This window comes from Paenibacillus sp. FSL R5-0636 (genome assembly GCF_037974255.1).
In the GTDB taxonomy this organism is placed as follows: Bacteria; Bacillota; Bacilli; order Paenibacillales; family Paenibacillaceae; genus Paenibacillus_AQ; species Paenibacillus_AQ odorifer.
This window is the reverse complement of the sequence record NZ_CP150232.1, coordinates 2,422,203-2,537,545: the sequence shown is the minus strand read 5'-3', so window position 1 is coordinate 2,537,545 and position 115,343 is coordinate 2,422,203. Positions and strand designations below refer to the sequence as shown.

Genomic DNA, 115,343 nt, shown 5'->3' with positions numbered 1-115,343 from the left:
AAGAATTGGCAAGCTTTCCTGCACGGACATGTCCAGCAGATCCGAGATGGAATATCCATCATATTTCACCTGGAGAACCTCATCCGTAAATCTTCTCCCCTTGCAAACGTGGCATTTAACCTCCAAATCGGGTAAGAAATTCATGTCTACAGTCAGCACCCCAAGACCCTGACAGGTTTCGCAGCGTCCACCCGGTGTGTTAAAGGAAAAATGCTTGGAGGTCAGTTTTCTTTTTTTCGCCTCCGGCAATGCAGCAAACAGCTGGCGCAGATGTGTGAAAACATCTGTATATGTCGCTACATTAGAACGCAACATCCTCCCCATGGGCGATTGGTCAAAAATCACTATATTTCCAACCTGATCTAAGCCTGCAATCTCCGCACAGCCTGTTTGCTCATGTTCTTTCGCACTACCTTGCGCAAGAATATCAAAGACTAGCGTCGACTTGCCTGAACCCGAAACCCCAGTTACAGAAACTAGACAACCTAGAGGAAATGTAACCTCCGGGATCTCAATGTTCCGGTATTGAGCCTGTCGGATGGTGATCTGTTTTCCGTCACCTTTCCGGCGAACATATGCAGCAGTCTTATGACGCTCTTCTCTAAGATAGACTCCCGTAACGGAAGTCTCGCTTGCCATCAAGTCCTCAATGCTGCCCTCGCCAACAACTTGCCCGCCGTCCAGACCAGCACCCGGACCCATATCAATAATATGATCGGCAGCGCGCATCATCTCAATATCATGCTCGATAACGAGCACCGTATTCCCCAAATCGCGTAACTCCTGAAGCACACGAATGAGGCCAACAGTATCCCGCGGATGAAGCCCGGTCGTCGGTTCATCTAGAATGTATAACACTCCAGTCAGACCTGACCCCAGCAATGAGGCAAGGCGCAGCCGCTGTGCCTCTCCACCAGATAAGGAGACCGTCTGACGGTTCATAGAAAGATAACCTAGACCAACATCGATAATCCTTTTTAGTCGGGTAGGCATATCGTGAAGGATGGGTTCAAGCAGATGAAGTCCCTCGGCGGGCAAAGCCGCCTCTAAGCCTTTCGTCCACTCGTAAACATCGCTTAATGACCAATCCGATACCTCCGTAATCGATACGCCAGCTACCCGTACGAGACGAACTTCGTTTTTTAAACGAGCGCCAAGACATTCCGGGCATTGCTGCTCATGAAAAAATCCGCCGTCTTTTTCCTGTGTACCAGCTTCTCCTTCCTTCTCCTTGTAACGCCGCCACAAACCAGGAATGACGCCTTCAAATTTGGTGCCTTGAATCGGCTTAACATTGGGAAAATGGCGCTTAAACGCCTCACTTTCCACTCCGTAATACAACAAGTCGCGCTGAATTTCACCGTAATCTTTTAAGGGCTGATCCGGGTCAAACTCAAAGCCAAAATGCTTGCCAGCGGCCAATAATATACGCATCTGTATATCACGATGAACACCATTCAGCGAGGCAACCCCACCCTCACGCATACTAAGCTCTGGATTAAACACCGCCGCTTCATTTATAGTTGCCACAGATCCAACACCACCGCAGGCTTCACAAGCTCCCTCCGGTTTATTAAAAGAGAAGTGGGACATGCCCAGCTTCTCAAGCTCTGCTCCGCAATGTGGACAACCCATCGTCTGACCATCCATTTCCTCGTCTTCCTCGATCAGCAATCCCCTCGCTTCAAAAGAAGGTGGGATGCTGCCACTACAGGAAGGGCAAACCCGCTCGCCTAATCTGGAAAAGATAAAACGGACAAACGTATAGATGTCAGTGACAGTCCCGACTGTCGAACGGGGATTACGATTGGTGACATGTTGTCCAACACTAATGGACGGAGATAGTCCAATAATAGACTCCACCTTTGGTTTACTGATCGTATCTGACGTCATGCCCATGGAATCCAAATACTGTCTTTGGCATTCCCGCTGTAGTGTATCCATAGCTAGCGTCGATTTGCCTGATCCCGAAGGTCCTGTCAGGACAACTAGCTTATACTTAGGAATCGTGAGCGAGACATTTTTCAGATTATTCTCTCTTGCACCTTTAATAACAATAGTCTCTTTCACATCTATTCCCCTCTCATTTCAACCCACTGGTTTGTAGTTATATCTTCTATCCATATGGTTGCCCAAAGTTGTTGTATTGCAATTATTTTGCAAAACATTTCTAATTTCGATAGAATGTATTTGATAAATCACAAAATTTTCAAATAACTTTATAATCTAATATCTTGACTATCAAGATATAATTATTTTAAAAGGAGCGTTATCTTTTGTCAAGCCACGAACAACCTACACCAGAGCAGGAACAATTCACCTTGCTTATGCGCAGTTTGGGAAACCGAACGGTATTGTACCAACAAAATGTAGCCGCCTCACTTGGGTTATACAATAATGATTTCTTATCTATAGATATTCTACGGGAGAAAGGTCCGATCACTGCCGGAGAACTGTCTAAATTAACCGGTCTGACCACCGGAAGTGTTACAGCATTAATAGACCGGCTCGAAAAAAATGGCTATGTCCGCAGACAAAATGACCCGAATGACCGCCGTAAAGTGATTATTGTGCCATTATATGAGAATAAAGATGATGTCATTAATACGTACCAACCGCTCCATACCGCCATGGTTAAGCTCGCAGCTTCTTATACGAATGAAGAGCTCGCCCTTGTTTCGCAGTTTTTAGGCAAAGCAAGTGCGGTTCTAGAAGAGCAGATTGATCATCTTGGATCCACTGCGCGCGGCAAATCTTCTTCCTAAGATACGTATTTATACAAAAAAGGACGATATCCAAAAGTCATACGACTCTCTGGATACCGTCCTTTTTCATTTATTTTCTAATACCAATAGTTACAATTTCGCATGGACCGATCTGTAAGTCAAAGCTTCCTTTCTCTTTCTCATCACTAGAGACTGGGTGGCTCTCCTCTTCTAGGATCGTCGTTTTATAGAAATACTGCTGTGGAATACTTGAACGGAAGGACAGGTTGGTGTTCTGCTGACTCATGTTATACCAACGCAGCAGCAAGTCTCCAGTCTGCTTGTTCATTTTTAGTGAAGAAAATGCAAGTTCCTTACTCTCCCAATCGAATGGAGTATACACCGGCGCAACCACGCCTGCATGTACATCTGTCTGACATACAATCCACGGAACCTGGAATTGGTAAGCTTCAGCATAAGCACCAGAAGTTATACCCTCGCCTGTGTGCGGGATTAGCTCCATACGAACAACGTGCTCTCCAAGACACTGCGCTTCTGGAGTAGGGAATAGCCCCCAGTCACCAAGTTCGCCAACAGAACGTAGCAGTGTAATCGCAATAGTGTTACGCCCATCTCGCAGCACTTCATATTCATTTAATCCAAAATTAGCGACGGTTAGACCCGCTTTCCCATCACTAATATCAACAAAGGCTTGCTGATGTTGCGTGTTACTCGGATTCTTCCATTCTGTGGCGGGTTCAATATTCCGCTCAGCAACCTCGAACATCGAATCTACACGATGCGTAGCAGCGTTCAAATCTGTCGGAAACAGTATACGAATCCGGTGATCTTTGGCCTGGTTTTCTATTGTCGTTTCGATATGCAATCCCTTTCCGCCCCGCTCCAAGGTGATTACAGTACGAAGTTTTAGAATGACTGTGTCACTACTGCGCTGAGCTTTGCGCTCCGGATAGTAAACCAGTGCACGCTGCTCCTCATCCAGCTTATCATCTGCCGAAGCTGGAATCTCCCAGTCATGCTTAATTTCTATAGCGGCGCGAAACGATGTATTTTCCAGCACACAAATATTAGCCTTTAGTCCTTTAGTCGTCAGAGCTTGTTCGGCCTCTGGCTGTTTGTACATATATTCATTGCCGATATCCCCGGTGTTTTCATATACGCCAAGATCTTGATAGGTCACTCCACTAGTTTTGTCACTTAGCATAAACGAACCATCATCATTAATAACTACCTTGATAACGTCATTTTCCAGCACCCGATCTCCTTGTAGCAAAGATTCAGCGGCTATTGGCAGTTCTGCATCTGCCCGGCGAACCCAAGCATATGAACGAAGACCCAGCGCAGGAACTTCTACGGCTTCAAAGGTAAGTCTTACCCGGCGGCACATATACGGCTGACGGAACTTGTCATCTGGCAAATCATAACCAAACTGAAGACCTAAGTCCTCCATCTGGCAGGCAATATCATTCCCTTGATCGTCTACTAACACACGATCGTGCAAGTCAATTCCGGTCATACGGCTAGCCGTTTCTTCCAGAGAGAACCCTTCTCGCAAATATAGACGCGCCACATCAAGTTCTACGCTCACAGTACCCGTGCGACTCCAACCCGTCATATTCATCGCAACTAGTGGAAGCACGTCTTCACCATATGCTGTAAACCCGGTCGTATCCACAGCTTCTGCAATCACTCGTTTACTACCCTCAACAATGGTCTCTGCCACATGACGGCTTTTGTCAAAACGGGTGACCATCTCACGGTGTACCTCATCCACGCTGCATCCACAAATACTATCATGCGGATGATTCTGCATTAATGTCTTCCATGCATAGTTGAACAGATGATGGGGGTACTCTTTGCCCAGTAAATGTGCGAACGAAGCAAGTGGCTCGGCCAACTTTTCAAGCAAGATTTGCCCTTCCTGATTCATCTGTTTCAAATAGACACGCGCAGACGCGGTATTCACTAACGTACCCCATCCATCGGTATGCTGGCTCCGCAGTTCTCCCTTTACAGTCGACAAGCTGCTGCGATCCATTACACCCTCTACGGCCTTAAGGTAATCAGGAAAGTTCGAATGAATGAACTCCATATCTGGATACAACCGCTTCGCAGTTTCGATAGCCTCTGGCAAATCCAGTTGAGCCGGCTGATGATCGCAACCATTCATGAACAGTAGCTCACTTGTAGAGGCAAACTTCCGCGCATCTGCCAGCTTTTTCTCCCAGAACACTTTGGCTTCTGCTTCATTTACAGGCACTTCGTTTCCGTTAGAATACCAATTAGCAAATAAGATGCCGAGCACTTTTGATCCATCAGGACCTTCCCAAATCAGCTCCGAGAATGAGGATTCGTAACCTCCATCTGACACCGTATTATTGAATCCAGTGGGCTTCACACCTCTTCCAAAAAAGGCATTATTGATGCCGGATTGCAGCATTAATTGTGGAGTCTGGCCGACTAGACCAAAGGTGTCGGGAAAATAACCGATTTTGGAGGGTTCCCCGTAACGCTTCGAATCCTGATGGCCAATCTGCATATTACGAACATTGGCCTCCCCACTAGTAAGGAACGCATCCTGCAAAATATACCAAGGTCCTATTAGAAGGCGACCTTCCGTAATATATTTCTGTAGCCGCTCTTGATTTTCGGGACGTACCTGAAGATAATCATCCAGAATAATCGTCTGTCCATCCAGATAGAAACTCTTAAATTCGTTATCCTCATCCAACCGGTTCAGTAATTCATCAACCAGTTTTACTAAGCGTACATGATGTTTCTCATAGGGAAGATACCATTCCCGATCCCAGTGTGTATGGGAAATGATATGGGCAGTCTGAGGTTTAATAGATTGATTTGAACTTTCCAAAGTGAAGACCTCCTTATATGCAATGCGTTCTCTCTACCAAGATGCTTAATGTAGAAGATGTGGTTAATTTACATGGATCTCGACTTCCTGCGGGCGATAAACACCAAGCAAGTCTCCTTTACTATCCGTAGCAAAGAGAACAGAACGTTCCTGTTCTAACACGAACGAATAGGTTCGGCCAGTGGCTGAATCCTTCACCTCGATCTTTGCATCTTGGGCATATTCCGACACGAAGGTAAAAAGCGCACCCGTAGCAAAGCTCAATTTCCGTCCGTAGATACCCGCTAAGTCCCCACCACTAATCCATTCCAAATCACATTCCACAAAAGCAGCATTAACCGCGTAGCGGTAAAGTGCAGCCGTAGTATCCCTACGCTCACTCAATTCAACTGGCAGTGGGCTCCATAGGAGTCGACCCTTGCCAAGCGGAAGGTTCACGACAGTCTCTATAGTTGAACTTCCACCAGTTTCTTGAATGATCGTTTCCTTTGTCACCTCAGCTATCCGGCGGTGGCCGAAAGAGACAGGCAGGACTTGACCTTGAAGCATAAGCACTTCTTCGCGGCGCACATTACGCAATTCACGTTTGCCAAGGATATCACTCAACCGATCCGAAGAACGCCAATAGGCATCAATGCCTAACGGTCCAGTGGCAAGCAATACCGCTCCTGTCTCTTCAACAATGTGTAACAACCGTTCCATTGCTGCATCAGCGAAGTTATGCGCGCTTGGCAGTATAATCAGTTTCGCAGGGTTCTTCTCCAAATCATCTAGATGGTATTCGGAAGCCCCCCGAAAAGACATCTTGAGCTCATAAGACAGAATGCGGGTAAGCTCTGTTGTAGCAGCAAAAGCCAACTTCCGATTAGAGAAATCATTCGAATAAGGGAACACCACCGCAATCTCTTCCAATTTCCGATCACCAAATATATCACGGATACCTTCTATAAACTTCCCGAAATCATAAGATACGCCTGCCTCAGGCTTCTCGGTTCCATCTGCTCTCAGTGCTCCGATATGGGACTCATTCGCTTTATCCATATAGAAATTCGTATTCCAGATCCAGTGAACAGCCCCCGCACCTGCCGTTCCAAAAGCGTAAGCATACTTGCGTTCCAGCAAATTCTGCAGCTCTTGTTCTGAACGTTTGGCTCGGCCATCTGGAGTTTCTACATACATGACGCCAGTCTCCTGAATTAGGTTTGGCTTATTAGGCGTCTTGGCAAAGATGCCATCCCACACCAGATAATCATTAAACCACCAGGAATGAACAGTGGTGTAATCCACCGCCTCCTCGTAGAAGAACGGCGAAGGTCGCTGCGCTCCTAGTCCCTCATCCTGACCAACCGTAACCATCTGAGCTGGACATTGCTCCTTAATGGCGTCGTATAATTGTTTCACCCAACGGTTATGCATCTCCATAGAGAACAAACAATAATCCAACCAGCGTGTTCCCCTCTTAGCACTGTGCATGTCTTGTACGTCGAAGTTAATCTCTTTTGCTTCTGGCAGCCCTGCAGATGCAAAGTTCGGAAGCTGTGCAGGTGTCATATTCCAGCGTTCCTGCAGCACGTCGATTACACCATGTCTTTCTTGTAGCCATTCCATAAAGGCTTGTCGCTCAAAACGATCATGGCATGAACTCGGGCCGTCCGAAAAAATACGTGCCGGATCAAACATCGACGGTTCATTAATAAGATCCCAATCTACATTCGAAGAATCTTTATGACGAGATACAATAGACCAAATGAACCGCTTCTGAGCTTCCACACTTTGTGGGTCCAGATAAGGATTTACCCCTCCCCACGTTTCCGGTGTGAAGGAGAAGAACGTGAAAGTCACTTGAAGATCATGCTTCTTCGCCGTCATGATGAAGGCGTCGATCGCCCGCAATACTTCTTCCGAGACATGTCCATCGTCTTGCATCACATTGCGATAAGCTGTCCAGATCCCTGTACGGATCCAGTTAATCCCGGCCTTCCGCATCTGGCCCATATCACGGTCCCAAACTCCCACGTTCGGTAGAAATAGAAATTTCCGCGCCACATCACTCGCCATATAAGTCATGCCGACCACTGGTAGCGGACGCCCATCTTTTATAAAATAATCTCTGCCGCTCGTTACCGGATTGCCTGCTGCCAGCAGCTCAGGAGCATGACCCCAGAACCCTTGGCGCAGAATGCGAACCTCACCATCACTGGCTTCTGCTTCACAGACAATCTGGTAGAGGCCCCTACTTATCTCCAAAGGAATAGGCAGACGCACCATGTTTAGTTCAGCATTCGCCTTCATTTCCAAACTCTGAGACCACTTCAAAGAGGTATCTGATTCATGCTCTACATGAATTGTGAAATTCCATGTATCTTCATTACGCATAGAAGGTCTCACTCGTTCAAGCTGCTGAATCTGAAGGGTTAGGGAAGCACGTTCTCCTAATTCATAAGACGCGTAATTGGGCTTAACCCACATTTCCGTTACACCCTTGCTGCAGAAACGAGCCCAATTGGATATCGCGAAAGGACCTTTTTGCTCCCAAAAAGAAGCTGTTGCAGGTGTATTTACGAACAGCCAGCGTGAGCCTGCAAATAAACCGCTCGTATTCTCCCAAAGAACTACTGGCGCAGAAATTTCCCGACCCTCGAGTGTAACTCCTTTTAATAGCGGGCAAATCCGTGTGCTCATTGGACCTGCAGAGCCCATTTGATGTGGTAAATCACTCGTCTTTGTCGTATGTGGCACGAGGTTCCATGTATTCGCACTCGTTAGAAAAAGAGATTCTTGACCCTTAAGCAGAGGAATGACATCCGAGGCAAGCAATGAATGGTTGCGTGAGCATTCAACATGAAGTGCCTCATGAATATACAGCTCCTGATGATAGGAAGTCTGCTCCGCTTCCACATGCCATTGGCCATTTTCCCAACGAACAGGTTGTTTGAAGGGTGCGCCTCCAATGCTAATCAGCCCGCCACCTCTTTGCAGGTATTCAAGAATGGCTATCCAGGCCGTTTTCGGGAAATAGGGTGCATGCAGATTGATGAAACAGCCGCCTTCCGTTTCGCGAAGCGTTTCTGCAAGCTGATTCTCATTTACAATAGATCCGAACTCACTCATGGATGTAATCGCATCGCTAGGAATGGGACTGGAAATTGGAAAATCAGAATCATAAAATATGATTACAGGTCTGCTCGGGCTGCTCATAGTAGTCCTTCCTTCATCGTTTTATAGACAAGTTGGGAGAACAGACTATTGGACCAGGCGAACCATTTTCTAGTGAACGTATTCGGATCATCAACATGAAATCCCTCATGCATAAAGCCAGTATCCGCATCTGTAGCTTCTAACATCGCAAGCATCTCCAGCTTTTCTTCCTTAGTGGAAGCCGTCAAACCTTGCATGGATAATGCCATATGCCAGATGTAGTCTTTGGGAGTATGCGGACTGCCGATTCCCTTCGCTGCGGTTCCTTCAAAATAAAAAGGATTCTCCTTGCTCAGAGCAAAGCGTCTCGTATTCTGATAAATTTCATCCTCTGCGGTAACATAGCCGAGATAAGGAATCGACATGAGTCCTGGTGTTCCCGCATCATCCATCAAGCAGTAGTTGCCATAACCATCGGTCTCGTAGGCGTAGATTGGACCGAATTTCGGATGACGATAAATACCATACAATTGAATTCCGTGATCAATCTCAGCTTCTAATGCTTTAAGCTGTTCCAGAAATTCAAGATCACGGAATACCCATTCAGCGAATTCCTGCATATGACGTAATGCAACAACAGCGAACATATTCCCCGGAATGTTGTAATGGAAGTCGCAAGCATCATCGCTCGAGCGGAACCCGGACCAGACCATGCCCGTGTAATTAACAGGCATACCCAGGCCGTTATTACGCAGTGTATCTTCAGGAATCCCATTGTTACGCGTAAAGCGGTATGGAGATAATTCACTATGGCGCTGTTCAGTTTTGAACAGGTTGAATATTTTGACCATTGCTGCCTTAAATCCGGCGTCGAATATATCAGCCTTTCCGGTTTCTTTCCAATAGGCATAAGCCAGACGCATGGAAAAACAAAGAGAATCGATCTCGAATTTACGTTCCCACACCCAGGGGGACATTTCCGTAATATCGCTAGTGCTCCAATGCCAATCATTCGCCGTCTCATTAAACGCATTGGCGTACGGATCGATATGAATATATTCGATATGACGTTTAATTAACCCGCCAATAATCCGCTGAAGATCGGGATCGTTTTTAGCAAAGGGCACGTAGTGCATAACCTGCTCCACAGAGTCTCGCAACCAAGAAGCCGGGATATCTCCTGTAATCACAAACGTTGTTCCATCATCCATAAGCTTAGTCGTTGTCTCAAGCGTATTAGGGAAACAATTCTTAAAGAGCTGCAATAGCTTCGGCCGATGAGCTAACTTCTCCTCTGCTTCGTTTAATACTTCTTGAACCGCTTGAGGAAGCTTCAGCTTCGGCATAGAGATGGTGGGAAGTCGGAATTGTTCCATATTCTCACTCCTTCATAATAAATGGGGATAGATAGAGAGACGGGCAGCATAGCTGCCCGTCTCCACTAATCCTATTTGTGTTACCTTTAGTGATTAATCTTAGGCGTGTTACGTTCATTAGCTTATTTCTTTGTCTGGTTCCACCCATCAAGTTGCTTTTGAACTTCTGCAATGACTTTATCAAGTCCAGCTTCTTTAAATTTCTTCGCTGCTTTTGGCAGATATGTTTTAGGATCAACAGAACCTGTGTATAGTGCTGGCATAAATTCTTTAGTTACGTTGTTGATAGCCGCTACTTCTGTTTTCACAGGTGTAGGATCAAATGCAAAACCGAAGGTAGGGGCTTCTTTTGAAGAATCATTAAACTTCTTAAAAGCATCCCATTTATCAGCAGGGTCATCAGCATGCAGATAAGTCAGTAACATGTTTCCAAGTGTGAAACCTGGCATTGCATAGCTATCTTGCATAGCTGGCAGATCTTCAATGACATTGTCGGAGATTTTCTTATAATGAGTGCCTTCAATACCATAGTTGAGCAAATTGCGTAAGTACTTATCTGTATTCAAAAGATTCAAGAACATCATAGCCCGTTCAGGATCACCTGAGGTTACGGAAATCGCGTGCATCGAACCTGCGGCGGACTGTGTATATACATAAGGCTCATGCATAGGCGAAGTTACAATTTCATAACCTGCTGAACGAGACCAACCTTTTTCTGCATATGGTTGTGTAATTTCGCGATCGGCAAACCATTTACCCGTCTTAATGTTATCAATACCTTCAAGTGTTGCAACGTCTGGGCGTAAGTAACCTGCTGTGTAAAGTCTACGCATCGTATCTAACGATGTTGCAAGTTCAGGTGTCTCCAGAATATTAACAACCTTGCCATCTGTGGAATCCATATAGACCCCGATAGGTAACTCATCACCTAGTACATAGTCAAATGGCATAAATGGTTTAAAGCCTTTAGGAACAGCTAGCGGTGTAATATCACCCGGCTCGTTCTCTTTAATCGTTTTAAGAAGTGGCTCTAGATCATCCAATGTACGGATATTGGAAATGTCCATGTTGTATTTATCAACATATTTCTTATTGAAGCGCCATACCCATTGCTGTCCAAGCTCCTTATTTACAGGAACACCATAGATCTCACCTTTAATCTTAGTTCCTTCTAAGAAACGAGGGTCCAAAACTTCTTTCGTTTCCTTACCATACTTATCTAGCAGATCATTCAGACCCAAGAACGTACCATTAGCAGCGTTACGACGGAAGTCATTTGTCCAAGAAGAGGTAAAGGCAATATCATAAGGCTCACCAGAAGCGGTGATGACTTGCATCTTCTTATCGTAATCGCCCCAATCGAACATCGTAATGTTCAACGTCGCGTTAATTTTTTCTTGGGTATATTTATTAACTTCTTTTAAGACAAGATCCAAATCCTTTTGAGGTCCACCAATTAAATACATCTTCAACTCATATGGCTTTAATTCTGATGTGTTCCCTGCTGAATTCCCTGCTGCCGCTGAATTGTTTGTTTCTTTAGCAGCATTTGTATTATTATTCGAACCACATCCAGCTAGAAGGCCAGAAAAAAGCATTGTCCCTGCAAGAGCGAGTGTTAAGCCTTTTTTCATTTTCATTTCTATTTTCCCCCTTTAGATTAATGAACGCTTTATTTATATCGATTCCTATCCTAGCGATTCGAATAAATACATCTTAGTAGTGTTACTCCTTTAAAGAGCCCACGGTTAAACCTTGTACAAAATACTTTTGGAAGAACGGATACGCTAGTGCTATAGGCAAGGTTGCCAGTACAACCATCGCCATACGAACGGTTTCTGTTGGCAAGGTTGCAGCAATCTCAAAGCTTGATCCCATCTGCATACTGTTCTGAATGACAAACTCCATATTATTCTGAATTCGCATCAGCATCGCTTGGAGTGGAACAAGACTAGCATCATCTATATACAGCAGGGCATTAAACCAATCATTCCAATATCCCAGCGTACAGAACAATCCAATCGTTGCAATCCCCGGTAAAGAGATTGGAAGTACAATTTGCAGGAAGGTCCGAAACTCACCAGACCCATCAATTTTGGCAGCCTCAATGAGTGCATCAGGTACGCTAGTCTGGAAGAAGGTCCGCATTACTAGAATAAAGAATGCATTCATCGCGATTGGCAATATCAAAGCCCATATCGTGTTGTACAAATGTAAAAACTGCGTAGCCACGATATAGTTGGGAACCATTCCGCCTGAGAATAACATCGTGAAGAAGGCGAAGAAGCTGAAATAATTACGATAGCGAAATGATCTTCGAGAGAGAACATACGCATAAGTTGTTATTAGAAATAAACTAATGAGCGTACCTAGTACAGTAACCATCAAAGTAACTCCAAAGGAACGAAGTAATTGATCACCTGTGTTAAAAACAAACTGATAAGCTGCTAAACTATATTTTTCGGGTAACAAGCTAAATCCATTTAGAGCAAGTACTTTCTCATCTGTAAAAGAAATGGCTATGACAAACAAGAACGGAAACACACAAGTAAAAGCGAAGATGCCAATTATAATATTGAGTACCACATTCCATAGAGGAGTAATGGCGTTGTTGTCGATTTCTTTTGGCTTACGTTTGAATACTGCCATAACATCACTAACTCCTTTCTAGAATATCGCATTCTCTTTGCTGATCTTTTTCACAATAGAATTCGTTACAAGCACCATGATAAATCCAACAATCGATTGATATAGACCCGCCGCTGTACTCATTCCTAGATTACCTGTCGTACTCATGCTTCGATAAATATAAGTATCGATAACATTCGTTACGGAGTATAGAACACCTGAATCCCGAGGGATTTGATAGAATAAACCGAAGTCTGATCTAAAAATACCACCAATCGCTAAAATCGTTAGCGTTACCATTAAAGGTTTAAGCAAAGGAAGTGTAATAAACTTAATCTGCTGCCATTTGCTGGCCCCATCAATCATAGCCGCTTCATAGTAGGACTTGTCGATACCCGCTATAGCCGCTAAGTAAACAACACTTGAATAACCAATTGATTTCCAAATCCCCATGAAAATTAGGATATATGGCCAAAAGCGAGTATCCCCATACCAGGAAATAGGATCGCCTCCGAAGTAAACAACCACTTGATTCAATATTCCTTTATCTACACTCAGAAAGCTGAAGGTAAAGAAACTAATAATGACCCAAGAAAGGAAGTAAGGCATAAACATCGCCGTTTGATAAACTTTAGCCGTCCGTTTGTTCACAAGTTCATTTAAGGTGATCGCAATGCCCACCGCAAGAACTAAACCGAGAGAGATCAACGCCAAGTTATAAAGAATCGTATTTCTTGTAATGATATAGGCGTCCTCCGTCGAGAACAAAAAGTTGAAATTTTCAAGGCCAACCCACTTACTATTTAAAACGCTTGCAAAGAATCCATCCCGATGAATCTTGAAATCCTTGAATGCAATTACTGTTCCAAACATCGGTAAGTAGCAAAAGATCAGGAACCATAATGTCCCTGGTAATACCATAAACCAGAGTACCTTATCCTTAATTAGACTTTTGAAAAATGCAGGCATTATTCCACATCCCCCTTCTCTCTATCCCCAAACAACCCCTATATATCCCTTCGATCTTTTTCCCTCGCCCCTTTAACTACCCTTAATTCTGCGCCATAAAAGCGGTTTCATAAAGTTGAAAAACTCCAGAATCAGATGTAAAAATTAAAGATCCACAGCAGAAAGGACATTTAAAAAGTCTATTTCCCCTTAAATTTGAGCAAAAAAAAGGAAACATTCTCGTTATCAGCGTCCATGAAACCCGTACTTGAACGTGGATAGCCAGGAACATTTCCTTTATTTTAGGATTTTGCTTTTTTGTACATATTCCGAAGCTCTGTTGGCGATACACCTACTGATTTTTTGAACTGGCGATAGAAATATGCTGGATCCGGATACCCTACTTCAGCTGCAATTTCGTTGGTTAGTAACGTAGTTTGTAGCAGCAATTGTCTTGCCTTTTCAATTCGAAATTGATTAACATAATCAGAGAAACTACGGCCCATTTCCTTCTGAAATAGCTGTCCCAAGTAATTAGGATGCATTTCCATACGCTGACTGAGCGTTTTCAGGGATAGCTCTTCTCTATAGTGTTTGCTTACTTGATCAACCATATATCTCATATTCGGACTGAGCTCATCACTTACTAACGATAATTGGTCCAGTGTTTCTTTCACACTTTCCTGCACATGGTGCACCAATTGCTCAATAGTATGTATGCGCAGCAATGGATTAAACACGGCACTAAAATTAGAGTTTTTCTCCATTTTCTTGGCAATCAACATTAACTCAATCGCTACGTTGTAATTATCAATACGGGTAATCATGCCACAGCCAAACAGCTTTTCGAACGTTTCTGCGATAAACTGGTTCGTAGCTTCACGGTCTCCAGATAATAATAATTTGGTGAATTCCTCATAATCAATTTCGAGCTTCTCCTCGTGCAGAACCATCTTTGACAGTTGTTCCGCATCTATAATCGGGTAGCCAGGTAGCATTAGATGATCAACATATAAACTCTTCGCCTTTTTATAACTTTTTGGGACTTCCTGAAAAGCATGCTCCTTACTTCCTATCGTTATCCAGACAGACTTCTCCAACTCATGCATAGTCTCATATTGTACTCGTTCCAGTACACAATAAAGCTCTTCTTTGTTCTCAGCTTCAGCCCGCTCAGCAATAATAAGAACAAGATCACCTTCCATATCTATAAATACAATAACGGTTCCAAGTTGCTCTAATGACTTCACAGCGATACGATAACATTCATCCATAAGCAGATTCCTGTGGAGTTTATCCTGCCCCTCATCGTCATCCTGTTCGGTGATAAGCCGAATCGCAGCCACCGTAAAAAATGAACAGTCCAGTGAGATATTTAAGACTTTTGAACGGTGCTGTAGCTCCTGCCTACCTATATTGCCAGTTACCCAGCGGTTTAGAATATTGTTGCGCAGAACTTGCCAATCCTCTTTAGCATGAAATTGTTCAACATCCTCTTGATTCAGCACTTCAACAATTTGTTCAATGGTTGATTCCAATTCATTTATATTAATGGGTTTGAGAATATAATTTTCAATGCCTAGACTCATTCCAGCTTTTAAATACTCAAATTGCTCATAGCCGCTCAAGATAATAAATCTCATTTTTGAATCAAAAACCTTTATTTGTTGAATCAGTTCAAGTCCCGTAAGTTTTGGCATCGTAATGTCAGTAATTAATATGTCGATCCCTTCATCATGATTGCGTAGAAATTCTAAAGCTTCTTCCCCATTAGACGCTTGTCCCGCGATTCTCAATCCATATTTTTCCCATTCAATCACTGAACGTAATCCTTCAAGAATAAGAGGTTCATCATCCACGATAAGTATATTGTGCATTATTAGTACTCTCCCTTACTACTGGTATATTCATGATGACTATTGTTCCTTTATTTACTTCACTAGCGATCGTCAATCCATATTCAGTCCCATAATAAAGTTTAATTCGTTCATTCACATTACATAGGCCTACCGAAGAAGGAGGTTCATCCATTCTCATACTGACTTGAAGCATTTGCTGTAGCTCTGTTAGCTTGCTGGGAGTAATTCCATTTCCGTTATCACTTATAGCAATTTGAATTTCCCCGCCAGATTCAGTAACTTCAATACGGATGAGATTGCCAAAACGGTCAGGTCTAAATCCGTGAACAATATAATTTTCAATAACCGGTTGAATAAGCAATTTAACGATAGAACAATTCATGGCAGCTGGACTTATTTGTGATTCGATTTGGAGCCTATCTTTATGTCTAATCTGGAACAACTCCAGATACAAATTACAATATTCAATCTCATCAGATATTGTAACGACCATACTTTTCTTAATCATCGTTCGAAATAATGTCGATAAAATGTAAATCATCTGACCTACATCCTTCGCTCCTTGCGTAATTGCCCGCATCCTAATCGCCTCAAGTGTGTTATATAAAAAATGTGGATTAATCTGTGATTGAAGTGCAACTAGCTCAGCATTTTTCTGGGTAAGCTCCGAAATATACACTTTGTTAATATAGAGTTCTAGTCTTTCACACATATAGTTAAAATTGTTGGCAATTAGCTGCAATTCATCTTCTCGATTAAGGTGAATACGTGTGCTCAAATCACCTTCCTGTAAGCGCTTCATAGATTTGACAATGATCTTCACTTTTTTAGAGAAACGTAAAATAATTCCGTATGTAAAAGACATTGCAGTAATAATAAGCGCTGTGGTAATCCCGATAATCCAAGTTCGAACCGTTTTCATTTCGTTGTTGACCTGTGACTTCTGAATGATTCCTGCCATAATAAGACCTGAGCTGTTCGTTGTATTTAAGTTAACCTTGGAGATCTCATCCAGTGTTGTCCAGCCATCGGCATGAAGCGCATCGATATGTGGATATCGCTGTCCCATATACCTTCCCAATGAATCATATATAACGTCACCGCTTGGGGTTAAGACCAACAATTGACCATTATTTTCTGCAACTTTTGTGCCAAGCCATTTTGAAATAAGTTCTGCGTCAAAATCTACTATGAGCATACCGATCGTTTTCAATGTAATCGGATCTTTAATTTCCCTAGTCATTGTATACAAATTGTTATTGTCTTCTCTTATTTCCTTAAGCACTAATTTGGTTTCATGCGAGACCCAGCCATTCTTCGGTAAGGATAATTTTTGCTTAGGACCGTCCATGTCGCTCAAATAGAATTGTCGGGTATTATTTTTATATAAATAATAAAATTCTTTCTCTGTGCTGTACAAAATAACGTCATAAATCCCATTTTTCTGATTCAAATAGGTTTTGAAATAAGTATCGAACGTATGAGGAACGGAGCTCCCTATGTCTGCATATTGATCTAAACGGTATTTAAGATAATCCCCATAATCATGTTGCAAAAAGTAGGACAAATCCTCACTGACAGAGGCATCGCTATAAATTTGCTGGATGGCTACTTGGATGCTTTCGTACTGCTGATTCATATACAAACTTACATAATCCAGCACCTCCCGATTGGCATCTACATGTTGGCGAGTGATCGTCTGTTCATAGTATTTATATACGGTAATGGATGAGGCTATTAACGTAATTATGATGATTGAAGAGTATATAGCTAATATTTTATTGAACAGTTTTTTCTGCAAATGGTTTTGATAAAATTTCTTTACATTCAACAAAGCCACCTTCTTTCTGAATATCACCTTTAGGATTAGAAGCTTAACATCACACTTCTTTTTCTGCAATGGAAGCGCATGCATTTTTTATTTATAAATTCTAGCGCTCCAACTTTTCTCTCCACCGAGAGTTTACAACTCACAAAAAATCGTCTATAGTTGATTTCTACCCCCCAAACAAACCTATAATAACCCAAATAGATCTTAATTTCCTCGTCCCCCATCAACATATTGGAGGGGCTATTACTCATGTTTCTAACCAAACGCAAACTCAACTCCCAACTAAACGAAATTTCCGAATATCGTTACCGGGATCGTATACACATTCCTTTTTTCAACTCAATGATTGACGAACAAGGTGAAATTGCAGCCGAACCGCCCGTGGATGGAGAATGGTCTGAGCTACGAGTTGGCGATACCTGGAAAGGCCGCGATTTGTATTTATGGCTAACGACAAATATAGACGTACCCGCTACTTGGGCAGGCCGTAGAGTACTGGGTCGATTTGATTTTGGCGAGACGGGTGCTGGAAACAACTCCGGATTTGAATCCTTATTCTTTTTCAACGGCAAACCCTATCAAGGTGTAGATTCCAATCATACCGAAGTGTTCTTGCCAAATGAAACGGTAGGCACTCAGCTTCCACTGACCTTCCGGTTATGGTCGGGACTCGAAGGAGGCGGCCCTAAAAAGGATCAGACACATGGCATTCGCATGGCTGAAATTTGTTGGCTGGATGAAGCAACGGATGATTTCTATTTTACCGCGCTTGCTGTAGTCGAGACGCTGAACGTACTCGATGCCAAAACTCCAGAATATACACAACTTATGAGTACAGTAGACCGCTCCTTTCTTCTGATCGACTGGTCTCGTCCAGGTTCAGACAACTTCTATGCTTCGATCGGGGAAGCCCGCAATTATTTGCGTGATGAAATTAATAAAATGGAGAAGTCCTCACCCGTCACAGTTACCTGTATTGGCCATACCCATATTGATGTGGCTTGGTTGTGGCAATTGAAACACACCCGTGAGAAATGTGCGCGTTCGTTCTCAACCGTACTGCGTCTGATGGAAATGTTCCCGGACTATACCTTTTTACAGACTCAGCCGCAACTCTATGAATATATCAAAAATGACTATCCAGAAATCTACGAAAATATTCGTGAACGTGTGGCTGAAGGACGCTGGGAAGCTGGCGGCGGCATGTGGCTTGAAGCAGATTGCAACTTGACCTCAGGAGAGTCTCTAGTCCGTCAATTACTGTATGGAACTCGCTTCTTACGTAATGAATTTGGGGTTGAATGTGACTATTTATGGCTGCCGGACGTATTTGGCTACAGCTGGTCCTTGCCACAAATCCTAAAAAAATCAGGAATTAATACCTTCATGACCACAAAAATTAGCTGGAATCAATATAACCGGATGCCACATGATACCTTTCAATGGCGTGGGATTGATGGCACAGAGGTGTTAACACATTTTATTACAACGCCAGAGCCTTGGTCCGAAGAAGATTCTTGGTTCTACACTTATAATGGCCGGATTATTCCTAAGACTGTAAAAGGAATTTGGGATACCTACCGGGATAAAGAAGTGAATCGCAATCTGTTACTTTCTTACGGATATGGCGATGGTGGCGGGGGTGTGAACCGTGAAATGCTAGAGATGCGCCGTCGGCTAAACGATCTTCCCGGTCTGCCGAAGATTGAAACAGGAACAGCGGGAGACTACTTCCGTAACTTGCAAGAAACTGTTGCAAATACGGATCGTTATGTCCATGTATGGGATGGCGAGCTTTACTTAGAATATCACCGCGGCACCTACACAAGCCAAGCCTACAATAAGCGGATGAACCGTAAGCTTGAACTGCTATACCGTGAGGCGGAATGGCTAAATACACTGCAAAGTGTGATGACAGGTGACTGGTCGAACTATCGTCAGACCGATTTAGACGAGGGCTGGAGAATTATTTTGCGCAACCAATTCCATGATATTATTCCGGGCTCTTCGATTCGTGAAGTATATGAAGACAGTACGATTGAATATGCACAAGCAGAAGCAATAGGTCAGTCTGTCTGGGAGCAATCCAGTAAGGCACTTGTGAGCGGAAATGAAGCCGGTAAATATACGATCTGGAACAATGCTGCTTGGGAGCTGACAGAACTCGTAGAAATTACTGTTGAAGCCGGGATGGAAACAGGACATTGGATAAGCTCAGAAGGAAAACAACTACAAGCTCAACGTGAAGGTGACCGCTGGATCGTTGAAGTATCTAACATTCCTTCTCTCGGATACACAACCATTTCCTTCGTAGAAGATGTGAATTCTGAGTCTCTAAGTGCTCCATTCAAGCTAAATGAATCAGGAATTTCAACGCCTCACTTCGATATTGAATGGAACGAACAAGGTCAATTAGTATCCATCTATGATATAAATGAACAAAGACAAGTATTAGCAAACGGAAGTCACGGTAACGTGTTCCAAGTGTTTGAAGATAAACCCCTAGCCCATGAAGCTTGGGACATTGACATCTACTATCAGCAAAAGAAACGTGAAGTCACCGACTGCCGCAGCATTGAAGTCATAGAAAAGGGTTCACTGCGATGTGTTGTACAATTCACATGGAGCTATATGGATTCCACGATTAAGCAGCAAATGATCTTACATGCACACCATCGTCGTATCGATTTCGTGACGAAGGTAGACTGGCATGAGCGACAACAGCTAATGAAAGTAGCTTTCCCTGTTGCGATACGAGCTACCGAAGCCACTTATGATATCCAGTTCGGTAATGTTACGCGTCCAACACATTGGAACACTAGCTGGGATTACGCTAGATTCGAGACTGTGGGGCATCAGTGGGCAGATTTATCAGATCGTGGTTATGGCGTTAGCTTGCTGAACGACTGCAAATACGGTTATGACATCAAGGATAATGTGATGCGTCTATCCTTAATCAAATCGGCAACGCACCCTGACCCTGAAGCGGATCAAGGCGAACATACTTTCACCTACTCTATCCTGCCTCATACTGGGGATTGGCTACAGGGTGACACCGTCCGTCAAGCTTGGTCCGTCAACAACCCTCTACGGAGCACCATGGGGCAAGCAGAAGTAGCAACCAAGTCGCTTATTCGCCTTTCTACTCAAACGGTTATGGTTTCTGCGATTAAGAAGTCTGAGGATGGTCAAAAATTAATCGTACGTGTGCACGACTATTCCGGAAGCCGCCAGCAAATTGATATGACTAGCGACTTGAATATTATTTCGTGGCAAGAGTGTAATCTAATGGAGCGTCCTGAAGGGGAAGTCCACACTGAACCTGTCATTACTTTTATACTTGAACCTTACGAACTAAAAACATTTGAAATCGAAGCAGCAAAACTAATAAAGTAACGTACAAAAATCGGGGTGTCCCTGTAGCCATAGATCAAAGGTTACGTAGGACACCTCTTTATATATTTTCTCACGATTGTTTCTTATGCTTTTAAGTATACACCTTGTGCAATGAGTAATCTTGACGTATACTCCGAGTAAGGGAGAGATGGATATGAGAAAAATGAGGAAAATCACAATATTCACAGGTATTGGGTTATTCAGCCTTGTTTTGATTGCCATGTTTGTAATCAGCGCTTTTGTAATCAAAAGACCGGCGACTACCACCCCCGTAATCGCGGAAGTGAAGCCTTACAAGTGGAATAAAGTCACGCTAGACGGAAATGTCATATCAAGTGATGGATCAGAGTATTTTTTGTGGAATAAAAAGGGTGAAAATAATAACTGGATCATCTTCTTTTCCGGTGGCGGGGCCAGCTGGGATGCCCAAAGTGCCGCACACCCCATCAAGCTTATGAACTTTATTAAAGGTGGAGATACAGGCAACTATTTCCCCAACATCCCCTTCTATATGCTTACATTGCTGAGAGGCATGATGGATACGGATAACCCTGCCAATCCATTTCATGGCTGGAATGTGGTCTACCTTCCCTATTCGACCGGTGACTTCCATATCGGCAACCGCACAGTTGAATATAAAAAAGAGGACGGCAGCCCCTTTACTATGCGTTATAACGGCAGCAATAATGTGCGAAGCAGCCTCGATTGGATATATGCCAACGTGGATAAACCCGGCAAACTACTGATTGCTGGCGAAAGTGCTGGTGGCTTTGGGTCCGCTTTTTGGGCTCCCGAGATCGCCTCTCACTACAAGGACTCCGAGATCTTCCAATATTCGGACAGTTCCTTCTTGAAATCAGACAAGTGGCCAAATGTTGTGAAGCAGGAATGGCAGGCAGACTTCGTGAAGAACTTCGGATATGCCCCTGAAGCGGATATCATCGGGGCAGCTTTTAAAGCGAACGGCCATCTACTTCCTGCGAATGCGATAATATTGCAATCCTACTCGGTATTTGACGAGATTCTGATCCACTTTCAGAACAACATCAACGATTACAAGGGGCCAAGAGATCAAAGCATCATTAATGAGTGGTCACAGGAAATGCGGCAATCTGTTTCTTCTTTGGCAGCCACTTTACCTAATTATTATTACTATCTCACCGACTATGGACTGAACGCAAAGACGGGTACAACTCCGCACACTTTTGCCACCAGAGAGACCTTCTTTCAGGCTGAACAGGATGGTGTGAAGCTTCTGAATTGGTTAGGTGATGCGATCAACCGGCAGAACCCCTATTCAGTGGGCAGCAAATTCCTCATGAATTCGAAGCCAGCTCAGAAATAGTGCTAGAAGCAGCGGAAGAGTTGCAACAAGACAGGAGAGAAAATCAATGAATTTGCGGGAAAAGCAAATGCAAATGACAAGGGAGATCATTAAGGATACAGCGCTTAGCTTATTCTGTGCCCAAGGTATTGAGCGCACGGATATGGCACAGATTGCGGAACAAGCCGGCATCTCCCGGCGTACTTTGTATCATCATTATAAGGACAAGGAAGAGTTAGCCGCTCAAATCTATGCCCTTAATCTGGAGCGGATGTTTGGACAGCTGCTGTTTGATTTTGATTTTGAACACCCTGTACAGTCATTGGAGAACATTCTCGATAAATATCTGGCGTTAAGAGATCATCAGGAAGCCCTGATCTACTATGATGCCATTTTTGGAGTTTACTACAGCACGCTTTCCAAAAATCCCGCGGAACTTCCTGACTTTAAGCAGGCTATGGAAGGCTGGTATTCACGGTTAATTCTCCTTGAGACAATTTCAGTCGCTCCGGAGGAAAAAAATAAGTGGCTGGACATTCTGCACAAGTCCACCCACCTTTATTTCATGTATTTACAAAAAGCCGTCATTATTACTCATCAGCGGGGGGGTGTGGTTACGGAGGAAGATCGGGTTATGGACCGGCAATTCAAGGATTTCATTATGTTTGGCGTACGGCAATCCAAGAATGAGACAAACCCTTAATTTCACTTATGGGGCAACCTGACGATAATCGTCGTTCCCGCTCCAACCGCACCGTCCACTTCTATGTTTCCCTGATGCAGGGAGACAATTTTTTTAACGATTGCAAGTCCCAAGCCATTGCCATTGTTGTTTCCATTCCGTGACTTGTCTATTTTATAAAATCTTTGGAATACGGTGTTGAACTCTTCCGGGGAAATCCCGATCCCGTTATCACTGACGGTGACCGATACATCTGCTGCACTGTCATCTATACTGATGCGGATGTTCCCGCCTTCCGGTGTGAACTTGATGCTGTTACTAAGCAAATTCATCCATACTTGCTTCAGCTGATCTTCATCACCCTTAATTTTGACAGCTTCCGGCAGCTCAAGATCGATAACGATGCCTTTGGCTGACCATTGTGGCTCACAGGTCACAACGATGGTTCTAATCTGCTCGTCAAGATTGAAGGAATCTACGTTAAAAGGATGATGTTCAGAATCCAGGGAAGCGAGCTTCAGCAAATTATCACTTAACCTCGACAGACGCTCACTCTCAGCAATGATGATATCAAGATATTCAGAACGTTCCTCTTCCATGATTAGATCATTGTTCTGCAATGCCTTAGCAAAGCCGGAAATAGACGTAAGCGGTGTCTGAATTTCATGAGACACGTTGGATACGAAATCCTGCCTCATCTGTTCTAACTGCTTCAACTCCCCGGCCATCTCCACATAGCTTTGTGTCAGTTCCCCTATTTCGTCTACTCGGTTTACTTTAAGCGCTACCTCGAAATCACCCTTGGCTAGCCTTCTTGTCGCATTCGTCAAAGCTTTGATCGACTCCACCAAATATCTGGCGGCAATAAGAATGCATAGACTACCCAGTAAAAGCACGAGTAAAAGCACAAAGAGCAGCATCCGATTGACGATATTTTCGTTCTCGGCAGAATACTGCAAGAACATTGCTTGCCACTCCCCGTTAAACATAAAGGGCATCCCGATAAAGGTATCCTTATCTTTCGCAGAGGAACGATAGAGTTTTCCTTGCAGCACTTGTTTCACAGCATCGGGGGTGATAGTGACGGCCGGACTATCCTTAAGCCCATAGAAGGTATATTCCCCGGAATGATTATACAGGTGGATAGGGTATGCAGATACCTTAACCATACTATTCAAGAACTCGTCTGTATCCTCAGGCTTGGCGTCATCATAACGGTGAATGATCTCCTTCCCCACTGTGATCATTTCATTCTGTCCCTCGTAACTTATTTGTTTCTGAAAGACATACAAACCAATGAAAAAGGAACAGATCAGACTAAAGATGATGATGCCTAGAAACGTGAGAACGACGCGTACATACAATGTCTTGATCATAGCGCAGGGATCAGCCGGTATCCTAGGCCGCGGGCCGTTTCGATTTGAAATTGCTCGTCGTTACCGCAGAATTTCTCCCTCAACCGGCTTATATGCACATCTACAGTCCGGCCGTCTCCTTCATAGTTCAATCCCCAGATTTGAGAAATCAACTGTTCTCTTGTGAAGATTTGCCTAGGGTGACTAGCCAGCAGAAACAGAAGCTCAAATTCCTTCAAAGGAATCGTTACCGGTTCTTCATCACGCGTAACCTGGAAAGTGCGGCGGTTAAGCACCACATTGCCCAACTGCACAGACTGGGAAGAAACGACCAGCGAGCGTTTAAGCAAAGCTTTTACTCGCATCACCAGTTCAAGCGGATCAAACGGTTTGGTCAGATAGTCATCTGTGCCGAGTTGAAAACCTTTCACTTTATGTGCAGATTCTCCTTTAGCCGTCACCATGAGGAGGGGAATGTTGGCATCAGAGCGCCTGATTTCTCTGCACAGATCCCAACCATCCAATCCTGGCATCATAATATCTAGGATGACGAGATCGACTCGCGAGTTCTCTATAATGGACAGCGCTTTGGTGCCATCCCTGGCTTCTTTGAGGTCAAAACCTTCTTTTCGCAAAAACAAAGACATTAGCTTTCGGATGTTATCATCATCATCAGCAATAAGTATAGTAGCCACGATTTTCCTCCTCTCTTAAGCTTACATTATATATGATATATTCTTGACAAGAAACGAAGTTATCCGAACTGCCAACCCAACAGGTTCCAATAGTAGAAAAACAGAGTCATCACTACAGCCGAAAGTGCCACTAGTGTATAATGCACACGCTTGAAAGCTGTCCAGTATTTATTTTTCCAAACCAGTATAGCCGAGATTAGCAAAGCTAAAGTCAGTCCAACCAAAAGGATTGGCATAACTAAACTGAGAGAAAGCAAAAGACTGATACCGCTGAACTTCTGCATCGTGTCCATGGACATAACCACCATAAATATCGTGAAGAAAGATAGCAGCGCCCACCCAGCAGTTCCCGCAGATAAGCGGATGGCCCCCTTTTCCGGAGGCGTCATCGCCTTGATCTTGCGTCTGGAGAAGATTAGTCCAAGCAATGCAGTGATGAAAATCAACCCCGAGCCGCCAAGTACGATAAGCCAAAACTTATTCTGATTCAAGAGTGGCGTACGCTCCAGCGGCATTTCCGGCGCCATACCTAAGAGCATATGTGTAACCTTACCGGACTCATCTGTGCGGAAGCCGATTTGTTCGGTACCTCCCTCGAGCTGGAACAGATTAGGACCGATTTCTCTGTACAGCTGTTGTTCACTACCCCTTCCCAAAGATAGCTTATTCTCCTCTACCTTAACATTTAGCTGGGCAAAAAAATTGAAAAATTTATCAATATCACTGTGGTTACGGCGTGTGAATTGATAGGTTCCCGCATATTTCTGAACAGATTCCGCAGAAGTGGAGAATTCAGGCTGCTTCGCTTCAGGATCGGGATAATAGCGCTCAAAAAAGGCATGGACTAGGCATGCCGCGGAATCACCGCCCTGACCGCCGTTATAGGAAACAAAGATACCTATATGCTTGGCAGGCACAAGATAAAACTCGGTATTAAACACGGGGTCGGAACCACCATGAGTAATTAGTCTAAGACCATTGATGCGTTTCTCAGAGAACCCCAGATCTACTCCCGGCAGACGTTTATCGAATTGGTACGCCGTTGAATGCATTAGTTCTGCGGTCTCTGTTCTAAGAATCTGCTGGTCACCATATTTCCCGTTCTGCAGATGGGCAATCATAAAGTGCGCCATATCTACTGCTGATACTGTACCCGAGCCGGCAGGACGAAAGCCGCCCTCGAAGGTAGGTGTGCCAGGAATAAAGCTGCCGTTCTCACTCGTGTACCCTACAACTTGATTGGGTATGAATGACTCCGGCAAAGGCTCTACCACAGTCGAATATTTCATGTCGAGCGGATCGAAAATATACTTTTGTATATAGTCATTGTAAGGAACACCGCTGACTTCCTCCACAATCAGACCCGCGAGTGTAGCCCCGAAGTTCGAATAAGAACTCATCTCTCCGGGGGGTCTTACCCGTGCCGGCATATGCTTATTGAGTGTTTCCGAGATTGATCCCGGCAATTTGGCAGGGTCGGTAGTGATTTGATAACCCACTCCACCCTCTTCAAACCCCGCTGTATGTGTCATCAAATGGCGCATCGTGATCGGCTCAGGATAAGTAGCAGGAATCTTCACTGATTTCAGGTAGGTGTTAATATCAGTGTCCAGATCTATCTTGCCTTGTTCGACCAGCTGCATCACCGCTGTCCAGGTGAACAGCTTTGTCGTTGAAGCGATTCGAAACATGCTGGTTGTCGGATCAACCGGTGCCGCTTCTTCCAGATTAGAACTGCCATAACCTTTGGCTAAAATAATCTTGCCGTCTTTTACAATGGAGATAACCGCTCCCGGAATTTGCAGCCGGTTCATATCTTTTTCCATAATTCCATCAACGAAGCTAGTCAGTCCTGCGGTATCATCGAGATTGGCAGATGCTTCAATTTGAGCTGCCGGCAGCGCGGTTTGACCCTTTTGGGTCTCAGCCGAGGCCTGTTTCCCGGGAAATACCAAGCTTGCGCCTAAGCCGGCACTAATCACAGCCAATAGGGCCAGACCAGCGATCAGCCTTTTTTTCATAGGTGTTAACATTATTATCCTCCGAGTCATCATTTATTGGGGTGGATGATCATCCGCCTAACACTTATAGAGATTATCAGAGTATTATGAATGGAACGTTAACAAGACAATAAAAAAACTAGACAGCAATCCACCCTTAAAAGGGACGGATCATAGTCTAGTTACATCAGAAAAACCTATAAAAAAATCCCATAGCGAACGTATGCCTACCACCTTACTGTAGCTCAGTCCCGATCCCTTTTTCTCTCGCCTTCTTCACGAAGTATACCGCTGTTGCGATATCAAAAACCGCCATGCCCATCGGACAAAAGAAAATCGGCTCATCTGCTCTGAGTTCATTCAGGCAATGGCGCGAGACGACATCGGTAATCATTCGGGTATCGGCACGAGTTAACCCATGTTTCAGATGGAGCTGCTGTATGTCAGTATTCTCGCGGCACACCTCATCCCAGTCGTCGACGATTATGGCCTTCACCGAAGCTAATGCCTCAGGCTTATAATCACGCAGTGAAATATTCAGTAGAAGACTACCTTCCACCGGAAGTATATCAATATATCTATGATTGGATACGGTACAGGTGATAAAGATATTGGACTTTCGATAAACGCCCGCCCACGTCTCCTCCACTTCTATCCTATCCTTATATATAGATGAGATGTCTGACAAATCTACTTCCCTTATATCAAAGATGCGGATACGTTCAACTCGATCTCCGTACAATGCCATAACCATTTGAAAATGATATCGCCCGATTGGTCCCCAGCCGATAATGCCAAGATGAATCCGTTCAAGTGAACGAGCCTGCAAAAAGTGACCAATCATCAGTCCACTGATGGAAGCTGTCCTTACGATGCTGGGGAGCGGAGAGCTTAGGACGGATATAGGCTCGCCCGTAATGGGATCATTCAAGACAATGATGCTATGCGCGCGGGGAAGACCAACCTGGATATTATCCGGGAAGCTGGAAATCCATTTGATCCCTGCTGCGTTCACGTTCCCCCCTACGTATGCGGGCATTGCAATAATACGATTTTGAGGATTTTTATACCTTAGGTAAGGTTTTACGGGCTGCGCGTAATCTCCAGAATCAAGTATGCGCACCGTAGTTTCTATCGATTCCACGAGAGAAGGCCAATCAAGCCCCACCTCCCGGATGTCCCGATCGTTTAAATACAGCATTCCACAACCTCCTTTTGCCGTTCGTTAAGCAAGAACATCTCCACCGTCAGGCGAGAATTCCTGCCCAAATTCATTCTGAATCCATGGGTCAGAGTATACTGTATCGAGGTAACGCTCCCCTTTGTCATGCAGAATCACCGCACAGACAGATCCTGGAGCCATTTCTTGCTCCATACGCCTAACAGCGGCAAGGTTAGCCCCCGAGGATGCACCGGCCAGAATCGATTCATTCTGGGCGAGTGCTCGGCATCCTTTTACGATATCCAAGTCTGAGACATGCACAATACGGTCGATTAAATCCGTTCTGCAGAAAGGGGGTACGATGCCAGCACCCAGTCCCGGGAACCGCCGTTTCTCTTTGTTGCCACCAAAAATACTACTTCCCTCCGCATCGACGGCAACAATCTTAGTCTTCAGACCATGATCCCTTACATATTCCGCGAGGCCACGAATCGTGCCGCATGTACTTACGCTGCAAAACAAATAATCCACTTCGCCAAGCTTAGTCACGATTTCTTTCATGGTCGTATGGTAGTGGGACAAATAGTTATTTGCGTTTGCATATTGATTCGGCCAGTAGCTGCCCGGTATTTCCTCCAAGAGTCGCTGCACTTGATTCAGTCTAGCAGGCAGATATTCACCGGTCTCGGGATCGGGTTCGCTAACAAAGTCAATTTTTGCAGTTAATGCTTTCAGAATCTGCAGATTTGTTGTGGTAGTTCTTGGATCAACCACACTAATAAATCGCAGCCCTAAATATTGGCAAATCATCGCCAAGCTAATCGCCATATTTCCCGAACTCGACTCAATAATAGTAGTTCCCGGCCCGATTTTCCCTTCCTTCCATGCCTCATGGATCATCCGCAGAGCTGGACGGTCTTTCGCACTTCCTCCCGGATTTAGCAGTTCCATTTTTGCGTAGACTTCGAACTCACTGTTCTGGAACAGATTATCCAGCTTGATTAATGGTGTTTTTCCGATAGTCGATAAGATACCGTCTTGGATATTTATGTCCACCTTAGCTTTGTCCTTCTGATAATATAACTTCTTGTTCTTGACCTGCCCGCTGGCCAGCGGCTCCCCTTTAGCTACTATAATGATCTCAATATCATCAAGCAGATGGTTGCGAATCATCATCCCGATTTCCGGAATACACTCCCTGATTTCCTCTTTGATTACCGGAATAATAGAGTGCTTCACAGATTTACTCTTGATATAAATAGAGAGCGCATTGTTTTTTACTTTGACCCGAATGATCGCATCTTCAATATGACGGTATACGACCTGCTCGATATCGTACAGGCTGATTTTCTCACCGTGCTTCAGTTCCTGACCCACTCTTTTTACAATGGACTCAAAGCTTTGTTGTTCAACCCCGTCTATCATCACAGGCCTAAAATCCCTTACGACGTCATAAGTAACAAAACGAAGGGCTGGCAGCATCCTGCGGACAGTTGAGGTAAGCACCAGAATACTTTCATTGTTCCGAAGTGGCCTTACTTCTTCGTCTATCTCATGAACCCCGATTCCTTCCGCAAAAATTCCGTCGGCAAAAATGTACCTGCCATGATCATGGGAGTAATAAGCGATCGTACCGATTTCAATGGAGCCGTAAGTATCGATGATGTCTCTAGGCTCAATACCGAACATGCCAGCCATGTTCCGCTGCCACTCAGGCGGAGCAATTTCCCCTACCAAAATAATCTTGCGAATTCCGAATTCACGCGGGTTTCCGGCAGCATATACGATATGGTCAAGGATGGACGGCATCGTATAGAGCAAGTCAGGTTTAAAAGCTTTAAGCTGTTCAATATGCTGTTCGATTGGCAGTTCAAAGGGGATTGAACTTTTTTCCAATCCTAACCTTTCAAAAATGGTCAGCGCAGTATTTGCTGCATGTCCAGTGCCCATATCCGCCAACGCTCTGTTACATCCGCTTCCCGCAATAAGCTCGCCGAATAGCTTCGTTTTAATATCCACATAGTGTTTGTCATCTTCCTCAGAGTAGAGGATTGCTTTTCTACGGCCTGAGCTTGTACCAGACGTCCTATAAACAGTCCAAGAAGGATCGATGGGTTGGTTATAATAGAAGGTTTCAAGTGTTTTCGAAGACATAAGAGGTAAGTTCTGCAGGTTATAATTCGTTTTCTCCCCATCGATCAGCCCCTTGTACCAAGGGTATTCGTCCATTACTTCTTGCACCTTATTCTGCAATTTCCCGAGCAGCATCATAGCCGCCTCCCGTTGACCGCATGCTGCAGCCCAAGTTTAATAAATGCCTCCAATATTCATATGTAGAATTCTTTGCATGTGTTCTATTCTTCTGTGGTTGCCCAAGCAAAAACTGCGTATTCCCGTAATATAGCCTATAGATATATAGAACGGAGGAACAAAATGAAGGAGCCAATACGGCGGATATCCAATAAGCTGACGAAAACAAGGATACTGCTTAGAAAACAAGAGCTAAGGAAGTATATCCCGGTAACGAAAAAAATGAATAAAAACGTACTCTATGAGATGTTGCAAAAACATAAAATGGTGTACATTAAGCCCTGCTGTGGATCTTTGGGACAGGGTGTAATTCGGATTGAAAGATCACAAGATCATTCCGCCAAAAAACGACCAGCCTACAGCTATCAGTCCGGTACGCATAAACATACATTTTCTGATTACGAGATGGCTTATCGGGCAATCTTTAGCGAGACCCAAGGATAGTCTTATTTGGTGCAAAAGGGGATTTGGCTTTTGGTTTATGAAGGAAGGCCATTTGATATCCGGGTAATGGTGCAAAGAAATCTTAAGGGCGGGTGGGAAGCTACAGGCATTGCGGGTCGCGTTGCTCATCCTCGCAAAGTGGTTACGAATGGGAGCCAAGGGGGAACGATTTATCCGGTAGAGGCATTATTAGAATCCTACACAAACGTAGAGAATAGTAGCGCGTTGATCCGGTCCATGCAACAAATTGGAGTGAACTCCGCCAGACAGCTAAGCACAGCCTATCCCGGCCTGCAGGAAATCGGTGTGGATATTGCCTTGGATCGACGCCTTAAACCATGGATCTTGGAAGTAAATACAGCCCCCGATCCGTGCCCATTTACCAAACTGAATGACACCAGCATGATTGAGCGAATCGTCAAATATGCGAAAGCCTATGGCCGCACATACAATCTTAAATGCATGAAGTCCAAACAGGGTATGGTCTGAACGGATTTGATTGGTGATAATACAAACAGCCCTGATATATAAAAATCTCTACCAGGGCTGTTTGTGATGTTTTAGAATTCGGAGTCGCTCACCTTAACAAGCATCTTCCCGAGGTTCGCACCTTGAAACAATTGCAGGAATGCTTCAACCACATTGTCGAATCCTTCAACAACTGTTTCTTCATATTTTAATTTACCTTCTGTTAGCCATTTTCCAAGCTCTTGAAGGCCTTCTGACTGGCGGGCTGCGTAATCACTAAGAACGAATCCTTTGATAAGGGAGCGGGTTTTGATCAATCTGCTCTGAATACGGGGACCCATATCTCCATCTGTACTGTTATAGGAAGAAATAGCGCCACATAGTGGAATACGTGCATAATCATTAAGCAAACTCATCACAGCATCTGAAATCGCTCCACCCACGTTGTCAAAATAAACATCAACACCATTTGGACATGCTTCTTCCAAAGCCTGGCCTAAATTTTCCGTTGTTTTATAATTAATGGTTGCATCAAAGCCAAGTTCATTTTTCAAATAGTCGCATTTATCATCGCTACCTGCGATCCCAACGACACGAGCGCCTTTGATTTTGGCAATCTGTCCAACAAACATCCCCACTGAACCCGCTGCCCCAGACACTACGACAGTCTCTCCTTCTTTCGGCTGACCGATATCAAGTAAACCGAAATATGCAGTGAGCCCTGTTAAACCTAGAACACTTAAGTAAGCCGATACAGGTGCAATCGAATCATCGATTTTGGTTACTGCTTTAGCATCTACAGTATTATATAACTGCCAGCCCAGCATACCGATGACTTTATCTCCAGCTTTGAATAGCTCCGATTTGGAGTCTACGATTTCTCCCACAAGTCCTCCAGCGATGACTTCATTAAGCTGATACGGAGGAACATACGATTTAGCATCATTCATTCTTCCGCGCATATAAGGATCCACTGACAAATACAACGTACGTACAACAACTTGTCCTTCTTTTGCTTCAACTACAGGAATATCTTTGAACTCGAAATTTTGCTGGGTTGGCATGCCTACAGGACGTGAAATTAACAGGACCTGTTTATTTTTCAACTGATTCATAGATCACTACTCCATTAATATTTATTTTTGCTGCTACCTATAACTATTAACCAAACCCTGTACATGATTATCAAATAGTTATAAAACTATCAAACTATCAAGAAAAAATTATAGGTTTCCGGACATATTATAAACTGTCCAAGAAACCCGGTAATAATTCGCTAAACGTATCCTCTCGAAGCTGGCTAATCTTATTCTGCCCCATACGTGTGACACTTACTAAATCAGCTTCATACAAAATCTTCAGATGGTACGACACATTAGATTTGTCCATTCCCATAGATTCACCAATGGACCCACATGTATTGTTCTCCTTATGGAGATGAAGATAACGAATCATTTCAATTCGTTTCACTTCTGCTAATGCTTTAAAAATCTTCACTCGCTTTTCATCATCTTTTAAGGAATATTGTTCGATAGTCATAAAACTATTGTATTCTTCTAATTGCGCAAAGTCAATTTACAATCCCATTTCTTAATCGGTTTCATTTTTGTATAATATACCAATCGGCATTAGCGCGGCTCTATTTATTAGGAAGGAGGAGTGGTAGAAATGGACATTACCAAATATGAAAATCTTGTACCCCGTGTTTTTTTGTTCGTTGATCGCCGATCCTTCCCGGATTGGGAGATTACGAGGAGTAAAATTGATTTCCATGATCTTACCTTCATCGTAGAAGGGAAGTCTGACTATTTTATTAATGGAGAGAAATTCACGGTTGAAGCCGGAGATATGCTTTATGCCCCTTCTGGCAGCATTCGGGAAGCTCAGACCTTTAAGGAGGCACCAATGCGTTCCTTTGCCTTCAATTTCTTCTGGGAGGGTGAGGACAATCATGTGCAGCTCCCTTTTGAGACTGTAACTAGGAATTGGAGAACTAAAGAGATTCTAGAGGATATTAAAGAATTCTCACATGTCTGGATGGGCAAACAACCTTTCTACAAAATGAAGGCCCGGGCCATCTTTCAACTGATTGTGTACCGCTTATTAAGTATCGCCCACCATCAAGAAACACCTCTGATAGATCTAAGAATCCAAAAAGTGATGACCTATATCATGGATCATTATTCGGAGGAAGTCACGATCAAGGAGCTGGCAGATTTGGTTGCCCTAAATCCCGTATATCTAGGTAAGCTATTTAAGCAGAACACTGGCTCCACCTATAAAGAATTTATAAACAAGGTGCGGGTGAACAATGCTGAGATGATTCTATCGGCAGGTGGCTTTAATGTGTCCGAAGTGGCAGCTCACTGTGGTTATCAAGATGTCGCCTACTTCAGCAACGTTTTCAAAAATATAAAGGGTTATCCTCCGTCATCTGCCCTGAAATAACGGAGGATTCGAAGCAACAACCCAGTTGTTCGCCCTTTTAATTCAACCTAACTAAGAATGGACGCCGTCCCGCTAGTATAAAAGCTCTCCTCCGGCCCTAAATAGGAATAAGGAAGCTGGGCAGCGGACAATACAAGCTTTTGCAGAACCAGACCCGCATCCAATCCGTAAAAGCGGAGGGTATGAAGACCCTTTGTTAAAGCATGGCTGGTGGTCACAGCATGAATATTGTCCATAACCGCGCGGCACCACGGTTCATTATCATGATTACCGCCTTCAAAGTTCGTTGGTAAAGCATCCTTAATCACGGGTGCCTGATCATCGAAACCTATCGCATATTTCAACCCACTAGTTTGTGACAGATTGTTTGTCGGCGCAATATACGCGGTTAAGCTATAATCAGTGTCCTGCTGCACTATAATCCGATATTCCAGATAAGGTGCATCCTCCGGTTGTTCAAAAGATACAGCATCCGGATACATTTTAACCGAGGATAAAGAACGTCCATAGCTGTCAATGGTCTTCCATACCACCCCTGATTTCGAAACACGAGTTATGGTATGCTCCGCTTCAATGGACACAATATTATGGGTCTCGATGAAAGTCATCGGTGGCACATCCGGAATGTCTATCCAATCCACGGCTGCCTTCACCTTAACTATATTCCCGGCACCGGAGATCGTAATTTCGCCCGTCGATGTTTCTTTGACCTTCTCCCAATCTACGGAAACCTGAAGCGTCTCCTCTGCCTCAATCCAGCCGCGTATTTTCTCAAGCTTGATCCAATCCACGCTGCTCCGCACCTGATATTCAAAACCCGCTTCTCCACCGTTACTGATTGTTATGCGATAATTTTCTTTTTGAAGATTTGTAATTACCGGAAGTTCAGCTGTGCCGGAAACATACGCTTGTTCCGTTCCTTCCACATCGACAATCATTAAAGAACCTCTGGCGGGAGTTTGGGTGTTTACATCCGGATAGTTCCACCCTTCTGCATTCCAATGTATATACCCAACATGAGGGGAACTCATCATTCCCTGCCATTTTCCATCCGAAATCCCGCTATTATAAACCAACTCCAGATACTTATCCCGTTCGATGGTTTCGCGGGTCAGAGCAGCGTAAGTATTTGCCAACATACTATTTCGTTTAGCGTATAGATGGTTCAGTCCAGCATAAATTTGCATTTTGACCACATTGGCCGAGGCAACAGCAGGGAAATATACGAGCTGGAAGTAAGCATCCTTTAGTTGTTCCGGGATTAGCTCATCGTATTTGCCGGCAGCCTTCTCGGTCATCACCGCTTGCTCCAGAACTCTGTGCGCCTCATTGTAATGGATAGGACTGAAGGTGGACGGATAAATAATTTCAGGCTTGCACCGACCGTTCATCCGGGTATAATCACCTAACAATTGTGCGATTCCCAGACATGTCTCTTGTTCCAGCGCATATCCGAATTGCTGCTCTACCCAACGGTTGGTGTATTCCACAATCCGATTGATTGCACCTGTCCCCCAAGCCTCAAAATCGTAGGCCAAATCCAGAAAGTAGGAAATGGGCAATTCCATAGGCTTCAAATCTCCGACGTTCACAATCCATACATCACGGATGCCATAGTCGAATGCCATACACATTTGCTCCCAGACTTTTTCAAGCGGGGTCGTATTTAACCATTCATAGGAATGCGGACCACCATGATAGTCAAAATGATAATACATCCCCCATCCTGCGCTGCGGTTACGTTCGTTTTTCGTCGGGATTTTGCGGAGATTGCCAAAGTTATCGTCAGCAAGCAGGATCGTAACGTCATTCAGAACATCCCAGTCCTTCAACCCTTCCACCCCGTCAGTGCCATACCAGTACTTCTCAACTTCCTTATAAACGGCCAAAATTTGCGGTGCATGTTCAAGATTGTATTTCTTCAATAGTTCTTTTTGCGTAAGTATAATATCCTTCAGCAGATCAATATTCTCCTGGTCGGAGCCCTCCAGCGCAGAGTCACTTTCCCCCCGCATGCCTAGGGTAATCAAGTTATCAAAGGCCTGATTGCGCTTGATTCCGTCTTCCCAGAAATCTGTAATCGCCTGTTTATTACGGGCGAAATCCCATAGGTTACTTGTTCCGTATTGGCTGTATACCTTCTGCCATTCACTGCCTGCCCGGAATAAGGGTTCATGATGGGAGGTCCCCATAATAATTCCGTATTCTTGTGCATGCTTGGCGTTGGCAATCGGGCTGCTTTTACCATTCAGGCTGAATTCGGCGCTCCACATCGCCGGCCATAAATAATTCCCCTTCAAGCGAAGAATGAGTTCAAATACCTTGTCATAGAAATCTTCATTAAAGTCACCAAATCTTTGAGTTACCCAAGAACCTAAAGACGGCCAGTCGTCATTCAAAAAAATACCTCTATATTTAACCGAAGGCTCCTTGGAGATCACATGAAGCTGGTTATCAGGAATGGACAATGCCGGCTTCTTCTCCGGCACAATATCCGCCCAGTACACCCAAGGACTAACTCCAATCTTTTCGGAGATCGAATACAACCCGTAAATCGTCCCCCGTTTATCACTTCCTACAATGACGAGCGCCTTGTCCACTCCCGCTGTGGGTTGTTCAACCACCTGAATTTTATAACATTCTCTTTTACCTTGGATGGCCGATACATCAACGGTTCCCTCCGCGATTAAATCATCGATATAATCATTACTCCCTATCGATCCAGCGATTATGACTGTTCCATCCAACTCGTTCAATTGTGTATATATCTCAGGCTCTACCTCTGTTACCTGTTTAACATCTGCTGCAAAAGACTGTGCCACCCGGCGTAATCCCTCATAATCTTTCCCCTTGGGGTCTACGTAAATCATGGCAGCACTGCCCTGCTTCACAAGGTGCAATTCCTTCGTAGGCATGATAATTCTCCCCTTAAGCATCCTATTTTCGTATGACTAGGCACATTATATAAGTAAGCGATTTCAACTTCCATGTGTAAACTAGCAACTTTTTGTAATTATTAAATGAAACTTTGTTTATCGGTTGAACAATCTGGATATTTGGTGTTACTGTTAACAGGTATTCCTTCTAACAAAAATATGTTTTTTTGCAAGCGCATCCATAACAAGAAAAGCATATACAAAAAGCGAGGATGATCAATATGAAAAACAATAACGGGGTCATTACAGGTGGCAAGATTGAAGGTCCAAAGGCGCCCAAGGACCCTGCTGAACGCAGGAACGGTTTTTTTGTGCTCTACGAAACCGCGATTGAGGCGACAGCCCGGGCCGAAGGTCCACCTTCACAGGAAGTTTATCTGGAAGGTAACTATCTAATTGACAAGTCCAGATATATTGGCGGCGTCACTGATGAGACAATACTGGAGCTGCTAGGAAACTGCGTTGGATTTCGCAAATTGGTTCATAGTATTGGAGTGTCTGTGAGAAGGGATCCTGAGCAGAACGAGCCCATCTCTTTTCTATTGCAGAACTGGGGCAAAACCAGCAAATACGAAACAGGCAGCAGCATACGTGTGCCCTGTCCCCCCGACGGTTCAGAAGTCCTCTTGAAGTTAGAGGATTTGGAATGGTCTGAAGAGGATGCGGTGCTCGGCAAATTCGCTTTTGAATTTAAACATGAAGGCGAACTGGCCATTGCGAGTATAATTTTTTATTTGCATGACGGTTATTCTGTACCAGAGCTAATCATTGAACCGCCTGTAGCGTTTGAATCTAACGAATACCGGGAGATCATTACCCAATCCTTGCTTCATCCGGGTAATAATAAAAGATTAAAAACGGCCATCCATAAGGCTATAAAAGGTGAGGATGTCACGATCGCTTATATTGGGGGTTCCATTACTCAGGGAGCAGGCGCTAAACCGATCCATACAGAATGTTATGCCTACCAATCGTATCTGAGATTTAAGGAATTATTCGGTACGAATGGTGGCGAGAACATCCATTTTGTGAAGGCTGGGGTAGGTGGAACACCATCCGAGCTTGGGGTCATCCGTTATGAAAGGGATATTCTCCGGGAAGGTTCTGTAACACCTGATATCGTGGTGGTGGAATTTGCGGTAAACGACGAAGGGGATGAAACGAAAGGCAACTGTTTTGAAAGCTTATGCCTAAAAATACTTTCCGCCGATAATAGACCGGCAGTAGTTCTCCTGTTCAGCGTGTTTATGAATGACTGGAACCTGCAGGAACGGCTCTCCCCCATTGGCCGGGCTTATAATCTTCCTATGGTTAGTGTAAAGGATGCGGTATCCGGGCAGTTCCGCCTAAGCAAAAATGAGGGGAACATCCTCTCGAAACGGCAATTTTTCTATGATATCTATCATCCTACTAATGAGGGTCACCGGGTGATGGCTGATTGTCTGGCTTATTTATTCTCCGAAACCCACAAAACGCTAATGGACGAAGATGATCTCCTATTGGATCAGCATCCGGTCATCGGGAATGATTTTGTGAGAACCCTCCTGCTGGACCGCAAAAGCCATATTGACGCAGGCAGGATCGAGGTGGGCGGATTTTCGGGGATCGATACCGATTTGCAGCGGGTAGAAATGGATGCCGATCCTTTCGGAACTCCGGAATTCCCTCATAATTGGATGCATTCAGCGTCTTCTGGGGAACACAGCTTCAAGCTGACGATAACAAGCAAAAATCTCATCCTCGTATACAAGGATTCTGGCAGCAGCGAATTCGGCAAGGCGAACATTTACGTCGATGGTTGTCTTGTAGTCACCGCTGATCCACATGAGAACAACTGGACACATTGCAATCCGGTAATTCTTTATCAAAATGAGGTTAGCGGGGAGCATCAGGTAGAAATCAGAATGGTGCCGGAAGATCAGTACAAGTCTTTTACTATACTTGGCTTCGGCTATAATGCTTAATTAGTTGACCCTAGTGGCATATAACCTAAAAAGAAACCCATGGTCTTTAAATGACCTGGGTTTCTCAATAATTTGAGGAATCTTTTTCTATTTAGTAGGCAGCTTTTTATCTAGAATGGCCTTCACATCTTTAACAAGCTGTACGGATGCTTCAATCTCCAACTTACTTGTTGAAACACTTTCAATACTGCAACCAATAGGAATTCCCTTCTCCAGCCCGAAATCTAGCAATTCTTCAAAGATTTTTTGTGATAGCTGGATTGATTTATCCAAAATATCGTTCGAGTATTTCAACTCGTTTTCTAACCATCCTGGGATACTGATCCCTAACCACTTCATAAATTGTAATGTTTTCGCAGTGCCGCATGGTGCAAGATTAAATAAAATAGGAACCATCTCAAAACCGTTATTTGTATAGTAATAATATAAATCAGACAATAAATTCTTAGATGCCTCTACATTATAAGTTGCCTGAGTGATAAAAAAGTTGCACCCATTGTTGGTCTTTTCGACAACCCGTATATGCTCATCATTCTTTTTTATATGTCTTTCCGGAATGACAACTCCACCAAAAGTTAAATTACTATTTAACTGTTTGCTTAGCTCATAAGCATCTGGTAAATTCAATTTCACCTCTTGTTTACTTGACGAAGCGCCCACATACACTGAAAATCTATCTTCATTTTCGTCAGTTTTAACCCACTCCTCGAACTGGGCTCTTGTATCATTACCGACGCACCGGTAAATTATCTTTGGGACCTCCACCTGTCTTAGATATTTATCACCATAGACAGCCGGATCAATCGTTGGTAAATAGGGATAAGGTCTTTCATGATCCACTCTATCTACTTCTTCCTGAACGTCGTACAGAATTAACGCATCTAAATCAAGATTTTTAAGTCTTTCAACCTGTTTCTGGGCGATTTCCGAGACCTTTTCTGGTGCGTGGCTTGCCTTCGGTGGTGTCATCCCATATGTTATAATACCCGGTTTTTTGCTCAATATTTTTTGTTTAAATGTATTCTCTGCCGCTCCCACATTACAAAACCCCTCTACTCGTCGCTTTTAAGATAAGGTTACCATGGCGGGCTTAATATGTGTAACTTCTATTTACTATATCTAGTTATATTTTAAAGCTATGATTCCTTAATGATACTTATGGAGTAGTACATGTTGACAACCATTTGATGTGACTATAATATTAGAAGTCCTGCCAACCTTAAAGTTGGCGATAAGGGGACCGAAAGGTTCATTCTTATTTAAAAAGGGTGAGTATTATGAATAAAGAAGAATTAATGGAAAGCGCACGTAACACAAAGAAAGCTGCTTATGCCCCTTATTCTAAATTTCCAGTTGGAGCAGCCTTATTGCTTAAAGATGGAAATGTTATTAATGGAGTAAACGTAGAAAATGTATCTTTTGGCGCTACTAATTGTGCAGAGAGAACAGCAATCTTCACGGCTATTACAAAGGGCTATACTAAAGGTGATTTTCAGGCTATAGCTGTAGCAGGTGACACAATGGATTTTCTGCCGCCATGTAGTATCTGCAGACAAGTATTATCGGAATTCTGTTTGCCTGACATGCCTGTCTATTTAACCAATGAGAAAAAAGAAATCTTAGAGCTGAGTTTAAGAGATTTATTGCCTTACGCATTCAAAAATTTAGATATGTAGAAATAATTCCTCTCGTAGTGGAATAACAAAAACACGCGTACCTTTGTTAGACAAGTACGCGTGTTTTTTGTGTTAAAAAGCTTAGCTAGACACGAGTTCACAGACCAGACACACCGCGTAAATACGTTGTTACTTACCAAATCGCAATTCCAACCTTATCTTTTTCTACAATTATACTTCCCTTTTGAATTACACTAATTATCAAACTCATATAGTTAAAACCTCTTAATGAACATCATCAATAATAAAAAAACAAGCGATTCATTGAGATAAAAGATTAACACTTCCTCTCGATGATCGCTTGCTTTTAGTAGCTATGCATAGTCACATTTCTAGTTTTCCCATAAAACACTTATTGGCTCTAACGTTTACCCACAACGACTATACCCGCAATTGCCACAAGTCTTACAGCCCTCAATATTAATCAGCGAGGCGCTGCCGCAGGATGGGCAAAGGTCACGGGAAGCCGTAGAGTGATTATGTCCATGATGACCACCATGTCCATCTTCCGTAGCTGACGGAACGCTCGATTTTATCTCCGCATTTAACGCTTCATTGAAATCCTCCAGCTCCAAAGTTGCTGCAATCGGAGCAGGTACATGATCATCATGAGCATTGTTCAGCACATGTGATTCCAGTGCCTTAGCTACAGCGTCAGCAATGGATTCAACACGATTCGCGCCGAAGCCGATAGCTCCTGATCCGCCAATGCCTTTCAGATGTTTAATCAACAGCTCAACTTTCTCACCATGATCTCCGTAACGGAGGAACAAGGAGCAGACACGGCCTAATGCTTCTGCCATAGCAAAGACGTCAGAACCTGCTTTACCTACATTCAGGAAGATTTCAGCCGGTATTCCATCAAGGTCATTAATCGTAATATATGCCATCCCAAATGGTGTATTGATTTTATAGGTAGCGCCGCGCAGAACCTGCGGACGTTTTTTGTATTGTTTATCCGCCTCTTTTGTAGTCACTTGAGGCGCTGGACTTGCTGCTACAACACTTGTACTTGCTTCTACAGTAGTTGCAGCTTCCTCTGCCGCAACCGGAGCGGCTTCTTTAGCTGCGGTATCTTTTTTGTCTTCCTTCTTCGTGGTTTCCAGGACTTGAACATCACGGCTTCCATCGCGGTAGATCGTAACACCCTTACATCCTAGATCAAAGGCCATTTCATATAGCTCAGCCGTCTCTTCAACCGTAAAGTCAGACGGGCAGTTCGCTGTTTTGGAAATGGAGCTATCTACCCAGCGTTGGATCGCTGCTTGCGCACGGATATGATCTTTAGCTGACAGATCCATCGAAGTTACAAAGTAGTCCGGCAGCTCTTCACCTGGATGAGCTTCAAGCCACTCTTGAGCGATTGGAACAAACTGTTCATCATAGCCAAGACGACTTTGACGGAAATATTTGAAGGCAAAATAAGGCTCAATTCCCGTAGAAGTCCCCACCATTGTACCTGTACTACCTGTAGGTGCTTGTGTAATCACTGTAACGTTACGCATACCGTGTTCACGAATTGCTTCGGCAACCTCTGGATACGCTTCGACTATATTTTTCATAAATCCGCTCATTAAATATTTTTCGGTATCAAAAGCTAGGAAGGACCCCTTCTCTCCAGCAATTTCTGCCGATGCAAGGTAGGCTTCACGAGCCATAAAGCCGTATAGCTTGTCCAGAAACTCCAACGATTCCGGGCTGCCGTAACGGATGTTCAATTTAATCATCAGCTCCGCCAATCCCATGGTTCCGAGACCCACGCGGCGTTCCTTTTTCTGATTCGCTTCATTTTCCGGGAAATGATAAGGTGTTTTATCAATTACATTGTCCAGAAAACGGACCGAATAACGTGTTGTAGTCGCAAGATCTTCCCAATCTACATCATGATTTTTCTCATCGTAGAACTTGGACAGGTTCACCGCAGACAGATTGCAGACTCCCCAGCCTGGCAGGCCTTGCTCTCCACACGGATTCGTACAAATAATCGGGTTGAAATACCAGCTGTTAGACATCTGGTTATAGTATTCCATGAATACGACGCCCGGCTCAGCGGATTTCCATGCTGATTCAATGATCGTATGCCACACGTCACGCGCTTTTACGGTGCGATAATGGATAACGTTTTTGCCGGCAGCTTTCCACTTGTCGAGATCGCCATCCCACATTTCGTTATATTCAGGATCGGTTGTATCCGGGAATACGAGATCCCAGTCCAGATCTTCTTTTACAGCCTTCATAAAACCATTGCTCACACATACCGAAAGGTTAGCATTAGTGACTTGGCCCATCGTTTGCTTCACGGTAATGAAGTCCTCAACATCGGGATGCCAGTCATTAATCATTAGCATGAGCGCACCACGACGACTGCCGCCTTGCTCAATAAGCCCCGTAGTATAACTAAACAAACCGCCCCAAGATACGGAACCACTGGATGAACCATTAACCCCTCTAACAATCGCACGACGAGGACGCAATGAAGACAGGTTAATGCCCACACCGCCACCACGGGCCATAATCTCCGTCATTTCAGACAATGTCTGCATGATGCCGCCACGGCTGTCTTTTGGAGAGGGAATCACATAACAGTTGAACAATGTTAATTCTTCACTAGCACCTGCACCAGCCGCAATACGTCCACCCGGTACAAGCTTCCAATCATCCAGGATTGAACGGAATTTGCCTGCCCATTCCGCTTGAAGCTCAGGTGTCTTCTCTACAGAAGCCATCGCTGTGGATAGACGGTCCCACATTTCCTCAGGAGTTTTTTCTATATTAAGGGTCAACTTTTCAACATCCGATTTCACAAGCTCGCCACTACGTGTCTTTACAGTTACGATTCGACCACTACGCTCCACAATTTCTCCGACTTCCTTAGTTGGAAACTTCGGATCATCTTTGGTCAGCACCAATACAACATCGCCTACTTTAGCATTGTTGCTGTCTGCATCCTTCCAAGCATAACGATCCAAAAATATTTTTTCACTTAGCCCTTCAAGGCGTTGCTTACGTTCCACTTTACTCAATAAAAAAACCTCCCGCATGTGTAGTAGATATTAGTTTCCGGTCCAAGGTATGGGCCCACAACAAAAACTCCCTTACCATCCTCCACTGCTTAACAGGTGTATGTAGGAAGCTCATCTTGTCAATAACAAATACCAGCTAAGCACTCTATAAAAAATACATTTTCAAGCTTTTGTCACAATATATTGTGTGCGTCAGCTTTTAAACTATACCACATATTGTATCGAAGGTCTTATTCGAAAATAGAGTCAAGTTGCCGAATTATCGCAAACGTTGCTGCTTTTTCTCGCTCTTGCTCTCTTTTTTAAAGGCTATCGTGAAAAATAAGAGGTTATGAATTCTCTCGTTTACGAGCATACTACTCTTACGAATGGTGATATAAATCCGAGCTTGAGGAGGCTGCATTATGACGCAATTATTCCGTAATTCTCTACCCCAGCAAGGGGGAACACCCGCGCCGATACTGCCTGTTCCTCTTTCTTTTGACCGGAATTGGTTGCAAGATCTGGAGCTCAAACTGGAAAAGGGCGGCCCATGGGGAGACTACCGTTTATCTAAGCTTGCCGTACAAGGAGAGGAAACAGGTCTAGTAACGAGCTTCGATGAGCTGCAATGTATGAAGCATTTATCCGGCTTGTCCCCTCTTCCCCATCAGCTGGATACAGCGCATAAGGTTCTGTTCGAAATGTCAGGCCGCGCGATTCTTGCAGATGAGGTTGGACTGGGCAAGACCATTGAAGCAGGACTGGTGCTCAAAGAATATCTCGTACGCGGTCTTGTCTCCAAAGTGCTTATTCTCGTACCTGCTTCTCTAGTATTGCAATGGGTTCGTGAGCTGAATGCGAAATTCGGCATCACTGCTGTCGCTCAGAAAAAAGCCTATTCTTGGGGTAACGCCATAGTCGTCGCATCGATGGATACCGCCAAACGCGATCCGCATAAGGAAATCCTGCTGGAAAATGAATACGATATGTTGATCATTGATGAAGCTCACAAGCTGAAGAATAAAAAATCGACCAATTATCTATTTGTACAGCAATTACGCAAAAAATATTGCCTGCTGCTCACCGCGACTCCCGTTCAGAATGATCTGGGCGAACTCTTTAATCTGATCACTATACTGAAGCCGGGGCAACTTGGAAATCAGGGCGATTTTTCCTCGAATTTCGTGGTTGATAAACGCCAGCCCAAGAATGAAGGTCAACTGCGGGACGAGCTTTCGAAGGTCATGATCCGCAATCGCCGTGGTGAAGGTCCAGTTAATTTCACGAAACGAAAAGTCCGTAATATTCCCTTAGTTCTCTCCCAAGAAGAGAAAGATTTGTATAACAGTGTTACTTCCTTTGTCAAAGACCAGTATCAGGAATCCGGCGGCAATCTTAGCAGCATGCTTTCTCTGGTAACCCTTCAACGTGAGGTGTGCAGCAGCCGGGATGCCGTCTTTATCACTTTAGTTAATTTGATCAAAAAGCTGCCTACGGATTCACCAAAAAGAGACCGGATGATGGAGCTACTACAAACCCTCCGTACTGTTAAAACAAACACTAAAGCTGAAACAACCTTAGCACTCATTCAAGAAATGAATGAAAAGGTCATCGTCTTCACGGAATATCGCGCAACTCAAGAATATTTACTGCAGTATTTCCGTGAACATGGGCTGATGTGTGTCTCTTATTCCGGCGGGATGAACCGTGGTAAAAAAGATTGGATGATGGATCTTTTCCGCGGCCGGGCTCAAGTTATGATTGCTACGGAAGCCGGTGGTGAAGGGATAAACCTGCAATTTTGCCACCATATGATCAACTTTGATCTGCCTTGGAATCCCATGCGCGTGGAGCAGCGTATCGGCCGTGTCCACCGGTTAGGGCAAGAAAATGACGTAGTGATCTACAACTTGTCTACGCAAGGCACGATTGAAGAACATATCCTGCATCTGCTGCATGAGAAAATCAATATGTTTGAAATGGTGATTGGCGGGCTGGATGTAATCCTGGAACGTTTTGAAAAGAAGGAATCGCTGGAGAAAAGTTTATACAAAATCATGCTCGAATCCCGCTCCGACGAAGAATTGCGGCATGAGCTGGACCATATTGGTGAATCCCTCAGTGAATTGACACAGGGTATTAAAAAAGAAAGTGAGACTGCGACATGACCCTCACCGCACAGGAAGTACGCAAGCATGTGATGGACTATCTTGAAGCCACTGAATGCTCCATCATTGAGGCTTCGCCCCTTCACGTAACTGTGAAATTATCACCTAGAGCTGACAAAATGCTCACCGACCGGCCGTATTATTGGGGATTCGTGGAGCGCACAGGTGTAGATCCTGAGACCCTTTCTTTCACCTTTGTTTTTGATCCGGAAAAATACGACAGTCAAGCTGCTGTAGAGGTTCCCCCCATTGCAAATCGTAGTGCTGGCATTTTGAATCAAGTTGTCACCGGAAGCCTAACTACAGGTGTAACAAACGATGCAGAGGCCAGCGCTGACTTACTCGAACCCGCCTCCCCGGGCTCAGAAGCAGTGAATGCTCCATCTACTGACCCGGAGGAAAGTATCCTAGCCCGCTACTTCGGCATTGTGCCGGCACTCCCACGAATTGGACCCGGGATGATCCGCAGAGAGGATATTATTTACGGAAGCAAGCGATTGCAACAAATTTGGAACGCCGCTAGGGACGAAGGGAAATGCCTTTATTTATTTGAGGACCCGGGCAGCAGGCAGCGAAACACGCTTTTCTCTGCCGCTTACGAACCATGGCTTAGTGTCTGCTATAAAGTGGAGATGAGCTGCGATTTGAAACGTGAAGAACTCCATTATCTTGGCATCTCCCTAACAAAGGGAACCATCATTGATGACTTTAATGCAAAAGTTTCCACAAAAGAGATGATGCCACGCTTGCCGGAAAATGTGCATATCCAGCCTTATGAAATGACAGTAGCAGCCGCTACCGAACTATTGGAAACTCATCTAACCGCTCAGCTAGCCGAACTGGACTATACTTGGGCAGAACAGGCGCGTGAGCGGCTAAGGGTTGAGCTGGACATCATTGATGTCTATTATGGAGAGCTGTTGAAGGAGCCTGATGAAGAAAAACGCCTAGCGACACAAGAACAGTATAACCGTCGTCGCCAAGAGACCATTTGGCAATATGAGCCGCAAATCGCAGTTTCTGCGGTAACCTATGGACTGTTTCATCTGCGGAGCCTATAGAATGCGACCCTACTCGCTAAAAGCAGGCAAAAAAACAAGAGAACTTCCGCCTTCCGGCGCGACAGCAAGCAACAGCCTTTTTATAGCTTGTCCTCTACAATAAAAAGGAAGCTTATACTTTCTGATATTTCATAACAAAGAAAGGTGAACGACGCCATGAAAATAAGTGTACGGCGGAGGCTGCTTCTTGCAGGTCAAAGCTGCTTCCTCCTGCTTCTATGCATCGGACTCATCGCAACGAGCTCCGGTTCCTCTTCTGCGCTTGCCGCTTCCAGAGTAAGTGTAGTTGATTCAGTCACACAGGATTTGATACCTGTACTGCAGATGGACATCTTACCTTCACCCGGTACGGTCCAAGAATTTGCCAAGAGTACACTGAACAAGCTCGCAGCAGAAGCTCCATTTACAGCCTGGAAGGACGCAGGAATAGAATATTATCCTCTGGGTCCAGGTACTCATAGCTGGCTTGTCAACGTTATGAAAGGTGAACAGCGGATCGGTTACATGATCATTTCCGCTACGGATCAAGGTGGTTATATGCTTAGCGAATATGGAGCTGGCACTTACGGTCTCCCCTATAGTTTATTAGAACTGCGCCAATTTTTGGTGCAGGAAGGACTTATACCTTCATCTTTTACAGGCAAAATAAAACTTACAGCCTTATATGCACCACTTCTACCCGTATGGAAAATCGCCATTGACGATAAGACGATTTTTATCAATGCTTCCGTACCCCAAGTTTTACCATGGACGCTCAGTAAAGCGGAAGAAGTGCTTAAAGGGCAGCAGACAGAAACGGATGTAATCACTAACTTAACTACTGACCTGTCGCCGCTTTCTGCCTATCAAAGCGGGGGAACAGATGATCCTTATAAAGATATCATGTGGTTGACCTCCCCAAAACTGCTTGCTGTAGGCGGTGACAATATCGCCGCACTGATTCGTCCCAAGGAAAGTATCGCTTATCAAGCCGCTGGTCGAAATGATATCGTAGGGGCCCCTTTTATGATTACAGGTTATCAAAACTGGTTGCCTGCTTCGAATAAAACACAAGCAATAAACAACATGCCTACCGTTTACGCAGCATCAGGGCCAGAAGGAAGACGGTATTTGCCACTCACTGCCTTGCAGGCTATCGGAACACTGCACAAGCTGCCCGACAAAAATATCTATAAATAAACATAACAAATAACCTTCCGCTGCCACCTTCGATTAGGCACTGGAAGGTTATTTGTTATTTGTTATTTGTGATATTCAATCCTTATCACTGTGGCTCCATTTGCTTCGCCAGATCGACCAACCAAGCGGAAGCATACCGAACCATTTCTGTGACCACGGCTGCTTAGTAGCCGCTCTTCGAGCATGAATGGCACGCGGATCCTCGATATAAACAACTACCTTCTCAGTGATATACTTTACAAGCTCATCGCCGCCGGAAGCCATTTGTAACACCTCCTACATTATAAGTGAATTAAGATAACCAGCGTCGTTCCATGCTCTTAGTGTGCACCAGCGAGCATATATCTAAACTCTTGTCCCGGATTGTTCGAATAGGTTTACCTATTAAAGCACAATCTAACAAAGAATCTAGGGCACGAGGTTATTCACATGCAAGGAGGAGTTCATTTGAACAATGGGAGAAATAAAGCTTATTCCAAGACAGCAGCTGCAATATGCGGCTTACGTATTACTTTAACTACAGTTGGACTTCTAATGCTGTTTGTGGGGAGTGCATATGCTTCTGCAACTCCATCCAAACCCGTAGTGAATGATGAACGTCAGCATCTCTTAAGCCACGGCCACCGTATGATCTTAATTGATGCAGGACATGGGGGGATCGACGGAGGTACTTCCTACGGCAACATTCTTGAGAAGGATATTACATTAGATATCTCACGCCGATTATTTCTGCTGCTGCGCAGCGATGGATTTGATGTTGCCTTAAATCGTAATGGAGATTATGCCCCAAGTGATGAGAACCGCTGGCTGCGCAGTAAATCCCGACATCTGCGCGATCTTGCCCAGCGTAAAGAACTGGCTGAGACATTACCAGCTACCGTAGTGGTCAGCATCCATGTTAACTGGGCACCTTCTCCTTCCAAACATGGTCCGCTTGTATTATATCGCCAAGAAGGCCGCAGCTTTATCCTTGCCCAGACCATTCAGCAACAATTAAACAGTCTCTATAATATCCGTGCTGAGACAAGACCGGGTAAGCCCTTTTATTTACTCAACAAAATAACCGCCACAACTGTAATTGTTGAGGCGGGTTTTGTAAGCAGTCCGACAGATCGCGAAAAGCTATGCACCCCTAAAGGGCAACAAGAAATTGCAGAAGCGATTGCTGGCGGCATAGTAGCTTATCTTATGGAAGTGTAGGATTGGAGTTCCAGTTCATTTCGTTTTTGACTAGATCAGAAATGCCTATAAATTCAACATCATCTTTTATTTGCTCAACACCGCTGCGGATGCCTGCGGCGGTTTCTTTTCCATATACACCAACATGACCAATGGTTACGCAGAATCGTTGATCCTTCGCCAGGTTATTTACGAGGCCCATTTGTTTCAGGACATGATTGGCTGTGTGTGTATCATCCAAAAAGATATGATTCTCTACACGCGGCAGCCCCATTCGATAAGCCATATTGCCAGCAACAGAACGGTAGTTGGTTTTACTGTCCACAAAAAACAATCCCCGCTCTTTGCACACGGATAAGATCACACCCATAATCCGTTCGTCCCCGGTAATCTTAGAGCCCATGTGGTTATTTATGCCGATAGCATAAGGCACATTATCGAGTGCTGCCTCTACTTTTTGACGGACTTCCTCATCAGACATCTTGGCCAGTACAGCTCCTGGTCCAAGCCATTTAGGATTACCTTGGCGCGGCTCCATCGGTAAGTGGAGAAGAACATCATCTCCGCGTTCATGCGCGCGTGTGGCATCCTTCACAGATGTAGGCAAAAAGGGCATGACCGCCACCGTAAGCTTAATCGGCAGTGAAAACATTTCATCCGTCCCCTTCATGTCATTGCCGAAATCGTCAATAATAATTACGACCTTATTACGTCGAGATGCCTTCTCTTCACTTGGTGTGTTTGTAGGGTTGTCTCTGGACTCGGCAGCTGAAACAGACGGTACCACGGAACCGATTAAAGTAACCATTAGAGCAGCAACAGCAATCCAAATCAGTAAATAACGTTTGAAACTTCGACTGTCCTTCATCAAGAGGAACGCCTCCTTCGTCTTAAACAATTGTTCTCATTGTTTGGTTCACGAAGGTTAAATATGTACGAGGAAGGTTCGCAATAATTTACAGTCGAGTTTTTTCTATTGTCCCCGTGCGTCTGCGGCAAGAATAGCTTCCAGCACATCCAGTGCTTGAATTTCAATTGGCATATTCCAGATGGGGCTATCCTTAGAACAGCTAGCTTCAGCTACAGTCATCAACTGATCGATATCCTTATTGGTAATCCCAAGATCTTTGAGAGTAACGGGAAGGCCGATTTTTTTGCAGAAATCAATCACCTGATCAATCTCTTCATATGGTGCTTTCTCCAGTACAAGCTGAACGATCGTAGCAAAAGCAACCTTTTCACCATGAAGAGTATTCCTGCATTCCTCATGCAGCGTCAATCCATTATGAATCGCATGCGCCGCAGCAAGTCCGCCGCTTTCAAACCCAATGCCACTTAAGTAAATATTGGCTTCAATAATGTGTTCCACCGCAGGAGAGGTAATGCCTTGCTTAACATCTTTTAATGCCGTTTCACCCTCTGCTAGAAGGGTATCCAGACAGGCACGAGCTAATGAAAGGGCTGCAATTGTGCTAGTCCCACCTGCATGGGTAATAGCCCCAGATTCTCGGCAAGCTCTTGCTTCATAAAAAGTAGACAACGCGTCACCCATTCCAGCAACAAGCAATCTTGCAGGAGCTTTGGCAATGATATCGACGTCTACGATAACCAGATCGGGATTTCTTTTTAATGGAAGATAACAGTCAAAGTCTCCTTCAACCGTATACAACACTGATAAAGCGCTGCAAGGTGCATCCGTTGAAGCTACTGTGGGTACAATAACTACCGGGAGGTTACTCATGTGGCTTACTGCCTTTGCCGTATCTAAGGTCTTGCCACCGCCAATCCCTATAATGACCTCGGCATCCTTCAAGCCAAGTGCGGTTACTATCTCATTAACTTGATTACGGCTGCACTCGCCCTTAAATTCACACATTACTAGCGGCATTTCGTTCATTTCAAAACTGTATGTGATCTCTTTTTTGTACACAGAGAAAATATAAGGATCAATAATGGCATAAGCTCTTGTCGCTCCAAGCTGCGAACAATAATCTCCCAACTTACGAATTTCACCATGTCCTTGTATATATTTAGTTGGTGAGCAGATGATCTGCGTCATGGTTCACTCCTCCTTTTATTTACATTCATATTAGAAGGATTGACCACATTCAGCTATTAAAAAGATCCCTTTAGCCACCAGCTTAAATAAATCCACCATTCACACGGATCGTTTGCCCTGTAACCCACTGTGATTCCTTGCTGGCTAAGAACAACACAATGTTTGAGATATCCTCAGGCTCGCCTAAACGTCCAAAGGAATTCATATTTCCCACGGTCGCAATCTCTTCCGCTGATTTCCCTACGGTAAATAACTCCGTATTCACAGGTCCCGGTGAAACAGCATTGATAGTGATTCCTTTTCGTCCAAATTCTTTGGCCAGCTGACGAGTGATTTGTTCTACTGCTCCCTTAGTTCCTGCATAGACGCTGTAGGTCGGGAACATTTGACCCGTAACGGAAGTTGAAAAATTGATAATCCGTCCGTTATCATTCATATATTTAGCTGCTTGCTGGCAAGCAAAAAAGGTGCCTTTCACATTAATCGCAAACTGCTTGTCGAAATCCTCTTCTGTCATATTTAGAATCGGCTTCGTGATCATAATACCAGCGTTATTGACGAGAATGTCGAGTTGTCCATAGGCTTCTAGTGTGGTTTGGAATAACTGTTCAAGTTCTGCCACCTGGCTGATGTCTGCCCGAATAGCAACGGCCTCTCCACCCTTTTGCTTAATACCGGTTACGACTTCCTCGGCTTTGCCGGGGTTACTCGAATAGTTAACGACCACCTTCGCACCTTGTTGTGCCAAGTTCTCCGCAATCTCCCGGCCCATGCCTCTCGATGCACCTGTTACTAATGCTACTTTTCCAGCTAAATTGTGGTTCATATTTATTCCTCCTATTACTTTGTCCTTCTTGTTGGTCTGATTATAAATCGATCGATTACAAATTACAAGTGACATTTTTTAATATTTGTCATTCTAATTCGCTTTTCACATATTTTGCAACAGTCGCTCGATTCAGCCTAATCTACGGGATTTATACCGTTCATTCGCTGCTAGTCGCTCGATTCAGCCTAATCTACGGGATTTATACCGCTCATTCGCTGCAAGTCGCTCAATTCAGCCTAATCTACGGGATTTATACCGTTCATTCGCTGCAAGTCGCTCGATTCAGACTAATCTACGGGATTTATACCGTTCATCTGCTGCAACTCGCACAATTCAGCCTAATCTACGGGATTTATACCGCTCATTCGCTGCAAGTCGCTCGATTCAGCCTAATCTACGGGATTTATACCGTTCATCTGCTGTTAGTCGCTCGATTCAGCCTAATCTACGGGATTTATACCGCTCATTCGCTGCTAGTCGCTCGATTCAGCCTAATCTACGGGATTTATACCGTTCATCTGCTGCTAGTCGCTCGATTCAGACTAATCTACGGGATTTATACCGCTCATTCGCTGCAAGTCGCTCGATTCAGACTAATCTACGGGATTTATACCCCTATAAGACACAAAAAAACCTCCTGAACATCAGAAGGTTTTAATTAGATGCTACAAAGAAATCCCGGAAAGGAGCAAATCCCAAACAGAGGCGAAATCCTGATCAATCGTAGCCGACTGCCACTCTATAGCATGTGCTGGATGATGGTACCGCGAAGTAGCATTAAAAATTGCTCTAGCCGTTACCACTGGTTCCACCACTCTATACTCATTGGATTGTATGCCTTTTTCAATAATGCCTGCAATTTGCCCAATTAATTGATCTACGTGTAGGGTAATCATATCCACCGCTTCTAAAGTTACAGCTGCGTACATAGCAAACATTTCGGCATCATCCACAGCATAGGTGCGTTTACTACGAATCAGCGTGTCCATCCATAATCGGAGCTGCTCTTTGGCATTCCCATCAAAATGCTCTGAAATATTCTTTAAAGGCTCTGAAATATTATACTGCAACCATCTTTCGGTTACTGCTTCTCGCAAAGCAGATTTACTGGAAAAATGTCTATACAACGTACCATGACTTACTTTAAGCACCTTCGCTACATCAACAACAGAAGTCTTGTCCGGGCCAAAACGCCGGAGCACTTGTTCAGCCGCGTCCAAAATGTTTTCTTTTGATAATGGAAGATCATTCGACATATGTATTCCCCTCGCTCTATCTCTGGTGGTAATTATCATAGCATATCATGTTCAAAAACGAACTGACAATATTGCCACTTTGTCATTCGTTAAATCATTATCAGTATATACTCACACCCATTTAATAAACTTAGATACACGTCTGGTGTCTAATTCTCCGTAGCCCCCTTCCTACATGAATTCGGACTGAGGAGCCCTTATTTCCGAAAATCACCGTAATTCACCATGCTATCGGACTCAAATGCAGCTATCCACCCAAATCCCCACCTCTTCGGCGTTCTTATGTGCCAATAAGAGCTATGCAGTCCGAAAAGTTAGCCAAACACGCTAAATTGAGCAAATAGCTGCAATACGGTCCGTTACGATGAAGAAGCCCAGCATCTAGCAATCCACCTTCTGCGAACCTAACGATTTCGCCAAAAAAACCTCCTTGATCTCTCAAGAAGGCGGGCAACATCAGCTGCTTTTTTGCTCAATCCGATCTAGCCTCGTTCTAACAAACTTACCGACATTCGCGATCGCTTCCTGCGCCTCTGGCAGCATATAAGCTAAAAAGTGAAAGACGCTCCACATGTTCTCCCATATTTCCAGTTCTACATGAACATCCGCGGCTTGTGCTCGTTCAGCCAACCTCGTTGCATCGCTTAACAATACCTCGTGGTCGCCTACTTGAACAAGTAAATCAGGTAATCCCTGCAAATCCAACCTTAAAGGAGATAATATAGGAGCTAGTTCTGTCCGAGCACCTAGATAAACATCAATTATTCGTTTATTTCCTTCTATGCTGCCTGTTGGATCAAACTCCGCTCGACTCAGATACGATTCACCATCCAAATGGACGAGATCTGTATGCGGCGAGATTAAAAAAGCACCCGCCGGCAATTCCACACCCGCATCCCGTAAAGTAATCAACGTCATCAGCGCAAGGCTGGCTCCAACAGAATCCCCTCCAAGCACGACATTCCCGGCAGAATATCCATTCGCGAGCAGCCACAGATAAGCGTCTATACAATCTTCGTTAGCAGCCGGATAAGTAAATTCTGGTGCCAAGCGATACTCAATGATTAGGATTTTCTTACCACTAGCTTTTGCAATTCGTGTAACCAAATCTCGATAAAATTCACAAGTCCCAGAAATAAAACCCCCACCATGGAAATAAAGGATCACTTCATCAGCGGGTGGAGCAGATTTCACAGGAATAATCCACTCTCCACTTACGGGCCCAATCATGACCCGTTCGACGATAACATCCGTAGGAATGGGCATGTTCGCAGCCGTCGCGGCCATCTCCTGCCGTATTTGCCCGATAGACTTGCTATCCAATCGCTTGCTTTGTCGCAGATAATCTTTGATCGCTGCAAGCTGCTCTGTACTTGACTTTTCCATATCGTTAATCCCTCCTACAATTCTTTTCAACTCAGATTGTAAAGTCTGTAGGAGACTACAAGGTCAAGTTAAGAATCCATTTTTAGGATTTCGAGCGTGGACTGTACGCCTGGATGTTTATCTGTGGCTAACAAATTTTTTCTCAAATCTGCGAGGGCTGTTAGTTTTATTTCCTGTTTATCAATTTCGCCACGAACTCGATCCATTTTCTTATCCACAACAGTTACAAAATCATCTATGCTAATGCCGCTGCTTTCAGATTTAGTGAGTGCCTTCTTGATTTCCTTTAAAGTGAAACCACACAGTTTAGCATTATGTATAAAAACAAGTCGGCTAAGCACCTCATCCGAATAAAGACGATAACCAGCTTCTGAACGTAAGGGAGTGCTAATTAATCCGAGCTCTTCATAATACCTTAACGTCTCCATATTCACATTCGCCATTTTAGCAATTTGGCCTCGCAAGTATTCTGTCATAATCAGCGCCCCCTTATAATCCCCTACATTATACCAAATCCAGAGGCAGCAGAGGACATCAAAAGGACATCAAGGGACATCAAGGGACATCAAAAAAACGTCAACAAGTAACCAAGCTCCCTTTTAAAAACTCCTTATTTACGCACAAAAAAAACGACATTTCTGCCGTTTTCTCATCAATCATTTCCCAATTTACTCACTTCACTTCGGACTGCATTTTTCTGTATAAGAGAAATCTGTCCGGCATGAATGCCTGTATGATACATAAGCCTGCCTATCGCTTCAAGCGGTGTAGATGTGCCAAAAGCCGACTCCACACTCACATGCCACGCTTCTTCCGGAAATTCCTGCATCGCAGCAGTTAGATTCTCATTGGAAACAGTCAGCAGATCAACGAGTTCATTCAATGTAGAATATGCTGCCTTGTCGCCTAGAGGATTAGGTCTTGCAAAAAACCACTCTGCGAACATAAACTCAACTTCCGCATTATGCTGAATTAATCCCCCAATCGTAGAGTTCCCTAGCTTAAGGTTAAGATCCTCTTCCGGCAATGCCTTCACCATTTTATGAAATCGCGTTTGTACCGCTTGCCAGATTGGCAACACTAAAGTGAAAGTCATAGATTATTTGCTCCCTTGTACAGTGGCTTCTTCGTCTTTTTTCTTGTCGATCACCACATGATTGAACAGGTTCGCATCTACGTCGATGTCAAAGGCCAAGCCAAAACCAACAACATAACGCCCTTGGACAGGTGTCAATTCAAAAAGTGAAAAATCCAATCCACGCAGCAAATTCACCATTGCCGCCCCATGATCAGCATTAAACAATTCAAAGATCTCCTCATGCCCGTCATTCCCGATATTGCTTGCTGTGCAATTCCACCGCACACGTTCCGTTGCAAATTTATTATTCGTCGCAGACTCATCTGCAATTAGAAGCGCATCTACAAACTCATTATTTTCCATATATCTGTAATGTTCGGCGATCTTACTAATGTAAATATAAAGTTTGCCTTCATGCTTAACAAAAGGAGCATAGCTGATAAAAGGTTTTCCTTCGTCATCTATTAAGCTCAAAATCAGATTTTTACGATTCGCAATAAATTGCAAATAGTTTTCTTTATTTTTCTCTACATCTACAGGCTTCTTCATTATAATATCCCTCCATTAATAGGTTATGTAATCTAGCCACGAATCTAGCGAACGGTACTTAGCAAATGAATACGAGGTTTCGTCTCTGCAGGAACATATTGAACTTCGGCATCCATTCGGTATATATTCCGGATCATTTCGGTTGTCATAACTTCATTTGGTGCCCCATACATCGCTTTTTCACCCGCCTGCACCACAACAATACTGTCACTATAGGTAGAGGCTTGATTGAGGTCATGCAACACCATCACGACGGTCATCCCCATGTCTTGATTTAGCTCACGTACTAGCTCAAGAACTTCATGCTGATGCGAAATATCCAAGTAAGTGGTCGGTTCGTCAAGCAACATAACCAAAGGGCGCTGCGCCAAGGCCATAGCAATCCAAGCACGCTGTGATTCACCACCGGATAACGAGGAAACTGCTCGATCCTTATAATCCTTTAAATGTGTCTTTTCCAGTGCCCAGTGGACAATCTCCATATCCTCATGATTTAATTTTTCGAACCATTTTTTATGAGGATACCTTCCATAGGAGACGAGATCGATCACGGTCATATCATTAGGCGCTTGGTTCTTCTGGCTCAGCATGCACATTTTTCGAGCCACTTGTTTGGCAGTCATGGACTTTAGATCCGTACCATCGAGTGTGACCGCACCCGTATGATATGGAATTAATCGTGATACCGCCTTAAGTAATGTAGATTTACCTGAACCGTTTGGTCCTATAATCGAGACGATTTCACCCTTTTTTACGGAAAAAGAGAAGTTGTTAATAATGTTTTTCTGCTCATACCGAATCGAAATAGAGTCGACAGTAAACATGTTAGAACGCCTTCTTTCTCATCAGGTATAGAAAATATGGTCCACCGATCACCGCCATAAGGATACCCGCAGGAATATCTAAAGGTGCAAATAAGGTACGTCCACCTGTATCTGCTATCAACAATACCAATGCTCCAAGTCCCATACTCATCGGCAAAAGAAATTTATAGTCTGAACCCACCAACAATCGAGCCATATGTGGCACAACAAGTCCAACAAAGCCAATCATCCCTATAGCCGCTACAGAGATAGCCGCTAGAAATACTGCCAGCAAGGAAAGTAGAATACGAATTCGATCCACATTTTCACCTAAATTCGAAGCCACCTGATCGCCTAAACGTATAATATTCGCCTTGCGGATCGCGAAAAAGGATAAGATCCAGCCTGCAATGGCATACGGGAAAACCATCATCAAGGCATTGTTCCCTTTTGCAGCCAAACTGCCGTTCAACCATTGGACTGCTGCCGGAAGTCTGTCGCTGTACATGATGGTCAGGAGTCCTATTAATCCCCCGCAAAGAGCATTCACAGCAACTCCTGATAAAATAATAGTGATCGGCGAAATGCCGGTTCTTCTCCACGCTAATGCATATACAATCCCTGCAGCGATTAGTCCACCAACAAAAGCCGCAATTGGAATAAACTCCGTATATTGTGGTGCTGCAAGCATAATGACAAGCACACATGCAGCCGCCCCACTCGTTACACCGGTCAATCCTGGATCAGCAAGTGGGTTGCCCATCACAGCTTGCAGCAGAGCGCCTGAAACCGCGATATTTGCCCCAATGATCATCGCCAGTAATACACGCGGCAAACGAATATCCCATATGATGGTGGCATTCACCGCTTTTGCCGCTGACCCAAAGATTGTGCTTAGGATGTCTGGTATGGGGATGTATACTGAGCCTAGTCCAATCGCAATTATGGCGGCAACGAGCGCAAGTGCTAACGTTACAATAACAATAATTCTGCTACGAGATATATTTATCACTTGCTGTCTCCTTTAATTATTCATAGAAGTATTTTGCAATTTCGGTTAAGGCTGTCTCGGCGTTAAGGATCGAAGTAACACCGAATACGCTGTAATCTAGAATGTTGATTTTGTTATTTGCATAAGCTGAGAGCTTTGTCCAAGTTTCATTTTTCTCTATTTCTTTTTTGAACTTATCCTCTGTCGCTCCGTGGTCGCCTGAAGCGAGTACAAGAATGATGTCTGGATCAGCGGCTACAATGTTCTCCATATTAATAGGTGAGTAAGTGTCAGTAACTTGCAATACAGTAGTTGCGATGTTATCAGCACCAAGCTTTTTCACCAAGCTACCTAAATAAGATTTCTCACTCATGACCATAAAAGAATCCGCGGTTCCGATTACGAGCAGCACGCTTGGCAGCTCTTTGCCTTCGGCTAATTGACTCAGCTCATTTTCTTTGTCCAAAATCTTAGTTAAAGCAGCATTCATTTCATCTTTTTTATTAAAATAAGTGCCTAAAACTTTGAGGCTAAGCTTTAAATCCTCGAATGATTCTGTTCTCAAATATGCTTTTTGTAGGTCGATTCCTTCTAGCGATTTGTCTAATGTGCTGCGAAGTGATTCCGCTCCCAGCAGCAAGTCTGGTTCAAGTTTTGTCACTACTTCCAGATCCGGTGCCATAGGAGATCCAATACGATCAATTGTTTCGAAATCAGCAGGGATTGGATTCGTTGAAGTAGGTACACCTACCGGTGTTATGCCGAGCAAATAAAGCATTTCTGTTAACGGTACAGAAGTTGTTACAATACGCTCCGGTACTGTAGAAGGGAATTGGCTTAAGGCTTCTTTGAACAACGTTTCATCCACACCATCATTCTCCAGACTGTACACCTTGCCGGCAGCTTCCGCTGTATTCGCTACTTCTGTTGTATTTGCTGCATTCGCTTCTTTCGATTCATTAGCAGTTGTATTCGTTACTGCTTCATTTTTTCGATTGTCCGTTGTATTAGTAGACGAACAAGCAGTCATTGCAGTAACCGCTGCAACAACCAGGAGTACTAATAATTTTTTCAAAATCTATCCCTCCGAATATGTATATTTATACGTTTCATGTAGTGATAATGATTTTCATTTTCACTAATCGCTTCCTATGATAATCGTTATCAATGAGAAGTGTCAAGAATTTTATTTTAATTTTAAACAAGAAGGAATTTCAGTATTGTCCGTTGAAGCGGACTAGCATTTCTAATAAAAAAAGCCACGCCCAATGGGCGTGACTTCAAATAGTGGTGTATGAAATCCAAGCGTTAGTCAGTAGCTCCCGTATTTAAAATCCCATAATGAATAAGGTCTACAAACTCATTTTCTTTATAAATATGCTGTAACAAAACGCCTTCTTTCAGCATGCCAGATTTTTGCATAACCCGTCCCGAACCAGGATTTGTAGCAAAGAATCTGGCATACACTTTGTGATAATGTTTTTCTGTAAAAGCAAAATTAATGACCGCTTTTGTTGCTTCTGTAGCATATCCATTACCCCAGTGTTCCTCACCTATCCAATATCCAAGCTCGCCGTTTCTGTGTGTCCGGTTATTTCTCAGTCCTATAGCACCATACAGCTCGTTTGTATTTTTATCAGTAATAGCGAATTCATATGAATTATCATTATTGAACTCATCTTCATGTGTTTCAATCCATGATAACGCACATTCAATGGGGTATGGATAAGGTAGAGTTAATGTACTTTTGTAAACATTATAATTATTGCAGAGCTCACTGACACGCTGTGCATCAGACAATGCAAAAGGTCTTAAAATCAATCTTTCAGTAGTAATTGTTCTCTTCTCTGGATTGTACAATGGTATCCCCCCGTTAAACTAAATATTATAAAACGAATACAAGCCAGATAAACAGAAAACTTGGCCACCACTGCTTACCCGCTTTCACAAACAGCCAGCCAAACACCAAAGAAAAAGCAGTAATATACAAGCCGCTTTGCAGACCATGTGTCAAATGACCTAATCCCCAAGTCAGCATTAAACCTATTCCGCCATAAGGAAGAGAAGGATTCTTAAACCATACTTCTCCTGCAGACTGCATTAGCGCAACCAATAGTACAACTAGTACAGCTTCCACAATGTAATATATGTTTTGAACCAAGGCAACCCATATGCCCATAAAACCATGTTCTAACTTGAAGTTTTCATATTCTCTATAAATCTGTGGAATGCTCTCCCCATTAATCCAAAATTCCAACACAGCGAACAAAAAGCTTGACATAAAAGCTACAATTAACAAAGAAATGACCTTAGAACTCCAACGCAAAGATATTACCTTTTCAATCAACTTCCTCTTCCTGAACCAAAGTAGAAATATCATAGCTCCAACTGTCCACAATATGGTGACTATGCTCCAATGAACAACTAGTACGTACCAAGGGCTGACAAAAAAGTCGTCTATATTAAACAAATCCCCCCATAACCATTGATCTAATCCCATGATGAACATATCCATTCCTAACATTAAAAATACAAGCAGTCCTAATAAAAAATATTGAATACCTGATATATTCCCTTTTTCTTTCACGAAACCTCTCACCCGCCCCATATCCATTTTTGTACTATATTCCCAAAAATACGATGCTGAAAGTATGGCATCCCCCCATTCTGTTTGTCTGTAACAAATCACTCACTTGAATCAAAGTTAGAAAAATACATAAAAAACAGCACGCATCGATATAAAATCGACACATGCTGTTTACTTGACCTGGCTTGTCCAAACTAGAATCTAGCCACAAAAAATTCGCGGTCTGCGGGAACGTTAAAACTTCTTATAGTAGCTCCACTCTCATCTCTTAAAGTGAGAAGATAAGGTACTGATGTTAAGGTACTAATTGTTGGGAATCTAACTACACCAAATTCGTCAAAATCAGCAGTTACCGTTGTAGTTCCAGCTCTCAATGAAGCTGACCACCCCGTAGTATCTTTAGGTGTACCCGTTGCATTTGTACCAATAGCAACAACAATAAATCTATCCAGAGTCTGTCTAATTCTACGTTTCTTTCTCGTAGGAGCTGCTTTCGCTTTTTTAGCCGCGAGAACTTTGCTAGCCATAACTGCTTTCTTGTTAACTGGTTTTTTAATAATTGCCATTTACTTCACCACTTTCTTTTTAGGATACGTTAGTAAATGCAAGAATCGTAATGTTTGACCTCTCTTTCACCTACAAATCTGAAAATGTGTTAAATCCTAGTTTCATAGTTTCGTGTCCACTAGCTCTGCAGTGCATATAATACCTTCAAGAGGTGATTCATTACTAATGAACGGTCAAAAATGGCTAGAGCAATATCATTCGAAAATGCACCATTCTTTGAGAAAAAGAGTTCAACGTTCCTATCTTCCAGCACATAAAGCAAATTCCATTCCAGTTATCATTAAATTCAAACAAAAAATAACTACAGCCCAGCTACAGTCTTTACAAAACCATTTAAAATCCCACGACCTTCCGATCAGACATCATCTTCACCTGCTCAATTCGATATCATCCAAAGTTTCAAAGAACTGCCTGAACCGGATGTGCCACTGGGATGGTATCGAAAAAATTTATTTGGATCAAGTCAAAAAAACATCCCTTAATATAGCGACACCATCCATTGGTTCCACAGCTGCCCAAAAGAAAAAGCGGCTTACCGGAAAAGGGATTAATATTGCTATTCTTGATACAGGGGTGTATCGGCACCCTGACCTGTTTCGCCCTGTTAACCGCATAGTTGCTTTTAAAGATTTTATCAATCATAGAAAACAGCCCTATGACGATAACGGCCATGGAACTCATATCGCAGGGGATGCAGCAGGCAACGGTTGGATGAGTAAAGGAAAATACAAAAGCCCTGCTCCAGAGGCAGGGATAGTAGGTGTCAAAGTACTCGATAAAAATGGCGATGGATATGATTCCACAATCATTAAAGGAATTGAATGGTGTATTGCGAATCGGAGAAGACTTAATCTTCGTATTCTTTCGATGTCATTCGGAGGTAAGGTGAATCTTCCTTGTTCAGATGATCCACTCTGCCAAGCTGTAGAAAAAGCAATTAAAGCCGGACTGAACGTTGTAATAGCAGCTGGAAACAGCGGACCGGGACGCAGTACGATCGAATCTCCAGGGATTAGTCCTTCAGCAATTACTGTCGGTGCAGTGGATGACCGTCGCACGCTCACGCAAGCGGACGACCGAATCACTTGGTTCTCCAGTCGTGGACCCGCACCGGGAGGAAGGAAGAAACCGGATCTCGTTGCTCCAGGCGAAACGATCATCTCCCTTCGTGCCCCACGATCCAAGCTGGATCGCGAGCTTCCTTATTTGCGGATAGCTAAAGATTACTTTGTGCTGTCCGGTACCAGTGTCTCAACACCTATCGTCTCGGGTGTGATCGCGCAACTACTCCAGAGGAACCCTTCTCTTACGCCTAAGCAAGTAAAATCCATACTAAAAAAGAACACATTTCGCCTTAAACTAAGTCCTAACACAGCAGGATGCGGTGAGATCAATGCGCGATTCTTATCGTAAATCCGCTTCTTTTTTAAAGGCAGTAATGATTGAAACCGACAATTCCTCTGTAAATATACCTGTAGGCTCTATTTCTAATAAAGCTGATTTCATATCATCTTCAAAACGTTCTAAGTTATCTCTAAATAATCGCTTAGAGGCATAAGACGTAGAATACAAATTTCCTAGAATAGAATCAACAGTCCAAGTGATGGAATAACTCGATAACACCTGTCTTTCAACATCTGTAAAACTGGATCGCTTTACAACATCCTCATGTCTTTCTTGTGGATGTCTATATGTACTGTTCCCGGCTATTCTTTCGTCACCCAACCAGCGTTTCACTACTTCATCTACCTTTTGTTGCCAAGGTAACGGTTCTTGTTGTTCATTAAAAGTATCAATTACAGCAATACCGCCGTTATCATCTAAACTGTGATAGAGAATTTCAAGAATGGATTCTCGGTCCATCCAGTGAAACGCCTTAGCCATCATGATGAGACGAAAGGAACCCCAGTCATTGGATAGTTCTTCCGCTCTCCCCTGTTGCCAGCTAACATTCTCAACCCTGTTGTACTTTGATAACAGCTTTGCTTCTTCTAGCATCTCTAGTTCAGTATCTACGCCAACAATTTTTTCGAACCAATCCGTAAACCTTTGCGCTAACTGCCCAGTACCACAACCTAAGTCCAGCAACCGGCCCTCTCCGTTAAGTGAGAATTTGTTCACTAGATATCGAATCAGTGAGGACGGATATAGCGGGCGATATCTGGTGTAATAGCTTGCAGTATCTTTGAACAGATCCGGACCATAATCATTCATAGCTGAACTCCCCCTTCTTTTTTACCAAGGACAAAATCATAGCATTTATGTAATGCAAATAAAAGGCTATCCAGAGCATTCTGGGCAGCCTTTATTTATGTGGATACAGCCCAAAACAATTAAAAAATATTGACAATTAACTTCGTTGCATATATGGTTAATTACATAACTAACTAACCAATGGAGTTGGCGGTGAATACATGGGAAACTTAATGGATGATACACGACCGATATTTATGCAGATCGCCGAACGAATAGAAAATGACATCATCGAAGAAACACTGCTGGAGGAGTCACAAGTTCCTTCGACAAATCAGTTTGCTGTTTTCTACCAGATCAATCCGGCTACGGCTGCGAAAGGTGTGAATTTGCTTGTGGATCAAGGGATATTGTACAAAAAACGAGGAATCGGTATGTTTGTAGCTTCTGGAGCGCGTGCAGTATTGATGGAGAAGAGAAAAGAACAATTCTATGAACAGTATGTAGTAACCATGATCCGTGAAGCTGAAAAATTAGGAATTACGTTGGATCAATTAACAATTATGATTCAGAGGGGAGACAACAAGTCATGAATGAAGTCGTTGAAATCAAAGGATTGACTAAGTCATACGGAAATGTCACTGCCATCCATGAACTCAGTTTTTCTTTGGAGAAAAATAAGATATACGGGCTACTCGGCAGAAACGGTGCAGGAAAAACCACAATAATGCATATGATCACAGCTCAGCTTTTCCCTACAAGTGGTGTCCTGAACGTATTTGGTGAACATCCGTACGAGAATAACCGGGTTCTCAGGCAGATTTGCTTCATTAAGGAAAGCCAAAGGTATCCGGACACGTACCGAATCATCGATGTACTGGAGGTATCCGAATTATTTTTCCCAAACTTTGATCGGGAATATGCTCACTCTTTAATCAAGGATTTCAATCTGCCATTAAAAAGAAGAATAAAAAAGCTGTCCCGAGGTATGCTCTCGGCTGTAGGAATTGTAGTAGGTCTAGCCAGCCGTGCTCCGCTTACCATTTTTGACGAACCCTATTTAGGTCTTGATGCAGTAGCTAGAAGCCTGTTTTACGATCGCCTAATTGAAGATTATGCTGAAAATCCACGTACGGTTGTTTTGTCCACCCATTTGATCGATGAAGTAAGTCAGCTTTTAGAGCATGTTATCGTCATCGACAACGGCAAGCTAATAATTAACGAAGATGCTGAAACCCTTCGCGGGCAAGCTGTTACGGTAATCGGCGCGACAGCGAAGATCGAAGATTTTATCGACGGCAAACAAGTCATCTCCCGCGAGTCTTTTGGCGGTTTGCTTACGGCCACCATTTTCGGTTTCAACGCGAATGATCAAGCACATGCTGAAAAGTTAGGCTTAGAAATCTCACCTGTATCTTTACAGCAATTAATTGTTCATCTCACAAATAAAAAATCTCTAGGAAAGGAAGTGACCGTGTAATGAATCCTACGGCAGGTATGTTAAAAATGCATTTCAGAGATAAGTGGTTATGGTTGTATACGCCTTGGGTAATCTTGTTATCCAGCTTCTTGGTAAATGTCATCGTCGCTTCTTTCATCCAAGAACCAATCTATACCGGCGGTCTCGTCTCTATCTTCATTTATATGTTAATTACCGGTATACTCATTTTGGTGCAGACCTTCCCTTTTGCTCTGGGCTTAAGCCAACGAAGAACGGATTATTTCATAGGCACTTCCTTAATGGCTATTATAACTAGCGCCACCTACTCAATTCTCCTCTACCTGCTCGCAATCATTGAAAGCAAGCTTACGGGTGGCTGGGGTTTGGAACTACATTATTTTCATTTGCCCTTTTTAAATGATGGTAATGCCATGGAACAGCTGTGGATGTATTTTGTGCTCTTTCTTAATATGTTTTTTCTGGGGCTAATGATATCCAGCATCTTCCGGAGATTTGGCCGAAGCGGTTTGTTCATTTTCTCAGGGGTTACGTTTATCCTGTGCAGTCTCGGCGTATTGTTAATGACCTATAATCAGTGGTGGGTAGACCTCTTTAACTGGTTTGCTGGATATACCGCATTTGAACTTGCCTTGTGGTCCATGCCTCTGACAGTCGTGTACGCTCTTTTATCGTTTTTGATGCTGCGTAGAGCAACCGTGTAATTCATTATCCCATAAAAAACAGGTGTGTCCCAATAGCCATGCAATGGTTGCTGGGTGCACCTGTTTTTTTTCGGGTCTTAGACTTTGATCTAGACAACAAACTTCATTGGATTCGAGCATAGTTGCGCGCGCGAAGTTGCTATGGGACTCAGCGGGTTAAGTAGCGTAGAAGCAAAATTCAGTGTCGCTATTGCGGATAGCGAAGGACCAAAACACAGATTAGTATTTCGCCAATCTGCGCGTACGAAGGCGCTATCGGACTCAGCGGGGCGAGTAGCTTAAAGTAGAACGTAGTGCCTCTATTGCAGATAGCGAAGGACCAAAACACAGATTAGTATTTCCCAATCTGCGCGTACGAAGATGCTATCGGACTCAGCTGACCTTATTCGCAGCTTTAGAGCACATTTAGATTCCTATCGGACCCCACAGTCGCTATCGGCATAAAAAACGCCAAATTCGATCCTTTTCCTATGCGATAGCTGCACTGGGGTCCGATACTTTGCTCAAAAGGTGATAAATGAGCAAATAACGTCAGCTGGGTCCGTAAGCCTTAGGTGATGATGATTCCGCGGGGTGAGTAGCTTAGAAGTAAAACACAAATTAGTATTTCTCCAATCTGCGCGTACGAAGATGCTATCGGACTCAGCTGACCTTATTCGCAGCTTTAGAGCACATTTAGATTCCTATCGGACCCCACAGTCGCTATTGGCATAAAAAACGCCAAATTCGATCCTTTTTCCATGCAATAGCTGCACTGGGGTCCGATACTATGCTCAAAAAGCGATAAATGAGCAAATAGCTTCATCTGGGTCCGTAAGCCTCAGGAGATGTTTCTTAAAGATTTCTTTCGCTTAAGCACTACCGTCTGCTGAAAAACACAAAAAAAAGGATTATAAAACTGCTACTGGAGCAGTTCTATAATCCTTCTTAGCTATGCGGTCAAGAGGACTCGAACCTCCACGATATTGCTACCACTGGCACCTGAAGCCAGCGCGTCTGCCAATTCCGCCATGACCGCGTATTATAATGACTCGCTTATTGCGGTCACAAGATAGATCATACCACGCTGAGAATCCAACGTCAATATATTTCCGTCATTTTCTTATCATTCATTAATTTATGGATAATTATTGCTTTTGTTGCCGAATATAAGGTATAATGAGAACAAAAGTTCGCATAATATAAATGAGGTGATTTATAATGGCGACTACGAAGCTAAACACATCCATTATTGATGAAGAAGTAACTAAAGAAGAACTGTCCCTGGTCAGAAGCTATTTGCTGCTAACGTTTATTCATAAAGTTTTCGAACGCGACTGCCGTGTAATCAGTAGAAGCGGCCTGTTTAAGACCCCTCAGCTATATATGGAGCTCGTATCTGGTGCCACTAAGAAGACGTCACTAATGCTTCAAGAGGTTACGCGCGAGCTGAGCTCCCATGATTTGAAGATTACTACCGTTCGCCAAGATCAGCGAGGAGTCGAAGCATTATATTCCTGCAGAGGATTTCAAGGAGAGATGAATATATTATGGCCAGGCTTCCGTAGAGAAATGATGCTGCGCATGCGCGCGTATCTTGGACTGTCCACAGAACTCTCCATACTCTCCAGAGAAGAGAATGCGTCTGAACTTGCTCTAACTATATAGTCCCAAATGACATTACAGAAATAGCTCCCGCCCAGTAGGGCGAGGAGCTGTTTTGTATTATGAAGATTATTACTGCGGATATTATTACTGTAAAAATTATATATTATCCGGATCTTGTCTTGGTTCACTAAATGGCTGGAATAAATAATTGCGATCCAGCTTCACTACTCGTCTATTCTGACGACGTATCATCACCTGAGAATCATCCCATGCAAGAACTATCCCTTTTACGTCGTTACTTTCCAAGCCATCGCGCACTACACGAATTTTCTCACCGGAAATCCGGTAAGCATCCAATTGCTCATCGCTAATCATCATTAATCCCTCCTGTCATAGCTTGTCCTATTTAGTCTCAGAAAAAAGACCCAAATGATAAATCATCTGGGTCTCATGTAGGCAATTAACGACTTGCATGTCTACTAAAGCATTCTTATATCAGCGCTTCATTCTTCTCAAACCAGAAGTCAAGAACTTTAGCGGACATCACACGTTGCTCCAGATACTCCACTTGGTTAGTAGTGAATTTTTCCCTCCAAGGAAAGGATAACTCTTCACACAAACCTTTGATTGTCAGAAGCTCTGACCAGGCTACATAGCGTTTGTACCAAAAAAACTGAGGATGTTCAATCATATAGGGATACAGATCGTCGAATTCCGTGTGTTTGCAGTCCAGCGCACGCTCGAAATGATCCTTGGCCTCGGTTAATTTATCAATAAAAAATTGTTCAGTCACCGGTTCTTTCCCCATTGTGACGCCTCCTCCCTATGTCTAATTTTTATTATAAAGGAAAATCCATAGGGTGAAAAGCAGTTGTTTAAAAAATAGGCCTGTTCTTATTGCCAATTAGGTTATTCCCCAAATTCGATGGTGCCTCCATTTAGAGAGGTAATTCTTATGAGTGACTCCAGACGAATGCCTTGCTCTCTGATCGTCCGAGCCCCTGCCTGAAAGCTTTTTTCAACTACAACACCAAGACCAACTAGCTCAGCGCCAGAACGTTGAATGATCTTAATCAACCCACGCGCTGCATCACCATTGGCAATAATATCATCGATAAAGAGGATTTTATCCTCTGGAGAGATAAATTGGCGAGACAACATAATATCAGTAACGATACCTTTTGTAAAAGACGGAACTCTTTCGCAAAGCGCATCTGGATCAGCTAACAGAGTTTTTTTGCGGCGTGCAAAAACTAGCGGCACCTTTAATTCATACGCGGTGGCAAATGCCACGGCAATGCCCGAGGATTCAACGGTCACAATACGTGTAATTCCTGAGTCCGCAAACCTCCCGGCAAACTCCCGTCCCATTTCCATCGTAAGCTGTGGATCAACCTGATGATTTAGCAGTGCATCCAGCTTCAGCACTTCATCCGAAACGACGACACCTTCTTCCAAAATCCGCTGTTTCAACACTTCCATGACTTTGAACCTCCAATACCCTTTATAATCGCAGACATTCCGTACAAATTAATCACTGATCATAAAGCAATTACGACGGAAGTCATGTCCTACTGATCCTCATCATAACCTGTACTATACAGAGTACACAAGGTTATCCTGCATAGCACTCGTTATGATTTTTCTTTAGCTTCGTAAAACTATTAGGAGGGGAGCCATGAAATCACATGTCCGAACATTACAGATCGCTTTCACTTATATTGGCACCATTGTAGGAGCCGGATTCGCCACCGGACAGGAAATATTAAAATTTTTCACACGTTACGGGCACTGGGCAGTCCTGACCATCCTGCTCTCAACTATATTGTTCATATGGCTGGGTACAAAAATGATGGTCATTGCTCGGCGAATAGAAGCGGAATCCTATGAAGACTTTAACCGCCACCTCTTCGGGGAACAGGTCGGAAGCACCATCAGTTTGTTCACGATGGTCGTCCTGATCGGAGTAAACAGTATTATGCTTGCAGGGGCCGGCGCTATTTTTCAGGAGCATCTCGGACTTCATTATCAGACTGGACTAATTATCACGTTGCTTGGTTCATACTTTCTGCTAAAACGAGGGATTTCCGGTATTCTGCAAATGAACAGTATTGTTGTACCTTTAATGCTTACTCTGTCACTTATCATTATTTTTAATACTTTTCAAATTCCGGGAGCTGGACGGTTCCTGTTCCTTGATAACGATCGCTCTCTCTTTGGAGCATGGATGTCACCGCTGCTCTACACCGCCTTTAATTTAGGGATGGCACAAGCTGTTTTAGTCCCTATGGCTCGTCACACAGAGGAAGAAAAATCCCTTGTATGGGGCGGTATTATTGGGGGTACCGGGATTGGTTTTATGTTGATCGCCGCACATTTCGCAATGAGCTCACAGATGCCAGGGATTCTCAAATTTGAAATTCCGATGGGCAGCATCGCCGTCCGGTTGGGTACTGTAGTGCAAACTATATATCTCCTACTGATCTTTTTGGAGATCTTCAGCACTTTTGTGGCCGATATTTATGGAGTAGCTGTACAGCTTAAGCAACGGCTTCCCCTATCAACTGCACTAATCACACCACTTCTGATGTTGGTCTGCTATTTACTGAGCCAGTTTGGCTTTAGTTCACTGCTCTCCGTGTTCTACCCAATCTTCGGAGGTTTATCATTGGTCTGGGCTGTCAAGCTGCTGCGCACGCCATGGTCCTCTCCACCAGGTAGTAATACTTCATCGAACTCAAAGGAGAAGGGGAACAGTCTCGTATCCGTAAAACCAATCACCCGAACTACACGGAAATAACCGCTGCTGTAGGAATCATACGTGCTGCCGCTTCCGCCACATACTTGTGACAGGTCATCATCACAATCTGGCGGGAGATCGACAGTTCTCCAAGAAGTCCAAGCGCAGCATGAAGACGAGACTCATCAAAGTTAACGAAGAGATCATCGAATAACAGCGGCAGCGATACTTGCCGTGACATGGTCTCTGCCAATGCCAGCCGGATGGCAAGATACAGCTGTTCTGCCGTCCCTCGGCTGAGCAGTCCGCTGTCTAGTAATCCCCCATTCTTATGTTCAGCTTTCAGCTCTTTGTGCCCTAGTGTCATAACAACCCTTTTATATTCCCCTTCCGTCAGCTTGGAGAAATAAATTGAGGCAAGCAGTAATACCTGTGGCTGCTTCTCCTGCTCATACACACGACGAGTTCGCCCGATTAGTTCGGCAGTTATCGCTGCCACTGCATATTTATCAGCCACGATCCGCAAGGCTGCTCTCTGCTCTTCCAGTTGCTGAATAACGGAATCCTCCACGCAGCGCTCCTTCAGATACTCCCTTTCCTGAAGCAGCTTGCCTCGCTGCTCCAGCAGGGTGTTCCAACCCTCTTCCTGCCGTTCCATCAACTCTTCAGCCAATGACCGCTTCAGCTGCAATGCTTCCGCATCATGATGATTTAATAATTCCAGCAGAGCAGTAACCCGCTCCTCCTCCCAACCACCGAACATAACAAGCTCCCACTGGCGAATCGATTTATTCAGATCACTGCGCCGCTGCACAGCTGCTGACCTGCGTAAGAAGTCTTCTCCACCAGTCGCCCCGCCTTCTTGTATCAGAAGCTCACGCTGTTCTCTCAGCTCACCTAATATCCTGTGGCTCTCCTTGAGTTCTTCATCCACATCTTGCAATCTTGACTGCATAGTTTCCCGGCGAATCAAGTCCTTTTTCAGATCATCCCACGCTCTTTTTCGCAGTTCCAGCCAGCTTAGTAAGGATAACGCAGATATTCGTTTCCCCTCTTGCGGATCTATTTCAAAGCCAGCTGCCGCTACACCAGACTCGTCGCCAAGATCAGCACCCGACTCATAGATAAGTGTGAGCAGCTCCTCCTCAAACATGTTACATTCTGCTTCCAGCTCCTTCAATCGTAAGGAGAGTTTATTCTCTTGGCGCAGCAGCTCATTCCCTTGTTCAACCATAGCAAAAATATCCGGCAGCCCTTCAGGGGATAACCCTTCAGGCAGCCTGCGTTGGCGAAGCCATTCTTCATATTGCTCAGCAGTTTCCGTAAATGCCGCCTCCGCCCGGTGCATTTCTTCAGCGAGCAGCTTCTCTTGGCCTGCCAGTGTCTCCAGCTCCGTGCGGCAGGCATCACGCTCCGCGGCATAGCGTTCGATGCGCTGCCGCCAAGCTGACCAAGCCTCCATGAGCCTGCGAAGCTCCCTCATGGAGGCCTCCAGCCCGCCTGCGTCAGGGCTGGACCCCGGGGCGGCCGTCCGCCGCCCCGGCACAACGCTCTCCGGCTCCGCCCCGGAGAGCAGCTGCCCCGCAGCCGCAGCATCTCGGCTGCGGCTGCGCTGACGTCCCCGCCATGCTCTGGCGGGGACGCTTCCGGCCGGCGCGCTCCGCGCAAGCCGGCCCAAAGGGCCAGATCGGCCGCACACAGCAGGCCGATCGCAAGCACGGCGCTGGCTGGCGGAGCACCGGTCAGCCACAGCGCTGCGGGGAGCAGCACGGTTAGTGCTGCCCCAGCCCACAGCAGGCGCCGGTAGAGCGCGGCCATGCGCTTCGCGCCAAGGCCGTCACTTCCGGCGCCGCGCGCTGGCCCTTCGCTGAGCTGCGCTTCGCGCCAGCGTTCGGCCGCCTGCTGCAGCTCGTCCCACAGCTGCAGCACTTCACGGGCGCTGCGCGGAGCCAGCTGCGCAAAAGATTCCGCGCCGGTAGCATGCTCACGCGCCAGCGCCCGTTCTGCCGCTTGGAGCGACGCTGAGGCAGCGGCCAAACGGGATCGCAACGACTGCCGCGTTGCACCCTCCGCCTCCATGCGGCGGTCATAACTAGCGAACGCCGCCGCAAACTTCCGTGCAGCTTCACGATCTGCCGCTGCACCGGAGAATGAAGTCAGCTCTGCAGGGCCCCAGCTCACATCAATGCCGCGCAGAATTCGCCGCAAATGCTCATTCAGCGCCGTTAATTCTCCCTCAAGCCGCTGTCTTTCCGTTCTACGGTTCTCATAACTGCTCCGATGCCGGTCCAGCCGCTCCAAAGCAGGCCCCTGCGCTGCTAATACTTCGTCTGGAGGGTTCTTTGCCAGTTCAATAGTAAGCTCGCTTAGAAGACGTTCATAACGTACTACTGATCCCTGTGCATTACGAATTTCTCCTTCAAATGCCTGAAAGCGAGTTGCCCCTTCTTCAGGAAAGGCTAAAATCAATGGCAATCCTTGCAGCTCTAGCTGAGCCTCGCTCCACTTTAACCACAGCTCACGGACTTCCTGTGCTTTTCGAAACATCACTAGCTGCTCTCCAGTGAGCTTACGCTGTTGCTCCAATTCATCTAGCTCCGACTCCGTTGCCCTCAATGCCACTATATTATCGTTATATCGCGGGAGATAAGAACGGCTCTCAACCATTTGGCGCTCAAGCTTTTCAATGGCTTGCACAACTTTTGCTGCTTCTTGCAGCTTGCCACGAGGTTTGTACAGCTTCTCAGCTTCCTGCACCAAACGGCGTTCCGCACGCATGATTGCACCTCCACCGCCCATACCTGCATGAAAAAGAAAGCTGCTCATCTCCTCAGATTGAAGGGCAGCAAGCTCCTGCAGCTCGTCCAGTGAAACTGCGAACAATTGCTGGAACATACTCCTAGAGATCCCCCCAAGTAAATGTCGTTCCATTTCAGCTTGTCCTAGCTCTTGAGTCGTTTCATTTGGATGATTTACTGTAATGTTCAGCTTTTCATTTCTTCCTGATCCCTCAGCACCTGAAGCAAAACGGCGAATGGTCCACAAACCATCATTACAGTCACGTATCTTCAGGGTCCCCCCATGCAATCCACCTTGCATAGGTTCATACCTTTCCAAGGGATTTCCACGGCTTGGAATTCCAAACAGCATAGAGCGTATGAATTGCAGTGTCGTACTTTTTCCTGCTTCATTACGCCCATAAAGTACGGTCACTCCCTGCGTTAAATGAATCTCTCGATTGTGAAGAAGCCCGAAGCCATTGATATGCAAATGTTCAATTTTCATCGTTTTGCCCTCCGGCTTGTTGATACGAAAGACTTTCCGCCGCTTCAACAGTATCATCCATCCCACCAAGCATCGTGATTCCCTGCTCTGCTGCACCACGTAGCCAGCTCAACTTCTCTTCTTGACTAGTCATAGACAACAGCTTACGCAGCTCCTGATTCTCCAATAGCGGTTTAAGCGCACTATTTAATAGTTCTTCGAGCGCTTCCGGAGAATGTTCCGTATGCTCTGCAATGCGCAGCATTTCTCCAAGAAAACTATCTTCTTCCAATAAGCGTTGGCGATCAATAGCTAAGCCGGACTCGATGGCGAACCCTTCGGTCCAGACAAGCCCTTTGTAATCTTTACGCTCAGCCCTAATCGCCTCACGGCGCTGGAGTTCTGACAGCAGATCCTCTGCCGCCCCTTTTTCAGCCAATACTTTATGTACGTCCCCTCGTCCAAATAGACGAAATCTGACCACCGACATGAGCTCCGGGAGCTCCGCGCGGATGTCTTCAATAACTTGCTCCACTTTCTGTATCCATTCTGCTTCATTGCTTAACCCTTCTATAGATAGGTCTCTAACCTGCCAGCGAACGAAATCCAGTTCATGAAATTGCAGAGCGGATCTTCCAGCCTCATCTACATTCACAATATAACAGCCTTTAGCACCGGTTTCCTTAATGCTGCGCCCTTGTATATTGCCTGGATACACAATCACAGGCTTCTCATGCAGTACACTCCGTTTATGAATATGTCCAAGCGCCCAATAATCAAAACCCCGTTCGATAAGGTCCCTGCGACTGCAAGGAGAATAGGTCTCATGCAGCAAATCACCGTCTACATTGCCATGCAGCATCGCAATATGAAACAGGCGGCTGCCAGGTTTACGAGAAAAGGTTACAGCTGTGTTGTTCGTCACTTTCGCCGTTGGATAAGAGATTCCACTAACGATGGCAACTTCTTGGCCATCTATACGGCGGTAAGCTGTAGCGTGTTCTGGCTTCTCTCCGCCAAATACGGTAACATGCTTTGGCATTTCCGTTGTCAGACGCAGTCCGTCAAGCGGATCGTGGTTGCCATGAATCAGGAACACGTTAATCCCGTGCTCACCGAGTTCTTTGAGCGCTTCCTGAAATCGCAGCTGTCCCTGTAATGAAGCATCTGAAACATCGTACACATCTCCACTAATAACAATAAAATCAACATTCTCTTGGATCGCAACGCGGACAAGCCGCCCGAGGGCGGCAAAGGTAGACTCACGTAAATAAGCACGAATGGCTGGCGAAATATGCGCCAGCCCGACAAAACGGCTATCCAGATGTAAATCAGCAGTATGCAGAAAGCGAAATGGAATCATAGCTGCTCACCCTTTCGTTCCTGAGGGATACTGTAAATAGGTTTTTTTAAGTTCATTAGCAACTCGTGTCAACGAATATAGGCTTTTGGCTTTATCCCATGCGGAACGTGAAAGCTCATAACGATAAGCCGGATCAGATATCACCTTCTCTAATGCGTCAGCAAGAGCAATCTCATCGTCAGGACTGACCAATAAACCATTCACACCATCTTCAATCTGCTCCGGTATTCCGCCCACATTTGTCCCCACTAAAGCCAGGCAGCTAAGTGCCGCTTCCGCAAACACTGAACCGAACGCCTCCGCCCGAGAGGGCAATACGAAAATATCAAAAAATGGCATGAATTCTTCAGGGTGCAGCGTATATCCGTAAAAAATCGTTTCATTATAGATCCCTAAATGTTGGGCCATCTTTTCCAGATCCGCACGTGAAGGACCATCGCCAATAATATGCAGTACATACTCATGGCCGCGATTTTTAAGCTCCGCGCAAGCTTTGAGTAATATATCTATTCCTTTAGCCGGAACCAGACGTGTCACGGTCACTAGCTGCGGAATAGCATTATCATGCGGAACAGGCTTAAATCTTTTTTCATCAAAACCATTCGGAATAACACCTATATTAGAAGGATCAATAATATAAGGGGCCACATAATCTGCAAAAGATCGCGACACCGTCATTAATCGATCACTAACATGCTCAAGCTCACGATAAAGTGAGACTAGAAAACGATGCTCCAAGCCATCCTCGGAAATCGCTCCATTTAGAATCAATTCCCGCTCGTAACTGGAATGCAGGGTATGAATTAACGGAGTATCAGGGAACACTTTTTTCATTGCTAAGCCCGCAATCGGATGATGAGAATGAATAAGATCATAGGGCTTACTCATCCGCAGTTTAGTCCACCATAAATAATCACGATAGGTCTGAATATATTTCTGAACGATCGGACTTTCTCCATACTGCGTCCAATCAAACGTCTCGAATATTACTTCCTCATGCCCCTTATTGCGAATCCGCTTAGGCAGCCAAAACAAATCCATCTCCCAACGGCTTGAACGGAATCTTTCCTGAAGATAAGGGATCATAGATGATACACCACCGGGTTGCTCCGGCGGGAAGAAGAGCGCTTGCAGCAAATTCATATGGTACATCCCCTTTACAATTGCCCTGTGTACTGTAAGACTTGGCAATTATGATATAGTTGAATATATGTAGAATTTCAGGTACGATTACGTTCCCCATACCTTGATTTTATCGGTATAAACATGAAACAGCAACTAAGAAAAAGGAGAATGAGCTATGAAGGAAGAACAGCTGCCTGCCTCTTACACCGCATCTATTAAAGAAATGCTGGGGCAAGAGGCAGATGCTTTTCTAGAAAGTTATTCAGCACCACGAACTCAAGGACTGCGCTTTAATCCGCTAAAAAGCACCTCAGCCATAGGCCAAGTTGCGGTGGACCGTACAGTCTCACAATTTAATTTGAAACCTATCCCATGGTGCCAGGGCGGGTTTTATTATGATGAGCCCACTCGACCAGGCAGACATCCTTACCATGCCGCTGGACTATATTATATTCAGGAGCCTTCCGCAATGTCCGCAGCTGAACTGCTGGCACCTGAACCCGGTGAAACCGTCCTCGATCTTGCAGCAGCCCCTGGAGGTAAAACTACGCATATCGCTGGTTTAATGCAGGGACAAGGCCTCTTAATCTCTAATGAGATTCATCCGGAACGTGCAAAAATTCTAGCAGAGAACGTTGAACGTCTGGGCATTAAGAATACCCTCGTAACCTGTGCAACACCAGAACAGCTATCTGCGCGTTTCCCGCAAGCTTTTGACCGAATTATGCTGGATGCTCCTTGTTCTGGAGAAGGCATGTTCCGAAAAGATCCAAAAGCCATTCAAGAGTGGTCTCCTGCTCATGTAGTTATGTGCGCAGCGAGACAATGGGATATCCTGCAAGACGCCTACATTATGCTTAAACCAGGGGGTATTTTAGCCTACTCTACCTGCACCTTTAACCGTCAAGAGAATGAAGAAACCATTGCTCGATTGACGGCTAGTTACCCCGATATGGAACTACTCACCTGCAAACGCCTTTGGCCGCATTTAGAAAAGGGCGAAGGTCACTTTGTAGCACTCCTGCGTAAGCAAATTGACACTGCATCCGTGAATGATGATGCCAACCGCAACGCCAAAAAACGCCGAAGTAAAAACAACCCAAAAACTAATTCTTCTGTACGCGATGCCTACCAGCTTTTTCAAGACTGGGCTGCGGTAGAACTGCCTGGTCTTTCATGCCAAGGTGTGCCACTGCTCTTCGGCGAATCCCTTTATTTGCTGCCAGAATCCTTTAATGGCAATCTCCATACCGGGCTACTGGACGGACTGCGTATTCCACGAGCTGGACTACATATCGCCCATTTGAAGAAAAATCGGATTGAACCTGCTCATGCATTAGCTATGGCACTACAGCCCATACAAGCTTCACGAAGCTTTGATCTCAGCAGTGATGGCCCGGAAATACATGCTTGGCTACTTGGTGAAAGCCTGCCTGTCCCCAGCGAATTACATGGATGGACACTTGTAACTTTAGATGGTTTGCCGATTAGTTGGGGCAAAGCGAGTTTAGGGCAGCTTAAAAATCATCTTCCTAAAGGATTACGTATCCTAAAAGCCCATATTGACGAGCAATAGGCCATAGACCAGTACAACAGGCCCTCTTCGGCATATGATGTCATTATCTCAGAAAGCTGCGACATCAGTCACAGCAATTGAGAAGAAGACATAAGTTGAGGAGGAATAAATCATGGGTGAATTTCATGGAGGAGCCTTCACTTCGACCGGAGCGATTTTGGTACTTTTCATCTTGCTGGTCATCATTTCCCGTTCGTTGTTTGTTTAATACCTTCCCGGCTTAAATAGCTGGTGAAACGAAGCGGCTGTGTCGTCCTTTTTGGGGCGGTGCGGCCGCTTTATTTCTTTCCAACATAACATCTCCATTTGTTATTCTCGTGAATATTTACCGTCTGAAAGCCCGATTTCCGAAATAACTGCTCCATCTCTTCGTTCTTAGTGAATTGCTTCATATGATAATTGATTTTATAGATCTCAGAAATAATAACAAATGTACCGCCTGCCATCAGCACCCTCAATGCTTCACTTATATCGTGTTCGAGGTCCGGCCAGAAATAATGTGTCTGAATCGCTGTGATCGTCCCAAAAAATCTATCGTTGAACGGTAACGCTGACACATCTCCCTGACTAATTTTCACCTTACCAGCGATTACAGCCTTATTGTTTTTTTGAATAGATGTCTCTACAGCTTGTTGTGAGTAATCTATGCCGTAAATTTCATGTTGTCTATTTTGTTTTGCTAACGTATGTATAGTTTGACCGCCACCACAGCCTATGTCCAGGATAGGATCGCCGCTCTTAATTTCTATTTTTCTAAGTCCCCATGTTGTGATGCTGGTATGTGCCTGATTCATGATTTTGATCATGATATTTCCTACGAACCCTCTAGGATTCTTGGCTTGCTCAATCAGCGCATTCAATAAACCCATATTTGTACCTCCCAATCAATTGGCCATACCAGCAGCCTGATCACTTGATATATGTTCCGTAAGATTTTCTGCTGTAACTGCCCACTTGTCTACTTGATACTCTATTTTATGAATACTAGTATATGAAGTCGGGAAATGAGCATTCTTATTCGTCCACGTTAGCCCTTTTAAAATATGGTATATAACATTAATTACGCCACCATGAGTGACCACAATTACATTTTCATTTGGATCAGTACTCTCCAGTTCATTACATAGTTTTGAGAAACTTGAACTTATTCGCGTAAAAAATTCCTGAGGACTTTCTCCTCCTGGAAATCTCTCATCCATTCTTAAAGCCGAGAAATAAAGACCCGGGTATCGTTCATTTACGATTTCATGGGGCATTCCAGCGATTACACCATTGTTCGTTTCTCTCCAATACTGGCTGCTTTCAAGAGGCAAATTAAGCTCTCTGGCGATCTCATTTGCTGTATCTAACGCACGTTGCAAATCACTACAAAGAATACGGGTTATGTTAAAGCTAGATTGATTTTCCTTAAGATAATCTCCAAGAACTTCGGCTTGTCTATATCCCTCTACCACAAGTCCACGTTGACTCCAACCCCCACGAAAGCCTTCATCATCTATTCCATGCCTTATAAAATATATAGCCATCGATTGTATACCTCCTGAACAAGATTGTTATACATTTGCATTAAACTTCGAAAACGCTTGTTTTTTAAGTTGATCCCAATTGGGCGTTGCAATGTTTGCTTGTTGCTTCAAAATATCAAATGAATTAAACAAAGCCGCTATTTCGCTGAAAGAACCGTCCACTAATTTCATAAACGGTAATTTATGAATTATTGTCAGACCATAATATACAGCCTGCTTGTGCTTTCGAACAAAGTTAACTTGACCTGCTGGAGTAACAGTATAGCTTAATTGCTCCATGATTTGAAACCCCTCGTCCATTACTAAAATGGCTTGTTTTAATAGCTTCTTATCTTTAGATACCTTTTTCAAATCCCCGTCATGCAGATAACTAAGGGAGTTCAAAGCCACTATTGGCACGATATGACTTTTGAGCCAAGCATCCATATCCTCATGATAAGTTAGCTTATACTTAGCGTTCTCAAACGCTTTTTCCAGTAAGTGTTTTATTGGAATCTCACCGTCTAAACTGCCAAGTACCATTTGCCCTCCTGCGTGTATTTTAATAACACGACCGCTCGTTTCCCGAATTCCTGCACTAAGTTGAAATCCGAAGAGTATATTTTTCCTCACATTGCTCATTTCCTGGAGATCCTTTTGCATGCCAAGAGCATCGCCATTGTTCCCCACAAGAATTATATTCAGACTCTGATTCTCAGCTAGAATAGGTAACACAGATGGAAAATCATTATATTTCATAACAACAAAAATAAGATCATAGAGATCATCGGATCTAAGCGTAGAGATGACCTTTACTGTATCCACAGTGTTTTTAATTTGAAAATAATGGCGAAGCACAAGTCCGTCTTTCGTCAATTGCTCTGCTCGCTTTCCTCTGGCAAGCATGGTGACATCATTTCCCCCACGCACTAGAACATGCGCAAGATAGCTGCCTAATACTCCCGCTCCAAAAACTAAAACTCTCATATTTAGCTCCTCTATCCCTTTTTAGACATTTGTTGAATTTTGATCAACTGTTCGATAAAATCAGATTATCACATCTCCGGTAGGGTTCAATCGTTAGTTTGACCGGTTTTGTTGATTTTTCAACAAAATACAATACATTGTTTAATAAAAAGGGAGTCTTATCATGGATAGAAGAATTAAAAAAAACCAAACAGCCATCATGAATGCATTAATTCAACTGATGGCTGAAAAAGATTTTGAAAAAATAACGATCAACGAAATCGCAGAGCGTGCTGATGTAAACCGCGGAACGATTTATTCCCATTATGCGGACAAATATGATCTGATGGATAAATGCCTGGCGGCTCAGCTCCAGCAACTAATCGAAAGCTGCTCCGCAGTGGAGGATGAAGCCGATCCCAATCCCTCAAAGGCGTCATTACTCCGCACGCTGGAACAATTAGAGGAGAATGCTCTCTTTTATAAGACTTTATTAAGAAACAAAGCTCTGCTCTCCTTTAGAAACCAATTACAAGAAATGATAAATGAGCAGATTAAGGTACAATTTTTAGAAAACAATTTTAAAATCGATGAGCTGAGTAAAGATATATCTGTGCAATTTTTAAGTTCGGCGACTGTCGGAGTGATTGAATGGTGGTTTACCCATAGTAATCCTTGCTCTGCAAAAGAGATCACTGAAAAGTTATGGTCCATGCTCGATCTAAATCTGCAGATGATCCGTTCTCAAGCTTGAATATGTTCTCCCATATCCATCTCATAAATGGAGCTGATAATTTTTTCAATGGGAATCTCCTTAATGGATATATCAAGGATCTCTACCTTTTCGCTAAGAATATGCAGAAACTCGCCCATTTTACATTGCTCGGTATCGATCAGCAGCTCCACTTCGTAATCCGATATTCTTTCCGATATCTGAGTGCCAGGCAGATCAATATTTCCAATAGTTGTGGCGGCTGAAAGCCTAACTACTTTTTGGGCACCCAGATGCAGTCGAAGTTCAGAGAACTTGTCGTCATATACTTTTTTCCCTTGATGAATTATAAGTACTCTTTGAACCAAACGCTCTACATCTTCCAAGTCATGTGTTGTCAGAATGAATGTGGTGCCTTCCTGATTCATTTGCTTAATGAATTCTCTGATTCTTTGTTTAGCTATTACATCCAGCCCGATCGTTGGCTCATCTAAAAAAACCACAGGTGGTGAATGAAGCATCGCCATAATAAACTCGCATTTCATTCGTTCTCCCAGGGAAAGGGTGCGCGTGGGCTTAGTAATAATATCGCCAATCTCAAACATGTTTACAAATCGGTCTAGTCTTGTACGAAAGTCGTTCGTAGGAATATCATAGATTTCCTTGTTCATATAAAAGCTATCCAAAGGGGGAATGTCCCATATTAACTGTGATTTCTGTCCGAACAATACCCCGATTTGTTTTACATATTGATTTTTCTGCTTATGAGGGTTGTACCCTAGAACATTTATTTCGCCCGAGGTAGGATAGAGAACGCCTGTCAGCATTTTAATAGTCGTAGATTTCCCTGCACCGTTTGGACCCAGAATGCCAATGATTTCTCCTTTTCCAACACTAAACGAAAGATCTTCTACAGAGGTAATTATCGATTTTTCACGGTGAAACAGACTTTTAAATACACTTTTTGCATCTTGTCCACGGTGATAGGTTTCATATTGCTTGGTTAAGTTCTTGACGGTAATAATGTCCAAGTGAAATTCTCCTTCTTAGATCTTAACTAATCTTTTATCCTCCGGCGCTTTTGTAACTGCGAAGCATATATGTATAGAGCCAAATTCCGAAGGCAGCAAATAATACACAAGGAATAATCGCTATAAAAAAATAGGGTTCCCATCGGCCAATCAGTGTAGATGCTGGAAAGTAGGCAATCATGGAGACCGGAAACAGAAAAGAACTCACAGCTACGACTGCCTTAGGAAAAATCGTCCCTGGATAACGTCCAAAAGACTTAATGCTCTCAAACATCTCCGGCAAGCGGGAATTCGCCACCCATTTGAAGGAAATCGCTGCCACAATAAGCGCCACACCGAACATAACAAGCAGCCCTGCACCAAACAACAACAGGAACAATAACCAAGAGCCTATGGTCATCCCATCGATTCCGCTAAGTGCGTATACGAACATGATTACTCCTCCACCTAAAAGCCCGATACTTTCGAACTCAAAAGATCTGGCCAACAGCAGAAAAAGGCTCGAGGTCGGTTTAATTAATACCACTTCCAAAGTCCCTTCTACAACATGAGACATCGTATTCCACATAATTCCGTTAAAAAAAATCCCGGCACAAGCCGTAGACAGAATAAAAACGGATTGAATTAACAGCGCCTCTTTAAAGGTCCATCCTGCAAATGAAGCATTCGAATTATAAATAAATACCGTTACTAGAGGAAACAGCACATTCCCTATGAGCATGATAAGACTATTAAAAATAAAGTTAACACGATAAGTGATAGCAGAAGAAATATTCGCCTTCATGCAGGTTTTATATATTTGATACATACGTTTCATGCGCCCACCCCCGTAAAATGCTTAAGCGACACCGCATACAGCACCCGGCAGACAACTCCGGCAATAATTACGGCTATGAGCTGCAGCAATAACACTTGAGGAATAGGTAAGCTTATATCAGCTAAAGTATAGCTACCTGTATAGACCATTGCTGGAAGAAAGGCCGTATATTGAAACGGTAAGAAAAAGGACGCCATTTGTAAGGATTTTGGGAAAAATACTAATGGAATCAGCGATCCTGAAAATATCCCTTCGCAGAGATTAAAAAAATTACGAATACTAGAGGATTGCACCATCCAAAAGGCGACCATTCCAATACTATAATGAATGAAAAAATTCATCATAAACGCCATAGCTATTGAAAGAATCGCGTATAGTAAATTTGCGGGTAAGACATCAATATGAAAAATAAAGAAAAAGATCATAAAGCAGGGTAAAAATTCAAACAAAAGCCCAAGTACCCTATGCCCTGCCTTCTGAGATAAAGCAAAGAACATATGATTTAGCGGTCTTAACGAAAACGTAATGAATTTACCGGTACGAATAAGCATTTGTAAATTCCAATCGGCAAAATCCATAGTCAGATAGTTGATCAACATCGTAGCACAAAAATAGGAAAGCATTTGGGAGAGTGACATCCCGTTGATGTAAGATTCCCCGCTATAAACAGCGCTCCATATATAATACTGCACTAAAAAGTACACTGGGCCTACAAAAATAGAAACCATCGAATGCGTCCTGTACGCACTCCATTCCTTATAAGTAACAAAAGCAACCGCCCTCATAATGCGAAAGCGGTGCTTTATCATCTCAAACATAAGTCACATCCTGCCTATCTATAGATATCACATAAAAAAAGTCTTTTTCTTATTCGAGTCCGGACCAGATCACATTGTTTGTACCGAAAATCCCTCTACCGTCCCATATATTTTTATGAAAAGGGATATACCAAACGGCAATCAGCTTTTCTACCGGATCAACGACCAAAGAACAAGACCCCCATCCTTCGTGAAAAAAAGTGCCTTCAGAATAAGATGTACTTTCATTATATCGAAGGTCTGGCCCAAGACCGTATGGTCTATCCGCTCCTCCATCTCCCCATGCGTAGTTTGGAATTTTTTCAGAATTGAACCGCTTGGTCATTCTCTGAACAGCCATCCGACTTAAGACATGACCCCCTTCGTATTCCCCATGGTTAAGCAGCATGATTCCGAACTTTTGTAGATCATTAACGGTTGAATACAGTCCCCCACCAGTTCCGGGAGTCTTGATTTCTTCCTCAGACCTTTGTTCTTCATCCGTAATTTCCCCGTTTTGCAGCTTCTGAAGATATTCCTTGGCTTCTTCCGAACGAATAGCGATCCTACCAGCTTTCTCAGGCGGTATATCAAAGAAAGTATCTGTCATGCCTAACGGTTTTACAATGTGGTCCATTATGTAATCTTCTGCAAAAACACCTGTTATTTTCTCAATAATTGCACCAAGAACCACGTATCCAAACGAGGAATACATCCATTGAGTCCCTACCGGAAAACGAATGCCATAGGAAAGTCCAGCTTTAATCCAGTTTTCTTTTCCAAGCTCTGATTCATAAATATACCACCATGCACTTTTATAGTAAGTATCACTTATAGTTCCATGATCAGGTGCGATGCCGGAGGTATGAGTCAGTAAATGAGCAATTGTAATCGGCTTAAAAGGGTCGGCATCAAACTCTGGAAGAATAGAACTAACTGGTTGTCCCATAAAAATTTTTCCATCATCTGCAAGCTGCCAGATCGCTGTTGCCGTAAACAGCTTGGTAATAGAAGCGATTCGAAAAATTGTATCCGTTTTCAATTCTTGGTCGCTATCTTCTTCGTAACTGAAGCGTCCCCCCGCTCCATTAGCAAATATTTTTCCATAACGACTAAGAGAATAAATATAGCCATCGGCTACTTTCTTATTACAGAGATCCTCATAAAAATGATTAAGTGCCTCTAATCGGTCCTCCCTGTAATTCACTTCGTTCAGCTTGCTAAGCTCTGTGGATGATAACATTATTCGCACTCCCCCTTATTATTCAATAAAATACATGATGCATAAATATCTTGCAATAAAACCCAAATAATTGAAAGGGTGATTTTGCATATAACTATTTTATACTGCTCCAATAATTCTGTAACAGCAATGCTGTAATCTCGTTAACGGTTTGTCGTTAGAGATTTAACTAGTGCCATTCCACTAACCAGACCAAATACTACCCCATCATGTATGCTTGCAAATTTGTAAATCTCTATGTTCGAAATGTTAAAATACATTACTAAAATCGGATACATAAGCAGAAGAAAACTTGGAAGAAACACAATAAACAACAGCGGCCAATTAACAATAAAAGCTTTAGGTAATCCTTCTAACAACGCCAGATAGATCCCATAGACAAACGGGACAATAGCCGTGATCCACACAGTATTTTCTAATTGATAGTTCTTTTGTGCCTCTTCAGTGTAATGGCTAATTAGCGAGTTGCCATAATGTAATAAGAGCGCCCCCACTATGATCCAGACAAGATAATATAAAAATTTTGAATTCCGCATCTTTATGAAATCACTCCATTTCTTTTATATGATTCATTAGAATGTCTCTATTTAACTTACCATATAATCCATACTTTGGATATTGCATTAAAGTAAACTGGCCCTAACTAAAAAGGCTACCTCTCGGCAGCCCTTAATAAATCCTTTGCTTTTTATGCTGAAAAGATAGTGAATTCTCTACAACTTTAATTGAATTCCAGCTTCTCTGGAGGGTAAGTTTATCTGCGAGGCATGGTGACGCCAACTTTGTTATTATATTTTTCCGTAGCTTCCTTGATGACATCGTTGCCGCCCTTGGAAAGCCACTCCTCCACAACCTTCGGCCAGTCGCTGATAGGTTCCTTGCCATATACCATCTTTACCATGTGCGTCAGCAGTACCGGAGGAGCCGTGTCCGAGTTAGGTGCAATGTCTGGATTCTTCACCAAGGCATCTAGCCGCGGGTCGAACTGAATTCCGTCACGGCCTTCGTTAGCCAGAATAGTATCATATACATTGATCAAGCTTCTGCCTTCTTCTGTCATGTTAAGGACACCCTTATTATAAGTAGTATCCTGCACCATCCAGAGGAAAGACTGGCGGTAGCGCTCCTCATCTATAGCGGCGGAATCCGCAGGAGAAGTGTACACGATTTTGCCGTTCTCTTCCTTGTAGGTTTCGTCCTTAATCCCAAAGGTAAAGAAGGTTTCTGCCTCTTCGCTCAGCATCCAGTCAAAAAATTTCACGATATCCGCAGCATTTTTCGTACCTTCCTTAATAAAGTAGGTGCGCGTAGCGGAGCCGTACAAGTAGGAACCTCCTTTTCCATCGGGTCCCACTGGCGAAGGAATGATCTCCAGCTTGGCGGACGGCGTCGTAGCCTTCAATTGCTGCTCCCACTGCAGAAGCTCGTTGGCATTCATCGTCCACATGCCCGCTTTTCCTGAGAGAATCGCATTTTTGTAGTTGGTCGGGTTAATGGTGGCAAATTCCTTGTTGATCAAACCCTCTGTATACATGGTGTTGTAGGTTTGTAAAGCCTTCATCATATTTTCGCTATCCATAAACTTCGGCTGAACCTGGCCGTTTACTTCCTCGAACATAGTCAGATACGGAAAAACATCATAAGCGCCAAAGAAAGCATCCGCATATTTGAAGTCTTGACGGCCCATGTACGGGTTCTCTATCCCCAGCTTTTTGAAGGCACGCAACACAGTCAAGTACTCATCGACCGTTTTTGGAACCTGCAAGCCGGTCTGATCCAGCAGGTCCTTGCGAATCCAAGTCGCCCGGCGGGAGGGATTGGACAGAAACTCCGGTATTGCGTAAATTTTCCCTTGATAGGTGACGTTCTCCCAAGCTTCCTTCGGAATTACTTTCAAAAGGTTCTGGCCGTTTTGCTGCAGCAGATCATCCAAGGGCATGAACACACCAGCTTCAACCGAACCAGCCATTTCCTTGCCATTTACACCACCCGAGCCTTGAACGACATCCGGAATATCATTAGTGGCGAACATCTGCACCATTTTCTGTTCGAACTCTTTATGAGGAACCAACACTATATCCAAGTCTGTGTTTGTCATCTCCTCCAGCTTTTTCACCCATTTATCCTTGTTCAAGTCGGGTGATTTCTCAACGTAGTTAAAAGCCAGCGTCCGCATCGAGATCGAGAATTCAGTTTTCTTCGGCGTATTTGACGCGCCTCCGGCAGTCTCTTCTTTGTCCTTGTTCGAGCAACCTGCAATAACGGTAGCACCCATTACAGTAACCAGACAGATGCCAATCCATTTTTTCATAATATAACCCTCTCCTTGTACAATGGGGTGTATACGTAAAATGAAGATATCTTAAGACTAATAAGCTTTTGGGATCTCAACCCGGTGGGTAATTCCCTGATTCGTAAAGTAGACATGAACCCCATGGTCCTGATCGTCCATAAAGTACGATACGTAATCCCGGCTTCCTGCTTTTTGGGGAATCAGAAGAGTGACGATCCGATGGCTTACAGCCTCTTGGGTAGAGGCAGTCAAATGCCAATGCTCGGGCAGCCCTTCCCATTCTTTCGGATCTACATCTGTAAATTGATTGCTTTGGCTAAGAGTCATTTCTCCCGAGGAACTATAGACAAATCTGCCCTCCATCTGAGCTTTTTTACCATTTACTTTAAAAGATTGATCCTTCAACTTCATGGAATACAGCGTATGAAACAGCCAATCCAATTTTCCCGGACGTTGCAGCTCGACACTGTCTGTGATAACAAAGTAAGCGCTATCAAAGAAAAATATTTCCCGCACATACCGCTTGATATAGGGTACATTCTCGCGGTAGGCTTCGGTGGCATCCATTTGCGTGTAGTCGATTCCGGGCGTACTATACGCTTTCAACACCTTGCCGTAGGCTGCCATGTTCTTCGACTTGTCCGTGCCAGCATATTGGCCTTTGCCGTCAATAAGAATTGCGTTCTTGGAGCGGGTCTGCCTGCGCCACTGCATATGCATCGTACTGTTGAATGCAACGTAATAGCCGCTTTCAATAGCCAAAGGCTCGCCGAAGGCATGCAGCAGGAAGGCGTTTTGATCCCCATGGCTATGGCTCACAGAGCCGTAACGGCTGCTCTTGGTCAACAGCATGATATGTTCCTGCGGATCCTCCATCCGATGATGCATGGCGACCCATCCCACATCCTGAAACCACTTCAGAGGTTCTGCAGCCATCGGTGGCTCTGAAGAAATCTGCGGATAATCTGTGCGATAAACCATTTCATCGAACCGGAAATCCCACCAGCCGTAGTTATAGAAGATCATCTGGGTGTCAGGGTTCAGTTCCTTAGTTTGCTCAAAATACCATTGGTACTGGCCATTCCCGGTTAAACCGGCAAATTGGCGGATATTGAAGCCCGTTTTGAGATTGACCGGATCTCCCAGTGACGATTGATCGCCGAAGCTGGCCCTCACGGTATCCGGACTGAAGCAATAGAGCGGAAAGTCACCGGTTTTGCGAAAGAAAGGACGGTCATAGAAATTGATTGCCATGTATTTGCGAATTAGATTGAGCGCCTCCGTAACGAATGCCATCTGAGTGGTCCAATACATCGGACCTTCGGCCCACCCGCCATCTTTGCCACCCCATGGAGTATACATGGCGGAGAAGTATTCCAGCGTATAATCAAGCCATTCCTGCGCCTTCTCCTCCTCACCCAACATGGAAATACAACACGGTACGAGTACAGAGGATAAAGAGCGGATCGCATGGCTGTCATAAGGAACTTGATGGATGCGGGAACGTTCGATGACATGGAATGCGATCTGCCCGGTTCTTCGCAGTAGCGCCTGCCTTACCTTAAGGCGTTCTTCTTCCACCAGAGAGCCGTGAAGCCAATCATAGCCCCATGCCAACGCTCCGGCTATGCGAAAGGAGCATTCATCATTGTAATCCCGGCTGGTGGTACCATCCGTGTTCCAGCTTGCCGCATGAAGCAGCCACTCTTTAGCTTTGGCGATAAGCGCCTCGTCCTCCAACACAACTCCAGCTATAGCAAGATGCCGGACAGCATAGAAAACTTCCTGGCAGTCCATATACATCTGCCGCCATAGTGTGGCGACACGCTTATTATCTGGATACGGTGCAGGCTCGGGAATAAGCTCGCGCTTTGTCCAGGGTAAAACGGAATGCTTCAGGAAGTCATCCCAGCCAGTGGAAATGGGGTCTTGGCGGACAACTTCCCGGTAAGACGGAAGTTGCTCCGCTTGAAGCCATAGCCGCGGATGGTGGGCGGAAGCAGTTGAATATCGTTCTGTACGGGAAGGCAGTGGTGTTAGCGGCAGTTCATCCTCCACCACAAAAGCTCTTACTTTACTCCACTCGGAACGGATATCATTCTCCCCGATAAGACTGTATCGCCAATAATACGAGCCGGGCGCCAACGGCTTATCCGGGGTAAACAAATTATAGGGAATTCTACTGTAGGTCAACGTACCTTCCGGCTCAAATCCAGTGTTTGAGGAGATCTGCAGCTCATACATACTCTCTTCTAGACATGCAGGCATCCAAGTAAACCGCGGAGGATTCTCTCCAACATCTGTATGTTCATCTGGCCCATATGACAGGTCGAGTACGCCGCTGGTAGGTTGAAATAAAGGTTCTAACATCTCTACTCCTCCGTATTCCGGGACTTTTCCTGAATCAGTCCCGCTTTAGGGTCAAGGCAATAGACCACTACTTGCCCAGTTGTTGCTATTTGGATTCGGGGCGGTTCGCCCACCTGACTCACTAGCTTCAGTACAGCAGGTTCGTGACCGTCCCGATAAACCGTAATAAAATTAACCGACGGTCCTTTGTGCCGAAGCATAATACCTCGTAGCAATCTACTCGGGTCTTCGGCATTACCCGGTGTGCGGATTTCATACATAGTGGAGCCGGGCGCCAGTAGAGTACTCGTGGATACTTCATACTCCCGGCCGGTGCTCACTCCATCATAACGGATATTCCACTCCGTATTTAACGGACAATCCGTCTCATTTTTCATTGCGGACAGTACTTCTACTGAGCCATAACCTGCTTCCAGACCAAGGACTGCCGGAGAGTCCGTCTGGACACGGTGAAGGTCGAACGGTAACAGCAAATGTCCCGTCGGATGAAACCATAAGTCCACTTCCTGATCCCGCTCCGTCACCTGCTCAACATGAAACCAATCCAGCAGCCAACCGCCGGCCAATACAAGATGCCGGTCTAGAACAGCTCCTTCATAGGCGCCGTCTGAGCGAATCCATAAGTACGTAGCATTGCCTTCCTGACGGAATTGACAGCACCTTCCGGTATGTGGAGCTTGGGAGCGCCCTCCGATGGTAACCGTGTTATGGCTCGCGGTTTCGGAATACCATTCCTTCCGCAAAACAGATCCATAAGGAACCATGCCCAGCTCGGGAGCAACCTCCCCCCATCGGTGCATAATCGTGATATGAAGCTTATCAAAATGCCCATGTGATCCGCCATGCTCTCCGAAATCCGCCAGAACGGACAACGGATTGCCCGGGTGGCGGAGCACGGCGAATCCGGAATCCGGCAGTAGAACAGAGTCTCTCACCCTGTAACTGGTCTGAAGCTCCTTACTCTCACCTGCTCCATACAGCACTGCCTCCAGACCGGTCCTTAATTCCTGTCCATATAGATACCTATAAGCATTCGCCAGTATTGGCTGGAGACTCGGGTTTTTGTAAACCGCAATACCTATTTCAAATACTTCAGCAATTTCTCGGGCGAAAGGAACGCGCGCATAAGGACCATCATGCACGGCTGGAAGCTCCCCGTTATCGCCGCTAAGCTCTACCAGCAACTGAAACATGCCACGGATGGATTGTCCCTGATCTCCTTTGGCAGCATAGAGGTCAACCCCAAAGCGCCCGGACATCTCGGCTGCTATGAGATAAGCCCGCAATACAAAAATGTGGTAGTACGTGCTGCCTTCAAATTCAAAGCCATCTGGCTTCACGCCAATGGACAGATGATGATAGAATCCGCCTTCTCCCTCCAGCAAAGAAGCAAGCTTTTCTCTGGTGCCTTTGGCGGCATATACACAAGCCAGGCTAGCGTTCAGCCATGCGGTATAATTGTTCTCTGCATTCTTCTTCTCGTAAATGAGGATGTGGCGGTATTGCTCCATGCTCTCCTCCAGCATCGTGAAGAATGTTTGAAGCCTCAACTCTTCTTCCTCAGTGAACGTTACTCCATAGTCCACAAGAAGCAGATAGGCCCGAATAAGCGTGGTGGACCAGATAGCCTCTGTCAGCGCCTGATGAAAGGCACGGCCACTAAGCATCCAGGGTTGGGCATCGGGATGAACCGGATACAAGGGGAACTGCTCTGCATAACCGACAAGAATCTTCCGGGCTAAGCTGCTATAGAATTCTTCTCCGTCTGCGGCGAATACCGCGGCAGCTTGCAGGGCGTATCGCGCCATCGCCTGATGCCGGTATACCAGCCATGCTCCCCGGTAGGGTTCACCTTCCAGCTTGCAGCCCTTCGGGCAAGAAAAAACAAACGCATCTTGCTCCATAACATCGAAGATTAGCTCAGTATGATGCTGGGGACATACATATTGGTGCCACCAGCCACCAGGCTCTGACGGGAGCAGAATCTCTTCTCTCCGGAAGGGATCCAGCTCCATTTTCAATTTATCCACCTCAAGACCAACCCAGGAAAAAGTATCTGCTTTCTCCTTAAGGTTCATCATCGCATGAACAAGCCTCCGTTAATTTCAATAATTTCGCCTGTCAGATAATCCGACAGCTCTGAAGCGAGGAAGAGTGCCACATTGCTCACATCCTGTGGAGCACCTTCCCGGCCCAGCGGAATCTTTGCAATCGTTGCCTGTCTTGCCGCATCCGCAGTAAAGGTAGCATGGAAAGCGGTCTGACCGATAAATCCGGGAGAGATAGCGTTTACATTAATTCCATGAGGACTCAGCTCTTTGGCAAGTCCCTTGGTATAAGACCATACCGCAGCTTTGCCCGCTGCATAAATGGAAGCCCCCGGTCCGCCGCCGTCATGGGCCGCAAGGGAAGATACATTGATGATTTTACCGCTTTTCTTGGCAATCATTCCTGCTGCTACGGCTTTGCAGGCAAACACGCATGATTTAAAATTGACGTCCATCACCTTGTTGTAATGCTCTTCGTTCATTTCAGTATTTGGAACCCTATTGATCATACCGCCTGCATTGTTGACGAGAATATCGATGGTTCCGCCGAAATGCTCCTCTATTTCCTTTACCATATTGTCCAATTGGGCAGGACTTGTTGCGTCTGCCTGAAAAGCATGAGCTTCTCCTCCGGCCTGACGGATCGCGTCAACCGTCTCCTCCGCAGAACCAAACAAATAGTTTACCGCCACTTTGGCGCCGGAAGCAGCCAAAGTCTCCAAGATTTGTCGGCCTATCCCTGCATTGGACCCTGTAACAAGCGCAATTTTACCAGTCAAATCAATTTTCATTGCATATTTCCTCCTAGTAGTAGTTTTTTCTGAAAACATCTATCTTCTCACTCCGCAGGCATAGATAAGATCAGCCGGGTTCCCTCATTCTCCACGCTTTCGACACTTAACCCGTATTGTTCACCGAACACCATTTGAATTCTCCGGTGCACGTTCATGAGCCCGATTCCACCTCTATGATAGAGGGAATCTCCTTCCGTATCCGCCAGCTGATTCAGATTCAGCTTCTCACGAAGCTTATCAAGCCGTTCGCGGGACATCCCTGCGCCGTTATCCTCTACAAGAACTAGAAAACGGTCTCCCTCTATTCTGGCGTCGATTCGAATATAGTGCTTGTCTTCAATTCCCTCGGGAAACGCATGCTGAAAAATATTTTCGATCAAGGGCTGAAGTGTCAGCCTGACCATCTTAGCCAGTAGCAGCGTCGGCGGAATCACTACGTCAATTTCGAACTCTCTGCCGATCCGGTGCTTGAGAATCGTCATGTAGCTCAGTACATGATTAAGCTCATTGGCAATCGTAATTTCCTCCAGATTAGTTTGGATGGAGTAGCGAAGCATGAATGCCATGGCCTCCACTATTTCTGTGATTTCATCCGAATCCTGAACGACCGCGTAACATTTGATAGTCTCTAATGTGTTATATAGATAGTGCGGATTAATCTGCAGCTGGAGTGCCTGGAATTCAGCTTGATGACGCTCCAGAGCCTCCTTCTGGGTGGTAAGCTCCGCTTCATATACCCGCTCAATCATTTCGGACAGCCGGGTCACCATGAGGTTGTAGCTGCGCATCAGTCCCCCCAGCTCATCCTGACGGCCGTTCATCTCAAGCCTGCGCCACTTGCCTTTTTCCGTCTCCCTCATGCCCTCCTTAAGAATCAGGATGGGCTTCGTGATGGATCGTCCGAACCAGGTTGCAAGGAGCAGTGTGCCTACAAGCGTGAGAACTCCCACCACCAGCGTGGTCGTACGAATGGTAGAAATAGGCTTGCGCAGCTCACCAACGGGTATGGATACTACAAGCTGCCATTTGGAATATTCGGATTTTCTCGACACGAACAAATACTCTTTCCCGTCTACTTTTTCCACCACAGAGTCATTTGGGTGTTGAAATACGTTCTGAATGTGCTCAGCAGATAACCCAGGGTGGTTATTATTCCCTTCCGCCCGATAGAGGAGTTTGCCGAATTCGTCCATGATAAAGTAGGACCCGCCCTGTCCCAGATCAAGAGGTTCCCATATGCGGGCCAGATCCTCTGCCTTAAATTCAATGGCCACTATACCTTTAGGACGATAGGAAGAGACACCTCTGATTCGTCGGACCATCGTAATAATGTTCTTATCCCCTTCATTCATCACATTCGTGTTGAGAATGGTGATGCGGCCGCTCTCCGGGGTATGTTCGCTTAAGAAACGGTAGCGTTCCTGAGGATGAAACTGCAGGCTATGCGCCTGATAGGAGTTATCATCGCTAATGGCCTTGCCGTGTTCACCGATGATGTACATCAGATTAATCTGAGGATACAGAATAAACAAAGAACGAAACAAATACTTCTGAATGTCATTCGTATATTGATAGTAGGAGAAGCTATCCTCCGGGTCCATATCCAGGAACTCCTTGACTTGATTGTAGGACAGGATGGAATCGCTAGCCTTTTCATAATTTTGCAAATACAGATCCGTTTGATAAGACGCACTTCTGATAACTTGGGCAATGGACTTCTCTGAAGACTTATCCAGCTCAGCCGAAGCCTGAAAATAGGAGATAAATCCAACCATGGACAAGGATAGAAGAATGACGGTGAGAAAGGAGGCGAACAGCTTGTTCGACAGACTCTTTCTCATCAATCGATCCCCAGCTGGTTGCGATACTCGGAAGGAGCCAGCCCGGTGAACTTTTTGAACGTTTTCGTAAAATGAGGATGGTCTGCATACCCGACCTCATAGGAAATATCGGTGATCCGATAGCTTGCATCGGCAAGCAATCTTTTGGCCTTCTCCATCCTGCGTTTTATGCGGTAATGTACAAAGGTCTCTCCCGTTGAGTGCTTAAACATCTGGCTGAAATAAGAGGCATTTAGCCCAAGCACTTCCGCCACTTCTTCCAGCGATACTTCCTGAGCGAGATGCTTTTCTATAAATGCTTTAGCTTCCTCTATCGGATCCTTCGCTTTACCCTTGCGCTTTCTACGAAGCTCTTCCAATATTGCTGCTGACGCTTCTGCGAAACAGCGGAATAACTGCTCAGGTCCAGCTGCTGCGGACAAGTCTAACACGCTTTTACCGGGTGTAACTGAATTGACAAGCAGCTTCTTCACGAGCAAAGCGTAGCCCTCTCCCAGAAGCTCTTTTTGCTGACTTCGGCTCATCTTACGCTGGAGGAAGTCAGTTTCCCATTCCTTCAGTACAAGGTACAGCCTTTCTTTATCCAAGGTCCAGATGGCATCATCCATACGCACGACCCATTCATCGAGCTTAGCGACAGAGACAAAACTCTCTAACTTCTCTCTATGCGCTTCCAGTTTGGCGATCACATTTTGAAGGTTCCCTTTGCTCACGGGTTTCAGGAGATATTCTTTCACTCCATAGGACACGCATTGGCGGGCGTATTCAAAATCCCCATAACCCGAGATGACAACAGTCTGAATATCCGTCTCCATCTCCGACAGCCGCCGGCACAGCTCCAGTCCGTCTACCTTGGGCATACGGATATCTGTAAAAAGAAAATCCGGCTGCTCCTCCATAATGAGCTGGATGGCCTCTTCGCCATTCTGGGCCAGCTTAATGTTATACGGATGCTCGCCGCATTGCTGGATCATGATAGAAAGTCCCTTTCGAATCATGGGCTCGTCGTCTACGATTAATACACATCTCATCCATGGATACCACCTTCCGATTCGTCTCGCTTAACGCGTTCCTATTCTACCACACTATGATAGATCAGGATTTGACGGATCCGACCATCATTCCTTTAACGAAATGGCGTTGAAGAAACGGGTAAATCATGATAATCGGAATAGTAGCGACAATGATAACAGCCATTTTAATGCCCTCAGGTGAGGTGTGGGCCAAAGAGCTATACACTGAGGAAGCCGGATCAATGCTGATATCGTCCGTCTCGAAGAGCTTCTTCAACATCACCTGCAGAGGCCATAAAGACGGCTTGTTGATATAATACAGAGCGCTCATGTACGTATTCCAGTGCCCGACGGCGTAGAAAATCCCCAATGAGGCCATTACCGGTTTGGACAACGGCAGTACCATGTTGACAATGATCCGCAGCTCGCCACACCCATCGATTCTAGAGGAATCTATCAGCTCCTGAGGCAGCTGCATGAAGAAGCTTCTCATCACGAAAAAGTTAAAAGCGCTGATGGCGCCCGGAATCATAAGTGCCCATAAGGAGTTCATAAGCCCCAAATTTTTTATCAGGATAAAATTTGGAATAAGAGGGGCGCTGAATACCATAGTGAACAATACCATCATGACGATGTATTTACGTCCTAGGAATTCCGGCCGCGACACCGGATAAGCGAGAGACGCTGTCGCAATCAGATTAATTGCGGTGCCCAGTACCGTAATATAGACGGAGACACCGAACGCCCGCCAAATGGAATGATCGCTGAAAACGTACTGATAATTGATCGCGGTAAATTCCTTTGGCAGCAAACCTACCCTGCCATTAATAATTGCTTCAGAGCTGCTAAAGGACTGGGCAATCACATTCAGAAACGGCAGAAACATAGCCAAAGCGAGAGCGGTCAGAAACAAAAGATTGAACACATTAAATAGATTCTGGCCGCGAGTATAGCGTACTCTCATCATCCCTACCTCCATAAAGAGCGATTAATACAGCGATTCACCGGTTGTTTTTTTGCTCAAAATGTTGCCGATGAGCACCAGAATGAGTCCAACTACCGACTTGAATAGCCCCACTGCTGTTGTATAGCTGTATTGCTGAGACAGCAGCCCCGCCTTATAGATATAAGTGTCCAGAATCTCCCCGTTCCCGGTATTAAGCGCGTTCAGGAATACCCATACCCGCTCGAAGCCAAGATCAAGAAATCTCCCGATATGGAGAAGGAACAAAATCATAATCGTCGGTATCAGAGACGGCAGTGTAATGGCTAAGGTTTGTTTCCAGCGCCCGGCTCCGTCTACTTCAGCAGCCTCATAAAGATCTGGGTTTATTCCTGCCAACGCGGCCAGATAAATGATCGTACCGTACCCGGAATCCCTCCAGATACCGGAACTGATCAAAATCGTGCGAATGTATGAATTTTCACCAAGAAAATAAATTGGTTCAAAGCCGAAGGCTTGTAAAACCTGATTCACAATCCCTGTTCCTGGGGAGAGGATACCCAAGGCGATACCGCTGACAATTACCCAAGACAGGAAATGGGGCATATAAACCACCGTTTGCAAAAACCGTTTGTAAAACACAAGCCGAATTTCATTCAGCAGAAGTGCAAGCAATATTGGAGCCGGAAAGGCGAATATAAGATCATACAAGCCTAGAAGAATTGTATTGCTCAAGATTCTTCCGAAATCCTGGTATTGAAACATCGTCCTAAAGTGCTCAAGTCTCACCCATTCACTGCCTGTAAAGCCTTTAAAAATGTTGTAGTTTTGAAATGCAATAACTGAACCAGCCAACGGCAAGTACTTGAAAATGATGAAATACAAGATCCCGGGAATCGCAATCACATAGAGTGCTCTGAATTTCCACATGTTTAAAAGCAAGGATCTTTTCGTGTCGGCTTTGTAGTTAATAAGGTCAACCCCAGTTAACTTAGCTTTCATAACCGTTTCCTACAGATCCTGTTTTCAGCAGGTTCGCCGGAGCATTCTCATCCAGGGGAATTTCTTGAAATTCGACGGTAATAAATCGTTCATCCCGTTCAATAATTCGGGATAACTCCCGCGTGAATACGGTGACTATCTCCTCCTTCTGCTCACTTGTTCGGCCTTCGTACATCCTAATCTCAATATGTGGCATCGGCCTTCCTCCATTTCCTTGAATAGTGAATGAATCTAACCTCATTCTACCTACAATAAAGCGCTTGCAATATGGAGTTTCTATGAGTGAGCTTGTGTTTTCTTTAGGGTATATTCGGTAACGGCCAACCCTCTACTACCACATGATCATTTTTGAAATAATTGCGACTTATACTGTCAATAAGATTCCCCTGCAGGATGATCCCTTTTCCAGCAAGAAGTCGAATGCCGTTCGTATTGCCAATCAGCGAATTTCCGATCAATTGAACGTCCTGCGGGTCGCCCGCTCCGATATCATTTGCTTTGCTGTCGCCGGGATCATGCTCAAGGGATACAGCCCAATAATTCGACGCAGTATTGTTGCGAATGATATTCTCCTTAATGATTGTACCTGGCCCGTTCAAAATCTGAATGCCTTTGGCGTCCTCTATATGAGTTGTATTTTCAATCACATTTCGCTCGATGACTGTATCCGGAGTGCCCATAGTTACATTGATTCCTTCTCTTGTATTACGAATCGTATTGTCATGGATATAGTTGCGCGGTCCTGACTTACTGTGATTGCTGGGTGCTGTACCCCCGGTGTTTCCCAGCCCGATCGCCGCGCCGTAGGGAATGTCACTAATCACATTGCCGTATATCTCGTTCAAATATTCGAGTTCTCCATGCAGATCGATGGCATCCAGCTTTGTATTCATAAACTGATTGTTTCGCAGAACATTGTTATGGGCAACAAATTGGATCAGCGCCCCATGCCGCAAATAAGGGCCTTCGAAATGGGAGTCCTCCACAACATTCCAAACCGTGTCGTTCTCATACCCGTTGCGGTCCTGTTTGGCCATGCCCTGAATCGACACACCATAGCCAGCACCACCCGGCCCTACATCTGTCGCATTTCGGAACGTGCTGCGGCGTACGACAATATCACGGCTGTTGTCGATACGCACACCCATACGTGAATACTTCTCTACAGTAACCCCATCAACCGTGATGTTGTATGACGGAACCTCACCAAAATTTGCAATGGTAATCATGCTGTCGGGACCACCTGCGTCCGGGTTGTTCACTTTATGATCCGTCGTGTAGACACCGTTCCAGGTAGAAGTCAATGTGAGGTTGGATATGGACAGATCATGCTGTCCGGATACTTTCATCAAGGTGCTGTTTTTTACCTTATTGAGAGATGTCTTGAGGATGGTTGTTGATTGATCCTCACCGCGAAGGTTTACACCTGACTTGAGCTTCAAATTGACAAGGGTATCCAATGTTGAGTTCAAATTATAAACCCCAGACGGCAAATAGACCTCATCGCCGGGTTCAGCACTGTTTATGGCAGCTTGAATAGCAATACCGTCATCTGTGTCGTTATCGGCGAGATCAGCATTATAGTCCAGCACATTCAAGAGGCGCCCAGTGGTAGTAGGTGAGGAATGAACCGGATGCACCGTACCATCAGGTTCAGTTAATCCGGGAGCTGTGAATGGGATCGGTTCCCGGGGTGGATTAGGCGTGTAATTCGGAATGCTGGCTACAGGTGTATCTCCATTTGCGAACGGCGCATAGATGTTTACCTCCGATAAACTTGTAAACGCGCTGCCATCAGAATTTCCAAGACCTACGATGCGCACATATCTTGCTTCTGTGTCAGGAAGATCGAAAGGTTGCATCTCTATCGTCCTGAACATACTTGCACCAGTCCATATCGTAGTCCAAGCCAAACCGTCATTTGAAGTTTCGATACTCAATTGAGCCGTGCGCGTATCACCTTTATAAACGGCAATACCTAAATAACTGATCTGCTTCTCTTCGCCTAAATCGTATTGGATCCACGGGCTTTTACCTGCAGCGGACCAACGGGTGAACAAGTTATTATCGATGGTATTCGTTGCGATATTGCCATCGCTGTCGCTAGCTGTCACGTTTGCAATCGCATAAGGAATGATGGGTTCTGTAAGCGTTGACCGGGTAAAAGCAAGCGGTACGGATGTATTGCCCGACTGATCCACCGCTTCAACCTTAAAGCTGTACGCCGTGCTAGGGCTAAGCCCAACGACTGTATACGTTGCATCGTTAACATTGGATAACAGGGTGTTATCCCGGTATACGCGATAGGAGGCGATACCTTGATTATCGCTGGCGGCCGGCCATGAAAGTTGAATGAACTCTGTACCTATATTGACAGCCTTCAGAGAACTTCCATCCGGCCAGGAAGGTTTCTCAAGGTCACTTGAAGGTTCAACCGCTTCTTGAACAACAAGCTGTGGACGGGGGTTGCTGTTGCCATTAGCTTCTTTCGAATAGACATTGAGGGAAATTCCAGTGCTTGCCGTATCACCAAGCAGAAAAGCGATATTACCGCCCGATGCGGACAATCTGTCTCTGACAAACTCGGACACATCGATGCTGTAAACCTGTGGAGCTCCTGATTTGTCTGCCGTTACGGTAAATTTCCCACTTAACGAAGCAATGGTCAGATCCGTGACAGGCGCATTGCTCCAAGTCAGCTCCGATTCAGTCCAATTTGTATCCTTTAGGCCGAATAACGAAAGTTCGAGGTCCGCATTGGATGAACCCTTTTTGGCAGCAACATTAAAAATATACCTGTTTGCAGGATTGCTATATGAAGAGACATCAAATTTAAAATACACATATTTCTTGTTCTCGGCGCCAGAAGAAATACTGAACAATCCATTGCTGCTGCCCGTCGCGCTATTGAAGTTTACAGTGGGCTTGCTGCTGTCGATGACTGCATCGTCGCTCGGTGTCAGACTGGCTAGATCGCGGTATACAACCTCATCATCAGATGTTGTTGCCGTTCGATTCTTTACATATTGATCCATAAAAGCCCAAGCCTCGGCGCTTGCTTGCTCAGCCGCTTCGCCTATAAAACCGTGACCTTGTTTCGGTACAATTTTGACATCGACCACTTTCACGCCTGCATCCTTCAATTGATTGGAGAACGTAATGCTGTCCGTGTATGGGATCGTTGCATCCACATCCCCATGGCGGATGAAAAAAGGCGGATCGTCCGGTGACGCATAAGTGCCAGGCATGGCCAACCTTGCCTGGTCTGGCACAGAGAACGCGTCGTTCCCACCTAAAAGCGCTTTCACGGATTTATAGCTATTAGCGAAGTTTGTTGTAAAATCCGCTGGACCGTACAGATCGACAACGGCTTGCACTTGATCAGAATATTGCTGCCAACCCCCATTCCCCTCCAAATCCGGAACGTTTACGGTATGTCCAGTATCCAATGTGATTGTCTCGCCTGACTTGATGTCCCCAGTCGTACCGAGCAGTGAGGCCAGATGCCCCCCTGACGACGAACCCCATACACCGATCCGACTCGGGTCCAAATGGTATTCTGCCGAATGCGCGCGCAAGTAACGGAGAGCAAGCTTCACATCCTGAATTTGCGCCGGGAATGGCGCTTCCGGGGTTAGGCGGTAATCCAGCGATACTCCGATATATCCTCGCTTGGTTACATAGTTGCAGATACTGGCAAGGGCTTGCTTCCGGTCCCCATGGTTCCAACCTCCGCCATGAATGTATACCATCACTGGCATCGGTGCATGAGGCGGGATCTTAGGTACGGCAATCGAAGTATAAATCGGCCGCGTTCCAGCGTTCCCAATCAGCACATCTTCAGACAGCTTAACGCCTTCAGGAACCACAAACGGCTTAGGTTCAACCGGTGTAGGGATTGGCACCGGTGTCTCTGCGGGTGGTATTCCAGGAATCGCTTGAGCTTTGAGGGCGACACTATCGATGTACATATTCGCGCTCATCAATTCCCCCACACGGACCCGGATCTTGACATTCGGGTTGTTGTCAGCTCCGCTGCCCAAGTTTTGGACTTTGAGTTGATTCGGCTCACTGTTCTTTTGTTCCAGCGTCCCTGGGGGCAGCTTAAATTCCTCCAACGTTGTCCAATTTATCCCTCCGTCACTTGACCATTCTACGATGACGCTTCCTCCGATGTAGGAGGATGCCCGTGTATAATAACTCAATTGAAGATTGCGGTACCCCGTCGAATTCACTGGCAGCGCCAATGCATCCTTGCCATCGATTTTCACCAGATTCGGTACGGACGGGGCCGTGGACGAAACCGAAGTTTTCGCCATGCTATTTCCTTCACCTTCCTGCAGCCAAGGCCCCGGAATGGTAACGCCACCGGTCGATCCAAAATTGTCAGGGTCATCGAAGTTTTCCTCGTAGAGCGTAACATAGTCATCGTTTATTCCGTCTGCATAAACTTTGGTAAGCGCTTGCATTTCCAAAGGCGAATATAACAAAGCCAACGCCAACAGTACTCTAATGCCCACTCGAAAAGCTTTCCTATATAGTCCGTTTCTCAAATGAATTCCTCCCTGACATGGTATAGGTAATCACAAGCATTATGGAGTTCAAACCTCTTTTGAGATGCAGCTTATTAATGTCGGGACAAAATTACACCGTCGTTATTGTTATAACGTTCTGTTGCTTCCTTGACGACGTCACTTCCCCCTTTCTGCAGCCATTCCTCCACCACCTTCGGATAGTCTGAGATCGGCTTTTTGCCGTATACCATATTGATCACATGCGTCAATATAACAGGCGGCAATTTATCTCCACCTGGAGTGATGTCCGGGTTTTTCTGATAGCCTTTTACTTGCGGTTCAAATTGAATCCCGTCGCGTCCCTCATTCGCAAGTACTGTGTCGTAGAGCTTCATCAAATCTTTTCCTTCGGGTGTGAGACTAAGCGCGCCTTTATTGTAGGTAGTATCCTGTACGAACCACAGCAGGATTTGACGGAACGTTTCCTCATCAGCTTCATCGGCTGTTTTCGGTCTGTTATAGTTAATATTTCCGTTCTCTACAGTGTAGTTTTCCCCTTCAATTCCGAAGGTAAAAAACTTTTCCGCTTCGTCACTAACCATCCAGTTGAAAAACTTGACGATCCCGGCAGGATCTTTCGCATCCTTGTTAATTAAATACGCTCGCGGCACCGTACCGACAAGACGAAGTCCCCCCTTACCGTCAGGTCCTGTGGGCGAGGCGATCAGCTTCATTTTACCAGTAGGCACCTGTTCTCTTAGCTGCTGATCCCATTGGATCAACAGGTTGGCATTCATGTTCCAGATACCCGCCTTGCCTGCAAGAATATCGTTCTTGAATTTCGTGGGATTAATTGTGACGAACTCTTTGTTTATCAGTCCTTCGTCGAACATTGTCTTGTACGTTTGGATCGTCTTTTGCATATTTTCGATATTCATAAATTTCGGGACAATTTGATCCCCTTGTTTCATAAAGAAATTGGCAAAGGTATCGTAAGATCCGAAGAACATATCCGAATATACAAAGTCCTCCCGGCCCATATAAGGATTCTCCACACCCATCTTCTTAAAAGCACGCATGACATTCAGGAAGTCATCGACTGTTTTAGGCTCTGGCAGCCCTGTTTGTTCCAAAAGATCCGCACGAATCCAAGTTGCCCGGCGTGACGGATTGGACAGCCATTCCGGAATCGCGTAGATATTACCTTTCGCATCGGTCTCCTTGTCCCATGCCTCCTTCGGAACTTTCTTGAGAAGATCTTGCCCATACTGCTCAAGCAATTCATTAAGTGGCATGAATACTCCAGCCTCCACGGAACCTGCCAACTGAGGGTTCGTCAGCCCAGAGCTTGCTTGCACGACATCCGGAATGTCGTTGATCGCGAACATTTGAATCATTTGGGAATCAAAATTTTTCTGCTGCATCAAACGGATGTTAATATCTGTATTTGTAAGTTCCTCCAGCTTTTTGACCCATTTGTCATCATTGATATTCGGATGATTGTCTGCATACGAAATGTTTCCGCTCCGGAACGATATGGAGAAAGCAGTGGTTTTTTCTGGACTCTCCCCAGCTTGCTCTTCTCCCCCCTTATTAGAAGAGGAACATCCATTCATAGAGGCGGCTAATAATGAAACTCCCACCATGGTAAGCATCCAACGCTTCATTTCCATCAACTCCCTATTACAAAATTTGGGACACGGCACTAGAATGACTAGAAGTTCGGAGGGGCTCGATCATGGGCCGCAACAGTTTTGCTAAATGCTCGCTCATTAGCGTGTGTCCATAATCGGAAGGATGAATCAGATCGGAGGTCAGCGAGGTAAGATCGCGCATGACTGATGCGCCATCCAGCAGATGTAGTTGTGGATGTTTATTGCTCTCACAGTAACGAAGCAGCACTTCGTTAAAAATCCCCTCTTGGACATGAAGAAGATGGCCTGCATCAAGAAAATACGTTGCACGATTCGGATAAATCGTAGTAACAAACACAGGTTTGTCAGGATGATTTTCGATAACCCGGTCCAGCATGTAAGACACTCTACGCTTGAATTCCTCGGGAGACACTACAGCACGCATATTGACACCAAGTTCCAGAAACAGAAAATCCCAATCCTCACGTTCAGCCAGATGATCGGCAACTACGTCCTCGCAATAACAAGATCCGCTAAGCGCAAGATTTAGCACATCCACACCAAGTCTGCGCGCTGTCTGCTGTAAGTAACCATTGAAATGATGCGTGGATCCCGCGCTCTGGCTGATGGAAGATCCATAGGCGAGCATCGTAAGCTTCGGTACCTCATCCGGTCTAGGCGCACGTGCTTCACAACCAAAAGCATCCACATCGTAGAAAACAGCTCCGAAACGATCAAAATGCAAACGCCATACGTTAGAGGAAAATCCAGACTGATTCAGCCGCTTACTTGATACCTCTGTAAAACGTTCCGGCTCCTCCAAGTGCAGAGTGGTTACCGTACCCGCCTGCAAAAAATGCTGAGAATGAAAAAAATCCCCTCTGCATACCACAACTCGGCCGTTACTATCATTCGATCCGACAGTGACCCTAACATGCTTGGATTCGGTGACAAACCGCAATTCGCAGCCGTTCGATTGTATAGCTTTGGTTCTTCCTTTCTCTGACAAGCCATTGCGCACATGCTGTGGAAAACGCTGGAGATGCAATCCAGATTGATAGGGTTTATGAACCAGCTCCGAAACATTGTGAAAATAAACGCCTTCCTTTTCCATCGTTGCAGCTACACCACCTTAATAATAATGAGTTCGCGTTAACTCATATCTGACTTCTATTGCATCATATAATAATAATAAAAGTATAGTCAACATGTTTTTATGAGTCATATATGAGTCAATTATTGTGCGACAAACAAATACTTCAGCATAACAAAAAGCACAGGTTCAGAATTGAACCTGTGCCGGAATTTTCGAAAAAACTTTCAGCCCTCAAGAGTGCTGAGTCTCCTGATTTACCGTATTCAATATCTCCTCAAGCCTGCGGCATAACTCGTCGTTGTCCAGTAGGCCTGATACAAACATCATGATATCGCGTTGAATCTCTTTCAACTGGAGGTTGCTTAAACCCAGCTCTGTAACCAGACGATAGGTAGGGAAGATCTCACGGTAAAGCTGAAAACGGGCCGGACGATAACCCACTTCCTCACCTTCCCAATCCATGACCAAACGGTTGGCTGCAATATTCAGTGTCTTGCGCCTAATGATCAGTTGCGCCTCGTGTGAGGTGAGAAAATCAACGAGTAGCATGGATGCATCCTTGTTCTGTGATTTGCTGTTAACCGCCAGTCCATTTATAATCAGCAGCGTATCAGCATTTTGCAGCCGAGGCAATGGAGCAATATCGAATGCCAAATCGGATTGACGCAATTGATTCAAGAAATAATAGGTCGTCATTATCATGGACACTTTGCCTTGCAAGAACAAGGCTTCCGCATCCGCATCGCTCTCGGACAATACGGCTGGAAATACATCCTTCATGCCTATCAGCTTTCGGATGGTTCCTAAACTGTCGAGTAGCTTTGAGCCACTCAACCGGAATTTGCCTTCATCATCCTGTTCTGCCGCAAACGTCGTACCGCTTTGAAGCAGGAACAACGGCCACCGGTTACGAGAAGGCAAATAAAAATAAAAACCATACCAGTCATGACCTTCAGCTACCTTTCGACCATTAGCGAACAAATCATCCCAGGTCCAGCTACTGTCGGGTGGTGATACGCCGGCTTCCTTAAAGTGCTGTTTATTATAACAAAGCACGACTGGAGAATAAATGAAGGGGCGAACGCGATTACGGTCACCGTACCGGAACGGGCCGGAAAGAAAACGATACGTGTCCGGCTGTTCCTCCATCGGCTCCAGCAGCTCTGTACAGCCTTGCTCCAAAAAATCCTGGTAATTGTTATTATTCATCAGTACGACATCCATGATTTCTGATTGCAAATATTCTTTCAAAGATGTTGAGTAGTTTCCTGAAGACAACTCGAGCGGCTGAATATCGATATGCGGATAGCGTTTGCCGAACTCATTCAGTAGCTCTTGCATCTCTACAAGCTTGGGGATGGTGTTCACATATCCGAACTTGATCGTCGTTCTGCCTTCCTCTACCGGAGGGATGACCCGATTGCCAACACGCGGAATTTTCTCAATTAAGCCTTCATCCACCAGCACCTTGAGCCCGTTGCGCACAGAAGCGTTACTAAGTCCGAAACGCACCTCTAAGTCGCTTTCTGAAGGAAGATAACTGCCGATCGCTATACTTCCCGAACGAATTTCATGTCGCAAGGTTTGAATCATTTCCTCTAGCCTAATCCTGAAAAATTTTCTGCTATTCCTTTTCTGCATTGGGTTTCCTCGCCATCTTCCGATTAATCGAGCCCATAGGGACAAGTTTATATAGTATTCATCATACTGAAATCCTTTGGGAACGACAAGTATTCGGAGTCTGGCCCCATATAGCGTATGTTCTGCACCAACGGTGTCATACAGGACAGTCAATACACCGTAATCCTCTTAATACCCCATATAACTCTCCAAACCGGCTGGATCTATAATGATCATTTGCTTGTTTCCGATTAGCTCAATAAGACCTGAATCTTCGAACCTTGAGAATTTTCTGCTAATAGTTTCGCGGGTGACCCCAACATAACTGGCCAGCTCTTCACGAGACAACGGAAGGTCAATATGAATATGAGCGCCACGCTGCTTACCATATTTGTCGCTGAGTTCCATGATCATATAAGCAATTCGTATTTCGGGATCTTTGGTCGCCAGGCTTTGCGCCAGATTTTCCGTATGGGCTAGTCTTTTGGTCACACTCTTCAGTAGCCTGAGCGAAATATCCGGATTATCCCTCATCAGCTGCTCCATATCCGTTCGGGTCAGCATGCAAATGTTAGTGTCTTTCAGAGCATAAGCACTGAAGTTACTCAGCTCATCGCTGTTAAAAATGCTCAGTTCCCCGAAAAAGTCTCCATTCGTCAAGATGTGCAAAATTTGTTCCTTGCCCTCAGGAGTTGTTTTAGATAATTTAACATGCCCTCGCTGAATAATGTACAGCGTATCTGACGGCGCCCCTTCCAGAATTAAAGGTTGACCTTTAGTAAACTTACGATGTTTGATCATAGCACTGATCCGGGAGAGATCGTCATCGCTTAACGCAGCAAAAATAGGCACCTTGCGGGTACAAGGTTCAGCAGCGTATTGGCAAGAATACTCCTTCATAACTGTCCCCCCTGTTGTTCATTTTTTTTGTACAACTTTTACTTTCCTTTAAGATGCAGAAGTTTTTTTGTCCTCAACCGGTGCGAAATGGCTGGTATCTTCACCGCATACCGGACAGACCCAATCTTCAGGCAAGTCTTCAAATGCAGTGCCTGCAACAACATCCTCATCGGGATCGCCTAATGCCGGATCATAGATATAACCACAGGGTAGACAAATGTATTTTTTCATCTTTATCATCTCCTAAAAAGTTAATAGTTTAGTTCAACCTGGTTTGTACTTCAGCCATAATCTCCTCGATGCTACTCCCGTTATCATCGATCCCCTCAAGGGGGATGCCTTGCTCTACAGCGGTTTTATACCCCAGAGAAGCAGCTGCTCCTTGCCAGGATATCGCACCAATCATTGTGTTATCTTTCACATAGATTCGCGTATACGCCCCATTTTCTTCTCCGCTTACCACCGTATCGCAATACCGTTCATCCACGTTGCCTATCGAAAATAAAGAGATGCCAAAGGCATTAAATAAGGTAACCGGAACAGCTCTACGATACGCAGTCAGATTGGCAACCATATTACTGCCGGCAATCCGGCCCTGCTCAATCGCTCCGCCCCACAGTCCTTCCACATGCCCGTTAACTTCAGCCACATCTCCGGCTGCGTACACATGTGGATCATTTGTTTGCATTTGTTCATTTACGATAATGCCCTGCCGGACTTGAATACTCGAGCCACTTACCAGTTCCGTATTCGGTACAATACCAATGGAGTAGACCACATGGTCACAGGAAAAATGAGATTGGTCGTCCAGCGTAATTCCGGTAACAAACTCTGTTCCTGTAATAGACGCCACATCTGCTTGAAGAATAACCTTCACACCTGCTTGTTCAAGGTTCTCCTTAAGTAGCTGTGAGGATTTCTCATCAAGCTGTCTGCCCATCAACCGGTGAAAAGCTTCGATCACCGTTACCTGATATCCAGCTACATGCAGCGCCCAAGCGGTTTCGATTCCCTGCACTCCACCACCGATTACGGCTACATGGCTGCCATCCTGCAGGTTTTCTTTCAATCTGTCCGCGTCGTTCATGTCCCGGAGGGTATGGACATTGTTCAGGCCGGAGCCTTCAAGGGAAAGTTCACGATTCTTCGCTCCCATACACAGTAAAAGCTTATGATAAGAAACACTCTGCCCATCTTCTGTCACAACAATTTGCCGGTCCGGGTGGACAGAACGGATTCGTGTCGAGGTTTTTACGGATATACGGTTATCGCGGTACCACTTTTCCTTTTTAATCAGCACCTTCTCACTGTGCAGGTCGGTAAACAGCCCTTTAGTCAGCTTAATCCGGTTATAGGGCAGTTGGCTTTCCTCCCCGAGGATCGAAATTTCCGAATCTGCGTCTTGATCACGGATGGCTTTGGCGGCATGGACGGCGGCTACTCCGCCGCCAACAATAACGTAATGTTTTGTCATCCTATGCTCCCCTCCCTAAAATGAACTCAGCAGCAAATCCGATACAAATTCAGCCGCATTTTTAATTTTTTGAACTTTCTCAGGCTCTTTCGGGGAAAACCTGATTCGTACAGGGAACTCTACATGTGTCATCCCCGTGGATTTAATAACCTCAGATGTGCTTTGCACCGTCATGTTTGTTCCATTCAGATAATCCTGAATGACTTCAATGGCTTCACCACTCCAACCGTAGGAGCCAAAGGCTGCAGCAAGTTTGCCTTCCAGATTCATATTGTGCAATTCTTTCAGAATGTTCTCCAGATTCCCAATCATGTCCGCGTATTTAGTGGAGCTGCCAATAAAGACCGCGTCAGCTGACATTATGCTGTTCAGAATATCGGTGGCACTGCTTTTATCTGCATCCCAGACCTCTGTCTCAATATTATTTTCCTGCAAGCAATCCTGTATAATTTTGGCCATCTTCTTGGTACTGTTTTTGATGGTGGTATAAACGATGGTTGCCTTTTTTCCTTGCGTCGTTTCGCGGCTCAATGTGGCGTACATCTCGATATATTTACGTATGTCCTCCCGGATCACAAACCCATGGGAAGGAGCGATCATCCGGATCTCAAGATCCTTAACAGCCTCTAACAGTGTTCTTACATATCTTCTATGAGGATGTATAATAGCTGCGTAATAGCCCTGGAAATCTTCCGTAATATCAAACCCGGCTTCATCGCTGAATAGATTCTCCACCGCAACATGCGTGCTGAAAATATCACAAGGAAATAAGATTTGATCTTCGATACAATAGGTTATCATCGTTTCGGCGGTATGGAGATACGGTGTTTCTTTAAACAGCAGCGTTTTCCCGCCAATATCCAGCTTGTCTCCATCTTTAACCACCAGGAAGTTCCGGCTATGAAGCTTGTACATTTCCTGCAATTCTGGAACAGCAATCTCGGTGCATACGATCGTGGCATTTGCAGCCTTGGCAGCGAGAGCTGCCAGTCCACCAGAGTGATCAGGCTCTGTATGATTAATTACAATGTAATGAATATCTAGAAGATCAATCATTTCACCCAGGCACTCGGCATATTCACGTCCGAATTCCATATCTACGGTATCAATGACAGTTGGCTTACCTGTTTTTAATAAATAAGAATTATAGGTAGTTCCTTTTGCCAGAATCAGGCGGTGAAATGGAACCTGGCGGTTATCGATTTTGCCTATCCAGTAAGTATCCTCGGCGATTTTTTTGAATTGTGTACTCATTTCTTTAACCTCCAATGTTTGATTGATAATGTTTATCAACAACCTTATTTTATTATGGTTGCCAAACAAAAAAGAGGATTTGAATCAAATTATAAAAGTTTGAAAAAAATGAATACCTTAAATTTAGACGATCTAAATAAAGTGATTATGCGTTGGGTCACATTTTAAATAAAAAGCCACAAAAATGTTTGCACTTCGCCTTAAAGAAAGAATAACCCATAACAACTTTATGCCATATCCTAATGAAAATAATAAAAAGGTGGATATCCATGACTGAAATACAAATAGCTGCTGTGGGAGATCTAATGGTCAAACGTTATATTATTTCGGATGCTAAACAGCCTGACGGAACCTATTCGTTCAGCCCCCTGTTTGCAAAAGTAGCTCCTTATCTAAAACAGGCTGATTTGACAATTGGCAATCTCGAAACCACCTTTGCTGGAAGTGGCTCCGAATGCCGGAAAAGCCCACGTTCAGGCGGTCCGATATTCAAATGTCCAGACGAACTGGCCCCTGCACTTAAGCAAGCCGGATTCGACGTATTAGTAACGGCCAACAATCATTGCATGGATTATGGTGCCCCGGGTCTGGTTCGGACGTTACGAGTTCTAGACCGTAATGGAATCGACCACACGGGAACAGCTAAATCATTAGAAGAATCCAAGAGAACTCTTATTAAAAACGTCAAAGGAATTACGATCGGCATCCTCTCCTACACAGCAGGAACCAACCGAATTCCTGTACCAGTGAGTAAGCCATGGCTGGTTAACCGGATATCTACGCCCAAAATCATTCGGGAGATTCGAGATTTAAAAAAGAAAGTCGATCTAGTCTTGCTTTATCTGCATTTCGGAAGCGAATACCGTTACACTCCAAACAAGAGGCAAAAAGAGCTGGTCAATCTCTTCTTTAAAAATGGCGCCGACATCATACTGGGGTCTCACCCACATGTTCTACAACCGTTAGCGCTTCGTGGAAAAAAACAATTCGTTATTTACTCATTGGGGAATTTTGTTTCGACTAAACTAATGAATATTCCTTATACACAAAGCGGTATCATTCTTACGCTTAAAATAAAGAAGGATGAAAAAGGACACACGAGTATAACTAACGTAGGTTACATTCCGACTTGTGTAGATCGAAGAATAAAAAGCGGCAGGAAAATTACAGAGATCATCCCCATCCGCGACGCATTAAAGAGAAGCGACACCGACATAAAAACAGAACGGCGAAATCTCATGAATCGAATGTTGAAACATACGACAACAATCTTAAAGAGGGAATAGAGTCGTTACAGTAAAAATAACGTTCCGCGGAATTACCGCGGAACGTTATAGATATAGCTCAAAACTGTGTTTGGGTTTAGCGTAAACGATCAGGCATCATTAATTTAAGGAATTCTAGAATACCATTCTCTACTACGAGTTCTTCTCTATCTTGATCAGCAAGTACTCTTCTGATGATATCTTCATTACCCTCCAGCACTTTACTTGTCCAATGAGGATCAATGATAAGAGAACGTCCTACTGCTACTAATTCAGCATTTGTCAACGTGTCCTCTGCATCCTGTTTGGTACGGATATCTCCGACCCCAATTAAAGGTACACGGCCATTGATTTTCTCATGTACATATTGCAGGATTGATTTTTCTTTAAAATCTTCTGATGCAGATACTTTCTTAAAATCCCCTAATGAAATATGCAGATAATCTAGCTTTTTATCAGCTAATTTATCAATAAGATAAAAGGTATCGGTGATTTTAATTCCAGGCTCTTCATATTCTTCTGGAGAAAAACGATAACCGACAATAAAATCCTTAACCTTTGAATTGTCAACGACAGCAATAACCGCATCCACTAATTGGTTAATGAAATTAAATCTTTTCTCTAAGCTTCCGCCCCATTGATCATCACGACGGTTGGAGTGTGGAGAGAAGAACTGTTGGACTAAATATGTGTTTGCTCCATGAATTTCTACCCCGTCAAATCCAGCTTGAATAGCACGTTGAGTCGCTTTTTTAAAATCCTCAATTACACCGAAAATTTCATCTTCTGTTAATGCTCTTGGAATTTCTGCATTCGGACGTTCGGCAGCAATGGCGCTGGAGGAAACTGGTTGTACGCCACGTAGTATTTTTGAATCTGTCATTCTTCCTGCATGGAATAGTTGTAAAATAGCTTTTGTTCCATTTCGTTTAATAGTAGATGCTAATCGGCTAAGGCTAGGAATAAATTGATCGGAGGAAACACTAAGTTCACCTTCCCATCCTTTTCCACCCTCTTGTACATTTGCTGCCGCAGTGATGACCGCACCTACTTCGCCCGTTCTTAGTGAATAGTATTTCAATTCATCTTGTGTTACTACACCGTCATAAAAGCTCATTCGCGTGGTCATTGGAGCCATAACCACTCGATTTTTTAATGTCAGTCCTCTGCGAAAAGTTAATGCTGTGTCTAGTGCTATCATCTTTTTCCCAACTTTCATTAAATTATATTAAACAAAATATTATATACATGCGCATACATATAAATTACAGCAATGATTTATTCTTGTCAACTAATAAAGAACTGCTGTTGAATACAACAAAAAGCGCTGTTCAGCGGAACAGCGCTTTTTGCTCGATATGAATCGTCCTTATTATTCTAGTTCGGCCGGTTTTACAATGGCTGTACCTTTATTATTCTTGGAATATTTAGCTTCGATTTTCGTGGTGTATGTATCTTTGGCTCCGTCACTTACCAGCACATAACTCAGATCGACTGTCAGCTTTTCCGTTTGCCAGGTCTTAGTATTGACGAATAATTTCCACGTTACGCTTTTGGGTTGAACTGTCTCACCATCCCAGAGGTTCTCCTGGTCATAGAGTTTGATTATCCCCTTAGCTGCTGTCGGATCGGTTACCGTGAATTGTAAGACCGTTTGTGCGCCAGCCGTGCTGACTTTCATGGATTTTTTATAACTTTTGACCGAATCAAGCATGGAAACAGGATCGTATTGGCCTTTAGAGTAAAAGGCATCCCATTCCGTTTTCTCCAGTCCAAGCCAATACTGTGCATCAGGATCGATCGGCTCCCCGTCATCGTCGTAACCTTCATCTTCAGATTCATCGATCAGTTCACTTCCGTCTACAAGATAGTAAAACTCCTTGTCATTGGCATATAGACTGTACGATGTTTCTAAAAGACTACTAGCGACAGTGCCTGCTGCGGCAAAATTCGGCAGACGGTTGATATCCAGCTTCAGAGTGTTGGTGTTGCTGATACGCACCCCGCCGCTTTGAATATCCTGTTTTTTGGTCACATCCAGATGGAAATTCTTTATTGCTTTGGAGGCTGCCGTTACTTTGCTGATCATCTGATCCGCGGTTACTACTGTTGAGGTAGCTGCAGACACTACTCCTGGATTAGACATCCATCCGATCGTTCCGGACAGCAATAAAGCACCTACTGCCAAACTAGTACCTATTGTTTTGAAAAAACTGTTCATGTACTTCCCCTTTCGGCCCCTTGCGATAATGTAACGCCGTATAGGTCGAAATAATAAAAGAGCTCAAAATAGACTACATATTCTTAGAGCTATCCTTTATGCTTCATAAGACATCCCTATGGCGGCCTGGCGATCATTTCCTTCTGTCGAAAGGCTTTAGACCCATGGCTTTGTGTCATCATCTTTCGATGATTTTACCTTTAACGCGGACATTCAATTAGTTTTAATAGATTAGGGACGCATGTCCCACCGCTAATTTTATCATGGTTATAATTACCTGTAAACGACTTATCTTCCATTCGAATTCGCTATGATACTCAGAAGAAATACTAAAGTTTTGCATTTTTCCAATTCGTCCAAGTTTTCCAGATATCTGAGGTTCAGCTGAGTTATACTATCAATCCGTTTCGGTATATCACTATGCTATGATAAGTATGTTTTTTAGTTTCTCTATCCATCCAAACATTTTCTTAATATATAACTCTTATAATTATTTTAGTTTTCTTAGAAAGGATGATTTTCATGGTTAATATCCTTGTTGTCGAGGATGATATAAAGCTTAATCAAATTATCTGCACCTATCTTTGCAATAATGGATACGACGCTAAAGGGTGTTTAAACCCACGAGAAGCATATGATTTGATGTATAACAGCCTGTATGACCTTATCATCTCAGACGTTATGATGCCAGAGATTGACGGCTTTGAATTTGCGGAAACGGTTAGGGCTATTAACAAAACGATCCCCCTTCTTTTTGTTACCGCTCGTGATGATATTTCCTCAAAACAAAAAGGGTTTCGCGCTGGAATTGATGATTACATGGTCAAACCGGTCAATATGGACGAACTGGTAATGCGTGTGGGCGCTTTACTTCGACGTGCAAATATTGCCCACGAAAAAAAACTGAGGGTAGGAAGTCTTATGATGGACGCGGATGATATGACAGCAACGGTAAACGATGAGGAAATCCCTGTGACGGTACGGGAATTCAACATACTCTACAAAATGCTTTCCTACCCCAAACATACCTTTTCCCGTGCCCAGCTAATGGACGAGTTCTGGGGCATTGGCAGCGAAACCAGCCTGCGTGCCGTAGATGTATACATCGTCAAACTTCGCGACAAGTTCTCTTGTTGTGTGGACTTCAAGATCATGACAGTGCATGGGCTTGGCTACAAGGCAGTGCTGCAATGAGTAAGAGGCAGGAGCAGCATGCCCGGTTCAAGTCCAAGCGTTTTTCATGGAAAGAGTTTTTGTGGACCTTTATTGTGCTGTCCACGCTAACAGCAGGTCAAGCACTTATATACGACGCCTACATTTCAGTAGAACGCGTTCCAACTCAATACATCTTTGGAATCACTGGATATTGGATCATTGTTGCCTTCATTTTTTGCCTTGTCACCGCACGGCAAAAGTACATCGCCTTTGATAAACCCATGCGTAAACTCAGCGAGGCGGCAAACCAGGTAGCAGAGGGAGATTTTTCAGTCTATCTTGAGCCGCTTCACAGAGCGGATAAAAAGGATTATGTAGACGTGATGTTCGAGGATTTTAATAAGATGGTTGAAGAACTGGGCAGTATTGAAACCCTCAAAAATGATTTTATATCGAATGTATCCCATGAGATTAAAACACCATTATCCGTCATTCATAGTTACGCAATGGCATTGCAAACTGTTGATTTGTCGCCAAAACTTCGAACGGAATATACTGAAACTATCATTTCGGCCTCCCAAAAATTAACGACACTGGTGATCAATATTCTGAAGCTAAACAAATTGGACAATCAGGAGATTAATCACGTTGCAGAGCCCTATGATCTGTGCAGGCAGCTATGCGACTGCGCCCTTACTTTTGAAAATTATTGGGAAGAAAAGAACATCGAATTTGTGGCGGATATAGAGGACCGTGCTATCATTCATGCCGACGAAAGCATGCTAGAGATCGTATGGCTTAATCTCCTCTCCAATGCTTTGAAATTCACACCCCCTGGCGGTAGCATCACCTTATCGCAGACTTCAGATGAAGATACAATTACGGTTATGGTATCAGATACTGGCTGCGGAATGGACGAGGAGACGATGAAACATATTTTCGATAAATTCTATCAAGGCGATACTTCTCACTCCGGGGAGGGTAACGGCCTTGGTCTTGCTCTTTCACTGCGTGTTATTGAACTAGTCGGTGGAACCATATCTGTTAAGAGTGAGCTACGCAAGGGCACGACATTCACAGTCCAATTAAAAGCTGAGAAATAAGTAATTCCCTTAAACCATAATTCATTATCTTGATAAGATCAAAAAAAGCAGTCTGAATTCGCAAAACGAATTCAGACTGCTTTTTTCATTAAACAGAAATACACCTCAATTCCAGTTCATTACGATTCTTCAATTAATATTTTATAAACAATTTGCAAGCAATTCATAAATATATCGACGGTAAAATGATCACATCAGGTGAGGCAGCAATTGTTCGACAAATTAACTTTTTAAAATAAAGGAGAAATTATCATGAGTGAGATCACAAGAAATGAATCTAATTTTATCGGCTATGAGTACAAAGATATTACAGTAAAACGCAAAATGGAGTCGGTATATACAGACGGATATAACAATTTTGGCTGGGCGCTGGAAGGTACTTCAACCTCAGTTCAGAATGTTGGTTCCGTAACCATAAAGTTCAAGCGGGACCGCAAGATCCGTAATAAAGTTGAACTGACCCGCCTGCAACGCCAGTTTGACGCCGCTGTTGCCGAAATTGAGACACTGGAGAGTTCCAAAGTCATCGGTGCTTCTGTGGTTGCCTATGTTATTGGTGTTATTGGAACATCGTTTATGGCTGGTTCTGTATTTGCTAATCAAGCTGACATGCTGCCGCTTTCTATAATTCTAGCAGTCCCCGGTTTCGTAGGCTGGATCATCCCATATTTTCTCTTCAGCAGTATCAGCAAGAAAAAAACGAACAAGGTAGCGCCTCTGATCGATCAGAAGTTTGACAAGATTTACGAGGTGTGTGAAAAAGCTAATGCTCTACTAGGAAAGTAAGAC

Annotated in this window: 94 protein-coding genes, 1 tRNA gene, 1 pseudogene and 1 riboswitch (1 of these 97 only partly in view); of the genes and pseudogenes, 26 read left to right on the top strand and 70 right to left on the bottom strand. The window is 44.5% G+C overall.

Annotation, left to right across the window (positions count from 1 at the left end; all coding sequences use genetic code 11):
* Positions 1-2,070, bottom strand: the 5' portion of a protein-coding gene (gene uvrA / locus MKX34_RS11125) for an excinuclease ABC subunit UvrA (protein ID WP_076104652.1). Its footprint begins 435 nt before the window's first position; the window shows 2,070 of its 2,505 coding nt (coding positions 1-2,070); the start codon lies at positions 2,068-2,070; its stop codon lies beyond the left edge, outside the window.
* Positions 2,071-2,327: 257 nt separating this feature from the next.
* On the opposite strand from uvrA, the gene MKX34_RS11120 reads away from it, so the two are divergent.
* Positions 2,328-2,765, top strand: a complete 438-nt coding sequence (locus MKX34_RS11120; protein WP_076104658.1) for a MarR family transcriptional regulator — start codon at positions 2,328-2,330, stop codon at positions 2,763-2,765.
* 70 nt (positions 2,766-2,835) lie between these two features.
* Here MKX34_RS11120 and MKX34_RS11115 read toward each other — a convergent pair whose 3' ends face one another.
* The 8 genes from MKX34_RS11115 to MKX34_RS11080 all read right to left on the bottom strand — a co-directional run bounded on the left by MKX34_RS11115 (position 2,836) and on the right by MKX34_RS11080 (position 17,375).
* Positions 2,836-5,595 carry an alpha-mannosidase gene (locus tag MKX34_RS11115; RefSeq protein ID WP_076296931.1) on the bottom strand — a complete coding sequence of 920 codons (2,760 nt, stop codon included), beginning with the start codon at positions 5,593-5,595 and terminating at the stop codon, positions 2,836-2,838.
* A gap of 63 nt (positions 5,596-5,658) precedes the next feature.
* Positions 5,659-8,793: a beta-galactosidase gene (locus MKX34_RS11110; RefSeq protein WP_076296930.1), complete on the bottom strand. Its 3,135-nt coding sequence runs from the start codon at positions 8,791-8,793 to the stop codon at positions 5,659-5,661.
* Positions 8,790-10,109 carry a glycoside hydrolase family 125 protein gene (locus tag MKX34_RS11105; protein ID WP_076296929.1) on the bottom strand — a complete coding sequence of 440 codons (1,320 nt, stop codon included), beginning with the start codon at positions 10,107-10,109 and terminating at the stop codon, positions 8,790-8,792. The genes MKX34_RS11110 and MKX34_RS11105 overlap by 4 nt, the downstream gene beginning before the upstream one ends.
* Positions 10,110-10,231: 122 nt before the next feature.
* Positions 10,232-11,749 carry an ABC transporter substrate-binding protein gene (locus MKX34_RS11100; RefSeq protein ID WP_076296928.1) on the bottom strand — a complete coding sequence of 506 codons (1,518 nt, stop codon included), beginning with the start codon at positions 11,747-11,749 and terminating at the stop codon, positions 10,232-10,234.
* Between the two features lie 85 nt (positions 11,750-11,834).
* Entirely contained in the window at positions 11,835-12,758 is a 924-nt protein-coding gene (locus tag MKX34_RS11095; protein WP_038569957.1) for a carbohydrate ABC transporter permease, read from the bottom strand.
* 18 nt (positions 12,759-12,776) lie between these two features.
* Complete coding sequence (locus MKX34_RS11090) at positions 12,777-13,706, bottom strand: ABC transporter permease subunit (protein WP_076100799.1); 930 nt, start codon at positions 13,704-13,706, stop codon at positions 12,777-12,779.
* A 281-nt stretch (positions 13,707-13,987) separates the two neighbouring features.
* The gene (locus MKX34_RS11085; protein ID WP_076214319.1) at positions 13,988-15,562 is read right to left on the bottom strand and encodes a response regulator transcription factor; all 1,575 of its coding nucleotides are present in this window, start codon (positions 15,560-15,562) and stop codon (positions 13,988-13,990) included.
* On the bottom strand, positions 15,537-17,375 hold the full coding sequence (locus tag MKX34_RS11080) for a sensor histidine kinase (RefSeq protein ID WP_179089304.1): 1,839 nt from the start codon (positions 17,373-17,375) through the stop codon (positions 15,537-15,539). The genes MKX34_RS11085 and MKX34_RS11080 overlap by 26 nt, the downstream gene beginning before the upstream one ends.
* Before the next feature lie 249 nt (positions 17,376-17,624).
* Between MKX34_RS11080 and MKX34_RS11075 the strand changes: the two genes are divergently transcribed.
* The 3 genes from MKX34_RS11075 (at position 17,625) to MKX34_RS11065 (ending at position 22,798) form a co-directional block, all read left to right on the top strand.
* Positions 17,625-20,771: an alpha-mannosidase gene (locus tag MKX34_RS11075; protein ID WP_076296927.1), complete on the top strand. Its 3,147-nt coding sequence runs from the start codon at positions 17,625-17,627 to the stop codon at positions 20,769-20,771.
* A 154-nt stretch (positions 20,772-20,925) separates the two neighbouring features.
* Complete coding sequence (locus MKX34_RS11070; protein ID WP_256717635.1) at positions 20,926-22,116, top strand: pectin acetylesterase-family hydrolase; 1,191 nt, start codon at positions 20,926-20,928, stop codon at positions 22,114-22,116.
* A 46-nt stretch (positions 22,117-22,162) separates the two neighbouring features.
* Positions 22,163-22,798 carry a TetR/AcrR family transcriptional regulator gene (locus MKX34_RS11065; protein WP_051491631.1) on the top strand — a complete coding sequence of 212 codons (636 nt, stop codon included), beginning with the start codon at positions 22,163-22,165 and terminating at the stop codon, positions 22,796-22,798.
* Between the two features lie 2 nt (positions 22,799-22,800).
* Here MKX34_RS11065 and MKX34_RS11060 read toward each other — a convergent pair whose 3' ends face one another.
* The 5 genes from MKX34_RS11060 to sbnA all read right to left on the bottom strand — a co-directional run bounded on the left by MKX34_RS11060 (position 22,801) and on the right by sbnA (position 30,260).
* Positions 22,801-24,153: a HAMP domain-containing sensor histidine kinase gene (locus MKX34_RS11060; protein WP_076296925.1), complete on the bottom strand. Its 1,353-nt coding sequence runs from the start codon at positions 24,151-24,153 to the stop codon at positions 22,801-22,803.
* A complete protein-coding gene (locus MKX34_RS11055; RefSeq protein ID WP_076100805.1) occupies positions 24,150-24,827 on the bottom strand; it encodes a response regulator transcription factor in 678 nt (225 codons plus the stop codon). Before MKX34_RS11055 ends, MKX34_RS11060 begins: the two co-directional genes overlap by 4 nt.
* 59 nt (positions 24,828-24,886) lie before the next feature.
* A complete protein-coding gene (locus MKX34_RS11050) occupies positions 24,887-26,860 on the bottom strand; it encodes a serine hydrolase domain-containing protein (protein ID WP_076296924.1) in 1,974 nt (657 codons plus the stop codon).
* A 202-nt stretch (positions 26,861-27,062) separates the two neighbouring features.
* Positions 27,063-28,028, bottom strand: coding sequence for a 2,3-diaminopropionate biosynthesis protein SbnB (locus MKX34_RS11045; protein ID WP_076296923.1), 966 nt, complete (start codon positions 28,026-28,028; stop codon positions 27,063-27,065).
* 24 nt (positions 28,029-28,052) lie between these two features.
* Positions 28,053-30,260 carry a 2,3-diaminopropionate biosynthesis protein SbnA gene (sbnA, locus tag MKX34_RS11040; RefSeq protein WP_305953662.1) on the bottom strand — a complete coding sequence of 736 codons (2,208 nt, stop codon included), beginning with the start codon at positions 30,258-30,260 and terminating at the stop codon, positions 28,053-28,055.
* Positions 30,261-30,422: 162 nt separating this feature from the next.
* Here sbnA and MKX34_RS11035 point away from each other — a divergent pair.
* Positions 30,423-31,232: pseudogene (locus MKX34_RS11035) on the top strand (YheC/YheD family protein).
* Between the two features lie 71 nt (positions 31,233-31,303).
* Here the strand turns inward: MKX34_RS11035 and MKX34_RS11030 are convergent.
* A complete protein-coding gene (locus MKX34_RS11030) occupies positions 31,304-32,326 on the bottom strand; it encodes an NADP-dependent oxidoreductase (RefSeq protein ID WP_038569942.1) in 1,023 nt (340 codons plus the stop codon).
* A gap of 127 nt (positions 32,327-32,453) precedes the next feature.
* Positions 32,454-32,750 carry a metalloregulator ArsR/SmtB family transcription factor gene (locus tag MKX34_RS11025; RefSeq protein WP_038569940.1) on the bottom strand — a complete coding sequence of 99 codons (297 nt, stop codon included), beginning with the start codon at positions 32,748-32,750 and terminating at the stop codon, positions 32,454-32,456.
* Between the two features lie 129 nt (positions 32,751-32,879).
* Here MKX34_RS11025 and MKX34_RS11020 point away from each other — a divergent pair, with 129 nt between their 5' ends.
* Entirely contained in the window at positions 32,880-33,659 is a 780-nt protein-coding gene (locus tag MKX34_RS11020) for a helix-turn-helix domain-containing protein (protein WP_051491630.1), read from the top strand.
* 47 nt (positions 33,660-33,706) lie between these two features.
* On the opposite strand, the gene MKX34_RS11015 is transcribed toward MKX34_RS11020, so the two are convergent.
* A complete protein-coding gene (locus tag MKX34_RS11015; RefSeq protein ID WP_076296922.1) occupies positions 33,707-36,574 on the bottom strand; it encodes a glycosyl hydrolase 115 family protein in 2,868 nt (955 codons plus the stop codon).
* A 242-nt stretch (positions 36,575-36,816) separates the two neighbouring features.
* Between MKX34_RS11015 and MKX34_RS11010 the strand changes: the two genes are divergently transcribed.
* On the top strand, positions 36,817-38,559 hold the full coding sequence (locus MKX34_RS11010) for an SGNH/GDSL hydrolase family protein (protein ID WP_076296921.1): 1,743 nt from the start codon (positions 36,817-36,819) through the stop codon (positions 38,557-38,559).
* 87 nt (positions 38,560-38,646) lie between these two features.
* On the opposite strand, the gene MKX34_RS11005 is transcribed toward MKX34_RS11010, so the two are convergent.
* A complete protein-coding gene (locus tag MKX34_RS11005) occupies positions 38,647-39,597 on the bottom strand; it encodes a methylenetetrahydrofolate reductase (RefSeq protein ID WP_256717633.1) in 951 nt (316 codons plus the stop codon).
* Positions 39,598-39,836: 239 nt separating this feature from the next.
* Here MKX34_RS11005 and MKX34_RS11000 point away from each other — a divergent pair, with 239 nt between their 5' ends.
* Positions 39,837-40,235, top strand: a complete 399-nt coding sequence (locus MKX34_RS11000) for a cytidine deaminase (RefSeq protein WP_036689594.1) — start codon at positions 39,837-39,839, stop codon at positions 40,233-40,235.
* Between the two features lie 368 nt (positions 40,236-40,603).
* Here the strand turns inward: MKX34_RS11000 and MKX34_RS10995 are convergent, their stop codons facing one another.
* Entirely contained in the window at positions 40,604-43,276 is a 2,673-nt protein-coding gene (locus MKX34_RS10995) for an adenosylcobalamin-dependent ribonucleoside-diphosphate reductase (protein WP_076296920.1), read from the bottom strand.
* 386 nt (positions 43,277-43,662) lie between these two features.
* Between MKX34_RS10995 and MKX34_RS10990 the strand changes: the two genes are divergently transcribed.
* The 3 genes from MKX34_RS10990 (at position 43,663) to MKX34_RS10980 (ending at position 47,648) form a co-directional block, all read left to right on the top strand.
* A complete protein-coding gene (locus MKX34_RS10990) occupies positions 43,663-45,408 on the top strand; it encodes an SNF2-related protein (RefSeq protein ID WP_076296919.1) in 1,746 nt (581 codons plus the stop codon).
* Positions 45,405-46,469, top strand: coding sequence for a YqhG family protein (locus tag MKX34_RS10985; protein WP_076140954.1), 1,065 nt, complete (start codon positions 45,405-45,407; stop codon positions 46,467-46,469). The genes MKX34_RS10990 and MKX34_RS10985 overlap by 4 nt, the downstream gene beginning before the upstream one ends.
* Before the next feature lie 156 nt (positions 46,470-46,625).
* On the top strand, positions 46,626-47,648 hold the full coding sequence (locus tag MKX34_RS10980) for a hypothetical protein (RefSeq protein WP_076296918.1): 1,023 nt from the start codon (positions 46,626-46,628) through the stop codon (positions 47,646-47,648).
* 75 nt (positions 47,649-47,723) lie between these two features.
* On the opposite strand, the gene MKX34_RS10975 is transcribed toward MKX34_RS10980, so the two are convergent.
* Positions 47,724-47,912, bottom strand: a complete 189-nt coding sequence (locus MKX34_RS10975; RefSeq protein WP_036689445.1) for a YqzE family protein — start codon at positions 47,910-47,912, stop codon at positions 47,724-47,726.
* Positions 47,913-48,095: 183 nt separating this feature from the next.
* On the opposite strand from MKX34_RS10975, the gene MKX34_RS10970 reads away from it, so the two are divergent.
* On the top strand, positions 48,096-48,848 hold the full coding sequence (locus tag MKX34_RS10970; protein ID WP_235219580.1) for an N-acetylmuramoyl-L-alanine amidase: 753 nt from the start codon (positions 48,096-48,098) through the stop codon (positions 48,846-48,848).
* Here MKX34_RS10970 and MKX34_RS10965 read toward each other — a convergent pair.
* From MKX34_RS10965 to MKX34_RS10955, 3 genes are all read right to left on the bottom strand, one after another.
* Positions 48,835-49,695, bottom strand: coding sequence for a divergent polysaccharide deacetylase family protein (locus MKX34_RS10965; protein WP_076100825.1), 861 nt, complete (start codon positions 49,693-49,695; stop codon positions 48,835-48,837). The two genes, MKX34_RS10970 and MKX34_RS10965, sit on opposite strands and share 14 nt — an antisense overlap.
* A 105-nt stretch (positions 49,696-49,800) precedes the next feature.
* Positions 49,801-50,886, bottom strand: a complete 1,086-nt coding sequence (locus MKX34_RS10960; protein WP_076296917.1) for a glycerol dehydrogenase — start codon at positions 50,884-50,886, stop codon at positions 49,801-49,803.
* Between the two features lie 82 nt (positions 50,887-50,968).
* Positions 50,969-51,712: an SDR family oxidoreductase gene (locus MKX34_RS10955; protein ID WP_076296916.1), complete on the bottom strand. Its 744-nt coding sequence runs from the start codon at positions 51,710-51,712 to the stop codon at positions 50,969-50,971.
* A 68-nt stretch (positions 51,713-51,780) separates the two neighbouring features.
* On the opposite strand from MKX34_RS10955, the gene MKX34_RS10950 reads away from it, so the two are divergent.
* Positions 51,781-52,356 carry a hypothetical protein gene (locus MKX34_RS10950; protein ID WP_143763744.1) on the top strand — a complete coding sequence of 192 codons (576 nt, stop codon included), beginning with the start codon at positions 51,781-51,783 and terminating at the stop codon, positions 52,354-52,356.
* Between the two features lie 24 nt (positions 52,357-52,380).
* Here MKX34_RS10950 and MKX34_RS10945 read toward each other — a convergent pair whose 3' ends face one another.
* From MKX34_RS10945 to MKX34_RS10895, 11 genes are all read right to left on the bottom strand, one after another.
* On the bottom strand, positions 52,381-52,971 hold the full coding sequence (locus MKX34_RS10945; protein WP_076272631.1) for a TetR family transcriptional regulator: 591 nt from the start codon (positions 52,969-52,971) through the stop codon (positions 52,381-52,383).
* Positions 52,972-53,427: 456 nt separating this feature from the next.
* The gene (locus MKX34_RS10940) at positions 53,428-54,357 is read right to left on the bottom strand and encodes an alpha/beta hydrolase (RefSeq protein WP_076296915.1); all 930 of its coding nucleotides are present in this window, start codon (positions 54,355-54,357) and stop codon (positions 53,428-53,430) included.
* Positions 54,358-54,425: 68 nt separating this feature from the next.
* Positions 54,426-54,833, bottom strand: coding sequence for a MerR family transcriptional regulator (locus MKX34_RS10935; RefSeq protein ID WP_076296914.1), 408 nt, complete (start codon positions 54,831-54,833; stop codon positions 54,426-54,428).
* Positions 54,834-55,009: 176 nt separating this feature from the next.
* Positions 55,010-55,453 (bottom strand): DinB family protein, encoded by a 444-nt coding sequence (locus tag MKX34_RS10930; protein ID WP_076296913.1) that lies wholly within the window; start codon positions 55,451-55,453, stop codon positions 55,010-55,012.
* Positions 55,454-55,456: 3 nt separating this feature from the next.
* A complete protein-coding gene (locus MKX34_RS10925) occupies positions 55,457-55,984 on the bottom strand; it encodes a pyridoxamine 5'-phosphate oxidase family protein (RefSeq protein ID WP_076296912.1) in 528 nt (175 codons plus the stop codon).
* Between the two features lie 44 nt (positions 55,985-56,028).
* Entirely contained in the window at positions 56,029-56,808 is a 780-nt protein-coding gene (locus MKX34_RS10920) for an ABC transporter ATP-binding protein (protein WP_076296911.1), read from the bottom strand.
* A gap of 1 nt (position 56,809) precedes the next feature.
* A complete protein-coding gene (locus MKX34_RS10915) occupies positions 56,810-57,799 on the bottom strand; it encodes an iron ABC transporter permease (protein WP_081383962.1) in 990 nt (329 codons plus the stop codon).
* Positions 57,800-57,815: 16 nt separating this feature from the next.
* On the bottom strand, positions 57,816-58,853 hold the full coding sequence (locus MKX34_RS10910) for an ABC transporter substrate-binding protein (protein WP_081383961.1): 1,038 nt from the start codon (positions 58,851-58,853) through the stop codon (positions 57,816-57,818).
* 233 nt (positions 58,854-59,086) lie between these two features.
* Complete coding sequence (locus tag MKX34_RS10905; RefSeq protein WP_076296910.1) at positions 59,087-59,638, bottom strand: GNAT family N-acetyltransferase; 552 nt, start codon at positions 59,636-59,638, stop codon at positions 59,087-59,089.
* Between the two features lie 25 nt (positions 59,639-59,663).
* Positions 59,664-60,365, bottom strand: a complete 702-nt coding sequence (locus tag MKX34_RS10900; RefSeq protein WP_143763743.1) for a hypothetical protein — start codon at positions 60,363-60,365, stop codon at positions 59,664-59,666.
* Between the two features lie 194 nt (positions 60,366-60,559).
* Positions 60,560-60,931, bottom strand: coding sequence for a hypothetical protein (locus tag MKX34_RS10895; RefSeq protein ID WP_051491616.1), 372 nt, complete (start codon positions 60,929-60,931; stop codon positions 60,560-60,562).
* A gap of 166 nt (positions 60,932-61,097) precedes the next feature.
* On the opposite strand from MKX34_RS10895, the gene MKX34_RS10890 reads away from it, so the two are divergent.
* Entirely contained in the window at positions 61,098-62,345 is a 1,248-nt protein-coding gene (locus tag MKX34_RS10890) for a S8 family peptidase (protein WP_076296908.1), read from the top strand.
* Here the strand turns inward: MKX34_RS10890 and MKX34_RS10885 are convergent.
* Complete coding sequence (locus tag MKX34_RS10885; RefSeq protein ID WP_036689424.1) at positions 62,337-63,146, bottom strand: class I SAM-dependent methyltransferase; 810 nt, start codon at positions 63,144-63,146, stop codon at positions 62,337-62,339. The genes MKX34_RS10890 and MKX34_RS10885 overlap by 9 nt on opposite strands.
* A 200-nt stretch (positions 63,147-63,346) precedes the next feature.
* On the opposite strand from MKX34_RS10885, the gene MKX34_RS10880 reads away from it, so the two are divergent.
* From MKX34_RS10880 to MKX34_RS10870, 3 genes are read left to right on the top strand one after another with little or no spacing between them, the layout of a single operon-like run.
* On the top strand, positions 63,347-63,718 hold the full coding sequence (locus MKX34_RS10880) for a GntR family transcriptional regulator (RefSeq protein WP_036689422.1): 372 nt from the start codon (positions 63,347-63,349) through the stop codon (positions 63,716-63,718).
* On the top strand, positions 63,715-64,605 hold the full coding sequence (locus tag MKX34_RS10875) for an ABC transporter ATP-binding protein (RefSeq protein WP_076296907.1): 891 nt from the start codon (positions 63,715-63,717) through the stop codon (positions 64,603-64,605). Before MKX34_RS10880 ends, MKX34_RS10875 begins: the two co-directional genes overlap by 4 nt.
* Entirely contained in the window at positions 64,605-65,288 is a 684-nt protein-coding gene (locus MKX34_RS10870; protein WP_036689417.1) for a hypothetical protein, read from the top strand. The genes MKX34_RS10875 and MKX34_RS10870 overlap by 1 nt, the downstream gene beginning before the upstream one ends.
* 934 nt (positions 65,289-66,222) lie before the next feature.
* Here MKX34_RS10870 and MKX34_RS10865 read toward each other — a convergent pair.
* Positions 66,223-66,306, bottom strand: a tRNA-Leu gene (locus MKX34_RS10865).
* A gap of 182 nt (positions 66,307-66,488) precedes the next feature.
* Here MKX34_RS10865 and MKX34_RS10860 point away from each other — a divergent pair.
* A complete protein-coding gene (locus tag MKX34_RS10860) occupies positions 66,489-66,935 on the top strand; it encodes a hypothetical protein (RefSeq protein ID WP_051491615.1) in 447 nt (148 codons plus the stop codon).
* Between the two features lie 96 nt (positions 66,936-67,031).
* Here the strand turns inward: MKX34_RS10860 and MKX34_RS10855 are convergent, their stop codons facing one another.
* The 3 genes from MKX34_RS10855 to MKX34_RS10845 all read right to left on the bottom strand — a co-directional run bounded on the left by MKX34_RS10855 (position 67,032) and on the right by MKX34_RS10845 (position 68,357).
* Positions 67,032-67,250, bottom strand: coding sequence for a hypothetical protein (locus MKX34_RS10855; RefSeq protein ID WP_036689413.1), 219 nt, complete (start codon positions 67,248-67,250; stop codon positions 67,032-67,034).
* 115 nt (positions 67,251-67,365) lie between these two features.
* Positions 67,366-67,683, bottom strand: a complete 318-nt coding sequence (locus tag MKX34_RS10850; RefSeq protein WP_036689410.1) for a hypothetical protein — start codon at positions 67,681-67,683, stop codon at positions 67,366-67,368.
* 101 nt (positions 67,684-67,784) lie between these two features.
* A complete protein-coding gene (locus MKX34_RS10845) occupies positions 67,785-68,357 on the bottom strand; it encodes a xanthine phosphoribosyltransferase (RefSeq protein WP_036689401.1) in 573 nt (190 codons plus the stop codon).
* Positions 68,358-68,553: 196 nt separating this feature from the next.
* Here MKX34_RS10845 and MKX34_RS10840 point away from each other — a divergent pair, with 196 nt between their 5' ends.
* Positions 68,554-69,675: a membrane protein gene (locus MKX34_RS10840; RefSeq protein ID WP_038569894.1), complete on the top strand. Its 1,122-nt coding sequence runs from the start codon at positions 68,554-68,556 to the stop codon at positions 69,673-69,675.
* Here the strand turns inward: MKX34_RS10840 and MKX34_RS10835 are convergent.
* The 4 genes from MKX34_RS10835 to MKX34_RS10820 are packed head-to-tail and all read right to left on the bottom strand — an operon-like array spanning position 69,662 to position 75,385.
* Complete coding sequence (locus tag MKX34_RS10835) at positions 69,662-71,098, bottom strand: hypothetical protein (RefSeq protein WP_339204959.1); 1,437 nt, start codon at positions 71,096-71,098, stop codon at positions 69,662-69,664. The two genes, MKX34_RS10840 and MKX34_RS10835, sit on opposite strands and share 14 nt — an antisense overlap.
* Complete coding sequence (locus MKX34_RS10830) at positions 71,095-72,900, bottom strand: AAA family ATPase (protein ID WP_339204957.1); 1,806 nt, start codon at positions 72,898-72,900, stop codon at positions 71,095-71,097. Before MKX34_RS10830 ends, MKX34_RS10835 begins: the two co-directional genes overlap by 4 nt.
* Positions 72,890-74,242: a DNA repair exonuclease gene (locus tag MKX34_RS10825; RefSeq protein ID WP_076296385.1), complete on the bottom strand. Its 1,353-nt coding sequence runs from the start codon at positions 74,240-74,242 to the stop codon at positions 72,890-72,892. The genes MKX34_RS10830 and MKX34_RS10825 overlap by 11 nt, the downstream gene beginning before the upstream one ends.
* A 6-nt stretch (positions 74,243-74,248) precedes the next feature.
* Complete coding sequence (locus MKX34_RS10820; RefSeq protein WP_036689393.1) at positions 74,249-75,385, bottom strand: glycosyltransferase family 4 protein; 1,137 nt, start codon at positions 75,383-75,385, stop codon at positions 74,249-74,251.
* Positions 75,386-75,542: 157 nt separating this feature from the next.
* Between MKX34_RS10820 and MKX34_RS10815 the strand changes: the two genes are divergently transcribed.
* Entirely contained in the window at positions 75,543-76,943 is a 1,401-nt protein-coding gene (locus tag MKX34_RS10815) for an RsmB/NOP family class I SAM-dependent RNA methyltransferase (protein WP_076296386.1), read from the top strand.
* A gap of 112 nt (positions 76,944-77,055) precedes the next feature.
* Complete coding sequence (locus tag MKX34_RS10810; RefSeq protein ID WP_197069771.1) at positions 77,056-77,151, top strand: sporulation protein YjcZ; 96 nt, start codon at positions 77,056-77,058, stop codon at positions 77,149-77,151.
* A gap of 70 nt (positions 77,152-77,221) precedes the next feature.
* On the opposite strand, the gene MKX34_RS10805 is transcribed toward MKX34_RS10810, so the two are convergent.
* Genes MKX34_RS10805 through MKX34_RS10795 form a run of 3 tightly spaced genes read right to left on the bottom strand, consistent with a single transcriptional unit; the run spans position 77,222 to position 79,435 of the window.
* Positions 77,222-77,812: a class I SAM-dependent methyltransferase gene (locus tag MKX34_RS10805; RefSeq protein ID WP_076296387.1), complete on the bottom strand. Its 591-nt coding sequence runs from the start codon at positions 77,810-77,812 to the stop codon at positions 77,222-77,224.
* A 15-nt stretch (positions 77,813-77,827) separates the two neighbouring features.
* On the bottom strand, positions 77,828-78,469 hold the full coding sequence (locus MKX34_RS10800; protein WP_076296388.1) for a histidine phosphatase family protein: 642 nt from the start codon (positions 78,467-78,469) through the stop codon (positions 77,828-77,830).
* Between the two features lie 27 nt (positions 78,470-78,496).
* Positions 78,497-79,435: a 2-dehydropantoate 2-reductase N-terminal domain-containing protein gene (locus MKX34_RS10795; protein WP_036689379.1), complete on the bottom strand. Its 939-nt coding sequence runs from the start codon at positions 79,433-79,435 to the stop codon at positions 78,497-78,499.
* A gap of 163 nt (positions 79,436-79,598) precedes the next feature.
* Between MKX34_RS10795 and MKX34_RS10790 the strand changes: the two genes are divergently transcribed.
* Positions 79,599-80,168: a TetR/AcrR family transcriptional regulator gene (locus MKX34_RS10790; RefSeq protein ID WP_076296389.1), complete on the top strand. Its 570-nt coding sequence runs from the start codon at positions 79,599-79,601 to the stop codon at positions 80,166-80,168.
* Here the strand turns inward: MKX34_RS10790 and MKX34_RS10785 are convergent.
* The 22 genes from MKX34_RS10785 to MKX34_RS10680 all read right to left on the bottom strand — a co-directional run bounded on the left by MKX34_RS10785 (position 80,159) and on the right by MKX34_RS10680 (position 108,810).
* Positions 80,159-81,157 carry an ATP-binding cassette domain-containing protein gene (locus MKX34_RS10785; protein WP_249267665.1) on the bottom strand — a complete coding sequence of 333 codons (999 nt, stop codon included), beginning with the start codon at positions 81,155-81,157 and terminating at the stop codon, positions 80,159-80,161. The two genes, MKX34_RS10790 and MKX34_RS10785, sit on opposite strands and share 10 nt — an antisense overlap.
* Positions 81,158-81,191: 34 nt before the next feature.
* Positions 81,192-81,974 carry an ABC-2 family transporter protein gene (locus tag MKX34_RS10780; RefSeq protein WP_076296390.1) on the bottom strand — a complete coding sequence of 261 codons (783 nt, stop codon included), beginning with the start codon at positions 81,972-81,974 and terminating at the stop codon, positions 81,192-81,194.
* Positions 81,971-82,702 carry an ABC-2 family transporter protein gene (locus MKX34_RS10775; RefSeq protein ID WP_256717035.1) on the bottom strand — a complete coding sequence of 244 codons (732 nt, stop codon included), beginning with the start codon at positions 82,700-82,702 and terminating at the stop codon, positions 81,971-81,973. The genes MKX34_RS10780 and MKX34_RS10775 overlap by 4 nt, the downstream gene beginning before the upstream one ends.
* Positions 82,703-82,841: 139 nt before the next feature.
* Positions 82,842-84,014, bottom strand: coding sequence for a serine hydrolase domain-containing protein (locus tag MKX34_RS10770; protein ID WP_038569878.1), 1,173 nt, complete (start codon positions 84,012-84,014; stop codon positions 82,842-82,844).
* A gap of 143 nt (positions 84,015-84,157) precedes the next feature.
* On the bottom strand, positions 84,158-84,550 hold the full coding sequence (locus MKX34_RS10765) for a hypothetical protein (RefSeq protein WP_076296391.1): 393 nt from the start codon (positions 84,548-84,550) through the stop codon (positions 84,158-84,160).
* A gap of 218 nt (positions 84,551-84,768) precedes the next feature.
* The gene (locus MKX34_RS10760) at positions 84,769-86,325 is read right to left on the bottom strand and encodes an extracellular solute-binding protein (protein WP_076296392.1); all 1,557 of its coding nucleotides are present in this window, start codon (positions 86,323-86,325) and stop codon (positions 84,769-84,771) included.
* A 57-nt stretch (positions 86,326-86,382) separates the two neighbouring features.
* The gene (locus MKX34_RS10755; RefSeq protein WP_076296393.1) at positions 86,383-88,677 is read right to left on the bottom strand and encodes a DUF4962 domain-containing protein; all 2,295 of its coding nucleotides are present in this window, start codon (positions 88,675-88,677) and stop codon (positions 86,383-86,385) included.
* 2 nt (positions 88,678-88,679) lie between these two features.
* On the bottom strand, positions 88,680-90,758 hold the full coding sequence (locus MKX34_RS10750; protein WP_076296394.1) for a heparinase II/III family protein: 2,079 nt from the start codon (positions 90,756-90,758) through the stop codon (positions 88,680-88,682).
* On the bottom strand, positions 90,755-91,516 hold the full coding sequence (locus MKX34_RS10745) for a glucose 1-dehydrogenase (RefSeq protein WP_076143279.1): 762 nt from the start codon (positions 91,514-91,516) through the stop codon (positions 90,755-90,757). Before MKX34_RS10745 ends, MKX34_RS10750 begins: the two co-directional genes overlap by 4 nt.
* A gap of 47 nt (positions 91,517-91,563) precedes the next feature.
* On the bottom strand, positions 91,564-93,360 hold the full coding sequence (locus tag MKX34_RS10740; protein WP_076104619.1) for a sensor histidine kinase: 1,797 nt from the start codon (positions 93,358-93,360) through the stop codon (positions 91,564-91,566).
* Complete coding sequence (locus MKX34_RS10735; protein ID WP_076100865.1) at positions 93,360-94,391, bottom strand: response regulator; 1,032 nt, start codon at positions 94,389-94,391, stop codon at positions 93,360-93,362. The genes MKX34_RS10740 and MKX34_RS10735 overlap by 1 nt, the downstream gene beginning before the upstream one ends.
* Before the next feature lie 64 nt (positions 94,392-94,455).
* Positions 94,456-95,340 (bottom strand): carbohydrate ABC transporter permease, encoded by an 885-nt coding sequence (locus tag MKX34_RS10730; protein ID WP_094902792.1) that lies wholly within the window; start codon positions 95,338-95,340, stop codon positions 94,456-94,458.
* Between the two features lie 21 nt (positions 95,341-95,361).
* On the bottom strand, positions 95,362-96,318 hold the full coding sequence (locus tag MKX34_RS10725) for an ABC transporter permease subunit (RefSeq protein WP_076296395.1): 957 nt from the start codon (positions 96,316-96,318) through the stop codon (positions 95,362-95,364).
* Positions 96,308-96,514, bottom strand: coding sequence for a tautomerase family protein (locus MKX34_RS10720; protein WP_076143285.1), 207 nt, complete (start codon positions 96,512-96,514; stop codon positions 96,308-96,310). Before MKX34_RS10720 ends, MKX34_RS10725 begins: the two co-directional genes overlap by 11 nt.
* A gap of 103 nt (positions 96,515-96,617) precedes the next feature.
* Positions 96,618-100,871, bottom strand: a complete 4,254-nt coding sequence (locus MKX34_RS10715; RefSeq protein ID WP_076296396.1) for an alpha/beta hydrolase fold domain-containing protein — start codon at positions 100,869-100,871, stop codon at positions 96,618-96,620.
* Positions 100,872-100,945: 74 nt separating this feature from the next.
* Positions 100,946-102,499 carry an extracellular solute-binding protein gene (locus MKX34_RS10710; RefSeq protein WP_036689352.1) on the bottom strand — a complete coding sequence of 518 codons (1,554 nt, stop codon included), beginning with the start codon at positions 102,497-102,499 and terminating at the stop codon, positions 100,946-100,948.
* A 16-nt stretch (positions 102,500-102,515) separates the two neighbouring features.
* Positions 102,516-103,580 (bottom strand): GDSL-type esterase/lipase family protein, encoded by a 1,065-nt coding sequence (locus MKX34_RS10705; RefSeq protein ID WP_038569861.1) that lies wholly within the window; start codon positions 103,578-103,580, stop codon positions 102,516-102,518.
* Between the two features lie 213 nt (positions 103,581-103,793).
* The gene (locus MKX34_RS10700; protein ID WP_179089282.1) at positions 103,794-105,155 is read right to left on the bottom strand and encodes an extracellular solute-binding protein; all 1,362 of its coding nucleotides are present in this window, start codon (positions 105,153-105,155) and stop codon (positions 103,794-103,796) included.
* A gap of 216 nt (positions 105,156-105,371) precedes the next feature.
* Positions 105,372-106,082, bottom strand: coding sequence for a Crp/Fnr family transcriptional regulator (locus tag MKX34_RS10695; RefSeq protein ID WP_052096938.1), 711 nt, complete (start codon positions 106,080-106,082; stop codon positions 105,372-105,374).
* Between the two features lie 48 nt (positions 106,083-106,130).
* On the bottom strand, positions 106,131-106,313 hold the full coding sequence (gene rd, locus MKX34_RS10690) for a rubredoxin (protein WP_076296398.1): 183 nt from the start codon (positions 106,311-106,313) through the stop codon (positions 106,131-106,133).
* Between the two features lie 28 nt (positions 106,314-106,341).
* Positions 106,342-107,556 (bottom strand): FAD-dependent oxidoreductase, encoded by a 1,215-nt coding sequence (locus tag MKX34_RS10685; RefSeq protein WP_076296399.1) that lies wholly within the window; start codon positions 107,554-107,556, stop codon positions 106,342-106,344.
* A gap of 15 nt (positions 107,557-107,571) precedes the next feature.
* A complete protein-coding gene (locus tag MKX34_RS10680) occupies positions 107,572-108,810 on the bottom strand; it encodes an FprA family A-type flavoprotein (RefSeq protein WP_076104613.1) in 1,239 nt (412 codons plus the stop codon).
* A gap of 269 nt (positions 108,811-109,079) precedes the next feature.
* On the opposite strand from MKX34_RS10680, the gene MKX34_RS10675 reads away from it, so the two are divergent.
* Positions 109,080-110,096, top strand: coding sequence for a CapA family protein (locus MKX34_RS10675; protein WP_076296400.1), 1,017 nt, complete (start codon positions 109,080-109,082; stop codon positions 110,094-110,096).
* A gap of 76 nt (positions 110,097-110,172) precedes the next feature.
* Here MKX34_RS10675 and MKX34_RS10670 read toward each other — a convergent pair whose 3' ends face one another.
* Together MKX34_RS10670 and MKX34_RS10665 are read right to left on the bottom strand one after the other, a co-directional pair.
* Positions 110,173-111,294 carry an NADH-dependent flavin oxidoreductase gene (locus MKX34_RS10670; RefSeq protein ID WP_339204941.1) on the bottom strand — a complete coding sequence of 374 codons (1,122 nt, stop codon included), beginning with the start codon at positions 111,292-111,294 and terminating at the stop codon, positions 110,173-110,175.
* A gap of 153 nt (positions 111,295-111,447) precedes the next feature.
* Entirely contained in the window at positions 111,448-112,296 is an 849-nt protein-coding gene (locus MKX34_RS10665) for a DUF6612 family protein (protein WP_036689342.1), read from the bottom strand.
* 117 nt (positions 112,297-112,413) lie between these two features.
* Positions 112,414-112,505: riboswitch (cyclic di-GMP riboswitch) on the bottom strand.
* Positions 112,506-112,818: 313 nt separating this feature from the next.
* On the opposite strand from MKX34_RS10665, the gene MKX34_RS10660 reads away from it, so the two are divergent.
* The 3 genes from MKX34_RS10660 to MKX34_RS10650 all read left to right on the top strand — a co-directional run bounded on the left by MKX34_RS10660 (position 112,819) and on the right by MKX34_RS10650 (position 115,340).
* A complete protein-coding gene (locus MKX34_RS10660; RefSeq protein WP_038569850.1) occupies positions 112,819-113,490 on the top strand; it encodes a response regulator transcription factor in 672 nt (223 codons plus the stop codon).
* Positions 113,487-114,554 carry a HAMP domain-containing sensor histidine kinase gene (locus tag MKX34_RS10655; protein ID WP_038569848.1) on the top strand — a complete coding sequence of 356 codons (1,068 nt, stop codon included), beginning with the start codon at positions 113,487-113,489 and terminating at the stop codon, positions 114,552-114,554. Before MKX34_RS10660 ends, MKX34_RS10655 begins: the two co-directional genes overlap by 4 nt.
* A gap of 252 nt (positions 114,555-114,806) precedes the next feature.
* Complete coding sequence (locus tag MKX34_RS10650) at positions 114,807-115,340, top strand: hypothetical protein (RefSeq protein ID WP_038569845.1); 534 nt, start codon at positions 114,807-114,809, stop codon at positions 115,338-115,340.
* The last annotated feature ends 3 nt before the right edge of the window (positions 115,341-115,343 follow it).

Coding starts and splice junctions, on each gene's coding strand:
- MKX34_RS10875 (WP_076296907.1), top strand. CDS start 63,715: ATGAATGAAGTCGTTGAAATCAAAGGATTGACTAAGTCATACGGAAAT.
- MKX34_RS10800 (WP_076296388.1), bottom strand. CDS start 78,469: ATGGCTATATATTTTATAAGGCATGGAATAGATGATGAAGGCTTTCGT.
- MKX34_RS11070 (WP_256717635.1), top strand. CDS start 20,926: ATGAGAAAAATGAGGAAAATCACAATATTCACAGGTATTGGGTTATTC.
- MKX34_RS11060 (WP_076296925.1), bottom strand. CDS start 24,153: ATGATCAAGACATTGTATGTACGCGTCGTTCTCACGTTTCTAGGCATC.
- MKX34_RS10830 (WP_339204957.1), bottom strand. CDS start 72,900: ATGAAAATTGAACATTTGCATATCAATGGCTTCGGGCTTCTTCACAAT.
- MKX34_RS10870 (WP_036689417.1), top strand. CDS start 64,605: ATGAATCCTACGGCAGGTATGTTAAAAATGCATTTCAGAGATAAGTGG.
- MKX34_RS10935 (WP_076296914.1), bottom strand. CDS start 54,833: ATGACAGAATACTTGCGAGGCCAAATTGCTAAAATGGCGAATGTGAAT.
- MKX34_RS10680 (WP_076104613.1), bottom strand. CDS start 108,810: ATGAGTACACAATTCAAAAAAATCGCCGAGGATACTTACTGGATAGGC.
- MKX34_RS10980 (WP_076296918.1), top strand. CDS start 46,626: ATGAAAATAAGTGTACGGCGGAGGCTGCTTCTTGCAGGTCAAAGCTGC.
- MKX34_RS10695 (WP_052096938.1), bottom strand. CDS start 106,082: ATGAAGGAGTATTCTTGCCAATACGCTGCTGAACCTTGTACCCGCAAG.
- MKX34_RS10760 (WP_076296392.1), bottom strand. CDS start 86,325: ATGAAAAAATGGATTGGCATCTGTCTGGTTACTGTAATGGGTGCTACC.
- rd (WP_076296398.1), bottom strand. CDS start 106,313: ATGAAAAAATACATTTGTCTACCCTGTGGTTATATCTATGATCCGGCA.
- MKX34_RS10965 (WP_076100825.1), bottom strand. CDS start 49,695: ATGAAGGACAGTCGAAGTTTCAAACGTTATTTACTGATTTGGATTGCT.
- MKX34_RS10650 (WP_038569845.1), top strand. CDS start 114,807: ATGAGTGAGATCACAAGAAATGAATCTAATTTTATCGGCTATGAGTAC.
- MKX34_RS10985 (WP_076140954.1), top strand. CDS start 45,405: ATGACCCTCACCGCACAGGAAGTACGCAAGCATGTGATGGACTATCTT.
- MKX34_RS10860 (WP_051491615.1), top strand. CDS start 66,489: ATGGCGACTACGAAGCTAAACACATCCATTATTGATGAAGAAGTAACT.
- MKX34_RS10780 (WP_076296390.1), bottom strand. CDS start 81,974: ATGAAACGTATGTATCAAATATATAAAACCTGCATGAAGGCGAATATT.
- MKX34_RS10655 (WP_038569848.1), top strand. CDS start 113,487: ATGAGTAAGAGGCAGGAGCAGCATGCCCGGTTCAAGTCCAAGCGTTTT.
- MKX34_RS11020 (WP_051491630.1), top strand. CDS start 32,880: ATGGACATTACCAAATATGAAAATCTTGTACCCCGTGTTTTTTTGTTC.
- MKX34_RS10725 (WP_076296395.1), bottom strand. CDS start 96,318: ATGAAAGCTAAGTTAACTGGGGTTGACCTTATTAACTACAAAGCCGAC.
- MKX34_RS10990 (WP_076296919.1), top strand. CDS start 43,663: ATGACGCAATTATTCCGTAATTCTCTACCCCAGCAAGGGGGAACACCC.
- MKX34_RS11010 (WP_076296921.1), top strand. CDS start 36,817: ATGAAAAACAATAACGGGGTCATTACAGGTGGCAAGATTGAAGGTCCA.
- MKX34_RS10835 (WP_339204959.1), bottom strand. CDS start 71,098: ATGAGGGAGCTTCGCAGGCTCATGGAGGCTTGGTCAGCTTGGCGGCAG.
- MKX34_RS10770 (WP_038569878.1), bottom strand. CDS start 84,014: ATGTTATCATCCACAGAGCTTAGCAAGCTGAACGAAGTGAATTACAGG.
- MKX34_RS10820 (WP_036689393.1), bottom strand. CDS start 75,385: ATGAATTTGCTGCAAGCGCTCTTCTTCCCGCCGGAGCAACCCGGTGGT.
- MKX34_RS10995 (WP_076296920.1), bottom strand. CDS start 43,276: ATGCGGGAGGTTTTTTTATTGAGTAAAGTGGAACGTAAGCAACGCCTT.
- MKX34_RS10855 (WP_036689413.1), bottom strand. CDS start 67,250: ATGATTAGCGATGAGCAATTGGATGCTTACCGGATTTCCGGTGAGAAA.
- MKX34_RS10765 (WP_076296391.1), bottom strand. CDS start 84,550: ATGCGGAATTCAAAATTTTTATATTATCTTGTCTGGATCATAGTGGGG.
- MKX34_RS10895 (WP_051491616.1), bottom strand. CDS start 60,931: ATGGCAATTATTAAAAAACCAGTTAACAAGAAAGCAGTTATGGCTAGC.
- MKX34_RS10675 (WP_076296400.1), top strand. CDS start 109,080: ATGACTGAAATACAAATAGCTGCTGTGGGAGATCTAATGGTCAAACGT.
- MKX34_RS11095 (WP_038569957.1), bottom strand. CDS start 12,758: ATGGCAGTATTCAAACGTAAGCCAAAAGAAATCGACAACAACGCCATT.
- MKX34_RS11105 (WP_076296929.1), bottom strand. CDS start 10,109: ATGGAACAATTCCGACTTCCCACCATCTCTATGCCGAAGCTGAAGCTT.
- MKX34_RS10685 (WP_076296399.1), bottom strand. CDS start 107,556: ATGACAAAACATTACGTTATTGTTGGCGGCGGAGTAGCCGCCGTCCAT.
- MKX34_RS11090 (WP_076100799.1), bottom strand. CDS start 13,706: ATGCCTGCATTTTTCAAAAGTCTAATTAAGGATAAGGTACTCTGGTTT.
- MKX34_RS10960 (WP_076296917.1), bottom strand. CDS start 50,886: ATGACGCAGATCATCTGCTCACCAACTAAATATATACAAGGACATGGT.
- MKX34_RS10975 (WP_036689445.1), bottom strand. CDS start 47,912: ATGGCTTCCGGCGGCGATGAGCTTGTAAAGTATATCACTGAGAAGGTA.
- MKX34_RS10885 (WP_036689424.1), bottom strand. CDS start 63,146: ATGAATGATTATGGTCCGGATCTGTTCAAAGATACTGCAAGCTATTAC.
- MKX34_RS10825 (WP_076296385.1), bottom strand. CDS start 74,242: ATGATTCCATTTCGCTTTCTGCATACTGCTGATTTACATCTGGATAGC.
- MKX34_RS11000 (WP_036689594.1), top strand. CDS start 39,837: ATGAATAAAGAAGAATTAATGGAAAGCGCACGTAACACAAAGAAAGCT.
- MKX34_RS11025 (WP_038569940.1), bottom strand. CDS start 32,750: ATGACTATCGAACAATATTCCTTAAAAGATGATGAAAAGCGAGTGAAG.
- MKX34_RS10845 (WP_036689401.1), bottom strand. CDS start 68,357: ATGGAAGTGTTGAAACAGCGGATTTTGGAAGAAGGTGTCGTCGTTTCG.
- MKX34_RS10795 (WP_036689379.1), bottom strand. CDS start 79,435: ATGAGAGTTTTAGTTTTTGGAGCGGGAGTATTAGGCAGCTATCTTGCG.
- MKX34_RS10755 (WP_076296393.1), bottom strand. CDS start 88,677: ATGTTAGAACCTTTATTTCAACCTACCAGCGGCGTACTCGACCTGTCA.
- MKX34_RS10775 (WP_256717035.1), bottom strand. CDS start 82,702: ATGGTTTCTATTTTTGTAGGCCCAGTGTACTTTTTAGTGCAGTATTAT.
- MKX34_RS11110 (WP_076296930.1), bottom strand. CDS start 8,793: ATGAGCAGCCCGAGCAGACCTGTAATCATATTTTATGATTCTGATTTT.
- MKX34_RS10705 (WP_038569861.1), bottom strand. CDS start 103,580: ATGGAAAAGGAAGGCGTTTATTTTCACAATGTTTCGGAGCTGGTTCAT.
- MKX34_RS11050 (WP_076296924.1), bottom strand. CDS start 26,860: ATGTTAACACCTATGAAAAAAAGGCTGATCGCTGGTCTGGCCCTATTG.
- MKX34_RS10805 (WP_076296387.1), bottom strand. CDS start 77,812: ATGGGTTTATTGAATGCGCTGATTGAGCAAGCCAAGAATCCTAGAGGG.
- MKX34_RS10925 (WP_076296912.1), bottom strand. CDS start 55,984: ATGAAGAAGCCTGTAGATGTAGAGAAAAATAAAGAAAACTATTTGCAA.
- MKX34_RS11085 (WP_076214319.1), bottom strand. CDS start 15,562: ATGCACAATATACTTATCGTGGATGATGAACCTCTTATTCTTGAAGGA.
- MKX34_RS10840 (WP_038569894.1), top strand. CDS start 68,554: ATGAAATCACATGTCCGAACATTACAGATCGCTTTCACTTATATTGGC.
- MKX34_RS10710 (WP_036689352.1), bottom strand. CDS start 102,499: ATGAAGCGTTGGATGCTTACCATGGTGGGAGTTTCATTATTAGCCGCC.
- MKX34_RS10955 (WP_076296916.1), bottom strand. CDS start 51,712: ATGAACCACAATTTAGCTGGAAAAGTAGCATTAGTAACAGGTGCATCG.
- MKX34_RS10890 (WP_076296908.1), top strand. CDS start 61,098: ATGAACGGTCAAAAATGGCTAGAGCAATATCATTCGAAAATGCACCAT.
- MKX34_RS10930 (WP_076296913.1), bottom strand. CDS start 55,453: ATGACTTTCACTTTAGTGTTGCCAATCTGGCAAGCGGTACAAACGCGA.
- MKX34_RS10810 (WP_197069771.1), top strand. CDS start 77,056: ATGGGTGAATTTCATGGAGGAGCCTTCACTTCGACCGGAGCGATTTTG.
- MKX34_RS11030 (WP_038569942.1), bottom strand. CDS start 32,326: ATGAATCAGTTGAAAAATAAACAGGTCCTGTTAATTTCACGTCCTGTA.
- MKX34_RS11120 (WP_076104658.1), top strand. CDS start 2,328: ATGCGCAGTTTGGGAAACCGAACGGTATTGTACCAACAAAATGTAGCC.
- MKX34_RS10740 (WP_076104619.1), bottom strand. CDS start 93,360: ATGAGAAAGAGTCTGTCGAACAAGCTGTTCGCCTCCTTTCTCACCGTC.
- MKX34_RS10700 (WP_179089282.1), bottom strand. CDS start 105,155: ATGATTCAAACCTTGCGACATGAAATTCGTTCGGGAAGTATAGCGATC.
- MKX34_RS10745 (WP_076143279.1), bottom strand. CDS start 91,516: ATGAAAATTGATTTGACTGGTAAAATTGCGCTTGTTACAGGGTCCAAT.
- MKX34_RS10660 (WP_038569850.1), top strand. CDS start 112,819: ATGGTTAATATCCTTGTTGTCGAGGATGATATAAAGCTTAATCAAATT.
- sbnA (WP_305953662.1), bottom strand. CDS start 30,260: ATGATGCTGCTCGGGAAATTGCAGAATAAGGTGCAAGAAGTAATGGAC.
- MKX34_RS10940 (WP_076296915.1), bottom strand. CDS start 54,357: ATGGAAAAGTCAAGTACAGAGCAGCTTGCAGCGATCAAAGATTATCTG.
- MKX34_RS10880 (WP_036689422.1), top strand. CDS start 63,347: ATGGGAAACTTAATGGATGATACACGACCGATATTTATGCAGATCGCC.
- MKX34_RS10815 (WP_076296386.1), top strand. CDS start 75,543: ATGAAGGAAGAACAGCTGCCTGCCTCTTACACCGCATCTATTAAAGAA.
- MKX34_RS10730 (WP_094902792.1), bottom strand. CDS start 95,340: ATGATGAGAGTACGCTATACTCGCGGCCAGAATCTATTTAATGTGTTC.
- MKX34_RS10850 (WP_036689410.1), bottom strand. CDS start 67,683: ATGGGGAAAGAACCGGTGACTGAACAATTTTTTATTGATAAATTAACC.
- MKX34_RS10665 (WP_036689342.1), bottom strand. CDS start 112,296: ATGAACAGTTTTTTCAAAACAATAGGTACTAGTTTGGCAGTAGGTGCT.
- MKX34_RS11100 (WP_076296928.1), bottom strand. CDS start 11,749: ATGAAAATGAAAAAAGGCTTAACACTCGCTCTTGCAGGGACAATGCTT.
- MKX34_RS10920 (WP_076296911.1), bottom strand. CDS start 56,808: ATGTTTACTGTCGACTCTATTTCGATTCGGTATGAGCAGAAAAACATT.
- MKX34_RS11075 (WP_076296927.1), top strand. CDS start 17,625: ATGTTTCTAACCAAACGCAAACTCAACTCCCAACTAAACGAAATTTCC.
- MKX34_RS10750 (WP_076296394.1), bottom strand. CDS start 90,758: ATGATGAACCTTAAGGAGAAAGCAGATACTTTTTCCTGGGTTGGTCTT.
- MKX34_RS10790 (WP_076296389.1), top strand. CDS start 79,599: ATGGATAGAAGAATTAAAAAAAACCAAACAGCCATCATGAATGCATTA.
- MKX34_RS11065 (WP_051491631.1), top strand. CDS start 22,163: ATGAATTTGCGGGAAAAGCAAATGCAAATGACAAGGGAGATCATTAAG.
- MKX34_RS11045 (WP_076296923.1), bottom strand. CDS start 28,028: ATGCTGTATTTAAACGATCGGGACATCCGGGAGGTGGGGCTTGATTGG.
- MKX34_RS10670 (WP_339204941.1), bottom strand. CDS start 111,294: ATGAAAGTTGGGAAAAAGATGATAGCACTAGACACAGCATTAACTTTT.
- MKX34_RS10720 (WP_076143285.1), bottom strand. CDS start 96,514: ATGCCACATATTGAGATTAGGATGTACGAAGGCCGAACAAGTGAGCAG.
- MKX34_RS10735 (WP_076100865.1), bottom strand. CDS start 94,391: ATGAGATGTGTATTAATCGTAGACGACGAGCCCATGATTCGAAAGGGA.
- MKX34_RS10945 (WP_076272631.1), bottom strand. CDS start 52,971: ATGTCGAATGATCTTCCATTATCAAAAGAAAACATTTTGGACGCGGCT.
- MKX34_RS11015 (WP_076296922.1), bottom strand. CDS start 36,574: ATGCCTACGAAGGAATTGCACCTTGTGAAGCAGGGCAGTGCTGCCATG.